The 111167-nt window shown below is 61.0% G+C and carries 115 protein-coding genes, 1 tRNA gene, 2 pseudogenes and 1 other annotated feature (2 of these 119 running past the window's edge); of the genes and pseudogenes, 63 read left to right on the forward strand and 55 right to left on the reverse strand.

Features of this window, described 5'->3' with window-relative positions; genetic code table 11:
- The 3 genes from QOV41_RS18275 to cysG form a co-directional block, all read left to right on the forward strand.
- On the forward strand, window positions 1–222 hold the 3' portion of the coding sequence (locus tag QOV41_RS18275; RefSeq protein ID WP_284578313.1) for an ANTAR domain-containing response regulator. It extends 366 nt beyond the left edge of the window; 222 of the gene's 588 nt are visible here — the last part of the coding sequence; its start codon lies off the left edge, out of view; it ends in the stop codon at window positions 220–222.
- Window positions 223–226: 4 nt separating this feature from the next.
- The gene (locus tag QOV41_RS18280; protein ID WP_284578315.1) at window positions 227–1444 is read left to right on the forward strand and encodes a CmpA/NrtA family ABC transporter substrate-binding protein; all 1218 of its coding nucleotides are present in this window, start codon (window positions 227–229) and stop codon (window positions 1442–1444) included.
- 218 nt (window positions 1445–1662) lie between these two features.
- On the forward strand, window positions 1663–3120 hold the full coding sequence (cysG, locus tag QOV41_RS18285; RefSeq protein ID WP_284578316.1) for a siroheme synthase CysG: 1458 nt from the start codon (window positions 1663–1665) through the stop codon (window positions 3118–3120).
- A 40-nt stretch (window positions 3121–3160) separates the two neighbouring features.
- Here the strand turns inward: cysG and QOV41_RS18290 are convergent, their stop codons facing one another.
- From QOV41_RS18290 to QOV41_RS18325, 8 genes are all read right to left on the reverse strand, one after another.
- Window positions 3161–4039 carry a manganese catalase gene (locus QOV41_RS18290; protein WP_284578317.1) on the reverse strand — a complete coding sequence of 293 codons (879 nt, stop codon included), beginning with the start codon at window positions 4037–4039 and terminating at the stop codon, window positions 3161–3163.
- Between the two features lie 225 nt (window positions 4040–4264).
- Window positions 4265–5251, reverse strand: coding sequence for a magnesium transporter CorA family protein (locus tag QOV41_RS18295; RefSeq protein ID WP_284578318.1), 987 nt, complete (start codon window positions 5249–5251; stop codon window positions 4265–4267).
- Between the two features lie 124 nt (window positions 5252–5375).
- Window positions 5376–5879, reverse strand: a complete 504-nt coding sequence (locus tag QOV41_RS18300; protein WP_284578320.1) for an Lrp/AsnC family transcriptional regulator — start codon at window positions 5877–5879, stop codon at window positions 5376–5378.
- Window positions 5880–6007: 128 nt separating this feature from the next.
- Window positions 6008–6781, reverse strand: coding sequence for an ectoine/hydroxyectoine ABC transporter ATP-binding protein EhuA (gene ehuA, locus QOV41_RS18305; RefSeq protein ID WP_284578321.1), 774 nt, complete (start codon window positions 6779–6781; stop codon window positions 6008–6010).
- The gene (gene ehuD / locus QOV41_RS18310) at window positions 6778–7470 is read right to left on the reverse strand and encodes an ectoine/hydroxyectoine ABC transporter permease subunit EhuD (protein WP_284578323.1); all 693 of its coding nucleotides are present in this window, start codon (window positions 7468–7470) and stop codon (window positions 6778–6780) included. Before ehuD ends, ehuA begins: the two co-directional genes overlap by 4 nt.
- A 10-nt stretch (window positions 7471–7480) precedes the next feature.
- On the reverse strand, window positions 7481–8152 hold the full coding sequence (ehuC, locus tag QOV41_RS18315) for an ectoine/hydroxyectoine ABC transporter permease subunit EhuC (RefSeq protein ID WP_284581372.1): 672 nt from the start codon (window positions 8150–8152) through the stop codon (window positions 7481–7483).
- 89 nt (window positions 8153–8241) lie between these two features.
- Complete coding sequence (gene ehuB / locus QOV41_RS18320) at window positions 8242–9102, reverse strand: ectoine/hydroxyectoine ABC transporter substrate-binding protein EhuB (protein WP_284578325.1); 861 nt, start codon at window positions 9100–9102, stop codon at window positions 8242–8244.
- Window positions 9103–9523: 421 nt separating this feature from the next.
- Entirely contained in the window at window positions 9524–9856 is a 333-nt protein-coding gene (locus tag QOV41_RS18325; RefSeq protein WP_284578326.1) for an SMR family transporter, read from the reverse strand.
- 106 nt (window positions 9857–9962) lie between these two features.
- Between QOV41_RS18325 and QOV41_RS18330 the strand changes: the two genes are divergently transcribed.
- The 5 genes from QOV41_RS18330 to iolB all read left to right on the forward strand — a co-directional run bounded on the left by QOV41_RS18330 (window position 9963) and on the right by iolB (window position 16522).
- Window positions 9963–10802: a MurR/RpiR family transcriptional regulator gene (locus QOV41_RS18330; protein WP_284578328.1), complete on the forward strand. Its 840-nt coding sequence runs from the start codon at window positions 9963–9965 to the stop codon at window positions 10800–10802.
- 91 nt (window positions 10803–10893) lie between these two features.
- On the forward strand, window positions 10894–12831 hold the full coding sequence (locus QOV41_RS18335; protein WP_284578330.1) for a bifunctional 5-dehydro-2-deoxygluconokinase/5-dehydro-2-deoxyphosphogluconate aldolase: 1938 nt from the start codon (window positions 10894–10896) through the stop codon (window positions 12829–12831).
- 84 nt (window positions 12832–12915) lie between these two features.
- Complete coding sequence (gene iolD / locus QOV41_RS18340) at window positions 12916–14760, forward strand: 3D-(3,5/4)-trihydroxycyclohexane-1,2-dione acylhydrolase (decyclizing) (RefSeq protein ID WP_284578331.1); 1845 nt, start codon at window positions 12916–12918, stop codon at window positions 14758–14760.
- 25 nt (window positions 14761–14785) lie between these two features.
- The gene (gene iolE, locus QOV41_RS18345; protein ID WP_284581374.1) at window positions 14786–15700 is read left to right on the forward strand and encodes a myo-inosose-2 dehydratase; all 915 of its coding nucleotides are present in this window, start codon (window positions 14786–14788) and stop codon (window positions 15698–15700) included.
- 18 nt (window positions 15701–15718) lie between these two features.
- Window positions 15719–16522 carry a 5-deoxy-glucuronate isomerase gene (iolB, locus tag QOV41_RS18350; protein WP_284578333.1) on the forward strand — a complete coding sequence of 268 codons (804 nt, stop codon included), beginning with the start codon at window positions 15719–15721 and terminating at the stop codon, window positions 16520–16522.
- Window positions 16523–16547: 25 nt separating this feature from the next.
- Here the strand turns inward: iolB and QOV41_RS18355 are convergent, their stop codons facing one another.
- The 9 genes from QOV41_RS18355 to QOV41_RS18395 all read right to left on the reverse strand — a co-directional run bounded on the left by QOV41_RS18355 (window position 16548) and on the right by QOV41_RS18395 (window position 25315).
- The gene (locus QOV41_RS18355) at window positions 16548–17507 is read right to left on the reverse strand and encodes an ABC transporter substrate-binding protein (protein WP_284578334.1); all 960 of its coding nucleotides are present in this window, start codon (window positions 17505–17507) and stop codon (window positions 16548–16550) included.
- Between the two features lie 2 nt (window positions 17508–17509).
- The gene (locus QOV41_RS18360) at window positions 17510–18442 is read right to left on the reverse strand and encodes a sucrase ferredoxin (protein ID WP_284578336.1); all 933 of its coding nucleotides are present in this window, start codon (window positions 18440–18442) and stop codon (window positions 17510–17512) included.
- Window positions 18439–19425 (reverse strand): ABC transporter substrate-binding protein, encoded by a 987-nt coding sequence (locus QOV41_RS18365; RefSeq protein WP_284578337.1) that lies wholly within the window; start codon window positions 19423–19425, stop codon window positions 18439–18441. The genes QOV41_RS18360 and QOV41_RS18365 overlap by 4 nt, the downstream gene beginning before the upstream one ends.
- A 50-nt stretch (window positions 19426–19475) precedes the next feature.
- Window positions 19476–20447, reverse strand: coding sequence for an ABC transporter substrate-binding protein (locus tag QOV41_RS18370; RefSeq protein WP_284578339.1), 972 nt, complete (start codon window positions 20445–20447; stop codon window positions 19476–19478).
- A gap of 39 nt (window positions 20448–20486) precedes the next feature.
- Window positions 20487–21323, reverse strand: coding sequence for a (2Fe-2S)-binding protein (locus QOV41_RS18375; RefSeq protein ID WP_284578341.1), 837 nt, complete (start codon window positions 21321–21323; stop codon window positions 20487–20489).
- Window positions 21324–21337: 14 nt separating this feature from the next.
- Entirely contained in the window at window positions 21338–22069 is a 732-nt protein-coding gene (locus tag QOV41_RS18380) for a hypothetical protein (RefSeq protein ID WP_284578343.1), read from the reverse strand.
- Window positions 22070–22332: 263 nt separating this feature from the next.
- Window positions 22333–23406, reverse strand: coding sequence for a FecCD family ABC transporter permease (locus QOV41_RS18385; RefSeq protein WP_284578345.1), 1074 nt, complete (start codon window positions 23404–23406; stop codon window positions 22333–22335).
- Window positions 23403–24437 (reverse strand): FecCD family ABC transporter permease, encoded by a 1035-nt coding sequence (locus QOV41_RS18390; protein WP_284578347.1) that lies wholly within the window; start codon window positions 24435–24437, stop codon window positions 23403–23405. The genes QOV41_RS18385 and QOV41_RS18390 overlap by 4 nt, the downstream gene beginning before the upstream one ends.
- Window positions 24434–25315, reverse strand: coding sequence for an ABC transporter ATP-binding protein (locus tag QOV41_RS18395; RefSeq protein ID WP_284578348.1), 882 nt, complete (start codon window positions 25313–25315; stop codon window positions 24434–24436). Before QOV41_RS18395 ends, QOV41_RS18390 begins: the two co-directional genes overlap by 4 nt.
- Window positions 25316–26003: 688 nt before the next feature.
- Between QOV41_RS18395 and QOV41_RS19905 the strand changes: the two genes are divergently transcribed.
- From QOV41_RS19905 to QOV41_RS18410, 4 genes are all read left to right on the forward strand, one after another.
- Window positions 26004–26108 (forward strand): small membrane protein YohP, encoded by a 105-nt coding sequence (locus tag QOV41_RS19905; protein WP_463054426.1) that lies wholly within the window; start codon window positions 26004–26006, stop codon window positions 26106–26108.
- A gap of 79 nt (window positions 26109–26187) precedes the next feature.
- A complete protein-coding gene (locus QOV41_RS18400; protein WP_284578350.1) occupies window positions 26188–27576 on the forward strand; it encodes a phospholipase D-like domain-containing protein in 1389 nt (462 codons plus the stop codon).
- A complete protein-coding gene (locus tag QOV41_RS18405) occupies window positions 27573–28631 on the forward strand; it encodes an AI-2E family transporter (RefSeq protein ID WP_284578351.1) in 1059 nt (352 codons plus the stop codon). Before QOV41_RS18400 ends, QOV41_RS18405 begins: the two co-directional genes overlap by 4 nt.
- 299 nt (window positions 28632–28930) lie before the next feature.
- Window positions 28931–29191 (forward strand): GlsB/YeaQ/YmgE family stress response membrane protein, encoded by a 261-nt coding sequence (locus QOV41_RS18410; protein ID WP_284578352.1) that lies wholly within the window; start codon window positions 28931–28933, stop codon window positions 29189–29191.
- Window positions 29192–29464: 273 nt separating this feature from the next.
- Here QOV41_RS18410 and QOV41_RS18415 read toward each other — a convergent pair whose 3' ends face one another.
- On the reverse strand, window positions 29465–30697 hold the full coding sequence (locus tag QOV41_RS18415) for an MFS transporter (RefSeq protein WP_284578353.1): 1233 nt from the start codon (window positions 30695–30697) through the stop codon (window positions 29465–29467).
- 833 nt (window positions 30698–31530) lie between these two features.
- Here QOV41_RS18415 and QOV41_RS18420 point away from each other — a divergent pair.
- Complete coding sequence (locus QOV41_RS18420; RefSeq protein ID WP_284578354.1) at window positions 31531–31833, forward strand: hypothetical protein; 303 nt, start codon at window positions 31531–31533, stop codon at window positions 31831–31833.
- A gap of 273 nt (window positions 31834–32106) precedes the next feature.
- Entirely contained in the window at window positions 32107–32454 is a 348-nt protein-coding gene (locus QOV41_RS18425; protein ID WP_284578356.1) for a hypothetical protein, read from the forward strand.
- Between the two features lie 452 nt (window positions 32455–32906).
- Here the strand turns inward: QOV41_RS18425 and QOV41_RS19820 are convergent.
- From QOV41_RS19820 to QOV41_RS18435, 3 genes and pseudogenes are all read right to left on the reverse strand, one after another.
- Window positions 32907–33056, reverse strand: a pseudogene (locus QOV41_RS19820) (hypothetical protein); the annotation flags it as partial.
- A complete protein-coding gene (locus QOV41_RS19825) occupies window positions 33025–33243 on the reverse strand; it encodes an AAA family ATPase (protein WP_350151185.1) in 219 nt (72 codons plus the stop codon). The gene QOV41_RS19825 and the pseudogene QOV41_RS19820, both read right to left, overlap by 32 nt.
- A complete protein-coding gene (locus QOV41_RS18435) occupies window positions 33162–33893 on the reverse strand; it encodes a hypothetical protein (protein ID WP_284578358.1) in 732 nt (243 codons plus the stop codon). Before QOV41_RS18435 ends, QOV41_RS19825 begins: the two co-directional genes overlap by 82 nt.
- A gap of 670 nt (window positions 33894–34563) precedes the next feature.
- On the opposite strand from QOV41_RS18435, the gene QOV41_RS18440 reads away from it, so the two are divergent.
- The 3 genes from QOV41_RS18440 (at window position 34564) to QOV41_RS18450 (ending at window position 37520) form a co-directional block, all read left to right on the forward strand.
- Window positions 34564–35277, forward strand: a complete 714-nt coding sequence (locus QOV41_RS18440) for a PRC-barrel domain-containing protein (RefSeq protein ID WP_284578360.1) — start codon at window positions 34564–34566, stop codon at window positions 35275–35277.
- A 20-nt stretch (window positions 35278–35297) separates the two neighbouring features.
- Window positions 35298–36407 (forward strand): endonuclease/exonuclease/phosphatase family protein, encoded by a 1110-nt coding sequence (locus QOV41_RS18445; protein WP_284578362.1) that lies wholly within the window; start codon window positions 35298–35300, stop codon window positions 36405–36407.
- Window positions 36408–36719: 312 nt separating this feature from the next.
- A complete protein-coding gene (locus tag QOV41_RS18450) occupies window positions 36720–37520 on the forward strand; it encodes a SurA N-terminal domain-containing protein (RefSeq protein WP_284578364.1) in 801 nt (266 codons plus the stop codon).
- 114 nt (window positions 37521–37634) lie between these two features.
- Here the strand turns inward: QOV41_RS18450 and QOV41_RS18455 are convergent, their stop codons facing one another.
- The 4 genes from QOV41_RS18455 to QOV41_RS18470 form a co-directional block, all read right to left on the reverse strand.
- A complete protein-coding gene (locus QOV41_RS18455; RefSeq protein WP_284578366.1) occupies window positions 37635–38327 on the reverse strand; it encodes a DUF998 domain-containing protein in 693 nt (230 codons plus the stop codon).
- A 369-nt stretch (window positions 38328–38696) separates the two neighbouring features.
- The gene (locus QOV41_RS18460) at window positions 38697–39467 is read right to left on the reverse strand and encodes a formate/nitrite transporter family protein (protein WP_284578367.1); all 771 of its coding nucleotides are present in this window, start codon (window positions 39465–39467) and stop codon (window positions 38697–38699) included.
- A gap of 97 nt (window positions 39468–39564) precedes the next feature.
- A complete protein-coding gene (locus QOV41_RS18465) occupies window positions 39565–40536 on the reverse strand; it encodes a hypothetical protein (protein WP_284578368.1) in 972 nt (323 codons plus the stop codon).
- A 54-nt stretch (window positions 40537–40590) separates the two neighbouring features.
- A complete protein-coding gene (locus QOV41_RS18470) occupies window positions 40591–41127 on the reverse strand; it encodes an EF-hand domain-containing protein (protein ID WP_284578370.1) in 537 nt (178 codons plus the stop codon).
- Between the two features lie 301 nt (window positions 41128–41428).
- On the opposite strand from QOV41_RS18470, the gene QOV41_RS18475 reads away from it, so the two are divergent.
- From QOV41_RS18475 to QOV41_RS18485, 3 genes are all read left to right on the forward strand, one after another.
- Window positions 41429–42019, forward strand: a complete 591-nt coding sequence (locus QOV41_RS18475) for an exopolysaccharide biosynthesis protein (RefSeq protein WP_284578371.1) — start codon at window positions 41429–41431, stop codon at window positions 42017–42019.
- A gap of 186 nt (window positions 42020–42205) precedes the next feature.
- Window positions 42206–43294, forward strand: a complete 1089-nt coding sequence (locus QOV41_RS18480) for a PRC-barrel domain-containing protein (protein WP_284578372.1) — start codon at window positions 42206–42208, stop codon at window positions 43292–43294.
- 229 nt (window positions 43295–43523) lie between these two features.
- Window positions 43524–44555 (forward strand): AI-2E family transporter, encoded by a 1032-nt coding sequence (locus QOV41_RS18485; protein WP_284578373.1) that lies wholly within the window; start codon window positions 43524–43526, stop codon window positions 44553–44555.
- A 180-nt stretch (window positions 44556–44735) separates the two neighbouring features.
- Here the strand turns inward: QOV41_RS18485 and QOV41_RS18490 are convergent, their stop codons facing one another.
- Window positions 44736–45545, reverse strand: a complete 810-nt coding sequence (locus QOV41_RS18490; protein WP_284578375.1) for a DUF1206 domain-containing protein — start codon at window positions 45543–45545, stop codon at window positions 44736–44738.
- Window positions 45546–45872: 327 nt separating this feature from the next.
- Here QOV41_RS18490 and QOV41_RS18495 point away from each other — a divergent pair, with 327 nt between their 5' ends.
- Genes QOV41_RS18495 through QOV41_RS18505 form a run of 3 tightly spaced genes read left to right on the forward strand, consistent with a single transcriptional unit; the run spans window position 45873 to window position 47439 of the window.
- Window positions 45873–46379: a hypothetical protein gene (locus tag QOV41_RS18495; protein ID WP_284578377.1), complete on the forward strand. Its 507-nt coding sequence runs from the start codon at window positions 45873–45875 to the stop codon at window positions 46377–46379.
- Between the two features lie 11 nt (window positions 46380–46390).
- The gene (locus QOV41_RS18500; protein WP_284578379.1) at window positions 46391–46837 is read left to right on the forward strand and encodes a peptidoglycan-binding domain-containing protein; all 447 of its coding nucleotides are present in this window, start codon (window positions 46391–46393) and stop codon (window positions 46835–46837) included.
- A complete protein-coding gene (locus QOV41_RS18505) occupies window positions 46813–47439 on the forward strand; it encodes a L,D-transpeptidase (RefSeq protein ID WP_284578380.1) in 627 nt (208 codons plus the stop codon). The genes QOV41_RS18500 and QOV41_RS18505 overlap by 25 nt, the downstream gene beginning before the upstream one ends.
- A 9-nt stretch (window positions 47440–47448) precedes the next feature.
- Here the strand turns inward: QOV41_RS18505 and QOV41_RS18510 are convergent, their stop codons facing one another.
- The 3 genes from QOV41_RS18510 to QOV41_RS18520 form a co-directional block, all read right to left on the reverse strand.
- Window positions 47449–48309 carry an HAD family hydrolase gene (locus tag QOV41_RS18510; RefSeq protein WP_284578383.1) on the reverse strand — a complete coding sequence of 287 codons (861 nt, stop codon included), beginning with the start codon at window positions 48307–48309 and terminating at the stop codon, window positions 47449–47451.
- A gap of 95 nt (window positions 48310–48404) precedes the next feature.
- Window positions 48405–49520 carry an FUSC family protein gene (locus tag QOV41_RS18515; RefSeq protein WP_284578385.1) on the reverse strand — a complete coding sequence of 372 codons (1116 nt, stop codon included), beginning with the start codon at window positions 49518–49520 and terminating at the stop codon, window positions 48405–48407.
- A gap of 149 nt (window positions 49521–49669) precedes the next feature.
- Window positions 49670–51109: an HWE histidine kinase domain-containing protein gene (locus QOV41_RS18520; RefSeq protein ID WP_284578386.1), complete on the reverse strand. Its 1440-nt coding sequence runs from the start codon at window positions 51107–51109 to the stop codon at window positions 49670–49672.
- 293 nt (window positions 51110–51402) lie between these two features.
- Here QOV41_RS18520 and QOV41_RS18525 point away from each other — a divergent pair, with 293 nt between their 5' ends.
- The gene (locus QOV41_RS18525) at window positions 51403–51642 is read left to right on the forward strand and encodes a hypothetical protein (protein WP_284578387.1); all 240 of its coding nucleotides are present in this window, start codon (window positions 51403–51405) and stop codon (window positions 51640–51642) included.
- Between the two features lie 332 nt (window positions 51643–51974).
- On the opposite strand, the gene QOV41_RS18530 is transcribed toward QOV41_RS18525, so the two are convergent.
- Window positions 51975–52379, reverse strand: coding sequence for a response regulator (locus QOV41_RS18530; RefSeq protein ID WP_284578389.1), 405 nt, complete (start codon window positions 52377–52379; stop codon window positions 51975–51977).
- Between the two features lie 757 nt (window positions 52380–53136).
- On the opposite strand from QOV41_RS18530, the gene QOV41_RS18535 reads away from it, so the two are divergent.
- The gene (locus tag QOV41_RS18535; RefSeq protein WP_284577339.1) at window positions 53137–54339 is read left to right on the forward strand and encodes an IS256 family transposase; all 1203 of its coding nucleotides are present in this window, start codon (window positions 53137–53139) and stop codon (window positions 54337–54339) included.
- An 874-nt stretch (window positions 54340–55213) separates the two neighbouring features.
- Window positions 55214–56482 (forward strand): tyrosine-type recombinase/integrase, encoded by a 1269-nt coding sequence (locus QOV41_RS18540; RefSeq protein ID WP_284578391.1) that lies wholly within the window; start codon window positions 55214–55216, stop codon window positions 56480–56482.
- 87 nt (window positions 56483–56569) lie between these two features.
- Here QOV41_RS18540 and QOV41_RS18545 read toward each other — a convergent pair whose 3' ends face one another.
- On the reverse strand, window positions 56570–57004 hold the full coding sequence (locus QOV41_RS18545; RefSeq protein ID WP_415926729.1) for an Arc family DNA-binding protein: 435 nt from the start codon (window positions 57002–57004) through the stop codon (window positions 56570–56572).
- 111 nt (window positions 57005–57115) lie between these two features.
- On the opposite strand from QOV41_RS18545, the gene QOV41_RS18550 reads away from it, so the two are divergent.
- The 10 genes from QOV41_RS18550 to QOV41_RS18595 all read left to right on the forward strand — a co-directional run bounded on the left by QOV41_RS18550 (window position 57116) and on the right by QOV41_RS18595 (window position 64868).
- Window positions 57116–57334 (forward strand): Arc family DNA-binding protein, encoded by a 219-nt coding sequence (locus QOV41_RS18550; protein WP_284578393.1) that lies wholly within the window; start codon window positions 57116–57118, stop codon window positions 57332–57334.
- The gene (locus QOV41_RS18555) at window positions 57318–57608 is read left to right on the forward strand and encodes a hypothetical protein (RefSeq protein WP_284578394.1); all 291 of its coding nucleotides are present in this window, start codon (window positions 57318–57320) and stop codon (window positions 57606–57608) included. Before QOV41_RS18550 ends, QOV41_RS18555 begins: the two co-directional genes overlap by 17 nt.
- Window positions 57605–57841: a hypothetical protein gene (locus QOV41_RS18560; RefSeq protein WP_284578396.1), complete on the forward strand. Its 237-nt coding sequence runs from the start codon at window positions 57605–57607 to the stop codon at window positions 57839–57841. The genes QOV41_RS18555 and QOV41_RS18560 overlap by 4 nt, the downstream gene beginning before the upstream one ends.
- Window positions 57838–58098 (forward strand): hypothetical protein, encoded by a 261-nt coding sequence (locus QOV41_RS18565; protein ID WP_284578397.1) that lies wholly within the window; start codon window positions 57838–57840, stop codon window positions 58096–58098. The genes QOV41_RS18560 and QOV41_RS18565 overlap by 4 nt, the downstream gene beginning before the upstream one ends.
- Before the next feature lie 29 nt (window positions 58099–58127).
- Window positions 58128–59957: a DNA primase family protein gene (locus QOV41_RS18570; protein WP_284578398.1), complete on the forward strand. Its 1830-nt coding sequence runs from the start codon at window positions 58128–58130 to the stop codon at window positions 59955–59957.
- A gap of 738 nt (window positions 59958–60695) precedes the next feature.
- Entirely contained in the window at window positions 60696–61160 is a 465-nt protein-coding gene (locus tag QOV41_RS18575; RefSeq protein ID WP_284578399.1) for a hypothetical protein, read from the forward strand.
- Between the two features lie 216 nt (window positions 61161–61376).
- Complete coding sequence (locus tag QOV41_RS18580; RefSeq protein WP_284578401.1) at window positions 61377–61829, forward strand: hypothetical protein; 453 nt, start codon at window positions 61377–61379, stop codon at window positions 61827–61829.
- Window positions 61826–62359: a hypothetical protein gene (locus QOV41_RS18585; protein ID WP_284578403.1), complete on the forward strand. Its 534-nt coding sequence runs from the start codon at window positions 61826–61828 to the stop codon at window positions 62357–62359. Before QOV41_RS18580 ends, QOV41_RS18585 begins: the two co-directional genes overlap by 4 nt.
- A 375-nt stretch (window positions 62360–62734) precedes the next feature.
- Window positions 62735–63049, forward strand: a complete 315-nt coding sequence (locus QOV41_RS18590; protein WP_284578404.1) for a phage tail assembly protein — start codon at window positions 62735–62737, stop codon at window positions 63047–63049.
- 127 nt (window positions 63050–63176) lie between these two features.
- Window positions 63177–64868: a phage tail tape measure protein gene (locus QOV41_RS18595; RefSeq protein WP_284578406.1), complete on the forward strand. Its 1692-nt coding sequence runs from the start codon at window positions 63177–63179 to the stop codon at window positions 64866–64868.
- Here QOV41_RS18595 and QOV41_RS18600 read toward each other — a convergent pair.
- Window positions 64841–65776, reverse strand: coding sequence for an IS110 family RNA-guided transposase (locus tag QOV41_RS18600; protein WP_284577271.1), 936 nt, complete (start codon window positions 65774–65776; stop codon window positions 64841–64843). The two genes, QOV41_RS18595 and QOV41_RS18600, sit on opposite strands and share 28 nt — an antisense overlap.
- 128 nt (window positions 65777–65904) lie before the next feature.
- Here QOV41_RS18600 and QOV41_RS18605 point away from each other — a divergent pair, with 128 nt between their 5' ends.
- Together QOV41_RS18605 and QOV41_RS18610 are read left to right on the forward strand one after the other, a co-directional pair.
- Window positions 65905–66591 carry a hypothetical protein gene (locus QOV41_RS18605; protein WP_284578407.1) on the forward strand — a complete coding sequence of 229 codons (687 nt, stop codon included), beginning with the start codon at window positions 65905–65907 and terminating at the stop codon, window positions 66589–66591.
- Between the two features lie 12 nt (window positions 66592–66603).
- Window positions 66604–67716: a phage late control D family protein gene (locus QOV41_RS18610; protein WP_284578409.1), complete on the forward strand. Its 1113-nt coding sequence runs from the start codon at window positions 66604–66606 to the stop codon at window positions 67714–67716.
- A 29-nt stretch (window positions 67717–67745) separates the two neighbouring features.
- Here the strand turns inward: QOV41_RS18610 and QOV41_RS18615 are convergent, their stop codons facing one another.
- Window positions 67746–68738 (reverse strand): DUF2971 domain-containing protein, encoded by a 993-nt coding sequence (locus QOV41_RS18615; RefSeq protein ID WP_284578410.1) that lies wholly within the window; start codon window positions 68736–68738, stop codon window positions 67746–67748.
- Between the two features lie 108 nt (window positions 68739–68846).
- Window positions 68847–68923 (reverse strand) — tRNA-Arg (locus QOV41_RS18620).
- Window positions 68924–69193: 270 nt separating this feature from the next.
- Here QOV41_RS18620 and QOV41_RS18625 point away from each other — a divergent pair.
- Window positions 69194–69640 (forward strand): annotated as a pseudogene (locus QOV41_RS18625) (transglycosylase SLT domain-containing protein); the annotation flags it as partial.
- Here QOV41_RS18625 and QOV41_RS18630 read toward each other — a convergent pair.
- On the reverse strand, window positions 69637–70524 hold the full coding sequence (locus QOV41_RS18630) for a sensor histidine kinase (protein WP_284578413.1): 888 nt from the start codon (window positions 70522–70524) through the stop codon (window positions 69637–69639). The pseudogene QOV41_RS18625 and the gene QOV41_RS18630 overlap by 4 nt on opposite strands.
- Window positions 70525–70568: 44 nt before the next feature.
- Here QOV41_RS18630 and QOV41_RS18635 point away from each other — a divergent pair, with 44 nt between their 5' ends.
- Window positions 70569–71726 (forward strand): IS110 family RNA-guided transposase, encoded by a 1158-nt coding sequence (locus QOV41_RS18635; protein WP_284578415.1) that lies wholly within the window; start codon window positions 70569–70571, stop codon window positions 71724–71726.
- Window positions 71727–71807: 81 nt separating this feature from the next.
- Here the strand turns inward: QOV41_RS18635 and QOV41_RS18640 are convergent, their stop codons facing one another.
- Window positions 71808–73046 carry a PAS domain-containing protein gene (locus tag QOV41_RS18640; RefSeq protein ID WP_284578417.1) on the reverse strand — a complete coding sequence of 413 codons (1239 nt, stop codon included), beginning with the start codon at window positions 73044–73046 and terminating at the stop codon, window positions 71808–71810.
- Between the two features lie 45 nt (window positions 73047–73091).
- A complete protein-coding gene (locus QOV41_RS18645) occupies window positions 73092–73475 on the reverse strand; it encodes a response regulator (protein ID WP_284578418.1) in 384 nt (127 codons plus the stop codon).
- A 274-nt stretch (window positions 73476–73749) separates the two neighbouring features.
- On the opposite strand from QOV41_RS18645, the gene polA reads away from it, so the two are divergent.
- Window positions 73750–76665 (forward strand): DNA polymerase I, encoded by a 2916-nt coding sequence (gene polA, locus QOV41_RS18650; RefSeq protein ID WP_284578420.1) that lies wholly within the window; start codon window positions 73750–73752, stop codon window positions 76663–76665.
- Here the strand turns inward: polA and QOV41_RS18655 are convergent.
- Both QOV41_RS18655 and QOV41_RS18660 read right to left on the reverse strand, forming a co-directional pair.
- Complete coding sequence (locus QOV41_RS18655) at window positions 76662–77213, reverse strand: TIGR02391 family protein (protein WP_284578422.1); 552 nt, start codon at window positions 77211–77213, stop codon at window positions 76662–76664. The genes polA and QOV41_RS18655 overlap by 4 nt on opposite strands.
- A complete protein-coding gene (locus QOV41_RS18660) occupies window positions 77197–77643 on the reverse strand; it encodes a hypothetical protein (RefSeq protein WP_284578423.1) in 447 nt (148 codons plus the stop codon). Before QOV41_RS18660 ends, QOV41_RS18655 begins: the two co-directional genes overlap by 17 nt.
- A gap of 478 nt (window positions 77644–78121) precedes the next feature.
- Here QOV41_RS18660 and QOV41_RS18665 point away from each other — a divergent pair, with 478 nt between their 5' ends.
- Together QOV41_RS18665 and QOV41_RS18670 are read left to right on the forward strand one after the other, a co-directional pair.
- Window positions 78122–78388, forward strand: coding sequence for a DUF2171 domain-containing protein (locus QOV41_RS18665; RefSeq protein WP_284578424.1), 267 nt, complete (start codon window positions 78122–78124; stop codon window positions 78386–78388).
- A gap of 65 nt (window positions 78389–78453) precedes the next feature.
- Window positions 78454–78885 (forward strand): DUF1810 domain-containing protein, encoded by a 432-nt coding sequence (locus QOV41_RS18670; protein WP_284578426.1) that lies wholly within the window; start codon window positions 78454–78456, stop codon window positions 78883–78885.
- Here the strand turns inward: QOV41_RS18670 and QOV41_RS18675 are convergent.
- The 4 genes from QOV41_RS18675 to pckA form a co-directional block, all read right to left on the reverse strand.
- Window positions 78882–79073, reverse strand: coding sequence for a hypothetical protein (locus tag QOV41_RS18675; RefSeq protein WP_284578428.1), 192 nt, complete (start codon window positions 79071–79073; stop codon window positions 78882–78884). The genes QOV41_RS18670 and QOV41_RS18675 overlap by 4 nt on opposite strands.
- 48 nt (window positions 79074–79121) lie before the next feature.
- The gene (gene tsaE, locus QOV41_RS18680; RefSeq protein ID WP_284578429.1) at window positions 79122–79541 is read right to left on the reverse strand and encodes a tRNA (adenosine(37)-N6)-threonylcarbamoyltransferase complex ATPase subunit type 1 TsaE; all 420 of its coding nucleotides are present in this window, start codon (window positions 79539–79541) and stop codon (window positions 79122–79124) included.
- Window positions 79542–81995 carry a sensor histidine kinase gene (locus QOV41_RS18685; protein WP_284578431.1) on the reverse strand — a complete coding sequence of 818 codons (2454 nt, stop codon included), beginning with the start codon at window positions 81993–81995 and terminating at the stop codon, window positions 79542–79544.
- 296 nt (window positions 81996–82291) lie between these two features.
- Entirely contained in the window at window positions 82292–83884 is a 1593-nt protein-coding gene (gene pckA / locus QOV41_RS18690) for a phosphoenolpyruvate carboxykinase (ATP) (RefSeq protein ID WP_284578432.1), read from the reverse strand.
- A gap of 262 nt (window positions 83885–84146) precedes the next feature.
- Here pckA and QOV41_RS18695 point away from each other — a divergent pair, with 262 nt between their 5' ends.
- From QOV41_RS18695 to QOV41_RS18715, 5 genes are all read left to right on the forward strand, one after another.
- Complete coding sequence (locus tag QOV41_RS18695) at window positions 84147–84863, forward strand: response regulator transcription factor (protein WP_284578433.1); 717 nt, start codon at window positions 84147–84149, stop codon at window positions 84861–84863.
- 8 nt (window positions 84864–84871) lie between these two features.
- Window positions 84872–86671 carry a sensor histidine kinase gene (locus tag QOV41_RS18700; RefSeq protein ID WP_284578434.1) on the forward strand — a complete coding sequence of 600 codons (1800 nt, stop codon included), beginning with the start codon at window positions 84872–84874 and terminating at the stop codon, window positions 86669–86671.
- Between the two features lie 11 nt (window positions 86672–86682).
- On the forward strand, window positions 86683–87156 hold the full coding sequence (locus tag QOV41_RS18705; RefSeq protein ID WP_284578436.1) for an HPr kinase/phosphorylase: 474 nt from the start codon (window positions 86683–86685) through the stop codon (window positions 87154–87156).
- Between the two features lie 175 nt (window positions 87157–87331).
- Window positions 87332–87733: a PTS sugar transporter subunit IIA gene (locus tag QOV41_RS18710; RefSeq protein ID WP_284578437.1), complete on the forward strand. Its 402-nt coding sequence runs from the start codon at window positions 87332–87334 to the stop codon at window positions 87731–87733.
- Entirely contained in the window at window positions 87733–88044 is a 312-nt protein-coding gene (locus QOV41_RS18715) for an HPr family phosphocarrier protein (protein WP_284578439.1), read from the forward strand. The genes QOV41_RS18710 and QOV41_RS18715 overlap by 1 nt, the downstream gene beginning before the upstream one ends.
- 5 nt (window positions 88045–88049) lie before the next feature.
- Here the strand turns inward: QOV41_RS18715 and QOV41_RS18720 are convergent, their stop codons facing one another.
- The gene (locus QOV41_RS18720) at window positions 88050–88559 is read right to left on the reverse strand and encodes a DUF2306 domain-containing protein (RefSeq protein ID WP_284578441.1); all 510 of its coding nucleotides are present in this window, start codon (window positions 88557–88559) and stop codon (window positions 88050–88052) included.
- Between the two features lie 90 nt (window positions 88560–88649).
- Between QOV41_RS18720 and QOV41_RS18725 the strand changes: the two genes are divergently transcribed.
- Window positions 88650–89003: a hypothetical protein gene (locus QOV41_RS18725; RefSeq protein WP_284578443.1), complete on the forward strand. Its 354-nt coding sequence runs from the start codon at window positions 88650–88652 to the stop codon at window positions 89001–89003.
- Window positions 89004–89036: 33 nt separating this feature from the next.
- Window positions 89037–89426, forward strand: a complete 390-nt coding sequence (locus QOV41_RS18730; protein ID WP_284578444.1) for a LytTR family DNA-binding domain-containing protein — start codon at window positions 89037–89039, stop codon at window positions 89424–89426.
- Here QOV41_RS18730 and trhO read toward each other — a convergent pair.
- A complete protein-coding gene (gene trhO / locus QOV41_RS18735) occupies window positions 89423–90466 on the reverse strand; it encodes an oxygen-dependent tRNA uridine(34) hydroxylase TrhO (RefSeq protein ID WP_284578446.1) in 1044 nt (347 codons plus the stop codon). The genes QOV41_RS18730 and trhO overlap by 4 nt on opposite strands.
- Window positions 90467–90535: 69 nt before the next feature.
- Here trhO and QOV41_RS18740 point away from each other — a divergent pair, with 69 nt between their 5' ends.
- The gene (locus QOV41_RS18740; protein WP_284578448.1) at window positions 90536–91573 is read left to right on the forward strand and encodes an aldo/keto reductase; all 1038 of its coding nucleotides are present in this window, start codon (window positions 90536–90538) and stop codon (window positions 91571–91573) included.
- A gap of 58 nt (window positions 91574–91631) precedes the next feature.
- Here QOV41_RS18740 and QOV41_RS18745 read toward each other — a convergent pair whose 3' ends face one another.
- The 6 genes from QOV41_RS18745 to QOV41_RS18770 all read right to left on the reverse strand — a co-directional run bounded on the left by QOV41_RS18745 (window position 91632) and on the right by QOV41_RS18770 (window position 96558).
- Complete coding sequence (locus QOV41_RS18745; protein WP_284578449.1) at window positions 91632–92552, reverse strand: CsgG/HfaB family protein; 921 nt, start codon at window positions 92550–92552, stop codon at window positions 91632–91634.
- Window positions 92546–92899 (reverse strand): hypothetical protein, encoded by a 354-nt coding sequence (locus QOV41_RS18750; RefSeq protein ID WP_284578451.1) that lies wholly within the window; start codon window positions 92897–92899, stop codon window positions 92546–92548. Before QOV41_RS18750 ends, QOV41_RS18745 begins: the two co-directional genes overlap by 7 nt.
- A 92-nt stretch (window positions 92900–92991) precedes the next feature.
- The gene (locus tag QOV41_RS18755) at window positions 92992–93432 is read right to left on the reverse strand and encodes a hypothetical protein (RefSeq protein WP_284578452.1); all 441 of its coding nucleotides are present in this window, start codon (window positions 93430–93432) and stop codon (window positions 92992–92994) included.
- Window positions 93433–93575: 143 nt separating this feature from the next.
- Window positions 93576–94619, reverse strand: a complete 1044-nt coding sequence (locus tag QOV41_RS18760; RefSeq protein WP_284578454.1) for a hypothetical protein — start codon at window positions 94617–94619, stop codon at window positions 93576–93578.
- 72 nt (window positions 94620–94691) lie between these two features.
- A complete protein-coding gene (locus tag QOV41_RS18765; RefSeq protein WP_284578456.1) occupies window positions 94692–95297 on the reverse strand; it encodes a hypothetical protein in 606 nt (201 codons plus the stop codon).
- A gap of 29 nt (window positions 95298–95326) precedes the next feature.
- Window positions 95327–96558, reverse strand: a protein-coding gene (locus tag QOV41_RS18770) for an IS3 family transposase (protein ID WP_284578458.1) whose coding sequence is annotated in 2 segments (ribosomal slippage) — window positions 95327–96264 and window positions 96264–96558 — 1233 coding nt in all. Because the reading frame shifts where the segments join, the coding sequence is not laid out codon by codon here.
- Window positions 96158–96274: a sequence feature (AL1L pseudoknot), on the reverse strand. It overlaps the preceding gene by 117 nt.
- A 197-nt stretch (window positions 96559–96755) precedes the next feature.
- Between QOV41_RS18770 and QOV41_RS18775 the strand changes: the two genes are divergently transcribed.
- Window positions 96756–97694, forward strand: a complete 939-nt coding sequence (locus QOV41_RS18775) for an IS110 family RNA-guided transposase (protein ID WP_284578459.1) — start codon at window positions 96756–96758, stop codon at window positions 97692–97694.
- Here QOV41_RS18775 and QOV41_RS18780 read toward each other — a convergent pair.
- Together QOV41_RS18780 and QOV41_RS18785 are read right to left on the reverse strand one after the other, a co-directional pair.
- On the reverse strand, window positions 97667–98176 hold the full coding sequence (locus tag QOV41_RS18780; protein ID WP_284578460.1) for a hypothetical protein: 510 nt from the start codon (window positions 98174–98176) through the stop codon (window positions 97667–97669). The two genes, QOV41_RS18775 and QOV41_RS18780, sit on opposite strands and share 28 nt — an antisense overlap.
- Before the next feature lie 715 nt (window positions 98177–98891).
- Window positions 98892–99803: a LysR substrate-binding domain-containing protein gene (locus QOV41_RS18785; RefSeq protein ID WP_284578462.1), complete on the reverse strand. Its 912-nt coding sequence runs from the start codon at window positions 99801–99803 to the stop codon at window positions 98892–98894.
- Window positions 99804–100190: 387 nt separating this feature from the next.
- Between QOV41_RS18785 and QOV41_RS18790 the strand changes: the two genes are divergently transcribed.
- Entirely contained in the window at window positions 100191–100646 is a 456-nt protein-coding gene (locus QOV41_RS18790) for a hypothetical protein (protein ID WP_284578464.1), read from the forward strand.
- Between the two features lie 3 nt (window positions 100647–100649).
- Here the strand turns inward: QOV41_RS18790 and QOV41_RS18795 are convergent, their stop codons facing one another.
- Window positions 100650–101618 (reverse strand): extensin-like domain-containing protein, encoded by a 969-nt coding sequence (locus tag QOV41_RS18795; RefSeq protein ID WP_284578465.1) that lies wholly within the window; start codon window positions 101616–101618, stop codon window positions 100650–100652.
- A gap of 102 nt (window positions 101619–101720) precedes the next feature.
- On the opposite strand from QOV41_RS18795, the gene lepA reads away from it, so the two are divergent.
- Both lepA and QOV41_RS18805 read left to right on the forward strand, forming a co-directional pair.
- Entirely contained in the window at window positions 101721–103526 is a 1806-nt protein-coding gene (gene lepA, locus QOV41_RS18800) for a translation elongation factor 4 (protein WP_284578466.1), read from the forward strand.
- A 569-nt stretch (window positions 103527–104095) separates the two neighbouring features.
- A complete protein-coding gene (locus QOV41_RS18805; RefSeq protein WP_284581376.1) occupies window positions 104096–104662 on the forward strand; it encodes a hypothetical protein in 567 nt (188 codons plus the stop codon).
- Here QOV41_RS18805 and QOV41_RS18810 read toward each other — a convergent pair.
- Window positions 104634–105836 carry an IS256 family transposase gene (locus tag QOV41_RS18810; RefSeq protein WP_284577339.1) on the reverse strand — a complete coding sequence of 401 codons (1203 nt, stop codon included), beginning with the start codon at window positions 105834–105836 and terminating at the stop codon, window positions 104634–104636. The two genes, QOV41_RS18805 and QOV41_RS18810, sit on opposite strands and share 29 nt — an antisense overlap.
- Window positions 105837–106211: 375 nt before the next feature.
- Here QOV41_RS18810 and QOV41_RS18815 point away from each other — a divergent pair, with 375 nt between their 5' ends.
- The 8 genes from QOV41_RS18815 to QOV41_RS18850 all read left to right on the forward strand — a co-directional run.
- Window positions 106212–106901, forward strand: coding sequence for a hypothetical protein (locus QOV41_RS18815; protein ID WP_284578468.1), 690 nt, complete (start codon window positions 106212–106214; stop codon window positions 106899–106901).
- A gap of 189 nt (window positions 106902–107090) precedes the next feature.
- Entirely contained in the window at window positions 107091–107345 is a 255-nt protein-coding gene (locus QOV41_RS18820) for a hypothetical protein (RefSeq protein WP_284578469.1), read from the forward strand.
- 79 nt (window positions 107346–107424) lie between these two features.
- Complete coding sequence (locus QOV41_RS18825; RefSeq protein ID WP_284578471.1) at window positions 107425–107994, forward strand: hypothetical protein; 570 nt, start codon at window positions 107425–107427, stop codon at window positions 107992–107994.
- Window positions 107995–108735: 741 nt separating this feature from the next.
- Window positions 108736–109245 (forward strand): hypothetical protein, encoded by a 510-nt coding sequence (locus tag QOV41_RS18830; protein ID WP_284578473.1) that lies wholly within the window; start codon window positions 108736–108738, stop codon window positions 109243–109245.
- Between the two features lie 193 nt (window positions 109246–109438).
- Window positions 109439–109639, forward strand: a complete 201-nt coding sequence (locus tag QOV41_RS18835; protein WP_284578474.1) for a hypothetical protein — start codon at window positions 109439–109441, stop codon at window positions 109637–109639.
- Window positions 109640–109834: 195 nt separating this feature from the next.
- Window positions 109835–110443 carry a DUF1236 domain-containing protein gene (locus tag QOV41_RS18840; RefSeq protein WP_284578476.1) on the forward strand — a complete coding sequence of 203 codons (609 nt, stop codon included), beginning with the start codon at window positions 109835–109837 and terminating at the stop codon, window positions 110441–110443.
- Between the two features lie 55 nt (window positions 110444–110498).
- On the forward strand, window positions 110499–110792 hold the full coding sequence (locus tag QOV41_RS18845) for an Rdx family protein (RefSeq protein WP_284578477.1): 294 nt from the start codon (window positions 110499–110501) through the stop codon (window positions 110790–110792).
- A 64-nt stretch (window positions 110793–110856) separates the two neighbouring features.
- Window positions 110857–111167: the 5' end (the start) of a substrate-binding periplasmic protein gene (locus QOV41_RS18850; protein ID WP_284578479.1), read on the forward strand. 487 nt of this gene lie beyond the right edge of the window; only the first 311 of its 798 coding nucleotides appear in the window; it begins with the start codon at window positions 110857–110859; the stop codon falls past the right edge of the window.

Genomic DNA, 111167 nt, shown 5'->3' on the forward strand with positions numbered 1-111167 from the left:
CGCTTCAATGCCTTCTCGCGTCTGCGCCGTGAGCTCGACGAGGCGCGCACCCAGCTCGAAGACCGCAAGCTCATCGATCAGGCCAAGGGCATTTTGATGAAGACGCGCGGCATGAGCGAAAGCGAGGCCTATGGCCTGCTGCGCAGCACCGCCATGAATCAAAACCGCAAGATCGTCGAAATCGCCCAGAGCCTCGTCACGGCAGCCAATCTGCTAGGATAACCCTATGCACACCACACATCTCACCGCCGGCTTCCTGCCCCTGCTCGATAGCGTGCTGCTGGTGCTGGCGCATGAGAAAGGCTTTGCCGCCGAAGAAGGGATCGAACTCCATCTCACGCGCGAGACCAGCTGGGCCAATATCCGCGACCGCGCGGCGCTTGGCCATTTCGACATTGCCCAAATGCTGGCCCCCATGCCGATCGCGGCCAGCCTGGGGCTGACGCCGCTTGCCACCCCTATGGTGGCACCCGTGGTGTTGGGCCTTGGCAATAATGGCATCACCGTTAGCGCCGAGCTTTGGCTGGCCATGGAGGCGGAGGGTGCCCCCGCCGATCTCTCCGCCGGCCCTACCGGGGCAGCCTTGGCTAAAGTGGTAGTAACCAGTTCCCGCAAGCTGCGCTTCGGCGTCGTGCACCAGACCTCTTCCCACAACTACGAGTTGCGCTACTGGCTGGCGGCGAGCGGGGTCCGGCCCGACCACGACGTCGAGATCGTGGTGCTGCCGCCGCCACTCCTGCCAGAGGCCTTGGGCAGTGGCGGCATTGATGGCTATTGCGTCGGCGAGCCCTGGAACAGCGTCGGCGTTGCAACGCAGGGCGCTCGCATCGCCACGGTCAAGGCGGCCATTTGGCAGGCGAGCCCCGATAAGGTGATCGGCATGCGCAGCGACTGGGCGCTAGCCCATCCTGAGCTCGTCAGCGCTGTCGTCCGCGCCATCTATCGTGCCGGTCTCTGGTGTGACGATCCGGCTAACCGTCACGAGACCGCCGAGATCATGGCCCGTCCAGCCTACCTTGATCAGCCGGCAGCTATCGTCAGTCGTGCGCTGACTGGACGCCTCGATCAGGGCGGCGGCAATATTGCCGAAATCGAGAACTTCTTCCTGCCCCACCAGAGCGCGGCCAATTTCCCCTGGAAGAGCCATGCTCTCTGGTACTACTCGCAAATGGTGCGCTGGGGCGAAGCGTGCGAGAGCGCGGAGAACGCCACTGCCGCCGCAGCGACTTTCCGCCCCGATCTCTACCGCGCGGCCCTTGCCCCCCTCGGCGCCAACGTCCCGGCTGCTGACAGCAAGACCGATGGCGAGCGCCACACTGCCGGTGACATCGCCGGCCACCCCGGACCGCTTACCCTCCATTCTGACCGGTTCTTTGACGGCGGCGTCTTTGATTCCAACGACCTCTCCGCCTATATCGCCCGCCAACGTCTGCCTCCTTCTTAGGCAATCGCGCCGCCAGATGCGCCATTAAGGCTTGGGTCATCTCAGGCCGGGCTTCTAAACCGTTGTTTTTGAACTCTGCATCGTTTGGCACGCAACCTGCATAGCTCTAGCCAACAGGTGTCCAGTGTTGGGCGCCTCAAGGCAAAGCCGCCAGCCGTTTCGCGCACCTCCTCCCGCGCGACGACGACTGGCGGTTTTCTTTTTGCTGGAGAGCAGTGATGGATCACCCACCGACCCTGGTTCCCGCCCCCGAGCCGCAGCACCATGCTCGCGTCGAGCCGCTCGCCGTGCTCCCCGTCTTTTTCAATTTGCAGGGCAAGCGCGTTGTCGCCATCGGCGGCAGCGAGGCCGCGTATTGGAAAATCGAGCTGCTTGCCGCCACTGGCGCCGATGTGCAGGTTTATGCCCCCCAAGACGAGCGCTGTAGCGAATTGGGGGCACTTGCGCGCAACAGTTCGATAACAGTTTTCAACCGTATGTGGCGTCCAGCGGACCTGCATGGGGCCGCCTTTGCGGTCGCCGATCTCGACACCGACGCAGAAGCGGAAGTCTTCGTCGCTGCCGCCAAAGCCGCCGCCGTACCCTACAATGTCATTGATAAACCTCACTTCTGTCAGGTCCAGTTCGGCACGATCGTCAACCGCTCACCCGTTGTCGTCGGCATCTCGACCAACGGCGCCGCCCCCATTCTCGGCCAGGCCGTCCGCCGGCGCATCGAGACCCTCCTTCCCCGCACTTTGACGGCCTGGGCCGGCTATGCCGAGGCCATTAGGGCCCGCGTGATGGACGCCTTGCCGCCCGGTCCGCGGCGCCGCGCCTTCTGGGAAAGCCTTGCAGAGCGGGCGTTTGGGCCCTCTCACCCGCCGACAATTCCCGAGGAACCAGCCCATTGGGCTGCGCCGCCCGCCGGTCGCGTGACCCTGGTTGGGGCTGGCCCCGGAGAAGCCGACCTCCTCACCATCAAGGCGGTGCGCGCGCTGCAATCCGCTGACGTCATCCTCTTCGATGACCTTGTTTCTGCTGAGGTTCTGGAGTTGGCCCGCCGCGAAGCCAAGCGCCTCCTGGTCGGCAAGCGTGCTGGTCGAGACAGCTGCCGCCAAGAGGACATCAATCAGATGATGCTGACGCTCGCGCAGCAGGGCAAGCACGTGGTGCGGCTAAAGTCTGGCGACCCCATGATTTTCGGCCGCGCTGGCGAGGAAATCTCTATGCTGGAACAACATGGTATAGCCGTCAGCGTGGTACCCGGCATCACCGCGGCGTTGGCCCTTGCTAGTCGCTTGGGCGCGTCACTCACCCACCGCGACCATGCCCAATCGGTCCGTTTCGTCACCGGCCATTCCCGACGTGGCAGTCTGCCGGACAACCTCGACTGGCGCTCGCTGGCCGATGCTGCGACCACCAGCGTCTACTACATGTCCCGCCGCACTTTGCCGCAGATAGTTGCAAGTTTAGCCGAACAAGGCATGAGCCTCACCACGCCAGCCGTTATCGCCAGCAATGTTGGGAGGGCGGAGGAAAGCATCTGGCGCGGCACACTGGAGGACGCCGTTTCGGCCGCAAGCGATTTCTCTCCGTCGGCCCCCACGATCTTCGCGGTGGGGTCTGCACTCGGCAGATCGATGAGACGCCAACATTCCGACAATTCAATCGAGCTTGCTGCCCGGGCTATATAGCTCAGATGGGTGACGAGGGGCCGGAGCCCCTCGCAATTTCTTAGCTCGAAACCGGCGGCATCGGCTTTTTGGGTGTGCCGTGCAGGCGCGGATCGGCTTCTGGCAGTTCGGTGACGGTTTCGCCCAGCGGCTTGGGATTGGAGAGGTACTCAAACTGGCCCTTGCCATCAGGGGTCGGACCCTTTGCCCAGCGACCCTGGGCGCTCTCAGTGCCTTCCGAGCAGTTCCAGAACTGATAGGCGACCTCGGACATCTCCTTGTCCTGGGGGAAGCTCATCGGCGCCGGGGTCTTGTCGAGCCCGTCTTCCTCGAGTTCTTTGATGGCTGCCAACCACTGGTTCTGGTGCATCGTATCGCGCGCGATCAGGAAGGACAGCATATCCCGGATGCCCGGGTCATCGGTCATTTCGTAGAGGCGGGTGACTTGGAGGCGACCCTGGGACTCCGCCGTTACGTTGAAGCGGAAGTCCGCGAGCAGATTGCCCGAAGCAACGGTGTAGCGAGACGTCCACGGAAAACCGACGCTATCGGTGGGGGTGGCGCCGCCGCCAGTAACGATTGCATGCTGAGGGTTCATGCCGGCAACGATCACATCCTCGACGCGAGCGCCGCCCATGACAGCGCCAACGACGGAGTTTTTCGCGGCATCTTCGCGAGCTTCCACGGGGGAGCTTTCGAGGAGGCGGGCAATCATGGTGGCAAGCATTTCGACGTGCGCGATTTCCTCGGTACCAATATCGAGGATCATGTCCCTGTATTTCGCGGGAGCGCGACAATTCCAGCCCTGAAAGAGGTACGTCATCATAACGCTGATTTCGCCCCACTGCCCGCCGAGGACTTCCTGGAGCTTGTTGGCATAGACCGGATCTGGCTTCTCTGGGCGTGCATTATACTGGAACTGGTTGGTTCTAAAGAACATCCTGGCTCTCCTAATTGCGCCGACCCCCGCGGTCGGCCTGCAGGAGCAACGACGTTAATCCGCCGCTGTTCCAGCAGTTTAGCTAGGAAACTCTGCTCGGGAATTTTGCCTTTGCAATCAACCGAACCACAAAGATGAACGGAGTCTGAACGACAAAAAGCGGCACCCAAGTTGCCGCGTAACTGATTTCGCGGGTTTTGGACCGTTGCTTTGGCGCAGCCTCGACTAGAGCCAGCCGCGGCGCTTGAAGAAGAGGAAGGGAACGACTGCCGAGATGATCATGAGCAGGATCGCCCAGGGGTAGCCGAAGGTCCATCCCAGTTCGGGCATGAAGGTGAAGTTCATGCCGTAGATGGAGGCCACCAGGGTCGGCGGCAGAAAGACGACGGCTGCGACCGAGAAGATCTTGATGATCTGGTTCTGCTCCAGATTGATCACACCCAGGGTGGCGTTGAGCAAGAAATCGAGGCGGCTGCTGAGCGACTTGGCGTGGTCGCCCAGTGACAGGGCGTCGCGCTGGATCAGCTTAATCATCTGAGGACCGTCCTTGCGGGCCCGTTTCGGTGCTGGTGCCAAGGCCGCGTGGTAGGCGGTAAGTCGGCTGATACTCACCAGACTGTCTTGGATCATGATAAGCAGTTCGGCACGACTACCGATCTGAGTGATGACAGCATTGAGGTCGCGCGTCTTTTTGCTGACTTTGGTCGCCTTGTTCTGAAAGACTGTGCGTGCCAGCGCATCGACATCGCTGCCTACCTTCTCCAGGGCATCTGCGGTCCGGTCGGTCATGGCTTCAAGCAGGCCCAACATCACCTGCTCGCCCGTTGCCGACATGCCTGCCTGCCGCCGCTGAGCGCGCAGCATATAGGCGGAGAACGGCCGGGGATCGGCGTAGCGGACCGTCACCAGTACCTGGTTCTTGAGGATAAAGGTGACGGGTGTGCGCAGCGGCTGGTCGGTACTAAGATCGGTCAGCGCCGTCATGGTCATGAACTCGGCGCCGTCCTCGTTGTAGAGACGGGCGGAGAGCTCGATCTCTTCCATTTCGGCCCGGGTGGGGATGGCGATACCCAACCAATCCTCGATCTGCTTGTCTTCCGCCGGAGTGGGATTGATGAGGTCGATCCACACCGGTACCGGGCCCTCTTCCGAAGCGGCCCACTCGGCCACCTTGGTCAACTGGTCATCGCTGCAAACATAGATATTCAGCATGTCGGAGGTCCCACAAGATCTGCGGCAGGAGCTAGCATATCTGGCGCACATAGAAACCCTGCTTAGAGTGGCTATAGGCAGCCGCGCTCATGGAGCTTTGCATCGGAAGGATTTCAACGCCCTTTCAGGCGCCGCGGCTGGCCAAAAGCTCGACAGGGACCGGCTCGCATTTGACGTGATTGGTAACGACATAGGAATAGTAGCGCTTGATGCCGATATCATGTGCCAGCATCGTCTCGATCAGGTTCTGGTAGTCTTCAAGGTGGGGCACGATCATCTTGCAGACATAGTCGAGCCCACCGCCGACCGCCCAGCATTCGACGATTTCGGTGACGTCGCCGACGTAAGCCTCGAAGCGGGCTAGGTCCTCCTGCCGGTGGCTATCGAGTTCAATCTGGACGAACACGACGGTAACTGGACCGAACGCCTTCAAGGATACCTGAGCCTGGTAGCTCTGGATGATACCGGCGGCCTCAAGCCGCCGCAGCCGCTCCCAGCATGGGGTGGGCGACAGGTTGACGCGCGCAGCCAGAGCCGCCTTGGGGATGCGTCCCTCGCGCTGGAGAATAGAAAGAATCTTGATGTCGCGGTCATCGAGCTTGATGCCGTCGGTTCGCGGTGCACTCACGCGGGGCTTATTCTCCCTATTGGCGCGGCACCATAAGGCTGTGGCGGCCAAGGCGTCTAGATCAAGACGCACAAAGCCGCGCAGAAGCCTAGGCATCCGCGCCGACAAAATAGGGAGACAGCCGTTCCTTAGCTGTCGAGGACGGCTCGCAGGAACTCGCGGGTGCGCTCCTCCTTCGGATCGGTGAACAATTGCTCGGGCACGCCTTCTTCCTTGATCCGGCCTTGATCAAAGAAGCACACTCGGTCCGAAACTTCGCGGGCGAACCGCATCTCGTGGGTCACCAGCAGCATGGTGAGATCATGTTCGGAAGCCAGAGTGCCGATGACGTTGAGCACCTCTCCCACCAGTTCGGGATCAAGTGCAGAGGTCGGCTCGTCGAAGAGCATGATCTTGGGCCGCATCGCCAGGGCGCGGGCGATACCGACCCGCTGCTGCTGGCCGCCCGAGAGCTGATGCGGGTACTTCTTGGCCTGGTCGGCCAGTCCCACCATTTCAAGCAATTCCTCGGCGCGCGTTGCCGCCTCGGCCTTAGGCATCTTGAGCACCTTGACCGGTGCTTCGGTGATGTTGCGCAGGACCGTCATGTGCGGAAAGAGGTTAAACTGCTGGAACACCATGCCGAGCCTGACGCGCATGCGACGTAGATGTGCCTCGCTGGCCGATACCAGTTCGCCGTCCCTCTCCTCATGCCAAAGCGGCTCGCCTTCGACGAAGACACGCCCTTCGGTGACGTTCTCCAGAGTCATCAAGATGCGCAGCACGGTCGACTTGCCCGAGCCGGAGGGGCCGATGATGGTGACCTTTTCGCCCTGCTGGACGTCGAAGTTGAGGTGGTCGAGCACGGTCACGTCGCCAAAGCGCTTCACGACGTTGTCGAATTTGATGATCGGGTCGTTCATTTCAGGGGAATGCCTCTCTGGGGCAAGGCGTTGTCGAGTAGTCGCACGCCGCTCGAGGCCACCAGCGTCATGATGAGATAGAGCCCGCCGACCATGGACAGCGGAATGAGATAGTTGAAGGTGCGGTCGCCGATAATCTGGGCCACGTTGAGCATCTCGAGCACCGTGACCACCGAGAGCACCGGCACGTCCTTCATGATCGAAACGAGGTAATTGCCCATGGCCGGCACGATGCGGGGCACCGCCTGCGGCAGCACCACGTGGGTAAAGGTGTGCAGGGTGGTGAAGTTGAGCGCCCGCGCGGCCTCATGCTGGCCCTTCTTGATGGCCTCGATGCCGGCTCGATACACCTCGGACGTGTAGGCGCTGTACTGAATGCCGAGCGCCAAAGCGCCGGTCAGGAAGGCCGGGAAGACGAGCCCGTATTCGGGCAGCACGTAATAGAGGAAGAACAGCTGGATCAGCAGCGGCGTGTCGCGGATGAACTCGGTGATGAGCTTGGCCGGCCAGCTGATGATCTTGAGCGGCGCAGCCTTTAGGACGGCCAGGACCAGACCGAGAACCAACGCGATAAAGAACCCGAGCACCGTCGCCTGGATGGTCACCCACATGCCGATCAACAGGATGGGCAGGATGGAGACGGCATAGGCCAGATTGCTGGAGGTGTCCCATTCGATTCCGAAAAGCATGGCTAACTCCTCATGCCTTGGCCGCGCGCCAGCGGCCGACATAGCGCTCGAGCGCCTTCATAGCCGCGGTCAGCACGAGGGCCATGCCGAAATACATCAGGAGAACCATGGTGTAGATGGTGGTGGAGTCCTGCGTGAAGTTGCGGAGCTGCTCGGCGCGGAACGCCAGGTCCGAGAGGCTGATCAGCGAGACGAGAGCCGTATCCTTGAGGTTCTGCACGGCCAGATTACCAAAGGGCGGCATCATCTCGGGAATGGCCTGGGGCAGGCTCACTGACCAGAGCGTCTGGCGCTGCGTGAAGTTGAGCGCCTTGGCCGCCTCGTACTGATCCTTGGTGACCGACTGGATGGCGCCACGAACCACTTCGGCCCCGTAGGCGCCGATATTGAGCGAGAGCGCGAGCACGCCTGCGAGCACCGGCGGCAGGCGGAGATCAACTCCGATGGCCTGACCGAGCAGTGGCAGCGCGAAATAGAGCCAGAAGAGCTGCACCAAGAGCGAGGTGCCGCGGAATACCTCGATATAGACAATGGAAATGGTGCGCAGCACCATGTTGGGCGAGGTCTTCCCAAGCCCGGCAGCAAAGGCGAGGACTGCCCCTAGAATAGTGGAATAGAAGGTCAGCTGGACGGTAACCCAGGCGCCTTGCAGAAGTGGATTAAGATACTCGGTCCAGTGCATCATGTAGCCGGTTGGCGGGCGCGGCAGCGCCGAACTCGCGGGGGGAGGATGGGGCGAACTCCGCCCCATCCAGGATCTATGAGGAGGCTTTAGTCAGCCGAGCACAGCTCTTCAGTGGTGCGAGCGGTGGAGCCTTCGACGTCAGCTTCGGTGAAGCCATAGCCGGTGAGCGTCTCCCTCCATTCATCGGTCTGCTTGTACTCGGTCAGAACTTCGTTGACCGCATCGCGCAGGTCTTCGGAACCCTGAGCAAAGGTGAAGCCACCCCAGGAGCGTACTTCCTCACCATCGACGACCGGATCCTCGAAGCCGGATGCAACTTCAACGTCGTCGCTCCGGTTGGCCAGTTCAGTGGCGGTGAGACCCGTCGCGGCATAGGCGTCGGCGCGGCCGGTCGAAACGGTCGAGATCGCATCGGCATTGGACGAGATGGTCACCATATTGCCTTCGGGCACGCCCAGCGCCTGCAGCATTTCGAGCTGGTCGGCACCGGCCATGATGGCAACGGTCAGATCGCCTTCGGCAAAATCGCTATAAGCGTTGATGTCGTTGGGATTGCCAGAGGGCACCAGCAGGCCTTCACCATATGAAGTGTTGGGCTCCGAATAGATGACCTGCTCGCAACGCTGGGGCAGGATAGCCATCTCGGCGGCGACCATGTCGAAGCGATCGGCACGCAGGCCGGGGATCAGGCTGGAGAATTCGGTGGAGACCCACTCGATGTTCTCGATGCCGAGCTCTTCCATGATGTGCTTGGCCACATCTGGACCCGCGCCCATGGCTTCCCCGTTGGGGTCAATATAGCCATAGGGGATCTCGTTGGCGACCGCGATCCGGATGGTGCCCGAATCCTGGATTTCCTGCAGCGTCGCAGCCTCAACGGCGGTGGAGGCTAGAGCGGCGGCAGTGACAGCCGCCAGCACCGTTGCGACATTCTTACGAGCAATCATGTGCATGATTTCCCTTCCCTTGGTGTGTTGTGCGTTTTGCTTGGAGTCCGCTTCCATGAAGCCCCGCGGCACCGCTCGAGGTGCTGCTTGGCCAATTTGCCGCCGGTTGTGAGAACAGAAAGCTGAGCGCTTCGGCAGCACTGACAAAGAGGTTGGAAAGCGGGATTGTTTTGTATGCCCTCACGCTGAACTTGACGGGCAGCAAGGGTTGCGGACAGCGCGCGTGAAGTCGAGGGAAGATGTGTCTGTTTACACAGCAGCTCACAGGCAGATCCGCTGCTGAAGCGCAGCAGAACAGACAATCTGCCTGGAGACCATCCGGTGACTAGCGGCAGAGCTTCTTTGTAGCGGCGCTGCCGGCGACTATCACTTGGGCTTGGTCATGCTGCAGACGAGGGCCACGCGGAGAGAAAGTTGCTATCTAGTGAGCCGAGCTCTGCGAAAATAGATTGATCACCAGGACACCGGCCAAAATAAGACCGATCCCGATGACAGCAGGCAGATCGAGCGCCTGGCGGTACAGCAGGAACGAAATCAGCGAGACCAGGATGATGCCGAAGCCGGACCACAGCGCATAGGCAACGCCCGTGGGGATGGTCTTGAGCGTGAGTGAGAGGAAGTAGAAGGCGATGCTATAGCCGATCACAACCACCAGCGAGGGCACGAGCCGGGTGAATCCTTCCGACGCCTTGAGTGCCGTGGTGGCGACGACCTCGCAGACGACGGCGATGGCGAGGAAAAGATAGGCGGGCATGGGCGGCTCCGGAGAAATCGCGCGTAACGCTTAGTCCAGTTCGGGGGAATTTGGATGGTGTTTTCTGCGCGAGCGCGACTATGGTGGCGGAAGAGACGAGAGAGCCATGGCCGAAACGATCAGTACAATGCAACCGCCAGCGGACTTCGACCAGTTGCGGTCGGCCATTCTGGAACGCAAGGGGGATTTGCCCAAGCGGCTGGCGCAGATTGCCGCCTATGCCTTGGACAATCCCGACGAAATCGCCTTTGGCACCGCGGCCAGCATTGCGGCGGCCGCCGGGGTGCAGCCCTCCACGCTGGTGCGCTTTGCCCAGCATTTTGAGATGGACGGATTTTCGAGCCTCCAGGCGCTGTTCCGGGCGCGGCTGCGGGAGCGCACCTCTTCTTATGAGGAGCGGCTGCGCTATCTGGAACAGGGCGGCGAGCTGGCCGAAAGCACGGCTATTCTTAATGGCTTCATCGGGGCGGGGCACCGCTCGCTCGACGCGTTGGGTGCGGCAGTGGATCCCGAGGCTTTCGAGCGTGCGGTGAGGCTGTTGGCTGGGGCCAGCACGATCTATCTGATCGCCAAGCGCCGCTCCTATCCCATCAGCAGCTACATGGCCTATGCCTTTGGCAAGCTCAAAGTGCCCTACCAGCTGGTGGGCACCTCGGCGGGTATCGACGATGACCTGCTTGCAATGGCGACTGGCAAAGATGCCGCCTTCGCGGTGAGCTTCTCGCCCTATGCCTCGGAAAGTGCGGTGCAGGCGCGCGCCATGGCGGCGCGGGGTGTGCCGGTGATTTCGCTGACCGATTCGGCGTTTTCGCCGCTGGCGGAATGCTCCACCGAATGGTTCGAGGTGGTCGAGGCCGACCATGCCGGGTTCCGGTCGCTGTCGGCCAGCATGGCCTTTGCCATGGCGCTGACGGTCAGCATTGCGGAGCAGCGCCGGCGCCTCTAGCTCGGCAGAACAGTTATTCCATGTTGACGAAGGCGGGGAACCTGAGTTTCATTGACGCTGACCTGGCCCAGCGCGGATGAGGAACCAAGCCGTGGGAAATCCACAACGGACTGATGTGCAGAAGCGGCTCGATGTCGTTACAATCGGCCGCTCTTCGGTTGATTTATACGGCCAGCAGATCGGCTCGCGGCTCGAAGACATCGGCAGCTTCGCCAAATCGGTGGGTGGCTGCCCGGCCAATATTGCAGTGGGCACGGCGCGCCTGGGTCTTAAGTCCGCACTGATCACCCGCGTCGGCAATGAGCAGATGGGGCGCTTCATCCGCGAGCAATTGGCGCGCGAAGGGGTGGAGACGGCCGGCGTCCAAACAGACCCGCAACGGCTGACCGCCCTGGTGCTGCTAGCGGTGGAGGCAGAAGGCGTCTCGCCGATGATCTTCCATCGCACCGATTGCGCTGATATGGCGCTCGACGAGAGCGACATCGACGAGGATCTGATCGCCGCGGCCCGCGCCATCGTCGTTACCGGCACGCACTTTTCCCGGCCGAATAGCGAGGCGGCGCAGAAGAAGGCGATCCGGCTTGCCAAGGCCCATGGGGCAAAGGTGGCGTTCGATATTGACTACCGTCCCAACCTTTGGGGGCTGGCGGGGCACGAGGCTGGCTTCGAGCGCTATGTGGCATCCGACCTCGTTTCGGAGAAATACCAGGCGGTACTGGCCGACTGCGACCTAGTTGTTGGGACGGAAGAAGAAGTGCTAATTGCCTCGGGGCAATCGGATTTGCAGTCAGCACTCCGGGCAATCCGGTCTCGCACGGATGCCACCATCGTCCTCAAGCGCGGCGCGATGGGCTGCATCGTTTATGAAGGGCCCATTCCCGACGATCTGGAGCAGGGCATCGTAGGGGCCGGCTTTCCTATCGAGGTCTATAATGTGCTGGGGGCCGGCGACGCCTTCATGTCGGGCTTCCTGCGGGGTTGGCTGACCGGGGAGCCGCTCGAAACAGCGGCGACCTGGGCAAATGCCTGCGGCGCCTTTGCCGTGTCGCGGCTTCTGTGTGCGCCGGAATATCCGAGCTGGACCGAACTCAGCCACTTTCTCGAGCATGGCAGTTCAGAACGGGCGCTCCGGCGCGATGCCGAGCTCAACCACATCCACTGGGCAACCAATCGCCGGCGCGATATTCCCAAGCTCATGGCGCTGGCGATCGACCATCGCAGCCAGCTCGAAGAGATGGCGCAGGGCGATCCTGGCGCCGTGGCGCGCATCCCGGCCTTCAAGAAACTGGCTGTTGAAGCCGCGTTGCAGGTGGCGGCCGGGCGGCCGGGCTTCGGCATGCTGCTCGACGACAAATATGGACGCGAGGCGCTGTTCGCGCTTCCCGGCGTTCAGGCTTTTTGGATCGGCAAGCCTATTGAGCTGCCGGGCTCGCGGCCCTTGCAGTTCGAGTTCAGCCAGGATCTGGGATCGCGGTTGATTGAATGGCCGGTCGACCATTGCATCAAGGTGCTGTGCTTCTACCATCCCGGGGACCCCAGTGACTTGAAGCAGACACAGATCGCCAAGCTGCGTTCTGCCTATGAAGCCGCGCGCAAGATCGGGCGGGATATCCTGATCGAGATCATCGCCAGCAAGCACGGCGCAGTGGGCGACGACACCGTCGCGCGCGCGCTCGCGGAGGTCTATGATCAGGGCATCAAGCCCGATTGGTGGAAGCTCGAGGCGCAGGCGAGCCCTGCCGCCTGGTCGGCCATCGATGCAGTGATCGATGCTCGGGACCCCTTTTGCCGGGGCGTGGTCTTGCTTGGGCTCGATGCACCACAGCGCGAGCTCGAAGCCGCCTTTGAGATTGCCCGGTCCTCGCACAATGTCAGAGGCTTTGCGGTGGGGCGCACCATTTTTGCGGACGCTGCCCGAAAGTGGCTGGCCGGCGAAATCCGTGATGAAGAGGCGGTTGCCGATATGGCAGGCCGCTTCGGTGCGCTGGTGCAAGTTTGGGAGCGTCTCGAAGCCAGCGCTGCCGCCTGAGGCGGGCGCTCTTTCCATGCCAAAGCCGGCCGTTCTAAGCTGGCGACACCTGATAGAATGCCCCTCACACGCGGGAACGAGGCCATGACTGCAACAACGATTCGACTGACCATGGCGCAAGCTGTCGCCCGCTTCATGGTTGCGCAAAAGACCGTGGTGGCCGGCGAGACCGTGCCAATCTTCGGCGGTGTGTTCGCCATTTTCGGACATGGCAATGTGGCTGGCGTCGGCGAGGCGCTGTACGCCGTCAAGGACCAGCTGCCGACCTATCGCGGCCAGAACGAGCAGGGCATGGCCCATGCGGCTATTGCCTATGCCAAGGCGAGTTTTCGCCGCCGGTTCATGGCCTGTACCAGCTCGATCGGGCCGGGCGCGCTCAACATGGTGACTGCTGCCGCGCTGGCTCATGTCAATCGCTTGCCAGTGCTGCTGCTGCCGGGCGATGTCTTTGCCAACCGGCTGCCCGACCCGGTGCTGCAGCAGGTGGAGGATTGGGGCGATGGCACTGTCTCGGCCAATGATGTGTTTAAGCCCGTCAGCCGCTATTTCGACCGGATTACCCGGCCCGAACAGATCATGCCGGCCCTGCGCCGAGCCATGCAGGTGCTGACTGATCCGGCCGAATGCGGGCCGGTGACCCTGTCGCTGTGCCAGGATGTGCAGGCGGAAGCCTATGACTACCCCGAGAGCTTTTTTGCCGAAAAGGTGTGGGTGCCGCGCCGGATGATGCCCGATGCCGACGAGTTCGCAGCCGCGGCAGCGGCGCTGAAACTGTCCAAGAAGCCGGTGATCATCGCCGGCGGCGGAGTGCTTTACTCGGAAGCCAGTGACAGCCTGATCGCCTTTGCCGAAACCCACGGGATTCCGGTGATGGAGACCCAGGCGGGCAAGAGCGCGCTGCCGCATGCACACCGGCTCAATATGGGCAGCGTGGGCGTGACCGGCTCTTCGGCATCAAACGAACTTGCCGAACAGGCGGACCTTGTGCTTGCGGTCGGCACGCGGCTGCAGGATTTTACCACCGGATCCTGGGCGCTGTTCAAGAACGAAGCCCTGACCATTGTCGGTCTCAACGTGCAGCCCTTCGATGCGCACAAGCACAACGGTTTGCCGCTCGTGGCCGATGCGCGGGTGGGCCTCGAAGCGCTGGATGCGGCGCTGACCGGCTGGACGGTGGAGGCAAGCTGGACCGCAGCGGCGGAGCGGGGCAAGCACGACTGGCTGGGCGCAGCCGACGCGGCGACCGCCGCCACCAATGCCGAATTGCCATCGGATGCACAGGTGATCGGCGCGGTGCAGCGTGCCCGACCCAAGGCCACCCTCGTCTGCGCGGCCGGCGGACTACCGGGCGAGTTGCACAAGCTCTGGCAGGCCGATGCGCCGGGCAGCTACCACCTTGAATACGGCTTTTCCACCATGGGCTACGAGATCGCCGGTGGCTTGGGCGTCAAACTCGCCCGTCCCCAAGACGACGTGGTCGTGATGGTGGGCGATGGAAGCTATATGATGCTCAATTCCGAGCTCGTCAGCACCATCATGTTGGGCGCCCCGATCACCGTGGTGCTGCTCGACAATGCCGGCTATGGCTGCATCAACCGGCTGCAGATGGCCACCGGCGGCGCCAATTTCAACAATCTGCTCAAGGACACGCACCACGTCGCCCTGCCCGGCATCGACTTTGCCGCCCATGCCGCCGCGATGGGAGCCCAGGCGCGCAAGGTCGGCTCGCTTGCCGAACTCGAAGCAGCACTGGCGGAGACGGAAGGCGCGGAGCGGACGACGGTGATCGTTATCGACACCGACCCGCTCGCGACGACAGAAGCTGGCGGGCACTGGTGGGACGTGGCGGTGCCCGAGGTGAGCGAACGGCAGCAGGTCAATGCAGCGCGCACGGAATATGAGTCTGCGCGCAAGGCGCAGCGGACCTAGCGGGACGAGGAGAATGGCAGCCATGCTGAAAGCAAAACTGGGCATGTCGCCCATTGCCTGGTGGAACGACGACCTAGCCGAACTCAGCGACGATGTTTCCCTCGAGGAATGCCTCCGGCAATCCCGGTCGGCCGGGTTTACCGGCATGGAAATGGGCCGGCGCTTCCCTAAGGCACCCGAGGTCATGTTGCCGATCCTCAGGCAAGCGGATGTGACGCTGTGTGGAGGGTGGTTCTCCGGAACGCTGGTTGACGAGGATCTTGCGTCCAACAAAGACCGCATCGCGCCGATGATCGAGCTCTTCAAGGCCGTCGACGCGCCCTGTATCGTCTATGGCGAGGTCGGTCGCTCTATCCAAGGGGATCGGTCCAAACCGTTATCGAGCAAGCCCACGCTTGGCGACGAGGAGATGCAGGCCTATGCCCGCAAGGTTACCGCGTTCGGTGAATGGTGCGCCGAGCAGGGCATGCCGCTGAGCTATCACCACCACATGGCCGCCGTGGTGGAGACCGAAGCCGAACTCGACGCCTTTATGCGTCATTCAGGTCCTGGCATTCCGCTACTGCTCGACGCGGGACATTTGGCCTTCGCCGGCGGCGACGTGCTGCGCGCCATCGACAAGCACCACGCCCGGATCAACCATGTGCATGTCAAGGACGTGCGCATGGACGTCATCAACGGCCTCGACCGCACCCGGCAGTCCTTCCTCGATGCGGTGGCGCTCGGTGCCTTTACCGTGCCGGGCGACGGATCGCTGGATTTCGGCGCCATCGTGCAGCGCCTTGCCGATCAGGGCTACCAGGGTTGGTTTGTCGTGGAGGCAGAGCAGGACCCGCGCAAGAACCCGCCGCTGCGCATGGCACAGGTGGGGCACCAGGAACTCATGCGTGTGATGAATGCGGCGGGCTACACCGTCGAGACGCAGGGCTTTCCCGGATAGTTCACAAAGGACCAGACCATGAGCAGCACTCCCAAGCTTCGCGTGCGCCCCAAGGCGGACAAAGGCCTCGTTCATGAGGTGACGCCCGCCTCGGCCGGCTGGACTCATGTGGGTTTTGCGCTACACAAACTGGACGCCGGGGAAGCGGCCGGCGGGAAGGCTGGCGAGCGCGAACTGTGCTTGGTGCTGGTGGCCGGCAAGGGCCGGTTCAGCGTCGATGGCGAGGAGTTCGGCGAACTGGGCGAGCGCATGAGCCCGTTCGAGGGCGCGCCCTGGGCGCTTTATGTGCCGCAGGGCAGCGCCTGGCAGGTGGAGGCGACGACGGCGCTAGAGCTGGCCATCTGCTCGGCGCCGGGCGGCGGCGACTACCCGGCCAAGGCGATCTCGCCCGGCACGCATCCCCGCATCAGCCGGGGCAAGGGCGCCAATGTCCGGCATGTCTACAACATCATGCCCGAAGATGACGGCGCGGCCCATGCGCTGCTGGTGGTGGAGGTGATTACTCCCCAAGGCAACACCTCTTCCTATCCGCCGCACAAGCATGACAAGGACAACCTCCCTCATGAAAGCCAGCTGGAGGAGACCTATTTCCACCGGCTCAACCCACCGCAGGGCTTTGCCATGCAGCGGGTCTATACCGATGACCGGAGCCTGGACGAAGCGCTGGTGATCGAGGATGGCGACGTGACGCTGGTGCCGTACGGCTATCATCCGGTGGCGACAACCGCGGGCTATGACCTTTACTATCTCAACGTCATGGCCGGGCCCAAGCGCGTGTGGAAGTTCCACAACGCGCCCGAGCATGAGTGGCTGTTGCAGTAAGGGTTGCTAGCGCTGCAGCGGGGTCTCAATCCCCCGTTGCGACGAAATCCCGACCGGCAATGTGGCTCGCGACGGTCTGCGCCAGAACGGTGAGAGAGTCGTAGGTGGCCGAAGATGCGATCTCGCGCGGCAGGTAGACGATTTGCCCCTCGCGACAGGCATGCAGTACCGCACACCAGTTCGGTAGCACCTCGTCCAGCGCCGCCCGTGCCGTCGCCGGGCTCTCGCCCTCGCCGGGCCGATACGTCACGAAGATGAAGTCGGCATCAAGCTCGGGGTAGGATTCACCCGAGAAGATCTGGCGCTCATTCCCCTCGATGGCATTGATAGCCTCGGGAAAGGTGAAACCGGCATCGCGCAAAACCTTGCCCAGCGAACCATAGGTGTTCCACACCTGCAATTCGCCGCCATGAGCCTGGATGACGCTGACCGTGATGTCCTCGGGGGTCACGAGTTGACCGATCATGTCCAGCTGCGCCTGATAACGCGCCTTGAGCTTGTCGAGAATATCGGTGGCGCCGGTCACCTCGGCAAGGCGATCATAGATCTCGAAGTCGCCGGCCGTGCTGATATCAAACACATAGGTGGGCGCGATGGCCCGGAGCTGGCTCACATCGGCGGTCTGCCAGCTGGTGGTGAGGATCAGGTCGGGCTCGAGCTTGGCGATCGCTTCCACGTCCGCCGGCAGATTGCCGACAAAGGCGATCTGGGAATTGGCAAAGTCATAGCCGGTGATCAGTTCGCCCGAACGGATGAAGGGGGTGCCGTCCTCAGCGGTGCGCCCATGGCTGCCCACGGGGACAAGGCCGAGTTCCAGGAGCGCCACGGTGAGGGAGGTGTCGTGCAACGAGACGATGCGCTGCAGGTCGGCCGGCACGGTGACCTCGGTGCCGGTGCTGTCGGTGAGGGTGCGCGTCTCTTGGGCAAGGCTCGGCGAGATAACAAGCGCGAAACCAAGGCAGACGCCGAGCAGGCGATTGATCATGTTCAGATGTCCTTTTGAAGTTGGTTGGAAAGTGGAGCCTCGGCAACACCTTGGAGGCACCAGCGCAGCATGGGTTCACCGCCATCGCGGGCGAGGATCCCGCAATTGCCCTGCACGTGGAATGTCTCGGCGCGGAGACGGATTTCGAGCGTCCGGCCGGGGAGCCTGGCTGCGAAAGCGAGCTCCTGCCCCTCCTCCGGATCATCGGGCAAATCGGGCATGATTAGTTTCAGTTCGCCGCTGTTGCAGTGATGCGCCGCGGCCCATCGTAGAGCGGCAAGTTCTGCCACTTGGAGGGGTTCGGGCAGATCGGCACGACCCTTATAGGCCGGCAGGAAGACCTCGTTGCGTTCGAGGCTATCGATGAACGCCGCCGCCTGTCCTGCCGTCATGCGGCCATAGCGGGCGCGGTGGGGCATGACGATCAAGGACGCGGCGAAGCGGCAGCCGCCGATATGGGTGGCCTGGACAATGTGGAACCGCGCCGGATCGGAGATGGCGGCCAGGGCCTTGTAGGTGGAAAAGCCGTAGCGCGCACAGCAGGCGTCACGCCGCGAGTCCGTGCAGCAAAGAATTGTCGTCCGCGGGTCGTGGGCACCCTGAAACAGGTCGCCTCCGGTGTAGGCGCGGATGGCCTCCACCAAGTCTGTCTCGTCGGCGAAATCGGCGTAGATGCTCTCGGGCAGCGCGTGCAGCTGCGCCAGGCTGTCACTGTCCCCGGTTCTGTCGACAAGGGCGACATGAACGCCGGCATCCATCGCGTCCTGCACGGCACCCGCCAGCGCGGGGCTCATGCCGATGGACTCCCAACGTGGCGTCCGCCATTTGCCGCGGGGCCAAGCCAGCATCAGCAGCCGGGTCGGGGTGTTGCCGGTCCCCTCGAGCGGTTCACCCCGCTCAAGGCAGACATCGCGGCAGAAGCGGTGGGCGCTCACAAGTCCTCCGGGCGCTCATCCGCATGGGTCTGGGGATCGCCATCCAGGGCGGCCTCGATCATGGGGACCATGCGATCAATCGCATAGGGCAGGCTGAGCAGCGAGGCATGGGAGAATGCAGCGGTGAGTTCAGGGCCCATGAAGACCTCCCGTCCCTCGAGAGCCGGGGAGAGGAAGGGCCGGCCCGTCATGTCGCGCACGTTGTCCCAGGCACCGGTAGTCACCCAAAAAAGCAGATCGACCTGGAGAGGGGAAAGATCTTCGGGCGAGAGGTCGACCACGAACACATCGCCATCTCCCGCCAGCGCATTGACCGCCTCGGGCGTCACAAAGCCCATCTGCTCGAGCAACTGTGCACGCACGTCCTTGCCGGTATAGACGCCCGGCTGGTCCGGACCATCCCACGCATGGGCGACAACAGCAGTCTTGCCAGCCCAGTCAGGGTGCTTGGCCGCTGCCTCGGCAAGGCGGGCGGTTATCGCCTCTACCTGCGCTTCGGCTTCTTCCAGCTTGCCGATGGCACGCCCGGCGATCAGGGCGCGCTCATCCCAGGGCAGCGCGTAGTCGCCCACCCCTTCGGGCACCGCCACGACTGGCGCGATCAGGCTGAGCTTGTCGTATTGCTCGGCAGTGATCCCCGACCAGAGGGCAATGATGACATCAGGATCGGCCGCAGCGACCTGCTCGAAATCGATGTCACCCCTCAGGATCGGCGGCTCACCCTCCAGCAGCGGTTCGGCCCAAGGCCAGACGGAGCGTGGATAATCACCATACCAATGCCGGATGGTGACAGGCTGGACACCAAGCGCCAGCAGATCATCGGTGCCAGCGTAATCGAGGCTGGCGACGCGCTCCGGCTTTTCCTCAATGATGGAGGTGCCGAATTTATGCTCGATCGTCAGTGGGAATTGCTGGGCTGAGATGGGGCTGATGGTGAGCAGCAGCGCACCGACGACACTGAAAAGAGTGCGAGTAAGTTTCATGGCTTTCATCCGATTGGGAGGCGGCAGAGATTGATGGTTTGTTGTCAGTTCTATTCGGCGCCGTCGAAGCGCCCAGCGGTCAGCAACAGCAGACCGTCCGCTGCGGCTTCGAGGGACTTGAATGTGTAGCCGACCCAGACATCGCGTTCGTACCAATAGTGGTTGCCAGCGGTGACGCCCGGAAGCTGCCGCCAGAAGGGCGCTGCGGCGTCCCACTGCTCCTCCAGCATGGCGATGGTTTGGCCGAAGCGCGGCGCGCGGCTGGAGAGGATCACATCGGCATCGAACTCCGGCAGGCGCTCGAAGCTGAGGGCGGAAATGTTCTCGGTAGCCTCTGCCTGGATGGGCGGGCGGCTAAAGCCGACATCGTTGATCACCTGATCGATGGCGCCCCAATTGGGGTAGTACCATAGCCCGTCTTCCCAGAGGTCCAGCCGCGACACGGTTATAGCGCTCGCGTCACCCAAAGTGGCCTGAAGGTCTTCGATCTTGGCGCGGTATGCAGCCAGGCGGCTTTCGTATTCGCCCTGCATGCCTGCGGCGTCCGCGAGGAAAGCGAGGTGCTCTAAGAAGGGCAGATTGCCTTCGACCACGATGGTAGGCGCGATGCGAGCCGCTTGGTCGAAGATGGACTGCTGATAGTCCGTGAGGATGATCAGGTCGGGTTCGAGGGCTGCAATGGCCTCGATATCGGGCTCGTTGGGATTGCCCACCGTCGCCAGGCCAAGTTCATCCACAAAGGATGCGCCGAAGATATCGGATGCGCCGCGCAGAAAGACCTGGCCGTCCTCACCAGACTGGAAGCCCGCCCCTACCAGTGGGGCGCCAAGATCGATCAGCGGCGTTGCGATGCTGTCACCGCGCGGCGCCACAATCCGCTCCGGCTGTTCGGGAATGCAGGTTTCGCCCGCGGCGTGGATAATTGGACGCTGTCCCTCGGCGCAGTCGAGCGCGAGTGCAGAAGCGGAGAGGGCTGCAGTGGCAACAAGCCCTGCCAAGACTGCGGTGACGGTGCGTTTCATGGTGAGTTCCTTGAGAAACTTGGTAGGGCCGACCTGGCATCAAGCGGCTTGTTCGGCATGGGTGCGGCGCAGGTAGTCGACGAGGCGCTGGTTTCGGCTATCCTCATCCCGCAGCACGCAAGTGCTGCAATATTCGCCGCCATCGCTGGTGTAGTAGCGGCAGCAGCCGCCGCGCGCCCGGAACCACTCGGCGAGCTGTGGGCGTTCCGGAACGGTGATCTGGATGAAGCCAGTCTGCTTGGAATAGAGCGGCGTACTCTTGCGACGGAGCATGCCCAGCGCCAGCGACATGGCCCGGTCGGCACAACCAAGCGCCTTGCCCTGGGCCAGAAAAGCTGCGGCAAGCCCATCGCCGACCAAGCGCCACAACGCACTCCGCGGCAGGTGCGATCGCCGATAAAGACTGTCGACGATCGGAGCCAGAAGGGTTTCGATCGCGGACTGGAAGAGGCGGTCGCTTCCTGGCTGGTCAGCCTCTGAAAATCGGAGGAGATCGGGATCGAGCACAAAGTCGGCCACGGTGGAGACGCCGCTCTCCCCATCTTCCTCCCACGCCACCTGGCGCGAGAGCGGGGTGATGCCGCTAGCGGTGAGTTCAACTGCCCATGCTCCTCGCAGCGCCAACCCAGCAAGCACGCTCGACAACGACCAGGACAGTCGGCCTATGAGATAGGCTGCAGCCAGCTTGTGATCGGCACCCGACACAGACTGCATTTCCGCCGCAAGCAGTTCGTCCAGGTGCTCTCCAGCCGCCAATTCGGCCAGACTGAACGTTCCGGCCGGTGCCTTTCCAACCTGGATACGTGGCGCGAAAGCGTCCTCCGGCTCAGGCAGCGCCGCGACGATCGATAGCAAAGGTGAGCGCCATACCTCCATGGCAAGCACCTGCCTCAGGCGCCGGGCTGCGCTAGCGAGCGCGCCGCATGGGTGACGATCAGCTGGATAACCATGTTGAGCTGGGCAAAGGAGAAGCCGGTGGCATATTCGCGCGCCACCACGATGTAGCGGCCCTCCGAGCATGCCATCAGCAGATCGCACCAGCTCGGCAGTACTTCTGCCATGCGCTCGGCAGGAGACGCCAGGGTATCGCCATAGGCGATGGTATAGGTGTCAAAGATGTAATCTGCCTGCAACTCTGGCAGCACTTCGGCGCTGACCTCCTCACCCCAAGCCACCCCCCGCTCCACCATCTCCTGGGCGAAGGGAACGCGCTCAAATCCTAGATCTTGAAGTACCTTGGTCAGACCGCCATAGCCGGCATAGACGTTCAATATGCCGTCCCAGCCCTGGGTCTTGGCATAGGTGGCCCCGATGCCCTGCGGGAAAGCGAATCGCGCCCCCTCCTCGTCGACCCGGCCATGCGAGCCGACAACCGGCGCCCCCACTTCGAGCAGGGTCAGCGTCACCGACTGGTCGTGCAGGCTGACAATGCGTTGCGGATCCTCGGGAATGCAGGTCTCCCCGCCGGCATGGGTGAAAGCGCGCTGCCCCACTTCGCATTCGAGGGCCAGTGCAGGCACGGCCAAGCTCGCCATGAACAGCCCCACAGCGGCGACGAGGAGAGCGCTACGGCGTGAGACGCGTCCAGCGGGCACGTTGGTGCGCAATATCCTGGTGGTCATGGGCCTATCCGTTTGGCGCCGGACACTGTGATCGCGTTGCTGAAGGGCACGGCATGGCGCCATCGCACCAGCGCCTGCTCTGCCGGACAACCGGCCGCCTTCAATCAACGGAGGTCAAGGTTCCGCATTGAGGTTATGGCGGGAAACTACGGCCGAGCTGGAGAGAATTCAACATATTTTCAATAGGTTAGAATGGTTCTAGAGTATAGCTGAAACCATTCCAAAGTAGTCATGCTAGGCCATTGAAAATAAAGGACCGGGGTCTAGCGACGACCGTGTGCGGCTTGCCCCCACAAGAGGTAAACAAAGGTGGGAACGCCAATGACCGCCGTCACAATACCTGCGGGGATCTGGAGCGGTGCAAACAGAGCGCGACCGAGCAGATCGGCGCCCGAGACGAGTACGGCGCCGGTCATGGCGGTGATGATCAGGGTGAGGCCGATGCCGGCATGGGCAAGTCGCCGCGCGGCATGCGGGGCGATCAGGCCCACAAAGGCCAGCGGCCCGACCACCGCCGTGGCAATGGCCGCCATGGCCACGGCCAGCGTGATCAGCGCATAGCGGGCAAACCGCACCGGCGCACCGAGACCGACGGCGAGATCTTCACCCATCTGCAAAGCCGCAATCTGGCGGCTGATGCCCAAAAGGACCGGTAAGAGCACCAGCAGCGCCCCCGCCAGCAGCCAGACATCGGACCAACTCGCCGCGTTGATTGACCCGGCCATCCAGGTCAGGGCCGCCGAGGCGCGCTGGATATCGCCATAGGTGAGAAGGGCGGTGGTGATCGAACTGATAAAGGCCGCCACACCGATCCCGAGCAGAATAAAACGGATTGAACTGCCGTGACGCCGGCCGCCCGTCGACAGGAACTGCACGAGGATTGCCGCCGCCATAGCGCCGGCAAACGCCGATATCGGGCGCAGGGATGGCGAGACCTCAGGAAAGGCAATGACCAGAGACACCACTGCAAGAGCCGCGCCCTGGCTTACCCCCACCAGGGAGGGGTCCGCGAGCCCATTGCGGGTCACGTTCTGCAAGGCAGCGCCAGAGAGTGCCATCATTGCCCCGACCATGGCCGCAACCAGCATGCGAGGCAGCCGGAACTCCCAGACGACGTTGTCGATGGCCGTGGTGACGGTCGCCCCGGTCAAGGTGGCGAAGACATCCCCCCATGGGACGCCATAGGAACCCGTGAGAACGCTGATCGCGAAGATGGTCGCCAGCAGCAGAAACAACCCGGCCAGGCAGAACAAGGCGCGACGCGGGAGCCGCAGGGCCAGTTGTTCGTCGAAGGCGCGCCAGACCCAATATTGCCGTGGCGAATGCGAACGGCTCATCGTGTCTTCTGCCAGACCAGGAACACAAAAAGCGGCGAGCCGAGCATCGCCGTCACCAGCCCTGTCGAAATTTCCTGGGGCTGGAGTGCGATGCGGGCGACAATGTCCACACCCGTCAGGTAAGCGGCACCGGCAAGGGCCGAGAACGGTACGATGAGACGGTAGTCCGAGCCGGCGAAGAGGCGCACCACATGGGGAATGACCAAGCCGATGAAGCCCAGCGGGCCGGCCAGGGTGACGGCGCAGGCGGTCAACACCACAACAACGGCCAGAAGCAAGGCCTTCAAACGTCCCGTGCGCACGCCAAGACCGGTTGCGACCTCTTCCCCCATCGCGAGCACGGTGACCTGGCGCGAGAGCAACAGTGCACCAATGATGCCAAGGGCCAGCGGCAGACCGGTATAGGCCAGCAATGACAGGTCGCGTCCCGCCAACGACCCGGTGAGCCAGACCCGGAGTTGATCAAAGCCATCCTCATTGAGGATGTGGGCCAGCGATATCCAGGCGCTGAGAAAGACCGTAACGGCCGCGCCCGACAGCGTCAGCGTCACCGGCGTGGGCCCACCCGGCGCCAGCAGGGCAATGCCATAGACGACCGCGGCGGCACCCAATGCACCAGCTGCAGCGATAAACGGCAGGAGCGCCGGCGCGGACATGCCGAAAACGCTGGTGGCCATCACCACCGCAAACGAGGCGCCAGCCATGAGCCCCAATATGCCGGGATCGGCAAGAGGATTGCGGGTTACCCCTTGGAGGAGAGCGCCGGAAACGGCAATCGCGGCGCCGACGACCACCGCCAGCACGGCACGCGGCAAGCGCAGATCCCAAACGATCATATGGTCGAAGACGGTCGGGTCGCGAGCCGTGAGCGCCTCGAGCACCAGCGGCAAGGGCAAGTATTTAGCCCCCACGGCGATGTGGATGCTGAACATGAGGACGATGAGCGCGGTCATCGCCAGTCCGATGGTCGCCGGGGCGGCCGCACCGGTCCGGCGTGGTACGCCCGACAACTGCCCAGCCGTGTCGGTCATGCCCGTACGGCAGTCGCCGCCGACCTGGTGCGCAGGTGCGGGACGCAGACCGGTCGTCCCGATAGTGGATCATGGATGACGGCTGCATCCAGATCGAAAACCTGCTTGAGGTGCTTGGAGGTGAACACTTCGGAGACGTCGCCATGCGCGACGATGGCGCCGTTCTTCATCATGACGAGATAATCGGCATAAGCGGCGGCGAGATTGAGTTCATGCAGGACGACCACGAGGGTCCGGCCCTGCTCTGCAGCCAACCGGACCAGCAGATCCATCAGATCAACCTGCACCTTTAAATCCAGAAAGGTGGTTGGCTCATCGAGCAGGATGAGATCGGTCTGCTGGGCCAGCACCATGGCGATCCAGCAGCGCTGCCGCTGCCCGCCCGAGATGCTATCCACCGGCCGGTCGGCAAACTCTGTCACATTGGCAGTCGCCATGGCCTCGCTGACGGCGGCTTCGTCCAGGCGCGTCCACTGGCGGAGCAGCGACTGATGCGGATACCGACCCTGGCACACCAGCTCTCGAACGGTCAGCCCTTCAGGCGTTGCCGGTCCCTGCGGCAAGAGTCCCAATCGCGCCGCGACGTCGCGGGTCTTGGCCGTGAAGACATCCTTGCCATCGAGAACCGCGGTGCCGCTGCTGGGTTTGAGGATACGAGCCAGCACCTTGAGCAGTGTGGACTTGCCACAGCCATTGGGCCCCACCAATGCCGTTATCTGGCCGTCGGGAATTTTGAGGTCGACGCCATTGAGGACGACCGCGGCATCATAGCCGGCCGAGACACCGCGTGCCTCGAGCCGAGAGGAACGCGAAGCGGCAAAATCGCGATGCCGCCTGGAAACAGCCTGGTCATCCAGCGGGTAAGCAAGTTCCGCCATGTCATTTCCTTCCGGTCATTCGCGGCGTGTTTCCTGGAGCGTGGCGGAGGAGCTCGCTACCCTGCAATGACTGCAGCTACCGTTTTGCCGTCACTCTGGACCGAAGGTCCGGTCTTTTTCATAGGGAAGCCCTAAATCAGGTAAAGAGGAAAATCAATAATATTCACAATAGGTTAGAACCATTCTAAAGTTCAGTATTGTGCGCGGGCAGTGCAGGACAGCCTTTCAGCAAGCCTTGGATGACTAGTGTTGCCATAAGCGGCTTCGCCTTGTTCGGTCACGACTATACTGGAGCGATGACCACTTATGCTCGTTTAAGGCCTTGCTTGGTTACCCCGCGTACGTGGCAGTGCACTCGATAAAGTGCCGATCATGTAAACCTTGGCAAAAGGCTGATATGGCGAGATCGTGGTAAAATGCCCAGCGCGTCCGCACTCAGGAGGGTTCGGCGGATATTGCCGCAAGTGATGAGGCTCGATCTGGCGCCATGCTGCCAAGGGAGATTTTCAGCCTGTAGCGGTGCACAAGCCACTCAATCCGAAAAAACGCCTCAGTTACACGCAATTTAGTGTCTAAACAGATGTTTAACCAACCCAAATCCAGCTCCATTACTCGGGAACGATTAACCTTGGGATGCCGTTGCCACTGGGCCTAAGCTCTGCCGCCAGGTGCGGCGGAGACAGGTTATTTGGACGGAGAGGGAAATATGCTGAAGTTTGTAGGTGGCACGATCGGCGTGATCTTCCTGATTGGCTTGATTGTCGTCGTCGGGCTCCTGATGCTCATCTTCTGAGCTGCTATTGATGCAGACCTTGGCAACACCAGAAGCGATACCGCCAGCAACGTTCTGGCGCCGAAGCAGAGCGGACCGCATGTCGGCCGTAGTCGATGGCAGCGGCTATTTTCGGGCCGCTAAGGAAACGATGCTGAAAGCCAAGCACTCGATTTTGCTGATCGGGTGGGACTTCGACGCGCGCACCAACCTTGAGCCGGACGAACAGCAGATTGAGGGACCCGACAAGATCGGCGACTTTCTGAATTGGCTGCCCAAGCGTCGGCCCGAACTCGAAATCCGACTCCTTAAATGGGACATTGGCACCCTTCGCTCACTCGGTCGCGGCGAGACACCCCTTTTCCTCCTAAACTGGCTCGGTCACCAGAACGTCCAATTTCGGCTGGACGGTGCCCATCCCCCCTTGGCAGCGCACCACATGAAGCTGGTGGTGATCGACGACGTCCTGGCATTTTGCGGTGGGATCGACATGACTGTGGGGCGTTGGGACAATTGGGCGCACAAGGAATCCGATCCGTACCGACGCTCGCCTTGGGGTCGCCACCTGCCGCCTTGGCATGATGTCACCACCTGCATTAGTGGCGAGGTAGTTCGCGATTTAGCGGAGCTAGCGCGGGAGCGATGGCTCCGTGCCACCGGCGAACAGCTGTCGGCGGCTCCCCAGGTGGATCCGATCTGGCCCTCGACTGTCCCTGTTCAGTTCACCGATGTGGACTTGGCAATTGCCCGGACGAGTGGCGCGTTCGATGAATACCCGCAAGTTTCGGAGATCGAAGCGGTAACGTTGCGGCTGATCGAAACTGCAAACGAGCGCCTTTATATCGAGAACCAGTACCTGGCCTCCCGTAAGATTGCAGAAGCCCTTGCCGCTAGATTGAAAGAGCCGGACGGCCCCGAAGTGGTCGTCATCATGCCCGAGAGCGCCGATGGCTGGCTAGAGGCGAAAGCCATGGACTCCGCCCGATCCCGGCTTCTCCACCTGCTGAGGAAGGCCGACCTGCACGACAGGTTCCGAGCCTATTTCCCCGTCAACGAGAGCGGCACGCCGGTCTACGTGCACGCCAAGGTGCTCGTCGCAGACTCTCGCTATCTCAAGATTGGCTCGGCCAACCTCAACAACCGCTCCATGGGCTACGACACCGAGTGCGACGTACTGCTCGACGCCACTCATGCCGCCGACGAGGAAGCAACGCGGCGCGGCATTCTCAATGTTCGAGCCAGCTTGCTTGCCGAGCACCTGGGCTTGTCGACGCGGGAGGTGGCTAAGGCCATCTCAGACCAACAATCCCTGGTTGCCGCGATCGAAGCCCTCAACGGAGCAGGTCGGCTGCGCCGGGTCGAGGCACGCCCCCTAAAACCCGAAGAAGAGATCATCGCGGAAACCGATCTGGTCGACCCCGAAAGACCAAAGAAACGTTGGGGCCACTTTCCCAATCCCTTCTCCGCCTTGCTGCAGGGCATCGCATGAGCGCGGGGGACGCTCACGACGCTGCCGGTGCAGCTTCATCATGGAAGTCCGGGATCAGGAGAGCCATACTCCTGAGCCTTGTGGTTGCCACCGCCGGAGTGCTGATCTGGACACTTGGCGACATCATCCTGTTGATCTTTGCCGGGATACTTGTCGCGGCGGTCCTTGACGCTGCCGTTGCGCAAATACCCACGGGCATTGGCCGTTCGTGGAAACTGGCCCTCGTTGTGTTGGCGGCAGCGGCCGGCTTCGGAGCTGCCGCCTATTGGGCTGGCGCCACCATCGTGGGGGAGTTTCGAGCGCTGGAGAGCGCCATCGTCGAACAGGCGACGCAACTCGGCCGCACCCTCCAGGAGTTGGATCTGCCCTTCGACATACTGGAAGACACCAAACCGGTCGAGGCAATGGTGCCCGACAACGCCGCCATGATCGATCTGGCTGGAGATGCCCTATGGACCGTGTCCGGCGTGGCGATGAGTGGCCTCTCGGTTTTCCTGCTCGGCGTGTTCCTGGCAATCAGCCCCGCGGGCTATCTGAAAGGCTTGGTCATCCTCTTGCCGCCCCAACGAAGAAGCCGCGCGGCCGAGGTTCTGACCAAGGGTGGGCGGGCATTGCAGGCGTGGCTCGTCGGTCAGTTGGTGGCCATGCTGATCGTCGGCGTCAGTGTCTTTGCGCTCCTGTCAGTGTTTTCGGTTCCCAATGCCATCGCGCTTTCGGGCATAACAGCGCTCCTTAATTTCATCCCCTTTCTTGGTCCGATACTGGCTGCCGTTCCCGTTGGCATGGTAGCGCTGATGCAGGGCAACACCACGTTCTTGTTCGTCATGGGCGGCTTTTTGGTGATCCAGTGGATCGAGGGCTATCTCCTTACACCACTCATCCAGCAACGGGCCGTCGATCTGCCGCCGGCGCACTCCCTGGCTTTTCTGATGATCATGGGGGCTCTGTTCGGAGAGCTCGGCGTCGCCCTGGCGACCCCTCTGTTGGCGGTGCTCCGCGTGCTGGTTCTCAACTTCTACGTCGAGGACGTGCTGGAGCGGGATAGGGCGGGGTAAGCTGTAGGGCTTCCTGTGAGGATCAGGTGCTTCTTTGCTGTGGGATTTCCGGTGAGAGTGCCCCGGCTGGTGCAGCCTAAGCACTCGCCATTGATGTTAGTGCCGCCCTGCTCGTGATCCGAGAAGCGCATTCTCGGGCACGAGCATCGTCCTGAGCGTCCGCCCTGAGATTGCATTGCGTCCCTGCAAGTGGCAGCTTGACTGAAGCAGGCCTTGCCCCTGCGAGCAACCAATTGATTCACGGTTGCGTTACCGCTGCAGATAGCAATGCTACAGATTACAACTCGGAGGGAAGTCTTATGGGATTTGATGGCGTCGGCATTATCGCAGCGATCATCATTGGTGGCATAGCCGGCTGGTTGGCCGGCAAGGTCATGAACACCAACACCGGTGTCTTCATGAACATAATTCTTGGCATCGTCGGCGCGATCATCGCCAGCATTCTTCTGGGACTGCTCGGTGTCTCCTTCGGTGGCTGGCTGGGCTATTTGATAGCAGGCTTTATCGGGGCCTGTATTCTCATCGCCATCGGGCGCGCAGTATCGGGCCGGCGCGCTTAGTCTGACCTGGGCTACGAGCATCGACTTACTGTTCGTCACAAGTCCTCTTCGTTGCCGGACGAGCCCACAGGTTCAATTGGCAACGAAGAGGCATTTTTTGCGCTTTTTGACCACTGAATCCCAAAGAAGAGTGTCTGAATGGCGCACCCGCTGCGACATAGATGCGCACTGCAATCAATTGGGAGATTATGGGGGTGACTGGCCTCCAATGAAGCGGAACCGCATCACCATCCTCTCGAGGACCATCTAGGCGCTCGCCTTTAAGTGCGTCACTTAGCGAACCCTCCCCATGTCCGGCAGGAAGACTGTCAACAACCCCGCCAATGGCAAGAATGAGCATAGCCAGAAGACATGCTCGATGCTGGTGGTGTCAGCCAAGGCACCGAGTGCTGCGGCCGCGATGCCGCCCGCACCAAAGGCAAAGCCGAAGAAGATACCAGCGATCATTCCTATTCGCCCTGGCATCAGTTCCTGCGCGAACACCACGATTGCCGAGAACGCCGACGAGAAGATCAGCCCAGTGAGGATCGTCAGAATGACGGTCCAGGTGAGATCTGCATAGGGCAAAGCAAGGGTGAAGGGCAGCACGCCCAGGATGGAGAACCAAATGACGAACTTCGCCCCAAAGCGATCGCCGATGGGGCCACCCAGGAACACGCCCAAGGCCGATGCGCCCAGGAAGACAAAGAGAAGAAGCTGGGCGTCCTGAACCCCGACCTGGAACTTGTCGATCAAGAAGAAGGTGTAGTAGCTCGACAAGCTCGCCATGTAGGCGTTCTTGGTCAAAGTCAGTACCGTCAGTACGGTCAGCGCAACCATCGTGGTTCGCCTGTCAAAAAGCAAAGCGGTGCTTGCAGGCGCCTTGCCGGCATTCGACCGCTGATGTTCGGCATACCAACGTCCAACCCGCCAAAGAATGAAGATGCCAACCAGGGATCCCCCGGCGAACAGGCTGACGCTCCACTGGCCGCGTGGCAGCACAATGAAGGCAGCTAGCAACGGCCCGATGGCCGAGCCAGCATTCCCGCCGACCTGGAACAGTGATTGGGCTAAGCCGTGCCGACCACCAGAAGCGAGGCGAGCAACCCGGCTGGACTCTGGATGAAAGATCGCCGACCCCAATCCAATGAACGCGGACCCGACCAGCAACAGCCAGTAGCTCTGCGCAAAGCCAAGAATGATCAGGCCGACCAGGCTTGATGCCATCCCGACCGGGAGCGAGTACGGCAAGGGCCGTTTGTCAGTGTAGATGCCAATGGCAGGCTGCAGAAGCGAAGCAACGCATTGAAACGTCAGCGTCAGCAGGCCGATCTGCACGTAGTCCAGACCATAGCTAGTCTTCAGGATCGGATAGATTGCGGCGAGCAGCGACTGCATGACGTCGTTGATCAGATGACACGCACTCACCGCAAGGATGATGGAGAGCGTGGTATTCCCATTAACGTTGGTGGCGGTTGCGCTGGCTACCAGCGTGCTGGTCGCCGGCGCGTTGGGTTCAAATGTCATAGTGCGGATACAGAGGGCCGTGGTGAGACGTTGTCATGGCTGCTTCATGGGCCTCCAATAACCGAGACAGGAAAGACCCTAGACTTCGACAATCAATGGCAAGACTGGGGCCGTTAGGTGTCAGTCCGCTGTTAGGATCCGCAGGTAAGAAAGCTGCCGCTCATAGGCAGAGCAAGCGGACTGCAGGTCAGCGCCGAAGAAGGCTTTCCAAAGACAGCCCGGAGCCCCTCAAGCGTCGTTCGCAGCGCTCCAAACCGATGCGGACGCGGCCATCCTGCGACGCCTGTACGTGCACACCACCAGATCAGCATTGCCGCTAGAAATTGAGCTTAAGGAGATTGGCGTTGTTCGCGGTTCAACCGGCAAAAGGGGGAAAACAACGTAGCTGGGGAGCGTCTCCACGATCTTTGGTCCGGCAGCAGGCTGCGCCCGTCGTATTTTTACCAATTGATGGATCATTTGCCCCTCCGTCCCAAGATGGTTAACGAGCGGAGGTCCGGATCGCAACTCTCTGATCAAGTTACGCACACCTTAGCATCAACGATGAGCAAGAGGTGGGCCTTGCGGGACGTAGCAAAGCAGCGCGCTATTAGTTCGGTCCAGCTTGATCGCGCTGGGTGCAAGGGAATTCCAAAATTTGGTGGGAAAAGACAACAGCTTTACCCCAGCATCGGATCCGCGAATCCAATCCGCCCTAGCCGATCTCACATGTTTACCTTGAGGGTTAAGATAAACGCTAGGATTACCTTGGACTTCTCAACGATCCGAGTTCTTGTCCACAGAAGTATTTCGCGACATCCGGCCCAACAGGGTCGGTTCATTTGAGGAAAGGCATGGCTGTGCGTACCAAGACTGACCTGACAATAGTTGATGAGGAACATCAGCAAGCCGAAACTGCCATCATGGAAGCCGCTAAGCAAACAGCACCAATGGTACAGCGGCTTTCATCGCACCGCGAGCGCATTGACCTGGCGATCAAAGAACTCGAGAGTGAGCGTTTCGAGATGCTCTCCCGGCGCGATCATCTACGCCGCCAGGCCGAAGCCCTTGAGCAAGGCTTCGCTCTCCACCTCAACGACATTGACGCGACACTGAAGATGTACGAGGACGGCTTGAACTCTGTGGCGAACAGCTAGACCAACCAAGGGCTTGCCAGAAGCCAAGAGGCACACCAGCTTAGAGATCTGCTTCGGCGATGGCCTGGACCGCACCGGGAAATTCGGAGGCTTTCTGGTTTAAATTATGCGGCCATGGCCGGTTGTTCCAGTGTGGCGTAGTAGTTCGCCTCGGGTTCGGCTGCCGGGATGTTGCCGATTGGTTCGAGCCGGCGTCGATTGTTCAGTCGCTCTACTAAGCCTGCTCTGGCGCGGCCCGTTTCGGCAAATCACTGCAAGGGGCACTCCATCGCCATGGATGCACTGGACACTGTGGTGGTCGATCACCTCTCGGAGCGCCCGTTCACGTCCGAGCGCCTCACGAGTTCGATGACATTCTTCGGGAGCGTATCGCTGCGGGCCGAGCGTGAGTGCGCACAAGCTGCCCTTGAGCGCGCTAGACCTCACGTCAACGCGAACACCCTCACACCCGCCGCTCTGGAACGGTTTGGCCAGAACATGCGCGAGAGGATTTCCAGCGACGATATCGGGCTCCGCAAGACCGACCTGTGCTCGGACATCGAGCAAATTGAGGTCGCGGACGACGTCGTGCGAATCGTCGGAGACAAAGCGACGCTAGAACAGGCCATCGTGGCGATGTAGCGGTTCGCATTTCTGATCGAAACGTCCCAAAAACCTCTGGAATCGACCCGCGTTCGATTTGGCCCGACCGTTTTGTCGGCACCAAGAAATTGTGAGTCGACTAAGTGCCTGTGTCCGCTACATGCGCCAACAATTCCTGAGTCGATCAGCCAAATAAACCCGAGTCGATTTCGGCAGGTTGCCAAAGGATCACGAGTCTCCTGCAGCAGGTCCTGGATAGTTATTGTCCGGTTTTCCTGTCGAGCTCGTTGACGGGCTCCCTTGACCCATCCGGTCACATCCGCACCACTGGCGCCATGCCCGAGCTCGGCAACATGCCGAAGGTCTGCGCCGGGCAGATCATCACCCAGGTGCTGCCGGAGAATGCCCTGCAGCGCCTCCTTGTCGGGCTTCTCAATATGGATGATCCGCGAAAGTCGGCCGGGACGGATCAAAGCAGGATCAAGCTTCTGGGGGTAGTTGGTTGCGCCCATGATGATCAGCTTCGAACTCACCGAAGACGCCGCACTGTCGAGCTTGAGCAGGATGTGCCCAACGACTGGCATCCACCAATCTCCACGGTTCACGAGGCTAGCCCTCGATGGAATGCCGTCGACCCTCATCAATGAACAGCAAGGCGGGCGCCACGGCAGCGGCTTCGGCAAAGACCTGGTCGATCTGCTTGATGGCGCTGTCGAGATAGCCTGGCTCGTTCGCGAACCAGGCACTTACCGATGTTGAGAACAGGGGAATGCCGGCACTCTTGGCAAGGCTCCGGGAAAGGTCGACTTCCCAAGACCTGGTTCCGATGCCAAGACGACTGCCCGATCCATGGCACTGAAAGGGAGCTTGCCGGCACGCCATTGGGCAAGATCAAGGATTAATCCCTTGCCCCAGTCGAGTGCCGCTCCGTAGCCATGCAGTTCATCACGATGCGGAACATCCGAGAGGCCGGGGGCAAAGGCAGACTTCGACTTCGATGCAGATGCCAAGCGCTCCACGCATGCCTTGGCCGAACTGCCCACGCGGATTGCGGCGCAGATGTCTCCATAGTCGAGCCCGGCAGCGACACCTGAGGGCATCGTGCGTGGAAACCGACCGGTCGCGGCCTTGATGGCTTCCCGGAGCATGGCGTCGTCGGGCGCTGGGATCATGAGGTAGATGTCGACCGAACCTGTCATCGCCTTCGGAAGGCAGGTGGCAGGGTTGTGAGAAATGCCCACCGTGCGGCCACCGGCTGACAATGCCAGGATTGCCTGATCACCAGGCACATCTTCTCGGTATCGGGGCTTTGCCGGTTCCTTAGCCGAGTGGACGAACTTCCAGTCACCCAGGCGCTTGGCAGCCTTGGCGAGGAGCTCCACCCACTCAGCGGTGGGAGCTTCAATGACCACACAAACGGTGCTGTCGCGGCGAAGCTGCGTGAGCTGGGCGGGCAAGAGTGCCTTGCGGATCATCATCTCCGGAAGGATCGTGGTTACTGACCTTACTGCCTTGCGGGACGGAATGCGCGGATGAAGCTCATTGAGCTGTCAAGTGAGACGTCGTCATATTCATCATTGTCAGCCATTGCTGCCTCGTTCTCCAGCGAGGTTACGGCCGAGCGATTACGCCCTCGCCGAACTTGGCTGGTTGCTTGGGTGCCGCTTGGGCCACCCGGGGTTTTGGATGTTCATGGATTACTCAGAGAGAGGGGCGTTTGCCCCATAGTCGATGATCTATGCGGCCCAGCAGGAGGCGGGCCAAATTACGGGCGTGCGTAGCGGAGAGCCGCTTTCGCTTCTCTGGATCGACTTCGCCGGCGACGTGGGTGTCGGTGATGAGCATGGGAGGATACCTGGTGAGGTCCTCCCGAAAACTGCAGCTAGAGGTGCAGTTCGGACCGCTGGAGGACAACGCGAACCGTGCGGCTGCCGCTTGGCGCCGCCGGTAGATTTTCGCGTTTAGCTATGGTCTTCAGCGTGATCATGGGTGAACAGAAGTGAACCTGAAAACTCGAGTCAACGCCTATGTGCGAGTGAACCGAAGTTCTATGCCCTTCTCACGCAGGATGGATCCGGCCAACAGGGCAACGAAACCGCAGAAGACCCCGTTTGCAGTGCAACTCAGCTGAAGTCGAAAGGAACTCAGATGAAGCTCCACCTGATGTCGTCCGCCGTCCTGCTATGCTGCGGACTTGCCTCGAGCACCCTGGCCGCAGGGCTGGAGCCGGTGGTCGTTGACACCTGGGACGATGAATTCTGCCGTGACTCCGGCACCAGCGTTGCCGACCTGATCGCAGGCATCGTCGTCTACGGGCCCGTGCGTGGCGCAGAGCCCATTGGCGGGACGGAAGATCTGATCCTGCGGTCAGATGGCGAGGTGCTGGCGCTTGTAGCGGAGATCGGCGGCTTTCTCGACATTGGTGATGTTCACGTCAGCGTGCCATGGGACCAGGTGCAGTTCGGCGAAGGATGGGCCAGGGTGCCGATCGTCGAGGACACAGTTGGGGACTACGGGTTGCTGGAGGACAATACCGAGTTTCGGGCTGTGGCCGGCAACATCACCGCTGGCGTCGATGACCTCAGCCCCGGAGCCGGTGCCTGGCGGGCCAGTGCCTTGATCGGCGATGTCGTGAACACGCGCGATGGCGTTGGCTTCGGCAGGGTGCAGGACCTTCTGATCTCGGGCGACGAAGCCAAGGCAATGATCGTCGCTCCGAACCTGGGCCTTGGGTTGTTCGGTGAGCATGCCATTCCCTTCCAGCCGCTTGCGGAAGGCGAGTGGACCCAGGGCGACACCGTGTTCCAGCTGGTTTACGACCAAACGGAAATGGAGGATATCGGCGCCTTTGCCTGTGACTAGGCGCCAGGTGGACAGACCTCATGAAGAAAGCTCACGGAAAATGGCGCCGCTGGGCGTCGGCAGCGCTGCTCACCCTGACGCTTCTGGTGGTGGTAGCGTCGTTCCTGCCCTTGCTGGAGTCCAATGCATGGTGGGTGCGGTATATGGATTACCCGCGCCTCCAGTTGGCAATCGCACTGCCGATTCTGTTGATCCTCTACCTCGTGGTCCATCAGCGTGTCGGCAGGAACGGATGGGCATTGGGTCTGCTGACAGTCGGAGCTCTGGGCTATCACGGCTCCGAGCTGTACCCCTACAGCTCACTGGTGGCGCACCAAGCTGTCGAGTTCGACAGCTGTCCAAGTGACAGCCTCGTCTCGGTCATGATTGCCAACGTGCAGGAAGGCAACGAACGCTCAGAAGAGTTCCTGCATATGGTTGGTGAGATTGATCCGGATGTTCTCCTGGTCATGGAAACGGACCAATGGTGGGATCAGCAACTTTCAGAAATTGACGAGCAATTTACGGGCCGGGTGCAGCACATTCCCCAAAACGAAGGCGACTTCGGGATGCATCTATTCTCAAAGCTCGAACTTGTTTCACCCGAGTTCAGATTCTTCTTCGATGCCTACACCCCAACGCTCTTCAGCGGCATCAGGCTTCGGAATGGTGAGACATTTGACTTCGTCGGGGTGCACCCACGCCCACCGATACCGCCGTCGCAGTCGACGGCATATCGCGATGGCCACTTGTTGAAAGCTGCACTGGAGGCACGCTCATCGGCTCTGCCCACCATTGTCGCCGGAGACACCAACAGTGTCCCCTGGGAAGATGTGACCCGCCGGATGATGCGCATAGGTGAGTTGCTGGATCCACGGATTGGTCGTGGCCTCTATCCGACCTTTGGAGCCAAAAACCCCGTCATTTCCTGGCCGCTGGATCACATCCTGTTCCAGGAGGATTTCGGTCTGGAAAGCTTCGAAGTGCTACCCGAATTTGGGTCCGACCACTACCCTGTTCTGGCTCGCCTCTGTCTATCCGCTGCGACTGGGGAAGTTCAGTCTGCTTCTTCACTCCGCGAAGGGGATCTTGAGCAAGCAGATCAAGCGATTGCCGCGGCCATGGCGAAGGATACAGACGAAGAAACCTAGTCCGTGTGCCTAGACTTCGTTTGCATCCTTGGACAGCCAAGAACATAGCGCCCGGAGGGGACCGGCTGCCCCTCCCGACAGAAGACCGGGATGATCCGCCACCCAGCCCACTGCATCCATCTTTGCAAAGGTACCCCGTCAGTTCAACCGCCGGAGGTGTGCTAATTGTCGAAAGCGCTGTCCCACCCCGATCGCGGACTAGCCTGGCATATCTGCAGGAACAGATCAGCTGATGCACCATTGGCTGAGTGACAGGGCAGCCGGAGGTTGCCCTGCATCATCCACGAGAGAATAACTGAAGGAGACTGATCGATGATCAAGCTCGACAACAGACTATTCGCCGCCGTGAGCGTCGCAACCCTTATGACAGGAGCTATGGCGCTACCTGCGACCGCGCAGGATGCCGCCAGCACCGATTCAGCAGCACAGACTGAAGCCGAAGCGTCAGCAACAACGACGGATGCGTCTGCAGGCACTGGAGCTAGCCAGGCAGGTCAGTCTGGCGCCGCGACATCCGACAGCGTCGTGGCTGAAGTGAATGGCACGCAGATCACCCTGTCGGACGTGCGGAACGCCATTTCCACCCTGCCGCCACAGATGCAGCAGTTCCCAGAGGAGATGGTCGTCTCGCTGGCGTTGGACCAGTTGGTCACCCGTGAGCTCATTCTGAACCAGGCCCAAGCAAGCGGTCTTGAGTCTGATCCGGAGGTGCAAAGCCTCGTTCAGACCATGATGGAGGAAATCACCGAACAGGCTCTGGTGCAGGTTTGGGTCGCAAGGCAGCTCAACGAGCAGATTACCGATGAACAACTGCAGTCAGCGTTTGCCAGCTTCCAGGAGACTAACCCGGATGCCGTCGTGACATTCGAGCAGGCTCGCCCCCAGATCGAACAGGCACTGCGGCAGCAGCTGGCCGCAAGCCTAGGGGAGCAACTCCGTCGGGATGCGGAGGTCACCTATTTCGACGCTGCCGGCAATCCAACTGAGCAGTCCGACGGCTCGGCAATGCAGAACGAGCCTGCTGCAGACGATCAGAACAACTCCGCCGCGTCGGAAACTGAAGAGAGTGCGGACGATGCGGATACGGAAGGTTCTACTGAGTCTACGCAGTAGAACCCAAGGGCGGCGGCTTCGGCCGCCGCTTTGCCACCCCGCGTTCTTCGCCACCTGACGCAGCAAATCCACCGGTGCTCGAACTCAGGGCAGCGTGGTCTAGCGCCTTGTAGCCTACCTAGCTTCGTGAGCCACAACCTCTCGCATGGAGATTTTCCGCCTGATGTCCATTGCGCGCCTTTGGAGAAGCCAACACATACCGCCTATCCAGCAGACGAGGATCAGCGCCAAGCCGCGCTCGTAAAGGCCGAACCAAGCAGAGGGTACTATAAAGAAAAAGGGCGCTGTCAGGATCCAAAGTGCCCCCATCATGGCGCTAAAGGCCGCCCAGTTCCTTGCTACGCCTCGTAGACTGTACCCGATCAGCATCGCACATGCTGTGAATAGGATGCCCAGGGCGTATACTGCGTTGATATGAATGTTGGCGCCTTGGTTCTGCTGGCCGGCATACTCGTTGAAATACGCTATGACGGCGATATCAATGCCGATGAGCACGAGGGATAGCGCTCCAGCGAGCAATCTTCCTTCGTCATATCGCCACCTGGCTAGCCCGACTGCAAGTGCGACGGTGCCGATGCTGAGCAGGTACAAGCCCCCGTCCTGAATCCATGCGTATGAGCCAGCGGCGAGCGAGCTGATGCTCTGCTGAATGATGCTATAGCCATCTACGACGGCGGCAGCGATCAGGTCGGTAATGATCGCCGCAAAAACGCCAACGAAGCCGAGAACCGCGCATGTGGAGAAAAGGTTAGCTTTGCGCCGTTCACGGGAATTGAAGGGCCTTGGGTTTTCGTCGGGCAGGTGCAAAGCCGCCTCCGATTGATGCATTGTTGGTGTCAGGCGGGGTGCTGGCGTGCACGCTGGCTACGTCGGCCGGCGCTCAGGGCAACAGGCGCCGCAACGCTCACAGACCGGAGAGTACCTCTCCGGCCAGCAGGCTCCCAAGGCGGTGCGTCACCTATCGGCGACGCTTTTGACGTCAGTAGACCGTACTGTCGTACTCGTATGGCTCCAGACCACCGATCTCGTTCTCGCCATAAGGCAGGTCGTAGCAACTCGTGCCATGGGTCATGCAGTTTGCGGGTCTGCGCAGGTCGTGCACATCCGGTTCAGACCAACGGCCCAGTCTCCCCCCAGTTCCGCCGCTAGTCCTATGCTGCTCCAGTTGCGCCACCTCTATCCCTTGGCTTGGGCGATGTGCGTCATGGTGACGAGGCCAAGTCCGCCCATCAGGTTTCCGGCTGTTACCAGCGTCAGGCTTTGGGCAAAGGTCCAGCCGCCCACTTCAGCCCCCGAAAGCATGCCGACGATCAAGTGAAGACCAGTGACCACCACGTGGTCAAATGGGCCGAGCTCGAGCAGGAACCCGGTCATGAAGGACAAGGCAATCCGGCTCCCCAAGCTGGTGGAGGCTGCAAGCAGAAACGACAAAAGAATAACGAGGGCTCCCCCCGCAATGCCCTTGAAGAGATGGGCTAGCGAATTCCGTTCGGCGATCTCTTCGGCAAAGCTGGCGAGTGCCTCCAGGGCTGCGGTCGGCAACACCCCATCGACGGCAAAGACGAGGGCGAAGAGCCCGCCTCCGATCAGATTAAGCGCGAATGTCACCCCCCACAAGCGGAGCAGTTTCGGTACCCCGCTTGGCTGCTTGTTTTGGACGAGAGCCGCAACGGGATCGAAAAAGTTCTCCGAAAACAGCTCGGCTCGACCGACCACCAGGAAGACCACACCCAGGGCAAAGGCGAGCGCTCCTGCAAGTTCACCGGCTGCACCGGAGCCGGCGCCAAACACCCCATGCACCAGCCCCAGCCCAATGATGCCGAAGACGATTGTAAACCCCGCTATGAACCCGGTGGACAGCAACTCAAGGAGCGATTGATCAAGCCGCCGCTCACCTTCTTTGGCAGCATGCTTAAACGCCTCGGAGGGGGTAAGAACTTCTGACATGATGACACTTCATCTGGAGTAGGAATTTTCTGGATTGCCGACCGCAGTCTGGAGTTGTCCGGTGCTGCACATTCGCCGGATCACCGAAATAAACCTGCTAATCATCCAGAGCCGGTGATGTTTCCAAGCTGGGGCGAGCTATGGATACTGCGATGGCCACAAGCTTGCCGTCCTGGATAAGGGCATCCTGAACATGGGCAAATGGAGCCTCGATATCAGCGTCCCGAACCTTCACGACGTTCCCGACCAGGTTGGTGATGCGCCAGGTATTCGGTCCACCGACCATCTCTTCTATGCCGGCTTGAACGGAGTTGGCGACTGTTGTCGCTCTCAGGTACTCAGAGTCGAGCAGACCATATTCATCGATGCTGTCTTCGGTCAGAGGAACCGCAAGGCGAGCAGTTCCGAGCTCGACCAAGTACCATGGCACACTCACCCGGGTTTCGCCCATGGCCCAAAACCCGCCGCCAACGTCGGCAACGAGTGCAAGCACCTGTCCGTCGGAGCCCAGCAGGAGGTCTGCACTCACACCGATCTCGGTGCCATCAAGGCCATGAACCGGCACGCCTGCGATGATCTCCCGGGCGCTTACCCCCTGTTCGTAGATGCGATCCTGAAGCCAATCCTGCATCGGTACGATCTCGCCAACCGCAAGCGTGCTGCCGCCGATGTCCTCGGCATCAACAAGGGTGGCGCCCTCTTCACCTGGAATAGAAAGCAAGCCGGTCCCGAGCTCATCCCGTGTCAGATATCGATCTGGATCGGCATCCCAGTCAGTGAAGACACCATCGTCACTCTCGGTGCCGAATTCTTCTTCGAGCAGGTAGTCATCGTTCTGCCCGGCGCTGAAGTCCTGGGGCCAACCGACCTCCTGACCGACGCGAAGCTCAGGCTCGATTATGCGTAAAGGACGGTCAAGAGTGGCGTCGGGAGTTAGAGGACCGTCAGCAGGCCTCAATGGGCCGAGGTCAGGCCCTGGCAGCGCTGATGTCTCAGCCGATGCCGCACGCGGCACCGCCGGTACAAGTACAGCAACAAGAGCAATAAGGGCCGGTCCGGTCAGATTCATGGTGGTCCTCCTTCTTGGCAAGCAGGCATTTCACGCCCCCGGCGTGGAGAGAACTCAGCTCACGGCTTCTCTGGGCACCGTCAGCGGCACGTTCTGAAGCTCCTCCGGATCGAGAACACCGTTCCCATTGATGTCGAAGATCGCGACAAGACCGCCAGCAACTTCGAACGTATCGATGGTTCGGTTCTCGTTGCGGTCCCACGTTTCGTACATGTCACGTTCCTGGAAAGCCTCGAATTCATAGAAACCCAAGACCTCATCGCCATCTCCATCAAGCCGTGGAAAATCGACCGGTCTCAGCCCGCTATCCCAGTCGTGAGGCCGGTTGAATTCGTCCCAACTGAGGGAGAAGTCATGATCGCTGTCCCAGAGGTGAAACACCATCTCGTGGAACTCATAAGTTCGTAGCGCTCCATCCCGGTCGTCGTCGAAAGGTTGGACCATGCGCCGGACGAGATCATGCAGTTCATCGACGTTCACAACCGAGTTGTCGTTGGCATCGAGGTTCATTATCGGGGCAGACTCGGCTCCCCCCGCATTGGGCATCAGAAGCAATGATGCCGCCACCACTGCCAAGAATTTCTTTCCCATTGTAGCTCTCCCTGTGTGCATGAAACCCAAAGGGGCAGCTCATGGTGAGAGTTCCGTCCTACGCCCTCTGTAAGGAGGGATAGATCCCGCTGCTTGCAGACGGGCGGACTCCATACCCCGCTTTCTGCCCACGAGTGAGTTCCTGCCACGCCGCTGGGTCTGGGTGGCGGTGATCACATCGTGCATGGTCCAAGGCAGTTCACCTGCGGGATTGTGGTAGGCGGCCCCAACGAACTGCGGCCGGTGTGCTTCGGGAACAGGGGCTTGGCAGAGGCGTTTGGGGCAGGAAAGCAGAGGGATCATGAGCGAAGACGGTACGCATGCACTGAGCGATGTTTTGGATCGGCTGGAAGGATCGGCCACCGGTGAAAGCATCAGCGTCGACGAGGTAGTGAAGGCTTTGGGTCAGCGGTCATTTGCGTCCCTGATGCTCATCTTCACCTTGATCTCGACTTCGCCCGCCAGCGCCATTCCGGGTCTGACTGCTACTGTGGGTCTGATCGCCGCCCTGCTGGTTTCGCAGATGATATTTGGCCGCAAATGTGTGTGGCTGCCAGGATTTATCACCCGGCGTGAACTTTCGTCCGGCAAACTCCGGAAGGGTATAGGGTGGCTTCGCAAACCCATCGGTTTCATTGAGCGATTCTTGAAGCCTCGCCTCACGTTTCTATTGCACCGGCCACTCAGCTTGTTGCCCCTGATCCTTATCCTGGGGCTGGCGCTCTTCATGCCGGTGATGGAGATCATCCCTACCTCGGGCTCGATAGCCTCCGCTGTAATAGCCTTGTTCGCCGCTGGCCTGTTGACGCGCGACGGTGTCCTTGTTGTGCTGTCACTGGTTCTGCTGCTCGCTGTTCCTGTAGCCGTCTGGTACCTCGGGTTCAGCGGTTAGGAAGGGGGCGTTTACCTCCCTTCGCGAAAGCGTCACTCAGCCGACACACAGTTCCCGCATCCGCTGTAGCAGTTGAATGAACGCAACTTCACCGGATTGCAGCCGTTGATCCGCATGGACGCGGGCGCAAGCAGCCGTCGCAGTGTCTTTCCCTACCTCCCAACAATGAAAACAAAGGAGAAGAGAATGAGACTCAAACGCACAGCCATTTCACTTGCCGCAGTTCTCATAGCAAGTCCGGCACTGGCACAGACTACCTATGTCTACTCGGACTACGATGCCGACAGCAATCTTGGGCTCTCCGACACCGAGTTCGGCACCTATTCCGCCGACGTGTTTGGCCGGTATGATACCGACCGCGACCTCATGCTGTCTGAGGAAGAGTACGGCCTCTTCAACGACGAAGTAGGCCCCTTCAACGAGCCGTTCGAGGCCTGGGACCGCGAGCCTGATGGGTTGTTGACCGAGGATGAGTTCGGCACCGGTCTTTATGGCGCATATGACACGAACAATGACCTTCTGATCGATGAGCCCGAGTTTGGCGCTTATGGCTTCAATGAAGAGATTGGTGACACTGTTGGCGGTCCGGACAACACCGTTCAGACCAACGAAATCGTTCGCCTCTCCGACTGGCGCTACGACGACCTCTACGGTCCTGGCATCAGCGTTGAAGAGCTGATGGACGACATGGACGTCTACGGGCCTACCGGTGAAGAGATCGGCGAGATCGACGATGTGCTGTTCGGCTCCAACGGCCAGGCTCTCGCTATCATCGCTGAGATCGGCGGCTTCTGGGACATCGGTGATACTCATGTGACCATTCCATGGGACATGGTCGAGGTGAACCTCGACAACGTCATCGTCCCGGTGACCGAAGACACGGTCGGCGATTACTCCCTCTTCGCCCAGGACTACATCACGGCAGACGGCGTGGCTCGAAACATCCAGCAGGTAGACGACGGCTGGTTCGACGACACCGAGACGGGTCCTTATGTTTGGCGTGCCAGTGAGCTGATCGGTGAATATGCCCGTCTGGCTCCTCAAGATGCGACTGTCGCTGAAAACTACGGCTACGTGAACGACCTCATCATCGTTGATGGCACTCTGCGGGCGACCGTGGTTTCCCCTGACGTTGGTTGGGGCACCGGCGGCTACTACGCCTACCCGTACACCGGCTACCGCCGCGGCGCGGACTACTACGACATTCCATATAACGAGACGGAAGCTCGTGGCCTTGAGCCATTCGAGTACAACCGCATCGGCATGGTCGACTAACCAGACGAACTGAACCCGGAAGAAGGGCCCCGGCAGCAGCTGGGGCCTTTTGCTGTGCTGATGAAGGACGACCAGAGCCGCGCCACGCGCCGGGCTTGGCTGATCCGCTCGGCCAAGCACATGCTAACACCGTCAGGTGATGTTCCAGTTGTCACTGGCGCGGACGAACCAGGAACTGCTTCGATGTGGATCGACTTCCCTATTCATGCGCAACCCGGAGGAGCAGCAAATGCATGATCTGAGGCGGGGACCGGTTTCGTTCAGCTGGCTCGTGAGGGCTACCCTGTTGGTGGGGTTGCTATTGGGCCTGCTTTGGCTTGGATGGCAGATGACTTACATGCTGCTGCTGTTCTTCGGAGCTGTGGTCATCGCTTCAATCCTCATCAGTGCGGGTGATCTAGTTGCAAGGCTCACTCCGCTCTCTGGGAAGTGGGCGCTTATTGTTGCTGGCGTGATCATTGCGGCTCTGGCGACGGGATTCATCTATCTGCTGGGAACCAGGATTGCTGCGGAATTCTCCACCCTCAGCGAGACCTTGCCAGCTGCCCTTGACGCAGTGGCTGGCCCGCTCGGCATTGACTGGGAAGAACACCTGGCGAGTATCCGAGCGAGCCGGTGGACAAATGGTCTGATCGGCATGCTTCCAGACCTCATCAGTGCCGTCACAGGCGTGATCCTGATTATTTTCGGCGGGGTGTTCATGGCGCTCAGCCCCGCTACCTATCGCGAGGGCCTGCTCAAACTTGTTCCTGAAGAGCAGAGGGATGAAGCCCGCAGGACGGTGCTTATCGCCGGCCGTGCGCTACGGCTCTGGCTCATCGGACAGCTCATTGCGATGGCGATTGTTGGCGTGGCGGTAACCACCATGCTTTTCCTGGTGGGTGTTCCCTCTGCGTTGGCACTCGGCGTAACGGCGGGGATACTGGAGTTTGTCCCCTTTCTTGGCCCTCTTGTAGCACTTGTGCCCGCGGCACTTGTTGCTCTGTCGGATAGCACGAGCACCTTCATTTGGACCCTGGTAGGCTACACCATCATTCAGCAGGTCGAAGGCAATCTGCTGATCCCGATCGTCCAGAAACACACCGTCGAACTTCCACCTGTCCTGACGCTGTTTGCCATGGTTGGATTGGGCCTGCTGTTTGGCCCGCTCGGACTGGTGTTCAGCGTACCCCTTACTCTGGTGCTGCTGATCATGGTCAAGCGGCTCTACCTCCGCGATGCCCTGGGTGAGGACACCGACATTCCAGGACAACGGGAATAGCGATCGGGAATCTTCCTGCCTAGCCGCAACAGTCCAGGTGAAATCCGGTTCTGCACCTTCCAGGAGGAGAGCTCTATCCTCAAGCAGCCGCTACGCCATGGACCAAGCGCCGCCGCGCGAAGTATCCCACTGGGGAGGTCACGCGTGCCTTCGTTGGGGAGAACAGGCCGGCCCCAGTCCTCAGCCGGGGAGCGCCTCTCGCACTTCCTCTGCGCTGGGCGGGTCGACACGACGATAAAGCGCTTCCACCACGCTGTACCCGCCGAACGCCATGAGCCCTCCAGAGAGAACACCATATAAGATAGAACCCCAGGGCAGCCGATGAACATAGTCGAGTGCCGCGGAGGTGCCATCCAACACCACGGGAGTGAAGCCGAAGGAGGCAGAGATCAGAAGCCCTCCTATCAGCAGGAAAACTGCTCCGCGGGCGATCAGACCGAAGCTGCACATGGGTTCGAGGTAGCGTGCGTAAGCAGGTGGAATTCGGAGCAACTCGTCATAGTTGCGTGTGAGGCCTCGCCGAACTTGGTTTATTCCCACTCCCGCGAAAGTCGCTCCGATTCCCACTGCCCACCACTCCCAAAGGGGCACCTGGGAAAGCCACTGCACCAGGCGGAGTTCGTGTGCAGGTTGTTCTAGAGCCAGAGCCATCCCTGCTGCCGCTGCTGCCAACGTAGCGTTGGCAACCCCTGCGCCAATGCGTGCGGCGCGTATGAACCAGCCTTTCAGTCCCCTTCCCACCTCATCGGCATCGAAGAAGCCTTGCAAGAGACGCCAAACCACGTGACCGGCCAACCCAACGGCAATTAGTCCGAGAATGATCCGGCCGGCAGGCAGCGCAAGCAGAGTTCCCAGTGAGCCTTTCAAACTTCGTGTGTCTTCGACTATGCCCCAGATGACCGAGAATAGAGCAGTTCCGCCAAGCAGCATGTAGACGAACCCGCGGGCAGCATAGCCAAACCGTGCAAAGATCTCGATGTGCTTCTGCAAAGCCACCTCCGCAGAAGAAAGGGGTAAGGCTCCGCTCTCGTTCCCCTTCGCTGCAAGCCATTCCTTACCGATCACCTTTCGCGTGTACCGCAGGATTCGAAGTCAACAGTCCACGCCCCGACCAAATTACCGGGCTCCGAGGACGTCGCGACCAGCGACTTCAACGACGGGCACAGCCAACCCCGAAGACGCCCCGCCGGCCACCATGATCTTTGCTAGTTGTTCATCCAACAAGTTGCAAAGCTCAGCGATTGCGGGCCACAACAGACCGGCGTCACATGCTAGCAGCTATTTAGATGATCTCTGCAGACGCTGGCACTGGACCAGTTGGTCACCCGTGAGCTCATCCTGAACCAGGCCCAGGCCAGCGGTCTTGAGTCTGATCCGGAGGTGCAAAGCCTCGTTCAGACCATGATGGAGGAGATCACCGAACAGGCTCTGGTGCAGGTTTGGGTCGCAAGGCAGCTCAATCAGCAGTTAACCGATGAACAACTGCAGTCGGCGTTTGCCAGCTTCCAGGAGGCCAATCCGGATAGTGCCGTAACATTCGAGCAGGCTCGCCCGCAGATCGAACAGGCACTGCGGCAGCAGCTGGCCGCGAGCCTAGGCGAGCAACTTCGTCAGAACGCTGACGTCACCTATTTCGACGCGGCGGGTAATCCCACCGAGCAACCTGGCGGTTCCGCGAGCCAGGGTCAGTCCAGCGGTAGCAACCAGAGCGGCACTTCAACCGAGAGCCAATCGAATGCTAGCGGGCAGAGCAGTTCCTCGTCATCGACTCCGGAAGAAGGATCGAACGAGGACAGCGAAAACGCCATGCAGCCGGCTCAATAAACACGGATCCGGTGGCGGCTCTTGCCGCCACCTTTTTCCGCCGCGTCTTTACCCCGGTGGGAGCCAGCGAAACTACGGGAGTGCACCTCTTGCGAAACCTTCTGACTGCTTCAGCCATCACCGTTTTCCTGCTGCCTGGCTTTGCCGTAGCTCAGGACGCCATCCCCGCCCCCGAGGACGTCAACTCGGCGAGCTACAATGGTGGTGAGCTGCCGGAGGGCCGCTCGGCTCTGACAGTTAAACTGCAGGTGCTGTTGGATCGGGCCGGTATCTCACCGGGTATCATAGACGGTTACAAGGGAGGGATTTCCGAGAGCGCCCTGCGGGCTTTCGAGAACCGCGAGGGCTTCGAGGTGGACGGACTTCTCGACCAGGAGGTCTGGACTGCACTTGGTGGACCGGACGCCACATCCATTTCAAACAATACACCATCGTGGAGGCGGACACCGACAAGCTGAACGCGCCATTGCCAGATGACTATTCCAAACTGGCAAAGATGGAGTGGCTCGGCTACGCCAGCGTGGCCGAACGACTGGCCGAGCGCTTTCACATGGACCAGGATTTCCTCGAAAAGCTCAACCCCCAATCCGATTTCAAAGTCGGTCAGACCATCAGTGTCGTCGAACCAGGATCGCGTGAGAACGAGCAGATCACCCGCGTGGAAGTGATGAAGTCAACTCAAAGGCTCGCCGCCTACAATGAGGCTGGCGAGATGGTGACCAATTATCCAGTTACCGTGGGCTCCGATCAGCTACCCTCTCCAAGCGGCACGCACGAGGTGAAGGCCATTGCCCTTCCAGCCAGCTACACCTATCAGCCGGATAAGAACTTCCAGCAGGGCAACAACGACGAAATGTTGATACTGCCGCCCGGACCGAACAACCCGGTCGGGATAGTCTGGATTGATCTCACCAAGCCAACCTACGGCATCCACGGCACGCCACAGCCTGCCGAGCTGTTTCAGGACTTCAGCAACGGTTGCGTTCGCATGACCAACTGGGATGCTCGGGAACTTGCTCACATGGTCCGGCAGGGTACCACCGTCGAGTTCGTTGAATAGTTGGGGCAGCTAGTCTCCTTGAGCGAGCGCTCGCAATGCCACCTTATGCGCTATGCTCTCCACGGCCAGGCACAACGACTGCATGAGTTCGCCCCCTGAGCGATAATCAGCAGAAGCAAGGTTCTCGACGCGGCGGTCGGGAGACATTCTCCCGGCGCTCTGCCAGTCGTCCGATTCCTGGCCCTTATATACTGCCAGTGCAATGCCGCCGCGGCTGTTGAGAAACTGGAAAACGCTCATGTCACTGCTGCCGTCACCGACATAAACAACCTGATCCAACGATGTGTGCCACTGCTCATCGGGCAGTTCGCTGTAAACCTCGGATGGGGCATTCGGACCAGCAGCGTCCAAGCCCTTGCACAGGGCTAGTATGTAGCGGACCTTCTCAGGATGAGTGACGATCAACTTCGGAAAGCAAACGCGGTCCTCATCATCAAAGTGCAGCTGCGTTGCCCAGATTGCCTTGAATTCTGTTGCAATCGTGGTGTGAGAGATTATGTCCGCCAGGCCTGAGCTCACCACATAGAACTCCAGTTCGAGGCCAGGCCTGACTTGTTCAGCTGCTTGGCGCAATCGACCGAACAGATCAGGGACGCCGTCGAAGAGCTCAAGACCGCGACCCACTTCCTTCAGCAGTTCCCGAGTGATCGAGGCGTCGCTTTCGCCCGAAAGCTCGATCAGCGCGAACACCTTTGCCAACACTTCTTCCCAGCCTTGCTGCTGCAGCGGGTTCACGTTCTCCGCTTTCCAGTTGTCCGGGTCTTGACCACACCGCCGCAGCAGGGCGTCGAATGTGCCTACTGCCAAGGTGAGATCGAAGTCGAAAACAACTGCTATGCGGTCATGCAGATATCTGGTTGCCGTGGCCATGCTGGTTCGTCCAATCAATGTGGATGCAGAAACGCCGCCTGTCGGAGGAATTCTCCCAGGAGCATTTTGGGAAACCGGTGATCATGGGATCCAGTTCATGAGCTGGACTCCTGTGGTTCGCTGCCCTCGTCTTCGCCGAGCGTAGAAGTAAGGTGTTCCATTTCCCGGTGAAGCTGACGCCAGCCGAACGCCAGAATAGCGACGTGCTTGTCTTCACCTGGTTTGCGTTCGCGGGTGACCCGCTCCTCGAATCCAGCCCACTTCTGGGAGACACGGTCGAGTTCCTCGTGACCCTCACCCAGATCAGGAGGGCAGGCGTTCTTGGCCACGGCATCTGCAACACGTTCGAGGTAGCTGCAACTTACTTTCCGGGCTTCCGCAAGCAGGTTCTCCTGCTCCTCACTGGGCTCCCGATCGCCGCCACTCACCATTCGATCGAACATGGATACATGATGCCACAAGCGATCCGCCGCCTGCAGCGTCGAGGAAGTTTTGCTGTTGCTGTCGCTGTTGCGCAATCTCGATTGCCCCAGCCGGTCACCAGCTATCGCGAGTTCACGCTCCACGGACTTGTGAAGCTTGGTCCATTCCTGAGTTCCGCATTTGGCGTCTGCATCGAATGCAAGTTCGACCAGTTGCGCGCACTGGCGAACAGCTGTGGCCAGGTGTCTTCTCGCACTCTGATGAGCGGTGACCGGAAAGACGAACACGCCCACGATGGCACCAACTATTGAGCCCAAGGCGATGGCATAGGCTTTCTCGATCGCCTCGGTTAGCAAGCCTGCCTCGCCTGGTGAAATAATCAGGATCGCCGCAACGACCCCGCCATACCGCAGCTCCGGCTTGATCTCGCCAACAGCCCCGATGACGCCGACGACCGCAAGCAGCGCAATTAGATTCATCCACCATTCAGACCCCATCATGAAGACGGCACCAAGCCCCAGGACTATCCCCAGCGCAGCGCCCATCATTCGCCCCAAGGCCATGTTGAGTGTGCCTCCAACACTCGTCTGCAGCACGTAGAGGGCAGAGATCACCGCCCAGGTCACATCCGAGACCTGCAGCACCACTCCGACGAAATATGCGAGAGCCGTTGCCAAGCCGGCCCGGACCGCCGACCGAACCGCTTCATGTTGGTGCACAGTCGTGCTAATTTTGGATAGGGGTGAAAATGGTGAGCTTTTCGCCCCACCGTGTGAGGTGTTGCTCATTGGCTTTCAGGAATCGAGTTTACTTCTAGACCTGAACGAGCTGACTTCCGGGTGGGTTGCGGAGAAGCCGCAGCGGCTTGGCCGCTGCTGACGCTTGAACTCACGTACAGAGCCCCCTGTAAGCCCTGCGCAAGACCGCCAAGCATCTGCTATTTCCGTCTGGGTACACGCACAACAGAAGCGGGCGAGGTTAGAGTACAAACGACGCCATCGGCGGCATAATCGACGCCGACCTCTCCCTTGAAATCGGCGGCAAGAACCCTGGTGATCATTCTGGAACCAAAGCCAAGGCGCTCCGGCTGCTTCACTTGAGGGCCGCCGTGTTCTTTCCAGACGAACTTGAACTGTTGCTCACCGTCATCGCCAGCGTGAAAGCCCCAGCAGATGTGAACCTTGCCCCCGGGAACAGACATGGCACCGTACTTGGCGGCGTTGGTAGCGAGTTCATGGACAGTCAATGAAAGCGACACGGACTGCTTCGCCGATAGCTCCAGATGGACCCCGTCTAGGACAAAACGATCTGTGCCGGACATGTGAGGGGTCAAAGCTGTTTCGATGACGGTCTGGATAGCAGCGCTTTCCCAAACGGTGGTGGTCAGCATGTCATGTGCGTGCGCCAATGCTTCCAATCTGCCCGTGAACGCCTGACGGCGCTCGACAATGTCGTCCCCCTTTAGGGTCTGACTGGCGATTGCACTCACCATGGCCAGTGAATTCTTGATCCGGTGTTGAAGCTCGCCGCTCAGGACCGCTTGACGGGCTTCTGACTCCTTACGCTGGGTGATATCGCGCACTGTCCCAATCAGCCGCTTGCCGACCGATGAAGGCAAAGCCTGGGCGCGAGCGTGCACCCACCTTTCAAGGCTGTCATCTGAGCAGATCCGGTATTCGACGTCGAGAATACCGTCTCCTTCGGTCCCAAGTGCCTGAGCCGCCGCCAAGCCCACCCGCGACCGGTCCTCATGAGCAACTCGGGTGAGGAAGGTCTCAAACCCCGAAGACTCTCCCGGGGTGAATCCTAGAAGCGAGATGGCACGATCATCACCCTTGAGGTTCGCGAACTTGCCATTGACGACGTCGCATTGCCAAACGCCCGTGTCGGCAGCTGCCAAGGCCAGCTTCAGCCTGACTTCGCTCTCCCGCAGGGCAAGCTCCGCCTCTTTCTGTTCCGTGATGTCGGTGGAGATCGAAAGCAGATGAGTGGGCTTGCCGTCAGGACCTAGGATCGGCATCACGCGCACATCCCAGTACTTCGGATTGCCCCTCGCGGTGTTGGCAGGTCCAAGGAAGCGAGCGGACTTGCCGTTGCGAACATCCTCTACCGCCTGCTGAGCGGCGAGATTACCCTCGTTGGTCCAGAAGTCCGGCCAGGGGCAACCTTTCAGTGCCGCGAAATCGTCGACCTCCATAACCCGCCTGCCACCTTCACTCATGAATTGGAGACGGCCGTCGAGGTCCAGGATCTTTATGCAATCACCGCTTCCGGCAAACACCGCCGCCAGCAATGCGTCGTTTCCGACCAACGCAGGATCGGCACTACTCAAGTGGATATTCATGGCATCGGCACTGGTGCCGGATGGCTCGGTCATCGCAACACTCTTGGGAATATGAACCGTCCTTAACACATGCGGAGCAAAAAGTCCCAGATGGTGGCAAACCTAAGGTGCATCAGAGGCTTCGATCAGAGGCGGACGATGTAGGCGAAATGGGACGCTGAAGTAGCTGTAGAGCCACGGATCCGTCGCTCAGATTGTCCATAGAACCGCAAGCAGGACCAGAGCACCCAGGCAGGAGAGCCGCCTATGCGATCATCTTCTTGCGTGTGTTCAGCAACTACTCTCCTCGGCCGGCGTTCCGAACTCACAAGGGCACAGGGGTGGTGATGGATCGTCAAGCAGCAGTTCACTTCATCAAGGAATACAGAGCGCAGGTAAAACGATGGAACCTCGTGCTTGCCGGGATCGAGACCGGCAGCCTTTCCGAGGTCGAGAGATGGCTCGACAGCCAGAGACCTGCCCTCGACGAGATTGCACTCGAACACTCGACCTTGGCGCAAACGGCAATGACGCTCTCGAGCTTCCGTGGACGCACGTACCATTCCGGGCGTCTGGTAAAAGCCTAGCACAAGATCTCAGCACGGCGCCTTGCAGCAGCTCCTGGCTTCCTGAAGTAGCCTTGATTGCAGGTGGCGCGAACTCTGATGGACGAAGGTAATCGCAGCACGCAACGGAAACGGCTTGGAACATATAGCACTTCCTGGTACGCCGTGGCCTGCCGGTCAGCAGCGCTGCCTCCAGAGAACGGCGATGCCGGGGGAGAGCTTTCTGGCGCGGCGACCCACCTCACATTCAGAGTGACCTCCTGCCTGATTTCGGTGATCAAGGCTTTGAAGCGCTCGCGAGGCTCAAGTCGAGCGTTGCCTCGTCCTCAACAACCAGAACAGTCGGGGCGACCTCATTTATGGCGACCCTCTTCGGGGTACATTCGGGTGGAGCTCAGTCGTGCCTTGCCCGCAATCTGCTGCAGCTTCATCAAGTCCATCGGTTTCCCGACGAACGGGAAATCGCGATAGCGTTCGGGCACGTGATCCGGGGTGGTGCTGGTAGCGAAGATGAATGGTGTCCCATGCTCAATCATCAGGTCAGCGATCGGGTATGAAGTTTCGCTGTGCAGATTGATGTCGAGAATAGCGAAGTCTGGCCAAGGGCCGCTTTCCAGCAGCTGGATGGCGACATCCACGGTCGGCGCAGGACCGATCGCCATGGCGCCCGCTTCCTTGACGGTATCGAAAATATCCATGGCAAGAAGGCAATCGTCTTCGACGATCAGGATCCGTCGGTAGTCAAAATCGGCGGTCATGCCTGCGGCTCCTATGAGAGTGTCTCAATCCCACACGGCGATCGCAGTTCAAAAACGTGAACGAGAGTTGCTTTGAGCTTGGCTTGACTTTAGCTAGCTGTTGTGGCCTGGACCCAAAGGATAGATGCGGAAAGCAGGTCTATCGTGTCAGTACAATCCGCTTTCGTCTAAGCCTCGTGAGATCTCGCCTGTCCAGCGCTCTCTCCCGCTAAGCTCAGACGGCTTCTGTGGATCGTCGCGGCTGACCGCAAGCATGCGTCACGCATCAACATATCGATGGTGACTTTCACTACCTACCGCAATGATCTCCACGCGCAGGGAGATCACAATTGTTCGGCACGCATCGCCTTGATGAGCTCGCACGAGACGATTTCGAGCCGGAAAGCCTGTCTCAATACAACTGGAGCCACAAATCCATTGCGCATGGCTACGTGCTTCCACATCACTTCCTTAGCATCTCAACGTGCGGCTGTTCAGAGATAGAAATCCGCATGCTGTTGCCTAGTCATGGTGGACGCACAATCAGCCGGCGGTTCCAACTCTCGTTTGATGGTGCTGACCTCAAACTAGAGCCGACCTTCATGGACATCAGCGGCCACCTTCGGTCGTGTCCCGGGACGTGGTGTAACTGAGCTGGTCAAGCCGCTCGCGAGCGCGCCATTACGAGCGCCGTAGCGAGCGAGCGGCTGGGTGGTCATCGACGGATTTCCGGTAAGGTCTGGTTGCTTACCCCAACCCTGCACCTGAAGGACCACCGATGACCGACTCGATGATGAACCTGCGCACGCTGGTAGAGAAGACCCCCGACGCCGATATTCTGCGCGAGATGATTGGCTTTGCTGCTGAACGGTTGATGGAGCTGGAGGTTAGCGCTGCCACCGGCGCCGCTTATGGCGAGAAGAGCACTGAGCGGCGGGTCCAGCGCAATGGCTACCGCGAACGGGACTGGGAGACACGAGCCGGCACAGTCGAGCTGCGCATCCCCAAGCTGCGCAAGGGCAGCTACTTCCCTGGCTTTCTTGAGCCGCGCCGGATGGCGGAGAAGGCGCTGACGGCAGTGATCCAAGAAGCCTACATCCAAGGCATTTCCACCCGCTCGGTAGATGACCTGGTCAAGGCCATGGGCATGAGCGGCATCTCCAAAAGCCAGGTGAGCCGGCTATGCGAGGAGATCGACGGTAAGGTTAAAGCGTTCCTGGACCGACCGATCGAGGGCGATTGGCCCTATCTGTGGATCGACGCCACCTACCTCAAGGTGCGCCGGGGTGGCCGCATTGTCTCGGTGGCTGCCATCATGGCTATCGGCGTCAACGCCGATGGTAGACGCGAGGTGCTGGGCATGGAGATCGGCACCTCGGAAGCCGAGGCGATCTGGACCGAGTTCCTGCGCAAGCTGACCCGCCGCGGCCTACGAGGCGTGAAGCTGGTCATCTCCGATGCTCATGAAGGCATCAAGGCGGCTGTCACCAAGGTCCTTTGTGCAACCTGGCAACGCTGCCGGGTTCACTTCATGCGCAACGTCCTTGCTCATGCTGGCAAGAGCGGTCGCCGGGTGGCCAGCGCCTTTATCGCTACAGCCTTCGCCCAGGAGACCCCTGAGGCCGCAAGTATCCAATGGCGCGCCGTTGCCGACCAGATCCGCACTCGCGTGCCCAAGCTCGCCACCATCATGGATGAGGCCGAGCACGACGTCCTCGCCTATATGAGCTTCCCCAAGGAGCATCGGGCCAAGCTTCACTCGAACAACCCGATAGAACGGGTCAATGGCGAGGTGAAGCGCCGGACCGAGGTGGTGGGCATCTTCCCCAACGAGGATGCCATCGTCCGGCTCGTGGGCGCCATCCTGCTCGAGCAAAACGATGAGTGGGCTGTGCAGCGCGCCAGATACATGTCGCTGGAATCCGTTGCCCATTTGAGCGATGATCCCCTCGTCAGCCTGCCGGCAGTCCCCGCACGCTGACCAACCCGGCCAAGCCGGATATGCGTGGAGGCCCTGCCTCAGTTACACCACGCCGAAGGACACGATCCCACCTTCCGATCGACATTAACTTGGTGGAAGACGTAGACCGAGAGTACATCAACACACTGGACCGACGCTATCGAACCCGCGAGCAGCTGGAAAATCGCTGGCAGCAGGTCTGGAATCACTATGTTCTGAGCGCATTTGAGCACTGGCGCCGCACCTGGGAGGAGCACCGCCTGACCGGGTTTGCGCTTGCCGCTGCCAAGTCTCGGCTGCTAGCCAGTGGCAAACCAGCAGCACGGATAGCGAGGTGTGATCCACTGGGACCCAGGCCGTGCAAAGCGGAAATCATGCGTCAGATCAGGTCGGAGTATTCACGCGATGTACAGGCCGTGGAGAGGCTCCAGGAAAAAATCACTCGCGGCCCACAAATGGTACACCTGGCCAAGACTCAGGCACTGCGAGCTTTCGGCGAATGTGCACAGCGCTATTCGAGCGAACCTACGCCTTTTGCCAAACCAGACGCCGATCACGTTGTGGAAGAGGGTAGCGATCTCAGAATCTAAGTTCTGCCGCACTACGCGATCGACCCAAGAAGTTTTGGAATCGACCCACACATGATTTGGCCCGACAGTTTTTCACGTAAATGGCGCACCCGACAAGATTCGAACTTGTGGCCTCTGCCTTCGGAGAGATTGCGTCAAGGGTTTTCCCGCGCTTTCTCCGAATGGCTAAAAGTCGCCTAAGCCCCGTATATCCTGGCTTTCCGAGTGTTCCGCACCTTTCGGCGGTTTTCTAACGTCTTCCCAAATTTCCCAATCCGTGGTGAGTTATTGGTGAGTTGCGCCAAGCCGCAGGATTGGAGGGGACTTTGCCAAAGCTCACGAAAAGCATAGTCGATAGAGCTGAACTGAAGGACCGGCAGTACACCATCTGGTGCTCTGACCTGAAGGGTTTTGGCGTTTACATCTATCCCACCGGAAAGCGGACCTACTTCGTTGATTACCGGGCTGAGGCCGGGCGTCGGCGGATGACAATTGGAAGCCATGGCGCCATCACCACTGACCAGGCGCGGAAGCTTGCCATCGAGACCATGGGTGGCGTCGTTCTGCAGAGAGACGATCCGCTGCTCGAGCGAAAAACCCGGCGGAAGTCCCTCACGGTCGCGCAACTCTGTGACCAGTACATCACTACAGCCCAGCAGGGCCTGATCCTGGGCAAAGGTGGCCGGCCGAAGAAGGCGTCCACCCTGGCAACAGATCTCGGCCGGATCGAGCGCCACATCAAACCGCTGCTCGGCCGGAAGCTGGTCATCGATTTACGCCAGGCCGATGTGACACGCTTTGTCCGCGACGTAACGGCCGGCAAAACAGCAGCCGTTGAGAAGACTGGGCGACTGCGCGGCAAAGCAGTGGTAGAGGGCGGCGCCGGAACGGCCAGTCGCACCACTGGGCTGCTCGGCGGCATTCTGAGCTATGCCGTTGGCGAGGGCATCATTGAGAGCAATCCGGCGCGAGGCGTGAAGCGCCCGGCCGACAACAAGAAAGAACGGCGTCTGTCGGCGGCGGAGTATCGCGAGCTAGGGAAGGCGCTTGAGGCGGCGGAAGGTGAGTTGTGGCAAGTGCGAGCTGGCATTTGGCTGCTTGCGCTTACGGGATGCCGGATTAGCGAAATCGCGCGGTTACGCTGGAGCGAGGTGGACCTTGGCAACCAGGTGCTGCGGCTGGGCGACACCAAAACCGGCGCGTCGATTCGGCCGCTCGGGAACGCCGCTGTGAGCTACTTCGAACGCCTGCCCAAGGCTGAAGGTAGCTCTTGGGTGCTACCAGGCGCTAGAAGCGCCGATGGCCATTTCGGCGGCCTGCCTGGCGCCATCGAGCGAATGGCCGCTAAAGCTAAAGTTGAGGGGCTGACGGCACATGTGCTGCGCCACTCCTTTGCATCGATCGCGGGTGACCTGGATTACTCAGAGGCGACAATTGGCACGATCATCGGCCACGCTGGTCACACCATCACGAGCCGATATGTGCATCGGCTGGATACGGTGCTGATTGCCGCTGCGAACCGCATCTCGGCAGAGGTTGAGCGGCAAATGACCGGCAGAAGTGCGAATGTTGTGCAACTGCCGAGGAGCGCCTAGCGCTTCGCTTTCGCTCACCATGGGAAATGGTTGGGGGCGGGTACCATTACGTTCCACTATGGCGAATACTGCCAGTGGAGTAGGATTTCAGAACGGCTTGTCGTCGGTGCCTTCGGCCGGAAACATTGGCTGTGATAGGGGATCAGGTTCGCCAACAAGTTTGCGAATGAGCCGGCTCAACTCATCCAAGCGATTCTCGACAGCAGAAATTCGATGATCAGGGTCTAAGCCGCGTGCATTGTCGGAAGCGGGGTTAAAGAAGTCACTGTCCCAATGTTGAGTGAATTCTAGTCGCGCTAAAATTTCTTGCTGTATGGACTGACGATTCGCGTCCGCGCTTTCTTCAAGCGCGTTCCTGAGAGCAGTTGATATAACTGGCCAATCAAAAGACAGCTCTAGACGATGAAGGATCTCAGCATTCATCGACCGGTTGTTCTTCGCCGCCTCCGCCTCGATGTTTTCTTTCAGTTCAGGGGTGAGCCTGAGCTTGAACTGCGGATCGGTTTGCTTAGGCGCAGCCATCTCACGCTCCACGCGACAGTGACGCACATATGAACCATTTAGGTACTTGACGCTAGTGGACCTAAAAGGTACCACATGGACCTGTTAGGTTTATGGTTAAGGAGATCAGGAATGGCCCGCATCGATCCACAGATGCGACTGCGTCTTCCGCACGATGTGAAAGCCTTCATCGTCGCGGAATCAAAGGAAAATGGCAGTTCGCAGAATTCTGAGATCATCCGCTGCATTCGGGTGCGGATGAAAACAAAAGGCGCGGCCGAGGCTGCAACCTCGCCGCGCCATGATCACAGCCAAACCGTGGAAGGAAAAGGCAATGACTACGCGGATTAGTAGCGTCGCCGCTCAATCGAAGCAAGTGTCGGAAGAACCCGATAGCTGGTTGGACCTCGAGCCGCTGCTTAGTGACCTGGTGGGCATGAGTGTACTTACTGCCACCATGTTCGATCATCTTCCTTTCAAGCGGGAAGGCGCCGTGCAGACGACAATGCACCCTTCAGAGTTCAACGCACTCGCCTTCGCGATAAACGATCTGGAAAGCCGCGCTCTCGCTATCCAGAAGGCATTTTATCAGGTGCACAATGCGGAGAGGGGGACCGCAAAATGACGGCAAATCTCCGCCCCCGGATGCGCCGCAAAGAGGCGGCAGGCTACCTCTTCGAAACTCACGGCGTTCCCGTTGCTGTCGCTACCCTCGCCAAAATGGCCACTGTAGGCGGTGGCCCCTCCATCACCTACTTCGGCCGTATCCCTTTGTATGCCACCGAGGACCTCGACGCTTGGGCAGCTGAGAAGCTTTCTCGGCCGGTTCGATCCACGGCAGAGAGGAACGCCAGTTGACCAGACCCAAGAAGTTCGTCGGCTGGTGGGACCGGCACGAGGCGGCTTTGGCTGCCAATGGCAAGAGCCGCGCCGTTGTGACCCATGTCTATGACGGCGCTCAGTTGATCGGGACAGTGGACCGCGTGGGCCTGCGGTTTGAGAGCTTCTCGGGGACTGGTCGCTACCTGGGCCGGTTTGTCGACCGTGATCTGGCCGTTGATGCCGTCCACTCGGTACATCAAACCAGGCGGATAGTCGCAGGCTTGGCTAACTGATGCCTGAACCGAACCCCGTGAAAAAGGCTATGGCGCGCACCACCGAAGTGAGACTTCAAGATCATGATGGTGGCACCGAGGCCGTTCGGAAGGCCATGAAGAAGAAGCGACGGGTCGAGGTAGACCTCGACGGCGAGAAAGCTGCGGTGAGTTCAACCAGTGAGCAAACCGGTGCCGAAGAGGCACCGGTTTCTCTCGGCCCTGAACACTTGACGCCAGCCGAATGGGAAATCCTCAAGAGCTGCGTCGAGCTCGATGAAAACGACGCCGGCAATGGAGCGCGCCTGCTACGCTGGTTTGGCAGCGATCTGCTGTTTGTGCGCGAGGCTGATTGGCATTCCTGGACTGGCAGCTACTGGGACGGCGAAGGCGGTCGGCATGCGATCGAGCGGCGCGCCCAGGACGTTGTGCAGATGATCAAGCGGGAAGCTGCCCTCATCCAAGCCGATCCAGATCAAATGAAGATACTCGAGGATGCGATGCGCCTGCGCGAGGATCTTCCGCAAGCACGGCAGAGAGACGAAGAGGCGAAGGCGAAGATCAAGGCAGCGGATGCGATCGCTAAAAATCTCGCCTCCAAGCGTCAAGGCCGTTTCCAGTTTGCCATTCGGTCGGGCGACAGGCCGAGGACCAATGCCATGATCAGCCAGGCGGAGCCGCACAAGTCTGCCCTGCCTCGCCAGCTGGACGCAGACGACTACGCGCTCAATACGCCGAGTGGAACACTGCGCTTCTTCCGAGAGATCGACCAGGACTGCCCCGATCCGTCAGTCACGCGCTACATCGTTAAAACCCGACTCGATGAGCATCAACGAGATGACCTCATCACCAAGGTGACCGCCGCGAGCTATCGGCCGGGAGCTGAGGCTGCCCAGTGGCGGGCCGATCTTCAGCGCTTCATGCCCGATGCCGCTAATCGCGAGTTCCTGCAGGTGTTCATGGGCTACAGCGCACTGGGGGTCACCGGTGAGCAGGTTTATGCGTTCATGTACGGCGACGGCGGCAACTGGAAATCAGCATTCCTGCAGAGTTGCGGCCGCGCGCTCGGCACCTACACAAAGCCGATGAACTACGCTTCTGTCTCAGGTCAGAACAGCCCCTCAGGCGATCGCGCGAGCCCGGACTGGGCGCGCCTGCCAGGCGTCCGCGTTTTGACGATCGAGGAAGTCCCCAGGCGCGAACCAATCAAGGAAGAGCTTCTAAAGCTGATCACGTCGGGTTCGGACATGCCGGTTCGGCACCTTAACAAGGGCTTGTTCGACATGGCTCCGAAGTTCACGGCAATCATGACCTCCAATGCCGAGCCGAACATCGCCGGAGCCGACTACGGTATCTGGCGAAGAACGCTAATCGTGCCCTGGGAAGTCAAAATAGCTGATGAAGAGCGCCTGCCATTTGACCAGGTGATGGCGCTGTATGACGCTGAGCGTGACGGGATTCTGAATTGGATTGTCGAAGGGGCCTGCAAGTACCTTGCGAACGGACTTGCGCCTTTCATCACTCCTGCCATGCGGGCTTTCGCAGAGAGTGTCAGGCGCGATCGGGACGCAGTGGGGGCCTTCGTCGAAGACTGTGTGCTCCATGCACCCGGTAGCCGGGTGACGAGCCGAGAATTCTACAAGGGCTTCGTCCGGTGGTGCGCCGCTAATGGTGTTGATCCCGTCCCCTCTGAAACCAGCTTTGGCAACAAGGTGAAGCGCGCTCCGATCAATGGTGAGCCCATGGAGAAGCGCAAGAGAAATATAATGGGGATCAAGCACTTCGTGGACATTTCGCTCCATAGCCTGCCCGACACTGAGGGGGTCGGCGGCACCAACTATCATCCCCGCACCCCCTCCGAAGGGGGGTCGTCGAGCTAGGCGCGTGGGAGGGCCGGTTGGTCCGAAAGTTGCGGGTCTGTTGCGGGTCTGTTGCGGGTTGCCAGAGCTTCTGGGTGTTGCGGGTTAGTAGCGGGTCCGTTGCGGGTCTGTTGCGGGTTGAAACGGAGAAACGGCAATGAAATCAACGGGGCGTTGCGGGTGTTGCGGGTTTCTCGCGGGCGCATACGTATGGGGAACGGGGCTAAGCAGAGTGCGACAGTTCTATTCTTCTCTCTCATACACACTAGGTGAGAGAAAACCCGCAACACCCGCAACAACTCCAAGGTTTGCGGGGCTTAGACCCGCTACTAACCCGCAACCTAACCCGCAATGGACCCGCAACAGAGCGCGGCACCCCCAGTTTAGGGACCGTACCCCGCCTCTCTCTCCATGCGGGGCGGCGCGACTGCGAATTCCTGCCAGTCTCACTCGCCAAAACGAACGGTTAACAGGGTTAATACCGGCCCATGCGGTTAACAGCGCTGAGGGAAGCACCATAATGGCCTCACGAGAGTTCAACCGGCAGCAGTGGCTCTCCGGTATCTGCAAGGTCTGCCAGCGGGGATTTACGTTCCGACGCTTGGAAGTGGGCAGGTATCCTCGCTACTGCTCGGATGATTGCCGACGGGCATTGCACGCCGCAAAACAGCGAGCCCGGTGGAAAGCTAGTCGTTCCAAGCTGACTGACGATCCCAATCAGTTATCGTTGTTACCGCCAGAGAGCGGAGGTCGATGAATATGACCAAGTGGCGTCAGCGTAGGCGGCGGACCAAGCTCGACGAACTGGCAGACGTGGCGAAGCCTCTGCTCCTCAGCGACGATCCTGTTCTTCGAGATCATGGCTTGAAGCTCTCCAAAGTGGTGTTTTCCGGAGGTGAAATTTCTCTCGACGAAGCCTTTGGATTTAGGTCGCAGGGTGGCATTAGTGCCCGCCGCGATGAGCAGCTTGCCGAGAGAGACGTGATGTTGCGGCGGTTGGTTCGCCTGGTTCCTGGCTGGGACCAACTGACCGCCAGTGCTCTCGCCGCCCGGATGGAAGAGAGCTTCTGCCGCTACGAAAGCTCCCGTTGGTCGCGCGAGCGGAGCAAAGATCTGGGTCCATCAGATGAACCGGCGCTTACCTGGTGGCGCATCCTCAAGGACGAGGCTCGGTTGCCACAATCGAGGAGACTCCGCGACATTCTAAAGTTGGCAATTCAATAGCCCGTTTGAATTGCCAACCTGCTCCCTCAGAGTGGTGGGCAACAAGACGTGACGGGTTGATTTGGCTGTCGTCTTTCCACTGGCAAACTCCTGCCAGCGGGAATGTGCATAGGGGCAGTCAGACGCTGCTCAACCCGCCACTCTTGCTGAGGGCGTCCCACATTTACTCTGGACGGTTGGTGTGGGACGCCGCCCTTCAATCTTTTGGAGAACAGAGTGGCCCTTCCCCTCCGCAAAATCGATAAGACGCGTCTTGAGGCGCTGGAGCACCTTTCCTCCCTCGCCCGAACTATGAGCGCAGAAGCCAAGGGTAGATATGACCAGCACTATCGGAACATGAACCGTTTCGAACGGCACATCTTTGATCATGGTGCGCGACTATCCCCTGAAGACCTCGAAACAAACAAGAAGCAGAGGGACGAAGCCGAGCTCAAATGGAAAGATGCTGATGCAGAGTATCAGGAGAAGGTAGGTCAAGCCAAAAGCATCCGACAGCTCATCACCAGTTGCCGAGACTACGCGACCAAGACTGAGGGCGACGAGGGTCTTGCTGCGTTTGAAGCTCGCGGCAAACGCCTAGCCAAAGGGCCACCTCAGCGGCTCGATAACCGCGAGTTCAACATCGAAATCGATGGTGGTGACACCGAATATGGGAAGCTGCCCAAATGAACCTCAAATCCGCGCTCGATACTCTTCAGAAGGTTAAGAAGGCGAAAGTAGGTCGCCTGCAGGACATTGAGAGCCTGCGTCGAGAAATCCTTGCGGCCAAGGAAGAGCGGCTCCAAATTTCCCACATGCCCGTTGCCCGCGAAGCTGCACTTGAGAGGCTGGAGAACTGGCGGGCATCAAAGGAAACCGCAGCCCTTGGCCGCAACCTCCTTGGTTATTTCACCGGACCTTCTCAGGCCACCTATGACGTTCCGAGGGTCGAGTTGACCTCGGAGCTGCTGGAGGCGGCGGTAGCGAGCGCTGCTGTCGAGATCATTACCCGCAACCTCGACGAGTTCTACGCCGACCGCGAGAGCATCTCGGACGAAGTCCGCCAGGATCGGCTGGATGAACTAGAACTGCAGATCTCGCAGCTTGAAGACATCGAAGAGCGAATGATCCGCCTGGCTGAGGACGCGGGCACCATGATCATGCGTCGGCCGGACGCTGATCCACGTTCCGTGCTCGCGTTCGATGCAGATTTGCCCTGATCACCACAGTTGAGAAAGCCCCATCATGACGAAGCCTAGGACACCCACGGCACCCACGTCCGCATCGGACACTCGCACCCTCCATCAACGTATCACCAAGCACGCCGAGGCAGCCCAGCAGCAAGACGAAGCAGCTCTCAGCCAGTCCCCGGGTGCTACGCGCTCTGGCCTTAGCCGTCGGATCGACAAACACGCCGACTGACCCTCCCCACTATAGGGACCGTACTCCGTCTCTCGCTCCATGCGGGGCGGGGCGACTGCCGAATCTCTCCAGTCTGACACCGCTGTCCGAGCCTAAAGAGCGCTCTAAAGACGTAGCCTAAACACCTCTAAACTGAAGGCGTAGAACGCTTTTCCAACCAAGACGAGAAACCGATGCGCGAGCCTGTTACGGTCACCTTGACCAACCCCATCGATCACATGGGCCAGACCTATACCGAGCTGACCTTTACCCGCGAGATGCGGATGAAGGATCTTTTCGTGATGGACGAGCACAAGGGCGGTTCCATGCGAACCGCAGCGCTCTATGCATCAATGGCCAACGTTCCGTTCGAGGTGATTTCTGAGCTCACCAACGAAGACATGGGAGCAGCAGCGCAGGCGGTCGCTGCGTTCTCGGGAAAGCCTTCAGGAACCGAGGCAGCCGACGAGAGCAAGACGGAGAACCTGGTCGATGGGATGACGCCGTAGGGGCGGCAGCCCCCATCCTCCACATGCCGCCGATCATGTGGAACGAGATGCCCGTCGATGAAGGCAAGCGCTGGCTCGACGTAGCGCGCCGCATGGTGAAGGCCAAGAACCGAAAGAGATAGCCACGATGGCACGTCGCCGCAGCCAGGTTGAATCCGAGTTAATCGTATCGCTTCAGGATCGCGTGAGCGGCCCAGCTCGAGGCGTCGAAAACAGCCTTCGGCGGATGGAAGATAACGTCCGTCGCCAGCAGCGCCAGATGGATATGGCCCGCGGCCAAATGTTCGACGCCGCGGCCGTTGGCTATATTGCCTACCGGGCGATCTCCGAGCCGATCGGCGCCGCCGTGGAGTTTCAGGCACAGCTCGAAGGCATCCGACAGAAAGCGGAACTGACCCGCGAGGAGTTGGCCGCTCTCGGTGAAGAAGCCAGGGACATCGGCCTTTCGACCTCCCAAGGGGCAAAGAGCATCACTGGAGCGCTGGACACACTGCTGGGCAGCGGTGCGGTAACTGAGGACCAGGCTAAGATCATTGCTACGCCGCTCGGCAAAGCAGCCAGCGCATATGACGCGAGCACGGACGATCTTGCGGCGGCGGCGGCTTCGCTGGTGGACAATCTAAATATTCCCGCCGAGGAAATTGAGCGTGCCTACGACATCATGGCCCAAGGGGGCAAAGAAGGGAAATTCGAGCTCCGGGACATGGCCGCTGAGTTCCCCGGCATCACGGCGGCGGCCAAGGCGCTAGGTATCGAAGGGTCGGCAGGCCTAGCCGACCTGGTGGCGCTGCTGGAGGTGGCGGCCACTGGCGCTGCCAATGGCGCCGAAGCGGCCAACAACATGACCAACTTCATGCGGAAGGTCATGGCGCCAGACGCCATCAAGAAGTTTGGCGAGCATGGCGTCGATATCGTGGAAGAGATGAACCGTGCCGTAGAGGCCGGCGTCTCTCCGATGGAGCACGCCCTCAACATCATCGGCCAGATCACCGAAGGCGGAAAACAAGATCTTCTCGGCGGCCTATTCGCAGACGCGCAGGTGCAGGCATTCCTACTGCCGCTGCTGCAAAACATGGAAGAATATAAGCGCATCAGGCAGGAAGCCATCGATGCCGAGGGCGTGGTCGAGCGGGATTACCAAGAGTGGCTGACGACGCCAGGCGGCGCCATCGCGCGTTTCGAGGCGAGCATCGAGAACTTCAACTTGGCGGTCGGCAACTCTCTTCTGCCGAAGCTGACGGAGTTCATAGAATCGGTCACGCCGATGATCGACAGCGTGTCCGATTTCGTGGAAGCCAACGACAAACTCGTCGCGGCGGTTCTGGAGATGGCTGCGGCGCTGATAGCGCTCAGGCTGGCAACAGCGGCCCTGAGCTTCGGCGCCGGCTTCATGGGGCTGACCGGAGGTAAGGGGTTGCCCGGTACCGCTGCTGGAGCCGGTGTGGGCGCCGGGGTGGGCGCCGGGGTGGGCGCCGGGGTGGGCGCCGGCGCTGCCGCCGCAACGGGCGCAGGCGGATGGTTCGCGGGAGCCACTGCAGCCGGCAAGAACTTCCTCGGCACTGCATTCGGCAAAGCGGTAGGCGCCTATGGCGTTTTCGAGCTCGCTCAACTGGCAAATTCGCAGGGTGTGGGCGAAGGCTTCGATGCCAACAGAAGCTGGGACCACAATGTGGTTCACGCCCTCGATCCAGCGCTCGCGAAGATCATCTATGAGGGTTTCAACCCGCTGCCGGTGATGAGCGAGCGGCTGGGAGTGACGGGCCGCGAGGGCGGGATTGCCGGCAACTGTATTCAGGTAGCCAGGATTTCCCGGAAGTAGGCGCCGTCCGCAACCATACTGTTCAAGACGCTGAGCAGCTTTCTGGCGGTCGCCGTCAGTGCGGCTTTCACTGGTTTCCCTGCGTCCTGTAACTTTCGCCGGAAGGCTTTGAACGTTGTCGAATGCCTTGAGGCATGCAAGGCAGCAAGATACAGGACTGTTCTGACGGTTGCCCTTCCGCCGCCGATGACCCGCTTACCCTGCCGCTGTCCACTGTCACGGGCGATCGGAGCGAGACCGGCTAATGCCGCGATCTTTCGGCGATCCGTCGTGCCGATTTCCGGCAGCTCGGCCATCAAGGTTGCGGAAACGATCATACCTACGCCAGGCACTGATTGAAGCATGCGGTCCGTTTCCGCTATTTCGGGCGACGATTGGATGATCTCGGCGATCCTGGCCTCGACCTTTGCAATTCGCCGTTCCAGAACCAGGATCAGGCTTTTCATATCGGATCTGGAATCGCTGTCTGTCGTTTGCTGGAGACGGGTCGCCTCCTGCTTTCGCATTTCAACTAATTGACGGCGCCGGATGATCTGCGCGAGCAGCACTTGCCTGGTAGCCGAGATCGGGGGCGTCTGTGCCGGCTGCAGCTTCTGTCCAAAGGTCGCGAGCATCCTGGCATCAACGCGGTCGGTCTTGCCGATCACTCCCATGGCTCTGGCGAAGTCACGCGCTTGGCGAGGATTGACTCGACTGAAGCTGGATTTACCCGCCTCAAGCCCGTCGCGCAGCGCTCGATCGTAACCGCCGCTAGCCTCAAAGATGACCCATGCTCCCTCGCGCGCAACAGCACTGGCAAAGCTCCGGATTCCGGCTGGAGTGTTCTCGATACGCCGGGCACCATGAGCTGGATGATAGATGTCGAGCCAAGCCTTGGCGACATCAACGCCGATGTAAATCTGGTCCATTATGTCTCCTGTTCCTGTACTGCGGGGTCTGCGCAACAGCCCCAATCAACTGTTCAGGATGAACGCGAAAATCGGGTGGCTCCCTTGCCGGCAAACGGGCTTGATCAATGGCCCCGGAGGCTCGCGGGATGCCACCCGCACCATCCATAATAACCGATCTCGCAAAGACAGGCGGCTATACTGGCGCCACACAGGGCCAAATCGACGCGCTCAGGAGCGAAATTGAGAAACTCGACGCCGACATAGCTGAATGGCCGGAACAAGCCATGGAGGACCGTAGGGCCCGCCTGGCGGAAAAGCTGGCAGCCATGGAAGCGGAGCTTTCCGCACATGCCGAGGCCATGGCCGCAAAGATGGCCGATGTCATGGCCAGAATGCGTGCCGCCGCTTCGGCCGGCATCACTATTCCCGTTCGAACATCAGGGCCAGCGATACCGAGCAGCCCAGATCGCACGCTGCCTGGCTTCTCAACGGGCGGATGGGTTGGCGGCCCCGGTACCGGCACCTCGGACAGCATCCCGGCAATGCTCAGCAACGGCGAGTTCGTCGTAAATGCCTCAGCGGCTGGCAGGTACGGGGCGCTGCTGGAAGCGGTCAATTCCGGCTATCCCGCAGACGCATTCCTAAGCCTCGGCGCTGGCAACAGCGCGGAGGATGGCGACGGATCGGCTCAGGTGATCCACCTGGGCGGCGTGAGTTTCCAGTTCGCAATTGATGGCAGCCAGAACCCTCAAGCCCTGTTCGAAGAGTTCAAACAAATCGCTGAACGCGAGGTGCGGGACATGTTCCGCGCCAGCCAGTTCGATCGCAACTAAGGAGATTCGAAAATGTGGAAAGTAGACTGGCGTGTGACGGTAGATGGCCAGGACGCGACGACGGCCATGCGGCCCTACCTCATGAGCGTTTCCGTCTCTGATCGGGACGGAACGGCAAGCGATGCCGCGCAGCTCGAGTTCGACGATGCCGGCGGCCAAGTGAAGCTCCCTCGAGACGGCGCCAAGGTCCAAGTGCACCTGCAGGGCGCATTGGTGTTTGAAGGGGTGGTTGATGCTGTTCGATCGTCGGGGAGTAGAGGCGGTGGTCGCATCCTGAGCATCAACGCCAAAGGCTTCGATGCCAAAGGCAAGGCGACGGAGAAGCAGGCATTTCACCTGGACGATGCCACGCTGCAGCAATTCATGGACAAGGCGGCCAGCAAGGCCGGCATCTCGACCGTGGCGATCGACCCGGCCTTCGCCTCCATCTTTCGGGATTACTGGTCAGCAGATCACGATAGTTTTCTGCAGTTGGGCGAAAAGCTGGCTCGTGAGCTTGGCGCCACGTTCAAGATCCGAGGCGATAAGGCAGTGCTGGCAAAGCGAGGCACCGGCTCCGCAGCCAGCGGAGCGGCCATGCCGACGGTTTTGGGTGAAGTAGGCCGCAACGTCATCAATTGGTCCATCGCCCCCGTAATCAGTCGCCAGAAGGCGAAGGCGACACGGGCGCGATATTTCGACAGAGCATCCGCTAGCTTCAAGCAGGTGGACGTAGAAACCTCCATCGAGGACAGCGAGGTGGTGGACGCCGTGTCCAAGCTTGCCGCTGACGAAGAGCAGGCCCGGGCCATGGCAGAGGGGCGCAAGGCAGATGACGAGCGCGAGGGCGGCGAGGGCTCGGTTCAAATCGATCTCGCACCAGAGGCGCAAGCAGAGGGCACCTTTATCCTAAGAGGCGCTCGTCCTGGGATAGATGGCAGCTATAGGATTGTAGGCGTTACCCACAAGGCTGATCGAGGCGGTGGCTCAGTGACCAACCTTGACCTCAAGCAGCCCGGTAGCGGTGCAGGCAAGGACCAGCGGCAGGCAAGTATAGGCGGCGGCAGCACCAGCAGCCCGGAATCGCCCGCGCCAACGCCTGACATTGATCTCAGCCTGCCAGGGCCGATCGACGGCACGCCTTGAGCGTTGTTGCGGGGTAATCGCCTGCCCGTTCATCGTGCAGGGATTGTAGAGTACCAGGTTGGCACCTGACCATATCCGTACCGGTGCAAGAGCAGGCTGAGACCTAGCTGTGACGTCTTGCCGTGGGGAGACGGACCAACACCGACTGCAACTATCGGAAGCAAACCACCCCCTTTAGCACCCCCCTTAGGACCTCGCGAAACATAGGGAACTACTCCAAGAGAGCTTGTCCTAAAGTCCGGCGCCTTGTCATTGAACCAGTAGGGGTAAGTTACCAGCCTCCACTCTCGCTCGGGAGCAAATGCAGAGTTCTTGAACTGTGTTAGTACGTGGCTTATATCTGCAGACATCGCCATAATTGTTCGGTTCTGAAGATCAGCATCGTTCTCGATCAATGACCAAAGACGCTGGATTTCAATTATGTATTTGTCCACCATCTCGGCAATGACAGAAGTTTGTGCTTCATGGTCATAGACCATCTTGAAAATTAGGGCTGGAAACTCTCCCTCAAATACCAGCTCCTGCATCTCAAACTCGATGCTGTAGGGAACAATATCCTTTCCGTAGTCTCTCCACTGATTAAGAAGGTTACCCTCCTCGCTCAGGCAGAAGATTAGCCCGCGCCCAGATGAACGGTCATGATAGAGCCGTTCAACAAGGCGGTTCGCAAAATCAATGGTGGAGCTACCAAACCCCTTCAGGCGCTCTTCCAAGTGCGTCCGGAACATATCGGCGCCATAGAAAACTTCCGACCCATCGTTAAGGAAGAACGGATCCGAGAACCGCAACTCATTGCTATCAAGTATTCCCAGCAGACCGGCTGACGATGTGTAGTGGAACAGCCTTCGCGGAGCCTGCTCAGGTTGTACAAAGCGATCCACCGCTGTGGACGCAATGCTCCTTAGAGCAGAACCTGTCTGCAGGTGCGGCGCATCGTCCGCTCCCCCTGGGGTGAAGGCTTCCGCAACGTCAGCAACGCTTTTTGCGGCATCTTCGCTCGCTGGCATTTCGCTTTTAATCAAAGCGGGTGTTCTCCCAATAGCCGCTAGCGGCAGAGCTCTTTTGGTGAGCTTGTGGTGAGCTAGCCTAAATACACGCCGCTCAAAGTTTTGATAAGCCCTTGAGATTGTTGGCGCACCCGACAAGATTCGAACTTGTGGCCTCTGCCTTCGGAGGGCAGCGCTCTATCCAGCTGAGCTACGGGTGCATCCGGGGCGCGGAGCTGGGCTCCGGCTGAATGGGCGCAAACTAGCTAAAGGGGACGCGCTGTGCAACGGGGAAATGGCGCATTGGCCAAATGGCAGCGAGCCATCAAGCCGCCCTACTTGCACCCTATGCGCCCGGGCAAAGAGCCCCTAGAGTATCCCACATGAGAATGGCAGCACGTATGGCGAAGAGCCTTGGACCCCTGACCGCAGCCAGCGCCTTGGCACTGGTCGTCGCTGGATGCTCGATGAGCGGGATGAAGCCGGGGCCCGCATCGGCAGCAATTGCCGCGGTGGCCCCCACGCCAGCGGGGCACGTGCCCGACGCCGCCGCAGTGCCACCGGCTCCCGCTGCCCTGGCCTATGCGGGTGGGTCGTTGGATGGCCTGATCGCGCATTACTCGCAGCAGTACAAGGTGCCCGAGGCCCTGGTTCGCCGCGTGATCGTGCGCGAGAGCCGGTACAATCCCAGTGCGCGCAACGGGCCTTATTACGGATTGATGCAGATCAGCCACGCCACGGCTAGCGGTCAAGGCTATCGCGGTGCCCCATCAGGCCTGCTCGATCCGGAAACCAATCTGCGCTACGCGGTGCGCTATCTCGCTGGCGCCTATTTGACTGCCGGTGGCAATCACGACCGGGCGGTGCGCTTTTATGCGAGCGGCTATTATTATGACGCCAAGCGCGCCGGCCTCCTCGAAGAGTCCGGGTTGCGCTAGCCTTCGACGGGGATCACGGCCCGGCAGACAAAGCCGCTTGCTGCGTAGTCGAGATCAACGTGGCTGCCCAGATTGGAAGCAACACCGCGCTCGATAAGGCGTGAGCCAAAGCCGCGCGTGTCTGGTGGCACGACAGCGGGCCCGTTCAGTTCGCGCCAGGTGAAGGCAACGGCTGCGCCGGCCTCCATCGCAACTCGGGCCCAGGTAATCTCAACCCGCCCCTCGGGAACGCTCAGCGCGCCGTATTTCAGGGCATTAGTGGCCAGTTCATGCAGCATCAGGCCCAGACTGAGGACCACCTTCGAGCTCAACTGGGCATCGGGACCTTCGACGGCGAAACGGCCATCGCCATCATTGTGCAGGCGGATGGTGGCGGCGACCACATCGTCCATGGCGGCGGCAGTGGCATCGCCACGCGTTAATAGATCCTGCGCCTCCGCCAGCGCGACCAGCCGCGCCCCGATCACCTCGCGCGCCTGCTTCATGTCGGTCGCCGACCGGAGCGATTGCGCCATGATGCCCTGCACCATCGCCAGCATGTTCTTGACGCGGTGCGCTGCTTCCTGGGCGAGAAGGGTAATCTGCGCCTCGCGCTCCTTGCGGTCGGTAACGTCGAAGCTGACACCGAGCACCTGCACGGGCTTGCCGGCTGCATCGCGGATGATGCTGCCCTGCCGCTGCAGCCAGCGCACGCTGCCATCGGAGCGGATGACACGATATTCGTTCGGCTGGACGCCTGCTTCCAGCGTCGGAGCCGCTCGTACGATGCGATCGAGATCGTCGGGGTGAACAGCCTTGGCAAACTGCTCATAGGGTTGCGGCGGTGACTGCGCCGGCAACCCATAAAGCCGGTTGAAGATCCTATGGGGATGGAAAGCGGCCAACGCTCTGCCAGAGTGAGGTCGCCAAACATCACCTGGAGGTTAGCATGCAAGCCAACAGCACCAAAGCTCCGGCCCCAATCCGCGTCGATCTTGCCGCAATATTTGTCTCGTTAGAACTGTCTCGTTCAAAGTGGCTTGTGACGTCCCTCTCTCCGGGACGCGGCGAGAAAATGTCGCGACACATCGTGTCGGCGGGTGACGTTCCGGGTTTGCTCGACCACTTCGCTGAACTGCAACGCAAGGCGGAAGAAAGAACGAAACATAACTTGCGGATCATTTGCATCCAGGAGGCCGGTTTGGATGGATTCTGGATACACCGGGTTCTTGGGCGCGAAGGTATCGAAAGCTACGTCGTCGACCCGGCGTCGATTGCCACATCACGCCGCCGCCGCCGGGCCAAGACCGACCGGATCGACGGCGAGGCACTCATCCGGGCTTTACTGGCTTACAGTCGCGGCGAGCCTCGCGTTTGTGCCATGTTGCGGGTGCCAACGCCGGAGGAGGAGGATCGTCGCCGTCTAGTGCGCGAGCGAAAGGCGCTGACGAACGAGCGGATCAGGCACGTCAACAGGATAAAGGGTCTGCTGTTCAGCCAAGGCGTGGCCGGATACGAGCCGTTGAAGGCCGACCGACGCAAGTGCCTCGATCTGCTTGCCACCGGAGATGGACGGCCGTTGCCGCCGGCACTCAGGGCACAGATCAGCCGCGAACTTGATCGGATCGAGTTGCTGATCCAGCAGATCAAGGCCGTCGAGGAGGAACGCGATGCTATGCTCGCTGCGGCAGATGTGCCCACACCGGCGCTGTTGCTCAATCTCAAGGGTATCGGCCCGGAATTTGCGGCTGTCTTGTGGTCCGAGGGACTTTCCCGGAAGTTCGACAACCGAAGGCAGGTCGCCGCTTACGCAGGTCTTGCCCCAACGCCGTGGCAAAGTGGCCTGATCAATTATGAGCAAGGGGTGTCGAAATCCGGCAATCCTCGGCTGCGATCGACGCTTGTACAAGTTGCCTGGCTCTGGGTGCGCCATCAGCCGAACTCGACCCTCAGTCAATGGTTCAGGACGCGCGTCATGCAGAGCGGTGGCCGGTACAAGAAGACTGCAATTGTCGCCCTTGCCCGCAAACTGCTTGTCGCGCTGTGGAAATACGTGAACGCGGGCGTTGTCATAGAAGGAGCGGTTCTAACGAAATCATCAGCGTAAGCCCAGCTCAGCTTCAGTAATCTTCGAGGGCTGATCGGCCTTCGAATGATCCTCGGCAGACGAACCGACGAAACTCATGGCTTAATATAGCCGCCGTTGAAGAATGGTCTCGTCTTCTGGGTCCGTATCCGCCGCAAGCGGGATCATGGAACAGGTGCATATGCCCTGACCGAATATAAGGTGGACTGGGTTCGCTCGCGAACCGCGTCGCGCAAACGGACCCGCCAAAATGGATCTGCGATACTTGAAGGCACCTGACGGTGCGGAGGTAAGGCCCATTTGCAGTTGACGATCCCCATATAAGGTTTCGGATCCTGCAATGTAACCGCTCACGAGATCCCAGACAAAGGTGCCCACGCCACCCGCTTCCTGCGCCAGCCGCAGGATCTCGCGCTGCCGCTCGAGTTCTGATTGGGCGACCTTCTGCTCGGTGATGTCGTGCCCCTGCACGAATATGCCCGACACGCCGCCATCGGGTTCGCGGATGGGCTGGTAGATGAAATCAAGATAGCGGCGCTCGGGCAGTCCACCGGAACCCTGCTGGAGCAGGATAGGTGCGGCACGGCCAATGAACGGTTCGCCTGTAGTGCGGACCTGATCTAGCAGCGCGATGAAACCTTGCTCGACCACTTCCGGCAGGGCTTGTGCAGCGGGTTTACCGATGAGATCGGGGCGGTGGCCAACCAGTCCTGAATAGGCATCATTGACCAAGGTGAAGACGTGGTCCGGTCCCTCCACCATCGCCATGAAACTGGGCGTCTGCTGGAAGAGGCGCCGCAACTGGCTCGATTGCTGACTGAGCGCAACGTTCTCAGCCTGCACGGCGGCAGCACGGTTGAGAATGCCGGCTTCGTTCTGCGCCGCGCTGGCACTGCGCAACCGCTCGACTTCGGTGACATCCGTGGTGTGTTGCAGGATGAAGGCCAGTCTGCCCTCCCCGTCGCGAATGGGCGTATGGGTGGCGCTCCAATAGCGCATGGCCGGCGCCTCGCCGGGCCGGCTGGTGTCATAGGGAATAAGCGCGATTTCGTCGGGCTCGCCCTCGGCAATGACCTTGGCCAGCGAAGCGCGCAGGAGGCGTCCGCCAGGGGTACCGGGATCGGCGGGAAAGGCGTCGAACATGTTGCGGCCGACAATGTCGTCGCGCGTGCGGCCGGTGACGCGCAGATAGGCGTCATTGCAGCCGACGATGGTCAGCTCGAGATCCAGGATGACGTAGGGATTGGGCGAGGCGTTGAAGACACCGAACAGGTCGACCGCAGAAAGGCTAGACGCGCGAAACAGAATAGCCTCCGGGGGCGGCCCTGCCGGCGGCCGCACACGACGTGCTCAATCTGACCTTCTTGTCGTGTGGGCCGAGATTAATCAAGCCTTCTGCAGCGGCAAAACGCGGGCGAGCAGCTCCACCAGCTCATCCTGCTGAAAAGGCTTGGACAGGCGCGGCAGATCCGTGACGTGACCGTCCGGCAAGTCGCCATAACCGGTTGCCAACAGGACTGAGAGTGCCGGCTGGATCTCGCGCGCCTTGTGCGCCAGCTCAAGCCCGCTCATGCCAGGCATGGAATAGTCGGTGATCAGCACATCGACCTTGCGGCCGTTGAGAATATCGAGCGCCTCGCGGGCGGAATAGGCTTCAAGCGCAGTGTGACCAAGCTCCTGCACCATATCGACGGTATTGATGTTGATGAGCGCGTCATCGTCCACCACCAGAATCGTAGCAGAACCGATATTGGTATCGGAGTGGTCCATGGCCGACTTTCTTAGGACGGATCAAACTGCACCCAGAAACACGCCGCCTTACGTGTCCCTGCTTAGTGCTGATGAGACCGACCCGCTGGAGATAAGCAGGGGAAGCCAGTGCCTCGACGATAGCCCAGAGCCGGGCCTTTGACGAGTGGCACTAAATTAAAATCGTGTCACAATTGGGTCACCGGCAAGGCGGCGGCGCGGCCAAGCCGCCCCTTTTGCCCGGCGACCAACTGGCCTAAAGTCGGCTTACCTTCATCTTCCGGAATCGCTTTCCATGCATTTGCTGCTCGTCGATGGCTCGGCCTATATCTTCCGCGCCTTCCACGCCCTGCCCCAGCTCAACCGCAAGTCGGATGGCCTGCCCGTGGGCTGCGTGCAGGGCTTCTGCAACATGCTCTGGAAGCTCATGGACGACCTCAAGGGCGAGGACGCGCCGACCCATATGGCCGTGATCTTCGACCATTCGGCCAAGACGTTCCGGGACGATATCTATGCCGATTACAAGGCGCAGCGGCCGCCGGCACCCGAAGAGCTGGTGCCGCAGTTTCCCCTGACGCGCTCGGCGACCCGGGCGTTCAACATCGCTTGCATCGAGCAGGAGGGCTGGGAGGCCGACGACATCATCGCCACCTATGCCTGCCAGGCCAAGCATGCCGGTGGCAAGGTGACAATCGTCAGCTCCGACAAGGACTTGATGCAGCTGGTCGAGCCCGATGACACCATTCGCATGCTCGACACCATCCCCCGCCCCGGCCAGCCGCCGCTCCGCTGGATCGGCGTTGAGGAGGTGTTCAAGAAGTTCGGCGTTGGCCCCGACAAGGTCATCGAGGTGCAGGCGCTGTGCGGCGATAGCGTCGATAATGTCCCCGGCGTCCCCGGAATCGGGGTCAAAACTGCTGCCGAACTGATCAACACTTATGGCACAGTCGAGAACCTTCTCGATCATGTCGACGAGATCAAGCAGAACGCCCGGCGCGAGAAGCTGCGCGAGCATGCCGAACTCGCCCGCATCAGCAAGAAGCTGGTGACGCTCGAGCAGGACGTGCCCGTGGTGCTGTCACTCGATGCGCTGGAGCGCCAACCGGTCGAACCAGGCAAGCTCTTTCCGTTTTTAAAGGCGATGGAGTTCGCCACCATCACCAAGCGGCTGGCCGGGCTGCTCGATGCCAACCCCGATGACTGGGCGGCAGATCCCGAACTTGCCGCCAAGGGAACTGGCGCGGTGGGCTTCGACAATGCGGCGCGGGCCGAGGCGCGGCAGCGCCGGCAGGAGGCGGAGGGGCGTTCGGACACGCCCGTGGTGCTCCATGCCCGCGCCATGCACGAGGCGACGCGCGCCATTCCGTTCAATCCGGATGGCTACGAGATCATCCGCGATGCCGAGCATCTGGGGCGCTGGATCGAGGCGATCTATCGCGAGGGGCTGGTCGCAACCGACACCGAAACCACCGGGCTCGACAACCAGACGGCGGACCTGGTCGGCATTTCGCTCTCCACCGCGCCAGGCAATGGCGCCTATATTCCGTTGGGGCATAGCGACGGCGAGAATGATCTTCTGGGCGGGGGCAAGGCCGAGGGGCAGATGCCCATTCGCGAGGCGCTGGATCTGCTCAAACCCGTCTTTGCCGACCGGTCCATCCTCAAGATCTTCCACAACGCCAAATATGATCTGGGCCTGCTGCGCCGCTATGGCATCGAGGTCCAGTCCATCGACGATACACTACTGCTGAGCTATTCGCTGGATGGCCCGCAGTTCAACACCATGAGCGAGCTTTCCGAGCACTGGCTGGGCGTCTCGGGCATTCCCATCAAGGAACTAATCGGCTCGGGCAAGACGCAAAAGACCTTTGCCCAGGTGCCCATCGCCGACGCTGCCCGCTATGCCGCCGAGGATTCCGATCTCACCATCCGCCTCTGGCGGGTACTGAAACCGCGCCTCGTGGCCGAAAACATGACCAGCCTTTACGAGACCATCGAGCGGCCGCTGGCGCCCGTGCTGGCGCGCATGGAGTCGCGCGGCATTTCCATCGACCGGCAGATCCTGTCGCGCCTTTCGGGCGAGTTCGCCCAGCGCGCCGCGGCCATCGAGGCGGAGGCGCATGAGTTGGCTGGCGAGAAGTTCAATCTGGGCTCCCCCAAGCAATTGGGCGAGATCCTTTTTGACAAGATGGCCCTGCCCGGCGGCACCAAGACCAAGACGGGCGCCTGGTCGACCGGCGCCGATGTGCTCGAGGACCTTGCCGCCAAGGGCATTCCGCTCGCCCGCGCCGTCGTCGACTGGCGCCAACTCACCAAGCTCATGGGCACCTATACCGATGCCCTGCCCAGCTACATCAATGCGCGCACTGGCCGCGTCCACACCACCTATTCGCAGCATTCGGTGTTGACGGGGCGGCTCTCGTCCAACGATCCGAACCTGCAGAACATCCCGGTGCGCACCGAGGATGGCCGCAAGATCCGCTCGGCCTTTGTGGCCCCGCCCGGCAAAATCCTGATCTCGGCCGACTATTCGCAGATCGAGCTGCGCGTCCTCGCCCATATCGCCAATATCGGCGCGCTCAAGGATGCCTTCGAGGAAGGGCTCGACATTCACGCCATGACGGCGAGCGAAATGTTCGGGGTGCCGGTGGAAGGCATGCCCAGCGAAGTGCGCCGCCGCGCCAAGGCGATTAATTTCGGCATCATCTACGGCATTTCGGCCTTCGGCCTCGCCAACCAGCTGGGCATCGAGCGCTCGGTAGCGGGCGAGTATATCAAGACCTATTTCGAGCGCTTCCCCGGCATCCGCGACTATATGGACGAGCAGAAGCGGCGGGTGAAAAAGGACGGCTTTGTCGGCACGCTCTTTGGCCGCAAGATCAACTTCCCCAATGCCAATTCGCACAATCCAAGCGAGCGCAGCTTTGTCGAGCGCGCCTCGATCAACGCTCCCATCCAGGGCACGGCCGCCGACATCATCCGCCGCGCCATGATCCGCATGGAACCCGCCCTCGCCACCGCCGGAATCGAAGCCGACATGCTCTTGCAGGTGCATGACGAACTGATCTTCGAAGTACCCGAAGGCACGCAGGAGCAGGCGATCCCCGTGATCCGCAACGTCATGGAAACCGCGGCCGAGCCAGCGGTCCGCCTAACCGTGCCGATCCGGGTAGACGCGCACGCGGCGTATAATTGGGACGAGGCGCATTAGGGGCAATCAGCCACGACGTCTTCGGTTCGACTCGCTACTTTGGCCTTCTTGAGCAGATGCTGCGCGAAGCAAAGTATCTCCAACCCTGTCTCTGCATCGTCCACCCACTTGAACTCATGTGCGCAGGGATTACGTATCCCTAGCACTGCTCCCGAGAACAGGCGGTGATAGCCCAACTGTTCGTCCTGCTCGCTCCGAGTCCTACGAGCGGACCAAACAAGCAAAGGCACCTTCGGACTGAAAACCTGCTCCATCAGTGATGTTCCGCTTAAGTTGTTTCCCGCCTTCGTTTGAATGACCTTCTCCAACGCTTTCAGCGCTTCCTGAATAGCCAAGGAAAAATGCCCCGACACAAATAGATCACGAGAAACATTGACGATCTCTGGCTCGGTTATCAGTGCGCCAAAGAGATTCTGGGGATCAAGCTCGTCATCGGAAGCCACATATGCGAGCATTCTAGGTGCAGGCAGATTCAGCGTGGACTGGGCCGCACCGACCTCAAGTAAGTACTCTCTAAACTGGCGCACACCTTCAAGTAAGCTTGGCATTCCCCAAGTGCCTCTTCATCGATGCAAAAATCGCGTCTATCTGATCTGAACTTACGTCAGCACTGATATGGATCTGCAGGTTCAGGTTTACCGGGAATAGAGAGACCGGGGTTTGGTCGGGACCATCTGATCCTGTATTTTCTCTTGGCGCCGTATCCTTCGGCGGCGCTTTTGACTCCCTAGACTTCTGGGCCTTTGGCTTGGCCGCAGCCGCATTTGAAGAGCGAGCGCCAGCCTCACCCGGAGACGGGCTAGCGATCATCATGTAGGTTGCAGCCTTGTTCCTTGCCGAGCCCTCGCCGAGCCCCTGGCGCTGAAACCAAGCTATCGCCTTCGGACGGTCCGTAGGATCGGGAGCCACTGCCAGCAGTTCCTCGCCGTAGGATTTCTTGAGAATCTCTTGAACCGCCTCGGCGTAAGACTCTTCCATTCGCCAGCGGTTTGCTAGTTCCGTCGCCCGATTCTCCTCACTAAGCAGACCCACACGCTTTAGTTCAGTGACGTACTGCCTGGCAGCAGCAGGCTGGACGCTCAATTCTATGCCAAGCAAATCTTCAGTGATGGCTATCCGAGGAGATCTATTTAGTATCGACCTCACACCCCACCACACGGTGGACGTATCTGCGGATAGGATGACGCGTCTGCCATTTCTTACCAGTCCCTCTATTTCACGACTCTAGTTTAGACGCTCTTCTCTTTTTGTTCTTTAATCAACAGCGAAGTGGACGCTGCACACAGGCATACAAAGTCACCTAGCGACATGCGTCCACTCTTAGCATCTACCAGCCATAGGATGGTTTCGGCCCGGAGCACAGCTCGCAGACAGCCGCCGGCAACATCTCGGGCACCATGCATCTTCTCGGCGCCCCGTCCGTTACCCCAAGACACTCAAGCCAAGGAGAAATGTCGTGGCCGATCTCAGTGCGATCCGCGAGCATATGGATGTTTATGGCGCCGATGGCGCGCATGTGGGGACCGTCGATCATGTCGAGGGCGACCGCATCAAGCTCACCAAGGCCGATAGCGGCATGGGCCAGCACAAGGGCCACCACCATTTCATCCCCGGCAACCTCGTGGCCGAAGTCGAAGATGGGGCGGTGCGCCTGTCGGCCAATGGCGATGTGGCGGTGACCCTCGAAGAAGAAGCGGACGGCAAGGACACGTTGGGCAGCTAGCCTCGGATGCATCCAGACGCGCCGCTGCGGCTTTTCCCCCCGACAATCACAGGAGGACAGGACCAATGGACGGCGCGCTGGTCACCCAATTTCTTGACGCGCAGAACAGCATCTACCCCGATGTGCTGCGCGAGTTGCGCATCGGCGCCAAGCGCACGCACTGGATGTGGTTCATCTTCCCCCAGATTGCGGGGCTGGGATCGAGCGAGATGGCGCGGCGCTTTGCCCTGCCGGGCCTTGAGGCGGCGCGCGACTATCTCGCCCATCCCATCCTGGGCGGACGCCTGCGGGAATGCACGAGCGCGGTGCTGTTGCATGGCCACGACGGCCCGGCACCGCGGACACTAAGCGACATTTTCGGCCATCCCGACGACCTTAAATTTGGCTCCTCGATGACGCTATTCCATCGCGCCGCGCCCGAAGAGGACTTGTTCGGGCAAGCGCTCGAGGTGTTCTTTGGCGGCAAAGAAGACGCCGAGACCCTCAAGCGCCTCTAGATCCGCACGGGTGGCGGATCGATCTCGGGCATGGGCTCGGGGCGCGGTGGGATGATCGGCTGGCGCTGCGGCTCCTCGCCCGGCAGCGGGGCATCGTCATCACCGGGATCAATAGGTGCCGGCTCACCGGGCGGCATGGGCGGGGGTGGAATATCGCCGGGAATGGGATCAACTGCCGGGATCTGCATGGCCGCTACTCCTTGGGTCCTTGGAGAACCCAACAGCGGCCCGGCCCGTCAGTTCCGCTCGATTAACACCTGCCGTCCAACGCCGCCGGGCGGAATGGCAAGGTGGACGGTGACGGTGGCGGCCTCGACCAGTTCGGGCGCGCGCTCGGCCCATTCCACGAGGACAATGGCGCCGGGATTGTCGAGCAGGCCCAGTTCATCGACCTCGCGCGGATCGCCCAGCCGGTAGAGATCGGCATGCAGAACCGGGCCCCGCGGCGTGTCATAGGGCTGGATCAGCGCGAAGGTGGGCGATGGCACTTCGAGGGCCGGGTCCCCGGCAAGGATGCGGATGATCGCGCGGGCCAGCGCCGTCTTGCCGGCACCCAGATCGCCTTGGAGCACCACGATGTCCCCGCCCTTGAGGCTTGCGGCGAGTTCGGCGCCCAGGGCTGCCGTCGCTGCGTCGTCGGGGAGGAAGCGCTCCATTTATTCGGCAACGCCCGCCATGGCGCTGTCGCGCGGCAGGTTGACGATGATGCGGCTGCCGCGTGGCTCGCGCCGCTCGGTGTTGATGGTGCCGCCATGGAGGTTAACGAAGGTCTTGACGATGGAGAGGCCAAGGCCCGCTCCGCGCTGACGGCCGACCGGAGCATCAACGCGGGTCTGGATGGCCGCCTTCATCTCATCGGTGAGGCCGGGGCCCTCATCCTCGATGACAAAGAGCATGCGGCCGGCGCGATGGCTGATGCTGAGCCGGATTTCCCCGCCGGGCGGCGAGAAGCGCGCGGCGTTGGAGAGCAGATTGTAGAGCACCTGCACCACGCGCGTGCCATCGGCGATAAAGGGGGGCAGATTGTCCTCGATATCGACCACAAGATTGATCGGCCGTTCGCCCGAGATTTCGGGGAAGGTGGCCGAAAGCCCGGCGCGGGCTTTTTCGACGAGGCCGGGCACGTCGAGGAGTTCAGGGCGCAACTCGGCGATGCCGGCATCGACCGAGGCAAGGTCGAGGATATTGTCGATAAGGACGCCCAAGGTGACCGAAGAGGCCCGGATATAGTCGACATAGGCGCGCTGGCGCTCGCTCAGCGCTCCGTTCTCGTTGGCGAGCAGGTCGGCAAAGCCGATGATGTTGGTCAGCGGCGAGCGCAGTTCGTAAGAGACGTTCTCGACAAAGGCGTCCTTGAGCAGGTCGGCGGCGACCAGCGCGTCGTTGCGCTCCTTGAGCACCTTGGAATAGCTAGCGCTCTCGGTGACATCGAGAAAGGTCATCATGGTCTGCCCGTCGGGCAGGCGGGTGATGGCATAATCGAGCAGGCGCCCGTCAGAACGATTGATGCGGCCGGTCGTGTCGGAGCGGGTGGGGTTGAGATCGATGATGCCGCGCTTGAGATCGCGCCAGATGCTCGCCCCGTCCTCGGGGATGGCGCGGCCAGTGGCTTCGGCGATCTGGTCGATGTGGGGATTAGTGCCTAGCTCGTTCATCGGCAGCTTCCAGAGCGCCGAGAGCCGTGGGTTGGACAGCGTCAGCCGGCCATTGGTGCCGAACACCGCCACGGCTTCCGAGAGCGCGTTAATGGTTTCACGCTGCACATTGGAAAAGGCTTTGTTGGTAGATTCGAGCTGGAGGCGCTCGGTAATGTCCTCGAAAACATAGATGACACCGCCCTCTGGGCCGGCGGGCGCTGAAAAGACCTTGACGGTGCGTCCGTCGGGCAGGTGCCAGGGATCGTTCTCGTGCGGCGCCTTGCGGCCATAGGATTTGAGGTGCTCGGTGCGCCAGGTCTGGTAGTCGACCTGGTTGGGCAATTGGCCCTCGGTGCGCAGCTTGTCGAGAATGGCGCGCTCATCAAGGCCTAGGGCGAGGAATTTGGGGTGGAGGTTCCATAGATTGCCATAGGCCTGGTTGAACTGCACCAGTTCGCGCTTCCCATTGAAGATGGCAATGGGCGTGGCGAGCGCGTCGATAATGCCGCCGATCGGTGCGAAACTGGCCTCGCCAGGAACAGTGGCTTCGGGCGTGCTGACGGGGCGGAGATAGCCGGCCCGGCCGCCACCGGCGGAAAACTCGATCAGCTCATAGCTGCCCTGGCTGGGCCAGTTGATGCGCAAGCCGGCCGGACCATCAGCGGCGGCACAGGCGGCTAGATGCTGCTTGAGCGTGGTCGCATCAAGCAACTCGGGCGGCGCTTCGGGGCTGCCGCTGCGGCCCAGCCCCTTGGCGAGGCGGAAATAGGCGGCGTTGGCATAGATCAGCTGGTCGCCGTCGCCACGCAGAAAGGCGGGCTGGTCGAGCAAGGACAGCATGGTGCGCGCGCTGCCAGTATCCTGGGGGGCAGGTTGGTCCACACCGTCGGCCGCCTTGGGCATGAAGGCGGGCTTGAGGCGCATCGCCGCGCCGCCGCCCAGCACCCAGCCACTCGCCCGCACCGAGCGGTTGTCGAGGGCTGTGAGCACGACGTCGAAAGCATGGCCGTGCACGCGCAGACCTTCGAGCCGCTCGGCCAAACGTTCGGCCTCGTTGGCCGGGAGCCAGGAGCGGAATTTGAGCGCGCTTTCGGGGGGGCGCCCGACGGGGAGAACAGCGGAAGCTTGGCCCAGGAATTTGGGGTCGCCCACGTTGTTCTCGGTCCACAGAACGGTGATCTCGCGCGTTCCCGAAAGCAGAGCCTCGTATTCATCGAGCTGCGCGCGGAGGGTTGCAACCTGTCCCGCCGCCCGTTGACGGGCTGCCCGGCTTTCGGCCTTGGCGGAACGGATGCCGGCAAGCGCCAGGAGCGCGAAGGCACCGGCGCCCACAGCAAAGCTCAAGGGGACAGCGCTGGCAAAGCTGGCTGCCTGGACACCCTGAGCCAATGCCGGAACTGCCGTCATCAGGGTGAGGGGTGCTGCCGCCACTACCGCGAATCCCCAACGCTTCCGGAGTTGATCCGGCGCCATGCCCTACCCTCTTGCTGTTTTCGCTGTTGAAGCGGCCAAATGGCCGTACGCCCTGCACTCAAAGCGAAGCGGCACACGCGAGTCCCTTGGGAATCCTGCCTCTTCGGATCGGCTGCACGTCCCTCAGCAACCGAATCACGATGACCTTACCGGCGCATGGAATCGCCTAAAAGAGTCTTAATGGCTGTTGATGGCGGGCATAGTGGCGATATCGTGCTTGACCGTGAACGAAGCAGCAACAGCTTCTTACCCTTGTTTGGCGCACCTCCTTTGGAAGCGCGCCAAGGGATTGTGCGCTACTCGGCTGCCTCCGCGAAACGCGGGCCCGGCGCAGCGTCGGCAGCATTGCCGAACTTTTCGAAGTTCTGGCGGAAGAGACCGGCCAGATGAGCTGCTTGAAGATCATAGGCCTCGGCATCGGCCCAAGTGTCACGCGGGGTCAGAAGGCGCGTGTCGACGCCGGGAACTTCGAGCGGCACAGCTAGGCCAAAGAGTTCGTCGGTGCGGGTCGGCACATCGTCAAGCGAGCCATCGAGCGCAGCAGCCAGCAGGCGGCGCGTGGACGCCAGATCGAGGCGCTTGCCGACGCCATATCCACCTCCCGTCCAGCCGGTATTGATCAGCCAGGCAGCCGCGCCGCTCTCGCGCAGCTTGTCCTCGAGCATCCGGCCATAAACCGTGGGATGGAGCGGCATGAAGGGAGCGCCGAAGCAGGCGGAGAAGGTAGCCTGGGGTTCGGTGACGCCACGCTCAGTGCCGGCCACCTTGGCAGTGTAGCCAGAGAGAAAATGATAGACAGCCTGGTCGGGCGTGAGCCGGGCAATCGGCGGCAAGACGCCGAAAGCGTCGGCTGTTAGGAACACAACGGTTTTTGGCGTGCCCCCCACGCTGCCCTTGGCGATAGCGGGCAAAACATGGATGGGATAGGCCGCTCGCGTGTTCTCGGTCAACGAGACATCGTCGAAGAGGGGCCGCTTGGCCGCATCGAGCACCACATTCTCGAGCACCGTGCCGAACCGCTTCGTGGCAGCGAAGATCTCGGGCTCCGCTTCGGGGCTGAGCTTGACGGTCTTGGCATAGCACCCCCCCTCAAGATTGAAGATGCCGTTTTCTCCCCAGCCATGCTCGTCGTCCCCGATCAGCGGACGCGCGGGATCATTAGAGAGCGTCGTCTTGCCAGTCCCCGACAGACCGAAGAACAGGGCGCTCTGCCCATCCGGCCCGGCATTGGCCGAACAGTGCATGGGCAGAACGCCGTCGCTGGGCGCATGGAAGTTAAAGAGCGAGAAGACGCTCTTCTTGATCTCGCCGGCATAAAGCGTGCCGCCGATGACGACAATGTTGCGGCTCATGTCGAGCGCGACCACCGTCTCGGTGCGGCTCCCATGGCGCTGCGGGTCGGCCTTGAAGTGTGGGGCATGCACAATGGTGACCTCTCGTCCCCGATCGCTTTCGGGAATGCCTTCACCGGGGCGGATCAGGAGATTACGGATGAAGAGCGCGTGCCAGGCACTGGGCGTCAGCACGGTCACCTTGTACTGGTGGTCGGGGTCAGCACCTGCAAGCAGGTCCTGCCGGTAGATGGTGCTGCCCGCCAGAGCGGCCTCCACGTCTGCCAGCAGCAGATCGAAGTTTTCGGGAGACATGGCAGCGGAGTTGTCCCACCAGACCGTCTCGGCCGTGAGCGCGTCTCGAACAATGAACTTGTCCTTCGGCGAGCGGCCGGTAAAAGCCCCCGTACGCACGGAAACCGCGCCGTCAGCCGTCAACTCCGCTCCGCCGGCAGCGACGGCGCGCGCAACCAGTACCGCTTCCACGTCGTTGGGGGACAATTCGGCGGCACTGGCGCCGACCCGGTTTCGCAAGGTGTTATGGTCGAACTGGCTCATTTCCGTCTACTCCGCTGGCGGCTGGCACGCTGCAATGCCAAGGTCCATTGGTGCGGACGTTACGGTCAGAATTGGTCATACAACCATCCGGACATGGGTCGTAAGACGGAAGTCGCATCGGCCCGGTCGCAAGGAAACGCCTCCAAGTCGTGGCCTCTTCCCTTGGCCACGCCTTATTTAGTGCGTAATTGTCGCCTGCAACGGCAAACAAAGCGGCATGCCGCTGATAAGAACAAGCGTCAAAACAACGAAAGGCAGCCAAATGCCAAAGATCGCCCTGGTGGATGACGACCGCAATATTCTGACGTCGGTGTCGCTGACACTGGAGGCGGAAGGCTATGCGGTCGCGACTTATACTGATGGTGCCTCGGGCCTTGAGGGGCTTACCGCCGACAAGCCCGATCTTGCCATTCTTGATATCAAGATGCCCCGCATGGACGGCATGGAATTGCTGCGGCGCCTGCGGCAAAAGTCGGACGTACCGGTGATCTTCCTCACCTCCAAGGACGAGGAGATCGATGAGTTGTTCGGGCTCAAGATGGGCGCGGACGATTTCATCACCAAGCCGTTCAGCCAGCGCCTCCTGGTAGAGCGGGTCAAGGCGATCCTGCGTCGTTCGGCACCGCGTGATCCTTCTGCCCCAACCGGTGCCGGTGGCGAGCCTGCGCCCAGCAAGGCACTGATCGAGCGCGGCTCGCTCGTGATGGACGAGGAGCGCCACACCTGCACCTGGAAGGGGCAGCGCGTGACCCTGACCGTCACCGAATTCCTGATCCTCCAGGCCCTGGCGTTGCGGCCCGGCGTGGTCAAGTCGCGCAATGCTTTGATGGACGCCGCCTATGACGACCAGGTCTATGTGGATGACCGCACCATCGACAGCCACATCAAGCGCCTGCGCAAGAAGTTCAAGGCGACGGACGACGACTTCGAGATGATCGAGACCCTTTATGGGGTCGGCTATCGGTTTAAAGAGCAGTAAGCACACCCGTGGCCATTATCGACCCGGATCCGGAGGCCAAGACCGATACCAGGTCAGAATGGCGCTCGCCTGAGGCTTCCACCGAACCTAGCGCACCGCGCGGTTCGGGTTGGCGGCGGGTGGTCAGCCCGTTTGCGAGGGCCGGCACCGCTATACGGCGCTTCCTCGATCTCACCATCTTTTCGAGCCTCACCCGCCGCATCATCGTGCTTAATCTGGCGGGCCTACTGGTGCTCGTCGTGGGCATTCTTTATCTCAACCAATGGCGCGCCGGGTTGATCGATGCGCGCGTGCAATCCTTGCGCGTTCAGGGCGAGATCATCTCGGCAGCCATTGCAGCTTCCGCGACCGTGGACAGCGACGTCATCCAGGTGAACCCGGACCGGCTGCTCGAACTGCAGTCGGGCAACGTTTCCCCCCTCTCCTACTTCGATCCTTCGCTCCAGTTCCCGATCAATCCAGAGCGCGTGGCGCCGCTCCTGCGCAACCTCATAACTCCCACCCGCACCCGCGCCCGCATCTATGACCAGAACGGGCTATTGATCCTCGATAGCGACAATATTTATGCGCGCGGTGAGGTGCTGCGGCAGCGCACCGATGCTGCGGCGCAGGAAAGCTCTCCTCTCTGGGACTGGTGGAACGCCATAATCTCCTGGGTGCCTGGCGAGAACTTCCCCCGCTATCAAGATTTTGGGGCTGACGAAGGCACCCGCTATCCCGAGGTCGCCTCCGCCCTCCAGGCGGCGCCGGCGGACTTCGTGCGGGTTGATGACCATAATCAGTTGGTGGTTTCGGTGGCTGTGCCGGTGCAGCGCCAGCGCGCCATTGTCGGTGCCATCCTGCTGTCCACCGCGCCCGGAGACATTGACTCGGTGGTGGCCCAGGAGCGCTGGAGCATCCTGCGCATCGCCATGATCGCGGCCGTGGTGCAGATCGCCCTGTCGCTGCTGCTGGCCGGCACCATTGCCGGCCCCATGCGCCGCCTCTCGGCCGCCGCCGAACGGGTGCAGACCGCTGGCAATGCGCGCGCCGAAATCCCCGACTTCTCAGACCGTCCCGACGAGATCGGCCACCTTTCCGGCGCGCTGCGGCGCATGACCGATGCGCTTTATAACCGCATCGAGGCGATCGAGCGGTTTGCCGCCGACGTGGCCCATGAACTCAAGAACCCGCTAACCTCCCTCCGTTCAGCGGTGGAGACGCTGCCACTCGCCAAGCGCGCCGAGGATCGTGAGCGGCTGAACGCCATCATCCAGCACGACGTCAAGCGCCTCGACCGACTGATTACCGACATTTCGAGTGCCAGCCGGCTCGATGCCGAGCTGGCGCGCGAAAGTGCCGAGCGGGTGGATGTTGAAAAGCTCGCCGAGGCGATGGTGTCGATCCAAAGCGACATCGCCGCTGGCCGAGGCGTCAAGGTCGAACTGGTCAAGCGCTCTGGCAAGGGGGCAGCCATTATCCTGGGCCATGAGGGCCGGCTGGCGCAGGTCTTTGCCAACCTCATCGACAATGCCGTATCCTTCTCGCCGCCCAACGGCACCGTTGCGGTGGCCGTGGCAACCGACACCGATGTGGTGACCGTCACTGTTACGGATCAGGGCCGGGGTATCACCGGTGATGTCGGTCGCATTTTCCAACGCTTCTATACCGATCGCCCCGAGGCCGACGGGTTCGGCAACCATTCGGGTCTGGGGCTCTCGATCTCCAAACAGATTGTCGATGCCCATAAGGGCACGATCCGCGCCCACAACCGGCAGGATCGCTCCGGCGCCGTCTTTACGATTGCCCTGCCCCGAGCGCGCAAATAGTCTCGCCCGCCATGAACAACGAAGCTCTGAATGTGCATGGCACGGGTTTGGTGCTGGGTGACACCGGCGTGCTCCTGCGGGGTCCTTCTGGCGCCGGTAAGTCCGTCTTGGCGCTATCACTGCTTGACCGTTGGGAGGGTCGCAACCTTTCAGCTCACCTGGTTTCGGATGATCGGGTGGACCTGACCTTGGCGGACGACCTGTTGGTCATGGCGGCGCCAGCCCAGATCGCCGGATTGATCGAACTGCGCGGCCGCGGCATTGTCCAGCGTCCCCACCGCAGCCCGGCGCCACTGCACTTGGTCATCGACCTCGTGCCGGACTTCACACGCATGCTGGAGGAGGATGCCCTGGTCACCGAACTGCTCGGCATGTCGCTGGCGCGCGCTCCAATTCCCCAATCGGGTCTGACCAGCTTGGGGCACCAGCTGCTGCTTGCCGTGGAAGCCATTGCGGCGGTTAACCTCAAGCCAACCGCACCGTGACAAAATACCACTTGAAACGCTTACGCTCCGGACCGAGACTGCGCGCGCTCGTGCTCTTTGGCCGGGCTCAACCATGTGGGGCATCCCTTGCGGGACGCCTGCGGGTCGGGGCAATTGACACTGCAATGCCGCCGTTTGCGCCAATGGGCGCGAGACGGCAGGCTGGGGACACTGCATGATCGGTCTGGTTCTGGTGACGCATGGGGCGCTTGCCAATGAGTTCAAGTCGGCCCTCGAACATGTCGTTGGGCCGCAAGAACACTGCGAAACCATCGCCATCGGCCCCGATGATGACATGGAGGGGCGCCGCAACGACATCTTGGCGGCCGTCGATCGCGCCAATGACGGCCAGGGCGTGATCATCCTCACCGACATGTTCGGCGGCACGCCGTCGAACCTGGCGATTTCGGTGATGCAGACCCGCGAGGTGGAGGTGATCGCCGGGGTCAACCTGCCCATGCTGGTGAAGCTGGGGCGGGTCCGGGGCGAGATGAATATCCGCGACGCCGTCAATCTAGCGCAGGAAGCGGGCCGCAAATACATCACCGTGGCCAACACGATCCTGGGAGCGGGATAGTGGACGGAGCGAGCGGTGGTGGGCGCGCTGTCGCCCAGCAATTGACCATCGTCAACACCAAGGGCCTGCATGCGCGTGCCTCGGCACGTTTCGTGCGCACGGCAGAGTGCTACGACGCCAGCATCAACGTCATCAAGGACGGCACATCGGTGGCCGGCAACTCCATCATGGGCTTGATGATGCTGGGGGCGGGGCCCGGCTCGACCATCCTTGTGCAAGCCAGTGGCAAGCAGGCGCGCGAAGCGCTGGAAGCCTTGGTCGAACTGGTCAACAACGGCTTCGACGAGGATAGCGACGGCGTCCCCAGCTGACTGCTTCAGGATGGCTTTATCTCGCTCTGAGGCCTTGGGCCACTGCGCCGCGACAGGAGCAAGGCGGCTGTGATGCCAAGCCCGACCACGAGCAGCGAGGGTATCCAGCCTGCGTCCGACCCAAACAGCACCTCGTGCATGCGCCGGCCGGGCAGCAAGGTGAAGGCGCCGGCAAGCAGCAGCGCCCACAGATAGGTGCCTTGCATCGCGGCGCGGTGTTTGGCGATGTCCCGCTCGACGCGAATGTGCCAAATGCCCACGGCGAGCCCCCAATAGGTGCTGACTACAAAAAGATGGATTGGGCTGAATGGACCGATCAGGCGGATCTCGTTGATGAACAGGGCGCTGGTGGCCACTACCAGCATAAGCATCACCCAAAGCCGCCCTAGTGCCCGGTGCAGTCTTGTTCCCTTGCGGCGCCAGAGAACAAAGGCGCCAAGCGCAAAGGCAAGAAGGGCGGTAAAGGCATGGATCTGGACGGCGATGTCGGCCTGCAAGAGCGGCTCCAGCGACATGGCAAAGCTCCTCGTGAAACGCTTGCCACCCGCCCTGCCGCCGCTACACTTGCGTCGCAACTCCACCTACGCGAAACGGACGCTCGATACGTGAACGACAGCGCCATTTCTTTCACGCTGCGTGAAGCGCAGTCGCATTTTCAGGACCGACGCACCTGGATCGGCATTTTGCTGATCGGGGCGCTGCTCGGCTTGGTTGGCCCGTTCGGCACCTTCGAATATCTCGAGCTTGTGCCGCGTCTGGGTTACTGGCTTTTGGTGGCGGCGGTGAGTTACTCGGTAGGCACCGTCGCTAGCGCTGCCCTATTCCCGGTGATCTCACAGCGGGTGCACGGCATCTGGCTACAGCACGGGCTAATCGGGCTCTTGCCCGGTCCACTGATCGCGGCCGTCATCTACCTCATCAATGGCCTCGTATTCGGCTTTGACGGGGCGATCGCCTAAGCGCACTTGGTGGTCTATTGCGCCCTGATCTGCTTGGGCATTACGATAGCTTCCCATCTTGTCGAGCGACAGATTTCTAGAGGCTCTGCGGCCGCGCCGAACCCACAGCAGCCGGCGATCCTCGATAGGCTACCCCATCCCCAGCGGGGCCGGCTCCTCCATATTGGTGTTACCGACCACTACGTCGAAGTCACGACGGAAAAGGGGACCAGCCTGCTCCTCATGCGCCTCTCGGATGCTATCGGGGAGGCCGCGCCCGCCAAGGGTTTGCAGGTCCATCGTTCCCATTGGGTGGCGCTGGATGCCGTCCGCAGCGCAAAGCGCCAGGCCGGCAAGCCGGTGCTGGAACTCGAAAACGGCGCGATCATCCCCATCAGCCGCAGCTTTCTCGCGGCCGCCAAAGCTGCGGGCCTAGCCCTCTAACCGCCGACTTTATTGCGGGCGCGCGAAGCTTCGGCTTGCGCCCGCTTCCGGGCCTTGGCTTGCCGTGCCGCTTCCGCGGCGGCATCACCGAGATGGGCGCCGCCACGGCTCTTGGCCAGTTCGATCTGGCGTTGCCGCTCGGCCGCTGCTTCGTGCTTGGCGGTCTCGCCGACGCAGTGTGGGCAACTGACGCCATCGATATAATCGGGGTTGTCGCGCTCATCGGGAGTGAGCGGGTGCCGGCAGGCGCGGCAGAGCGTGGCCTCGCCTTCTACCAAGCCGTGGCCGACCGAGACACGCTCGTCAAAGACAAAGCACTCACCCTGAAAGCGGCTCTGCTCCGGTGGCACCTCTTCGAGATATTTGAGAATCCCGCCCTTGAGGTGGAACACCTCCTCGAAACCTTGGCTCAGGAGGTAGGAGGAGGCCTTTTCACACCGTATTCCGCCCGTGCAGAACATGGCGACCTTCTTGTCCCGGCTAGGGTCGAGATGGGTCGCAACATAGTCTTTGAACTCGGTGAAGGTCTTGGTTTTGGGATCAAGCGCGCGGGAGAACGTTCCTAGACCCACCTCGTAGTCATTGCGGGTGTCGACCACGACGACGTCGTTGCGCTCGATGAGGCCGTTCCACGCGGCCGGTTCGACATAGGTCCCAACCCGCTCGGCGGGGTTAGCCTCAGGCGCCCGCAACGTCACGATCTCGGGCTTGAGGCGCACCTTCATGCGGTGGAACGGCATCTCGCTGGCGCTCGAGTACTTTACCTCGGCACCCACGAGACGCTCGCCGAACACGGCGCTGCGGAACAGGAAGTCCGCCAGCGCATCGATCGCCGCCGCGGTCCCCGCTACCGTGCCATTGATGCCTTCAGGCGCCAGGATCAGCGTGCCTTTGATGCCCCGTTCGCAGCAAAAGCGCGCCAGCTCCGGCTGGATCGCTTCGACGTCGGGCAGCTGGGCGAACTTATAGATCGCCATCACCTTGTATGGCAGAACGGCTTGGGGCAGATTGGCAGGCATGTCGATTTCCGGCGGGCTCATCGGGCCTGCTCTTACCACTGCATGGCCGCAGCGTCACGGCCATCCAAATCGCAAAATCGGGAGCGAGAAATGACCTATCGGGCCGATACGGCACGCTATGACACCATGCAATACCGCCACTCGGGACGCTCGGGCCTCAAGCTGCCGGTCATCAGCCTGGGGCTCTGGCAGAATTTCGGTGGCACGCGCGACTATCCTAGTGCCATGGAGATCCTGGGCTATGCCTTCGACAATGGCATCACCCATTTCGACCTGGCGAACAATTACGGGCCTCCGGCCGGCTCCTCCGAGGAGCTTTTCGGACAGGTGATGGCGCGCGACTTCCGCCCCTATCGGGACGAACTCATCATTTCCACCAAGGCAGGCTACAATATGTGGCCCGGCCCCTATGGCGAGTTCGGCTCCCGCAAATATCTCATCGCCAGCCTCGACCAGAGCCTGCAGCGCATGGGGCTCGACTATGTCGATATCTTTTACTCCCACCGCTACGATCCCAATACGCCGCTGGAGGAAACCATGGGCGCGCTGGCGCAGACCGTGCGGCAGGGCAAGGCGCTCTATGTGGGCATCTCCAGCTACCCGGAAGCCGAGACGCGCGAGGCCTACCGGCTCCTCAAGGAGATGGGCGTCGCTACGACCATTCACCAACCGAGCTATTCGGTACTTAACCGCTGGATCGAGAATGACGGCACTATTGACGCTTGTGGCGAACTGGGCATCGGCGTCATCGCCTTCTCGCCGTTGGCGCAAGGCGTGCTGTCGGGCAAGTATAATGGGGGCACCAAGGAAGGCACGCGTGGCGACAATCCCAATGGCTCGCTCCGCTCTAGCCATATCGAGCCGCGCGTGCTCGACGCCGTAGATAAGCTCGGCGCCATCGCCCGGGCCCGCGGCCAGTCCATGGTGCAGCTGGCGCTCTCCTGGGTACTGCGGCGGCCGGAAATGACCTCGGCGCTTATCGGCGTACGGACGCTCGACCAGCTCAAGGACAATCTCGGCGTGCTCAACAATCTCGAGCTCTCGCCCGAGGATATCGCTGACATCGACGAGGCCACCAAGGGCGGCCAGATGGAACTGCACCCCAGCCCCAAGGGCTGGCTGCGCTAAGCGCAAAGAAAAGCCGCTGCGTCGCGCAACGCAGCGGCACACAACCTCTCTGGCCTGCCTATTTGATCGCCAGCGCCGGCGGGGGTGGCGGCACCGGAGCCACCACGGCGGGGCCGACCGAAACGGTCTTGGCAACCGCTTCAGCCCGGATTTCTTGGGTGGCCTGCGGGAGGTATTTGTCGCAACTGCCCTTGTGGCGCACCAGTGAGCTCACGATGTCGTAGGCCGCTTCCGCCATCAGCCAGCGCACGCCGGCATGCAGGCCCTCTTGCGATTTGTCGCCGATCTTGGTGTCGAACAGTTCGCTGGAGAAGAACCGGAACACCGAGGCATAGACCTCATGGCCCACCGCCTGCTTGGAATAGGATCCGGCGCGCACGATCCGGGTACTCTCGGTATTGGTAACGCGCAGATCGGCGGCCGCGGTTAGCGCAAAAGCCCGTGCGCCGCCGCCAATGCCGCCCACCAGCACTTCCCCGCCCCCCGAATAGGTATTGAAGTCGAGCTGGGTTATCGCCCCGTCGATCACATAATCGGAGCCGCGGATGGAGCCCTTGGTGATGGGCCGCAAATCCACCGTCTGGTTGCCCACGGTCTGGGGCGCGCCATCGCCCAGGATCTGCTCGCGGGCGCGCGCCAGCTCCCATTCGGTGACCACCGTGTTGCTCCTGTTGACCTGGGCCATCCCCGCCTTCTGCAAGGCGGTGATGAGCATGGCCGCAACATCGCGCGGCACGAAGCCCCCTTCGTCGCTGTTGAACTTGTTGGTCTGGTCGGTGATCGTATGCACCGCCAGCACGATGCCCGAATTGCGTACCTCGGGAGTCTTGCTGAGGCAGACAAGCGCATCATCTGCCGGCGTGGCGGTGGCCAGCGGCACGGGACCATGAAACTGCGCCTTGGGCCGGCTCATCTGGCTGAACGTGGTGCAGCCGGTCAGTGCGACGACCAGCACCGCAGTGCCGAGAAGCTTTAGCATCCGTACATCCCCCCGGTGATGTTGAAACTAGTGTCGCTGCAATCGGAGGTCTGCGTCTGTGCTCCGTTGTTGGTCTGAGTGATGGTGATGTTGTTGTTCGAGCCGCTGACGGTGATCGCGCTTTGATTGCCCGTCTGCCCCGTGCCGCCGCCCAGCCCCGCTGCGCTGCCCGAACTGCCGAGCAGGCCGTAGAGCTCGAGCCGGGTGCGTTCGACGGTGAGGTTCACCTGGCGCTGGCTATCGGTCCGGAATTGGTAAGGCCGGGCCTCGCCCAAGCCGTTGGCCAGGGCCGCCGAACTGCATATGAGGCCGGCGGCAAGGCCCACCCCCGCAAGCAATGCTCTCATGATGTCGCGTCTCCTCGTGCGCGCTGTAGGCAGATGATGATTGTGTGGAAGGCAAATGGCTGGTTTCCGGGTAGCGCTGGTTGGGCGATACGCTAGAATTCGAGGCAATGTTCGGAGCTGCACCAGGCGGCGCTGCTGATCTCGGGCGGTTCAGGCCAATCCTCGGGCTTGCGCTCGGCATAGATCCGCACCTGCGCGCCGTAGTTTGTGTAGGCGGCCTGCAGCTTGTCCCGACACAGCACGGCTGCCTGCGAACCAACAAAGCGGTTGAGGCTCGCCTGCGTCTCGGCGTCGACCAGTTCGGGCAGCGTCTGCTTGAGCGTGCTGAAGAACTCCGGCACGGCGGCGGTACGCTGGCCGGGAGAATTGGCAACGAAGGGATCGCAGGTGACGGCGGCCCCGCGCAAAGCGATCATGGAGGAGAGGAACGGGGAAGGATCAAACGCGGCCCCTTCTTCTTCCTGCGCAAGACCCGCGCTCGAACAGCAGAGCGGCGCCAACAAAGCTACCGTCGTCAGAAGTGTGCGCATCATACCCGCCCCCAGATTTGCCTCCTGGACTGTATAGATGACGCCGACCGTAGCAATATATTTACTGCAACACTCTTAAAATAAGTATGCGCCTACGCAGTAATTATAAGTACTGTTACGTATATTGCGGAAAAGGCAAATCAGCATCAGCGTACAACACTAACCGAGTTGCCGGTCTGACCCGAGCTGCCATTGCCTCCCGACTGCTGCTGCGGGTAGTCGGCCGTCTGCGACAGCTCGATGTCGGCATTGTCGTTGCCGCCAGTGGGGGGCGACAGCACAATCATGTTGACCACATCGTTGGAGCTTTGAGTGTAGTTCGGCCCGCTGACCAACTGCCCGCTGGGCCCAATGATCTCGTTGACGACCAGTTGTACGCCGGTCGACTCCTGGCTGATGGTGCCGATGCGGCTCGACTGCACATAATTGGCCACGTTGGTGCCGGTCTGGGTAATGGGGCCACCGCCCAATTCCCCCAGCACTACGGTGTTGCGGACGATCTGGTCGCCCGCAAACACGCGCTCGACGCTCTCCACCGTATCGGACACCATCATGTTGCCGAAATTGGTGCCGTGCTGCTCGATAAAGGCTGCAACGCTGGCGCTCGCAGCCACTTCCAGGCGGTTCTCCACCAACTGGACAGCACCCCGCACAATGTCCTGGTTGGCGGTACCGATGGAATACTCTGCGATGGCCATATTGGCGGTGTTGGTGCCGATCTGGCTGATCGAACCATAAAGAATGCCAAGTTCAGCCTCGTTGAAGATCAATTGCCGCGCGTCGGCGCCAAGCAATTGATCGGCGAGGTTGATGGTCCGCCCGGTGATCGTGCCGGCGAGGTTGTCGCCGGTCTGGACAGTGTCCGCATGAATGTTGACCTGCCCCAGCGCAATTGAATTGGTGATTTTCTGTGTTCCATTGAACCGCTGGCGCACCGTGTTGAGGTCGCCCCCTGATGACACCGAATTAACGAGGTTGGACCCGCTCTGGGAAAGCGAACCGAGCGCGGCGGGGTCCAGCATGGTCTGCATGAACTCGTCAGTCAGCGCCTCGAGCGTCCTGCGGCTGAGGGTGTTCTCGACCACCTGAAAGCCGGTGGCGTCCTGGCGGTACTCGGCTAGCGGCGCGTTTTGAGCCAGCGCCGCGCCACATCCTGCAAGTGTCAGCGTCGCAACAGCAAGCGTGCGCATGGACCTGCCCCTTTCGTCATCCTGCCGCATGAAGAAGAGACTGCGCCCCGCAGGGCGCAGTCATGCGCGTGATTAGTCGTCGTTCGAGGGGACGCTGATCGAGTTGGCAACGTTGGTTGCCGACTGGATCGCGTTGTTGACGTCGCCCATGGTCGAGATCAGGTTGGTTGAAACCTGAGCTGCATAAGCGTCCTGGTTGACTTCCCAACCACCATAGCAGTTGCAGAAGAACGAGGGGTCGATCGTCTCGACGGTGACGTTGTTGAGAACGTTAGTCGCGGACTGGCCGAGATCGTAGATATTGCCGTAGAAGCTCGCCGAGTTGGTCGCCGTCTGCGGGTTGTAGTGAGCATCCTGCGTGATGGCCATGGTCAAGTGCTCGATGTTGACCAGGTTCGCTGCGTTGACCGCGGCCTGAGTACGGGTAGCCGCATCATCACCCGTGGCTGCCCAGTCGACGGAAGCGCCGACATCGGTGTCATAGCCACCCCACCCACCCGAGATGGTGTTCGAAGCGGACTGGGCGGTCTGGGAGGTCTGCTCGATTGTCCGGGACGTGCCTGCCGTGAGGGTGTTCACCACGTTGGTTGCGGCCTGCTCCAGATTGGTGAAGGTGCTCTGGTAGTCACCCGTGATGTTATTAAGTGCGTCCTGTTGGCCGAACGACTTGAACCGCACCGGGAAATCCGGAGGCTGTTTGGTTTGAGTTATGCGGCCATGGCCGGTTGTTCCAGTGCGCCGTAGAAGTTTGCCTCAGCTTCGGCTGGCGGGATGTTGCCTATGGGCTCCAGCAGTCGTCGGTGATTGAACCAGTCGACCCATTCGAGGGTGGCGAACTCGACGGCTTCGATGTTCCGCCAGGGCCCGCTCCGATGAATTACCTCGGCCTTGTAAAGACCGTTGATGCTCTCGGCTAAGGCATTGTCGTAACTGTCGCCAACGCTGCCCACAGACGGTTCGATGCCGGCTTCGGCCAGGCGCTCGGTGTAGCGAATACTGACGTATTGCGACCCGCGATCCGAATGATGAACCAGACCCCCGCGATGCATGGGGCGGCGGTCGTGGATCGCTTGCTCGAGAGCGTCTAGAACGAAGCTGGCATGGGCGGTGCGGCTGACCCGCCAGCCCACGATATAGCGGGCATAGACGTCGATCACGAAAGCCACATAGGCGAACCCGGCCCAGGTCGCCACATAGGTAAAATCTGAGACCCAGAGCCTGTTGGGCGCAGGGGCATGGAACTGGCGATTGACGTGATCGAGTGGGCAAGGCGCCGCCTTGTCGCTGATCGTGGTGCGCACCGGCTTGCCCCGTATCACGCCCTGCAGTCCCAGATCGCGCATCAGGCGCGCGACACTGCACCGCGCAATATCAAAGCCTTCCCGCTGCATCTGGCGCCAGACCTTGCGCACGCCGTAGACGCCGAAGTTCTCGGCAAACACACGCATGATCTCAGGCTTGAGCACCTCATCGCGCTTGGATCGGGAAGACCGCCGGCAAGGATCACAACGCTGGGCAACGCGTTCGTGGTAGCTCGATGGGGCGATCGGCAGAACTCTGCAGATCGGCTCGACCCCATAAGCATCCCGGTGCTCATCAATGAAGGCAATCATCGCTTGAACGGGCGGTCGAGCTCCGCCTGGGCGAAATATGCGGAGGCTTTGCGCAGGATCTCATTGGCCTGCCGCAGCTCCCGGTTCTCCCGCTCCAGAGACTTCAACCGCTCGGCCATATCCGTGGTCACACCAGCGCGCCGGCCGCTGTCGATCTCGGCCTTCTTCAGCCACTCATTGAGGGTATGGGCCGAGCAGCCGATCTTCTCGGCAACCGATACGACGGCCGCCCAGCGGGATGGGTAATCCCCGCCATGCTCCTGCACCGTGCGCACTGCTCGGGCGCGAACCTCAACTGAAAACTTGTTCGTGGTCTTGCTTGTCATGCTCCATCCTACTCAGGAGTTGGAGCCTCCTGTCTTTGCGAGATCGATTATTATGGATGGTGCGGGTGGCATCCCGCGAGCCTCCGGGGCCATTGATCAAGCCCGTTTGCCGGCAAGGGAGCCACCCGATTTTCGCGTTCATCCTGAACAGTTGATTGGGGCTGTTGCGCAGACCCCGCAGTACAGGAACAGGAGACATGATGGACCATATTTACATCGGCGTTGATGCCGCCAAGGCTTGGCTCGACATCTATCATCCAGCTCATGGTGCCCGGCGTATCGAGAACACTCCAGCCGGAATCCGGAGCTTTGCCAGTGCTGTTGCGCGCGAGGGAGCATGGGTCATCTTTGAGGCTAGCGGCGGTTACGATCGAGCGCTGCGCGACGGGCTTGAGGCGGGTAAATCCAGCTTCAGTCGAGTCAATCCTCGCCAAGCGCGTGACTTCGCCAGAGCCATGGGAGTGATTGGCAAGACCGACCGCGTTGATGCCAGGATGCTCGCGACCTTTGGACAGAAGCTGCAGCCGGCTCAGACACCCCCGATCTCGGCAGCTAGGCAAGTGCTGCTCGCGCAGATCATCCGGCGCCGTCAATTAGTTGAAATGCGAAAGCAGGAGGCGACCCGTCTCCAGCAAACGACAGACAGCGATTCCAGATCCGATATGAAAAGCCTGATCCTGGTTCTGGAACGGCGAATTGCAAAGGTCGAGGCCAGGATCGCCGAGATCATCCAATCGTCGCCCGAAATAGCGGAAACGGACCGCATGCTTCAATCAGTGCCTGGCGTAGGTATGATCGTTTCCGCAACCTTGATGGCCGAGCTGCCGGAAATCGGCACGACGGATCGCCGAAAGATCGCGGCATTAGCCGGTCTCGCTCCGATCGCCCGTGACAGTGGACAGCGGCAGGGTAAGCGGGTCGTCGGCGGCGGAAGGGCAACCGTCAGAACAGTCCTGTATCTTGCTGCCTTGCATGCCTCAAGGCATTCGACAACGTTCAAAGCCTTCCGGCGAAAGTTACAGGACGCAGGGAAACCAGTGAAAGCCGCACTGACGGCGACCGCCAGAAAGCTGCTCAGCGTCTTGAACAGTATGGTTGCGGACGGCGCCTACTTCCGGGAAATCCTGGCTACCTGAATACAGTTGCCGGCAAACCCGGCGCGGTTCAGATTCTGAACAACAGCCGTTACCAAATCGCCCGAGATGGAGTTTACAACGTTGGTTGCCGACTGGGTGGCATTGTCAATGTCAGTCGTGAACAGAATGCCCAGGTTTCCTCCATCGATGGTGTTCAAAGCATACTGATACAGATCAGCAAACTGAGAAGCATTTGCGAGAGACATTGCATCGTCGACCTCGCCGACATTGACCAGATTGCCGGCATTGACGGCTTCCTGAACAAGGTCATTGGCATCATCGAAATTGACGATGTTGTTGATAGCCTTCTGCATGCCAAGCAAGTGCTGGTAGAAGTCAGAGTTGTCGGTGCAGAGGCTGGTCCCGCATAGATTGAAGGTGGCGTAGGCAGGGACGACGCCGATCGTGCCAGCGGCAAGAATTGTGGTCAAGAGGACCGATGGCGCTACGAGCCTAGAAGCCTTGGACGTGATCTTCTTCATAGTCATTCTCCAGTTTGATTTCCCTTGGTTGAATAAAGCTGCGCTTCCGGAGGCCCCGTTTGCCCAGTCAGCAGACGAGCGGGACGGTTGAGCGCAACGACGACTTGCGATCTCACTCTGATTTCTGGCCGCACAAATCCGGCATCGTTCAAGTTGAACAATGTAAATCGCGGCACGCTCTTAGTATTATGAGATCACACACAGCAGCCGATCATGGGAAGGCGGCACGCGGCCTGACCTTCTGTTCATGTCAGCGTCTGATCCGGTGACGACCCTGAACTCTCCAGAAATCCAAACGTTATCGCCCACAACCCGCACATAGCGATGCGCTGTGACTAGGGATTTCCGATGCTTGTGCGAGTTAGCAGGGTCAAAACGCCTTAGCGGCGCGAAACTTTCTGCATTGTGAGCCCCTCTTCCCTCTGGGAGGTGAATACTGCCTCTTCAGTGCCCAAACACTGCCACAATGCGTCTGACGAGTCTATATAGGGGTTAATAACAGCTTAATTCTTGGGTTAATACATCAGTGACCGAACACACCCTCAAGGACTCTACTTACAACAGAGTCTTGACGAATCATCATCTTATCCGCTCACAACATCTGCACGTACGCACAATATGGGCAAACACGTATTTCATTTCACTTGTACTTGAACTTACTGAGCGGCTCACCATGTTTCTGTCCAGAAATCGCCATGGCCTAGCGGTGAGAGCGCTAAGGCCGAGACTGATGCACATAGCCCTGGGCAGAGGCGGGCACTTCCAGCGCCAGCCACTCGCGGAACAATCTGGTCTTGCGCGGTTCGCGTCGCCCCTTGGCGGTGGCAAGCCAATAGCCGTTCGGTCCTTCGACGGGGTGCTCGAATGGGCGAACCAATCGGCCGTCGCTAACCGCATCGGCGCTCATCATGTCGACGGCCATCAACACGCCTTGCTCGCTGATTGCGGCATCAAAGGCTAATGACGGATCGGAGTAGGTGGGACCAACCAGTTCCACATCCTCTGGCACCCCCAGCGCCCGCCGCCACAAGCGCCAGTCGAGCATGGTCGTCTCGTCCCGGATCACCGGCACCTGCGCAAGATCCTGGAGGCTCTCTATCCGCCGGGCCACGGGTGGCGCACATACCGGCTGGAAAGAACGCCCGCCGATGAGGCTGGTCGTCACTCCGGGCCATTGCCCCGCCCCGAAGCGGATGCCGCAGTCGATGTCAGGGCGGCTCAAATCCAGCATGTGACCGGTTACGGTCAGTCGGACCTCGATCTCGGGATGAAGCGCCGTGAACTTGTTGATCCGCCAGATCAGCCAGCGCGACGCAAAGACACTGCCAACGGTAAGATTGAACACACCCTCGTCGCTGCCCTTGAGCGTGCCGATGCCGTCCTGCAGCGCCGCAAAGCCGGCGGTCAGTTGCGGCAATGCAGTTTTGAGCGCTGCGGTAGGGCGCAAGCCGGCAGGCGTGCGCTCGAACAATTCCATGCCCAGCCGCTCTTCCGCGCGTCGCAGGTGCTGGCTGACCGCACCGATGGTGACGCCCAGTTCCTCGGCCGCCGGCAACAACGCTCCGCGGCGCGCGACGATCTCGATCGCCCGCAAGGCATTGAGCGGTATGGGGAAGGGGTTTGCCATATAGATTTTCTATAGCGCAGCAGTGACCTTGTCCATTGCTGCGCCACACGATTGGCCTCAGATATTGAGCATTCCTCCAATTTGCTTCGAAAAGGAGACCACAAAATGTCTATCATGAAGCGGCTTCTTCGGCGCCTTGCCGCCTGGGCAGGACCGCACCAGCCTTCTCGGCCGGACCCCGACACCATGGCTTTCCGGCAGTGGACAGACCTGCCGACCCACCACCCCCTCTGCAAGAGCCCGAGAAACCCTGTGGCATGATTGCCGCACTACTACACCCTGGCGGTGGAGCGATGCACCTGCCGCCGTGCTGAGGCCATAATCAGGGACTTGAACGGAGCCAAATCCGCTTGGCGCCGTTTCGCGCCTCCTAGCCCAGGAGTTCCCATGATCCGCCTTTTTGCAGCTTTGGCCGTCGCCGCCGCCCCCATTGCCGTTTTCGCGCAGGACGCTGCCCCCACAGAAGCGGCAGCGCCGCAGATCGAAATCGATCCGACGGCCGTCACCAACGCGACCTCGCCACAGGCCAACCTCCTGACCGGGCTCTATGCCACGCTGGCAACCATCGAAATCTGCGCGGAGGAGGTCGACGCGACTGTCCGCGACGGCATGGTGATTGACCAGCGGCGGCTCGAGCGGGCGCTCAGCATGGATGAGGCGGCGGGCGACGCAGCCTATGCCGAGATCAAGGCCGACGTCGAAACCACCAGCCCCGATTGCACCGCCGGCAGTGCCGACCTCGCCAGCGTCGATGCGGTGACCTCGATTTACGCCCAGCAGGCCAGCGCTACGCCAGCCGCAACCGCTCCCGCTGCAGCACCGGCCGAGACGCCGGCGCAGTAAGCGTCATTCGCAGAGCTGAGCGGTGCAGGCCGCGCCATGGCAGCCGAGATCAAGGTGGAAGTGATCCTCGTGTTCCTCATTGGCCTCGGGGCCGAGCGTGGTGGAGAAGGCAGAACAGGCCGCGCCATGGGCCAGGCGCAGCATGCGGCCTTCTGGCTGGGCCGCCGGTAGCCAGTCGTCCTGGACGCTGATGGTGGTGCCGTCCTCGAGCGTAAAGCCCACCACGTCGATGGCGTTGGCGAAGGAGTGCTCGGAGGCGAAATTTGTGGCGCCGCCAACCCGCGCGCGGCACATATAGCTCGTGCCGGTCACCACTTCGGCCAAGGGGCTGTTGAACATCGCCTTGGCGTAGCCATCAATGGTGGCCACCCACTCCGGCAGGGCCGTGGCCATGGCGCAATTGGTGGTAATGGGGCTTGAGAGCGGCACCATGCGCCCGCCGCTGGCGACCGCGGTGATCTCGAGGGGCGACTGGGTGCCGCAAGCGCCTTCGCTGATCGGCTCGAGCAGCCGCCCTTCCACCTGCCCGCTCAGCATGGCCGGGCATGCCACTTGATAGATGCGCTCGGGCGGGACCTCGGTTTCGGGCACCACCTCGTGCGGCAGCTCGGCGTCGGCTTCCATCTCTGCGCCGTCGGCCTCGATCTCCGCCGCGCTGGCGTCGTCATCCTCGGCGGGCGCATCGTCCTCTATGTCCGCATCAACCTCTGCCTCGTCTTCCGCTGCTGGCGCGTCGGCAGCCTCTGGGCGTGGCCGCGGCAGGGGTGCCGCTTCGTCCGCTTCCGCTTCTGCAGCTTCCGCTTCCGCGTCCTCCGCAGCCTCCGGCTCCGACGACGCCTCGCGGTCGGCCGGGCGGTCGCGCGGCAAGACCTGTTCCACAGCATCGGTCATCGTATCCAGCACGTCCTGGCTCAAGACGGGGCTCACAAGGGCGGTGCTGGCGGCGAAAAGGGCAAGGCTCAATCTCATCATGCTGGCGCAACGCTGCTCCCCCGCCTCGCGTTGCCGAAAACCGGGCTTAACGAAGGAGAAACCATCTTTGCGGGGCCTGTGGGGGATGCTATCAGCGCGCCCATGACAACGCCCCTCTCCCGCATCCGCAATTTTTCCATCGTCGCCCATATCGACCATGGCAAATCCACCCTCGCCGACCGCCTGATCCAGCTGACGGGCGGCCTGGAGCTGCGCGAGATGAAGGAGCAGGTGCTCGATTCCATGGATATCGAGCGCGAGCGCGGCATCACCATCAAGGCGCAGACCGTGCGCCTCAATTATCATGCCGAAGATGGCGAGGATTACATCCTCAATCTCATCGACACGCCCGGACACGTCGACTTCGCCTACGAAGTCTCCCGCTCCATGGCCGCCGTAGAGGGCTCGCTTTTGGTGGTCGACGCCTCCCAGGGCGTCGAGGCGCAGACGCTGGCCAATGTCTATCATGCGCTCGACGCCAACCATGAGATCGTCCCGGTCCTCAACAAGGTCGACCTGCCCGCCGCCGACATTCCGCGCGTCAAGACGCAGATCGAGGACGTGATCGGCATCGACGCGTCCGAGGCGGTCGAGATCTCGGCCAAGACCGGCCTCAACATCGACAAGGTGCTCGAGGCCATCGTCACGCGCCTGCCCGCGCCTCAGGGTGACATCAACGCGCCGCTCAAGGCGCTGCTGGTCGACAGCTGGTACGACACCTATCTGGGCGTCGTCGTCCTTGTCCGCATTATCGATGGGGTGATGAAAAAGGGCCAGAAAATCCGCATGATGGCCTCCGGCGCCGTCTATGAGCTCGACCGCGTCGCCGTCACCACGCCCAAGCTGGTCGAAGTCAAGGAGCTGGGCCCGGGGGAACTGGGCGTCTTCACCGCGTCGATCAAGGAAGTGGCCGATACCAATGTCGGCGACACCATCACCGAGGACAAAAAGCCCACGGCCAACGCCCTCCCCGGTTTCAGGCCCGCGCAACCGGTCGTATTCTGTGGGCTCTTTCCGGTCGATGCCTCCGATTTCGATGAACTGCGCGCCGCCATGGGCAAGCTGCGCCTCAACGATGCGAGCTTCAGCTTCGAGATGGAAACCTCGGCCGCGCTGGGCTTTGGCTTCCGCTGCGGCTTTTTGGGCCTCCTCCACCTCGAAATCATCCAGGAGCGGCTCTCACGCGAGTTCGATCTCGATCTCATCGCCACCGCCCCTTCGGTGGTCTACGAGATCCTGCTCACCGATGGCGAGACCATCCACCTCCATAACCCGGCCGATCTGCCCGACGTGATGAAGATCGAGGAGATCCGCGAGCCCTGGATCAAGGCGACCATCCTCACGCCCGACGATTATCTCGGCGCCATCCTCAAGCTCTGCCAGGACCGGCGCGGCATCCAGCGCAACCTCTCCTATGTCGGCCAGCGCGCCATGGTGGAGTACGACCTGCCGCTCAACGAGGTGGTGTTCGATTTCTATGATCGGCTGAAGTCGATCTCCAAGGGCTATGCCAGTTTCGACTACCAGCTCGCCGAGCACCGCGAGGGCGATCTGGTCAAGCTCTCGATCCTGGTCAATGCCGAGCCGGTCGACGCGCTCTCCATGCTGGTGCACCGCTCGGTGGCCGAGTCACGCGGCCGCATCATGTGCGAAAAGCTCAAGGAGCTGATCCCGCCGCACCTCTTCGTCATTCCCATCCAGGCGGCCATTGGCGGCAAGATCATCGCCCGCGAAACCGTGCGCGCCATGCGCAAGGACGTGACGGCCAAGTGCTATGGCGGCGACGCCACCCGCAAGCGCAAGCTTCTGGAAAAGCAGAAGAAGGGCAAGGCCAAGATGCGCCAATACGGCAATGTGGAGATCCCGCAGGAAGCGTTCATCAAAGCGCTGAAGATGGGCGACGACTAGGCGAGGAGGCGTTCGGGGCTGGCCACCGCGCACCGTATCCCCTGCACGCCGCACGATCCACCATGCTCCGAGCACTCACCGTTCTCCGTACTCCACGCACCCATCGTACTCCGCACACCCACTGCGCTCCACGCTCCCGCCGTGTTCCGAACACCCACCGCGTCTCACCCCAGGCTTGAGCTGGGAGCTTAAACAAACTTGCTTTCTTGAGAAGTCCGTCCACCCCTATGATGCAACGACCTGCTTCCATTGGTGGCCAGGTGCGCTGAAATCGTTGGCTAACCGCCTCACCGTGAGCCCAGCAAAGTTCTCTGCCTTTGCGCTAGGGAGGTCATGAGCTAAGACAACTCGGTGAGCTGATGAGAGGGAAGCATGGCGGGCACTGCAGTAGTGAACTTGGATGCCCTAATTCGCCGTGCTGACCTGGCCGCCAGGGGCGAAGAAGGCGAAGACATAACATCTCTATCCGTCACAGGTTTGGAGCCTAAAGGCTTTCTTTATCCAGCTTTGCGGAAGCCAGATTCCAACGTGAGACTGCCAACTGGAGCCCCGATCAGGTTGCGGACTTAATCGGCACGTTTGTTAGACGAGATCTTATTCCTGCGGTGATCCTTTGGCGTGCCGGTCAGAGTGTGTTCGTTATCGACGGCGCTCACCGCCTCAGCGCTCTAATTGCGTGGGTTCATGACGACTACGGAGACGGCATGGTATCTCGAACTTACTTTCACAATTTCATTCCGGACGAGCAGCGCCTGGCCGCTACAAGAACTAGGGACTCGGTAGAGGCGGCTGTTGGGTCTTACCAAGATCATAAGATGGCGATTGATTATCCGAATAACGCCAGAGCTGACATCGCGGAGCGAGCTCAGCGCATCGGCTGGCAGGAAATCCAAGCGCAGTGGATTAGGAATGCCGATCACGACAAAGCAGAAAAGTCGTTCTTTCGCATCAATCAGGGTGGCACCAAGATCGATCCTGTCGAACAACGGATTCTGAAGGCAAGAAGCTCTTCGACAGCTTTGGCGACGCGGGCGGTTTTAGATCGTGTCCTTCGGCGTGGTGTAACTGAGGCAGGGCCTCCACGCATATCCGGCTTGGCCGGGTTGGTCAGCGTGCGGGGACTGCCGGCAGGCTGACGAGGGGATCATCGCTCAAATGGGCAACGGATTCCAGCGACATGTATCTGGCGCGCTGCACAGCCCACTCATCGTTTTGCTCGAGCAGGATGGCGCCCACGAGCCGGACGATGGCATCCTCGTTGGGGAAGATGCCCACCACCTCGGTCCGGCGCTTCACCTCGCCATTGACCCGTTCTATCGGGTTGTTCGAGTGAAGCTTGGCCCGATGCTCCTTGGGGAAGCTCATATAGGCGAGGACGTCGTGCTCGGCCTCATCCATGATGGTGGCGAGCTTGGGCACGCGAGTGCGGATCTGGTCGGCAACGGCGCGCCATTGGATACTTGCGGCCTCAGGGGTCTCCTGGGCGAAGGCTGTAGCGATAAAGGCGCTGGCCACCCGGCGACCGCTCTTGCCAGCATGAGCAAGGACGTTGCGCATGAAGTGAACCCGGCAGCGTTGCCAGGTTGCACAAAGGACCTTGGTGACAGCCGCCTTGATGCCTTCATGAGCATCGGAGATGACCAGCTTCACGCCTCGTAGGCCGCGGCGGGTCAGCTTGCGCAGGAACTCGGTCCAGATCGCCTCGGCTTCCGAGGTGCCGATCTCCATGCCCAGCACCTCGCGTCTACCATCGGCGTTGACGCCGATAGCCATGATGGCAGCCACCGAGACAATGCGGCCACCCCGGCGCACCTTGAGGTAGGTGGCGTCGATCCACAGATAGGGCCAATCGCCCTCGATCGGTCGGTCCAGGAACGCTTTAACCTTACCGTCGATCTCCTCGCATAGCCGGCTCACCTGGCTTTTGGAGATGCCGCTCATGCCCATGGCCTTGACCAGGTCATCTACCGAGCGGGTGGAAATGCCTTGGATGTAGGCTTCTTGGATCACTGCCGTCAGCGCCTTCTCCGCCATCCGGCGCGGCTCAAGAAAGCCAGGGAAGTAGCTGCCCTTGCGCAGCTTGGGGATGCGCAGCTCGACTGTGCCGGCTCGTGTCTCCCAGTCCCGTTCGCGGTAGCCATTGCGCTGGACCCGCCGCTCAGTGCTCTTCTCGCCATAAGCGGCGCCGGTGGCAGCGCTAACCTCCAGCTCCATCAACCGTTCAGCAGCAAAGCCAATCATCTCGCGCAGAATATCGGCGTCGGGGGTCTTCTCTACCAGCGTGCGCAGGTTCATCATCGAGTCGGTCATCGGTGGTCCTTCAGGTGCAGGGTTGGGGTAAGCAACCAGACCTTACCGGAAATCCGTCGATGACCACCCAGCCGCTCGCTCGCTACGGCGCTCGTAATGGCGCGCTCGCGAGCGGCTTGACCAGCTCAGTTACACCACGTCCCGGGACACGACCCGGTTTTACACGGCGGCACTGGAAACAACTACTGGAATCGTTACTCAAAGGACCGGCAAGAGAATATCAGCCACTTAGGTCGGGAGATAAATACGCTTCTTTTTGAACCGGTTCTTAGCGCACCGATCAAAACGCTCGATTTGCCTCTTGGCGGGCCCGGCTATGGTCCAAGAGCCCTTCCATTTGTCTTTGACCTAATCAATCTCATCAACCGCATTCAAGTGGCTGACGCACGCAACAGAAGGGTCGTTAAGGATGAATTTCCTGCCGACGAAACAGGCGAGCAGACCGTCACCTTCCTGCTGGAGGCCCGACGAGTTTTGAGAAGACTGTGCTCGAACCATGCATCATCTTTAGGCCTGCACCCTGCTTTGTACTTTTACTCTCGCAGCGGAGTCTTTCAGTCAGGAGCCGTATTAGCTTTTGTTGAACTTTTTCGCGAATGGCAGACCAGTGACTTCATGGACTTCACTCACATCCGCTCCAAGTTTGAGGAGTTCCTCCTGGCGAACAGGGGGATCACCGAAGCTGTTCGGCGCCTTGGAAGTGGAAGCAGAAGTAGGCCGAGGATATTGGCGCTCTACCGCCGAGTGATAGGCGACCTGCAGAACGGCAAGTCCCCCCACGAAATTGGTGATGCACTTGCTAAAGATCGTGCCTTCGACTTTCTGATTTCCAATCCTGAGGAACTTTTTGATCCCGGAAACGGATCATTCACGAGGGAAGTAAAAGGAGCCGCTTTTCTGCACGGAGCCCTCCCAGCCGCACCGAAGTGTCCGACCTGCGACGGCTTGTTGCACCGCAACGGAATGCAAGTAGGCCACATAACGGCTAAGCGGGATGGCGGCTCTGCGTTCGTTAGTAACTCTCAAATGCAGCACCCCTTCTGCAATAGCACTGCTGCAAACTAGACGTTTGACGCCTACCGAAAATAACTGCACGCAATGCGAACTAGCTCTTGATGAAGCCCGCCCGCCACACATATTGGCGGCGGAGATTTTGGTGCCGCTGTGCGCTAGAAATCTGAGATCGCGTCGACACCATCCCATAAATGGAACGCCGCGCCACCCTCCTGCGTCTAAGGCCATCAAGGACGCGCCATGACAGCACAATTTCATCGCCTCTATCCCCATCAACGCCATCCGCGGGACGCCGTGATCGTCACCGTGCGGCGGGCGATGGGGCGCATGGTGGCCGATGTGGGTGCGGTGGAGGTGATCGCCGATTTTCCCCGGCCGGTGCCCAGGGCGCTCGAGGCCGCCGAGACGCTGCGCACCGAAATGGGGCTCAACCGCATCATGGTCATCGTCGAGGATGGTGAGTGGCAGCCTCATTGGGGCACGCTGCTCGACTAGGCTTTTCCCCGGTTCTCTCGCTTATCCCCGCCCGTCGGCGGGGCGTATCCTGGCGCGATGTCGCCCGCGAGGAGAACCCATGCCCACCACCATCCGCGTCACCGATGCCCTGGCCCAGCGCCACGAGGCGCTGTGGCTCAAACTCACCGCCCTTCTGGCCCAGGGCCGGGACATCGCCATCAAAAAGCCCGAGGCGCCGGTCGCCGACGAGGCGCGGATCATCGCCGAGGGGCTGCTGCATGATTGCGCGCTGTTTGCGCCCAAGGGCCGGCGCGAGAGCCTGCCGGTCGCCGCCCGCCAATGGGGGGCGCTCGCCGCCCAGCTGGGCCAGGCGCAGGCGGTGCTTGATGCCTACCAGGCGCTCTGGACCGGCTGGGACGAGAGCAGCAATTATCGCGTGTGGCTCACCAAGACACGGCTGAAACCGGTGCAGCGGCTGCTGCCGCAAAAGCAGTTTCCCGAGCAGGGCCGCAACAGCATCGCTGAATTGCGCCGCCTCCTCGCCCAGCGCATCGACCGCGCCGCCCGCGGCCATTTCTATCGCGGCTACGAAGCGGGGAAAGCCGCAGCCCTGCGTGCCGTGGCCGCACAGGTGCCGGTGCCCCATCCCCGCGAACACGAGAACTGGCCGCGGATCCGGCAGTTTTGACGTTACCCCCACCCGGCCTCCCCCTCGGAGGGGGAGGAGCAGAGGGGCTCCGTGCCAGACCAGAGTGGAGCCGTCCCCCCCTCCCAGGGGGAGGCAAGGTGGGGGTACTCCGAGGTTTTCCTTGGCCAACAGAGCTCCCCCTTGCGCGAGGATGCCAGGGTGTGGGTGGCAGCCAGGGGATGACGAGGGCTCCAGCACCCCCACCCAGCCTCCCCCTCACGAGGGGGAGGAGAAGAGGGCTCCGTGCGAGTAACCGAGTGGAGCGATCCCTCCCCCTCCCAGGGGGAGGCTAGGTGGGGGTTTCTACCCCATCACCCAATCTATCCACCTATCCATCTTATGCCCCTCCCCAAAACCTCAGCTACACTCCCTCCATTCCCCCGCAGGAGCGGCGCTGCAGCGACCAGACAGGCGGGTGGAACCACGGGACTTCGGGGAGATCGCCCCCGGAGTGGGTCCGAGCGGTGTTGGTCGGATATACGCCTCTCCCTGCCTGTTTTGGGGAGACGCAACACCAGCTGGTCCGGCAAATCCCGGCTAACCCCGAGGCGAAGTCGTCTCACCTACTACCAATCCCAAGAGGTGGTTTCGCCTCGGGGTCCGCTCCAATTCTTCCTCCCCGGAGGCCAGCTGGCCGTCCGGCGCGTGGCGCTGGCCGATCACAATTGCGGCGGCAGGCTCGCCGTTAACCCCGCGCTAACCATGCGGCTCTAACGCTTCGCTAATGATTGGGAGACCGGCATGGGCAAGACCACGCTTACCGCAGCACTGATTTTGGCTCTGACGGCGCCGGCTTTGGCCGGGCCGATGCCCGAGCTCCCCGAGCTGCCGCCGCTGCCCACCGATTATGTCGGGGCCGGCGGGCATGAGGGCGCCTATGCCGGCGTTCTGGGCGCCGCCACGCTCGATGGCGACACCACCGCCGCGCTGGGCGTGGTTGCGGGCAGTACAATGATGGCAGCCGATCTGCTCCTGGGCGTCGAAGCCTTGGGCCTGCTCTCCACAAACGGCGACGCCAGCCTGGAATTTGGTCTCCGCGGCGGCTTCGAGCTCGACCCCAGCGTTGCCGTTTTCGGCCATGCGGGCCTGGGCTATGCCAGCGACACCGGCAGTTTTGTCAGCTTCGGCAGCAGCATAGACTTCGCCGTTTTCGACACCGTCACGCTCCGCACGCAATACCGCTACGCCCACGACCTGTCGGGCGACGACGGCCGCCACGCGATTCTGGCCGGCGCCCTTTTCCGCTTCTAGGCGGCAGATCAAGGAGCCAGAGGCAGCGCTGCCAAGCGCTTCCTTGCCGGCTGGGCCAATTCCTGCTAAAGATAGTTTCAACAGCCAGGCGGCATGTCGGCGGCCGGCTTCACGACCATCAGCCACCCAGAGTTTCTCCAGCGCTCCCATCAGCGAGGTTGATCCTTGCCTGGCCTGCTCCGAGGAACATCTCATGCATAAATACGAAATTGGCCAGGTGCTCGACCTGCTGCCCAGCCGTGGCTCCAGCTCGCGCCGCGCCGGCGAGTGCAAGATCGTCTCGCGGCTGCCCTATGAGGGGCACTCGGTGCAGTATCGTGTGCAATCCACTGTCGAGAGCCACCAGCGCATCGTGAGCGAGACCGATCTGCGCCTCCCCGGCGCGCTTGTCTGATCGCAAGAACAGGGCTGTCCTTGGCCCGCCTGTGGCTATTCCGCCACAAGCAATCGCCGTCGCTGTGAGGCTGGAACGAACCACTCGAGACGCCGTTCTTGGCGGCACGGGGGTGGTTCAACGGCGCGGTGCCCAATAGAGGCCCGGCGCTTCCACAAACGAGCGGCCTGCCGCTCCAGACAAGGACTCACGACAATGAAGAAATTTCTTTTGGCTTCCGTAGCCGCGATGACGCTCGTCTCCGGCTCAGCCGCATTCGCCCAGGATACCGGTGCTGCAGTTGGCGCCGGTGCTGGCGGCGCAACTGGCGCTGTCGTTGGCGGCCTCCTCGGTGGCCCGATCGGTGCGGTGATCGGCGGCTTTGCCGGCGCAACCATCGGCGCTGAAGCAGGCGTCGAGGCCACCAGCGTGGAATATGTGACTGCCAACCCGGTCGAGCCCATCTATCTCGACGGCCAGGTCAATGTCGGCTACTCGGTTCCCGCCGATGTCACCATCCACCCCATCCAGGGCGATGAGCGCTATGGCTATCTCTACGCCAATGACCGCGTGTGGATCGCCGACCTTGAGACCCGCGCCCTGGTGCAGTCGCCCGGCTATCTCGTGCCGCAAGCTTCGGCCGAATATGTCCAGGCCAATCCGGTGGATCCCTTCCAGGCTGAAGGCGATGTCGTGGTCGGCTATGTGCTGCCTGAAGGCGCCCAGCTGAACGCGGTGCCGGATTCCAGCTACTCCTACGTCTATATCAATGACCGCCCGGCACTGGTCGACCCGAACACCCGCGCGGTGATCTGGATCAACTAATCGGCTGCTTGCACACTCTTTGCCTCCGTCGCTACAACAGCGGCGGAGGTTTTTCATGTCCAAGCCCGCGATCACCATCACCTATTGCACGCAGTGCAGCTGGCTCTTGCGGTCGGCCTGGATGGCTTCCGAACTGCTCTCCACCTTCAGCATCGAACTGGGAGGGGTGACGCTGGTGCCGGGGACCGGCGGCATCTTCGAGATCACGCTCGATGGCGAACTCGTTTGGGAGCGCAAGCGCGATGGCGGCTTCCCCGACGTCAAGCAACTCAAGCAATTGGTGCGCGACCGCATCGACCCAGATCGCGATCTGGGGCACATCGACCGCACGCCAACAAAATCCGATTGAGGCGGCGCCCCTCTGGCGGCTAAGGTCGTCGGTGCAATCGTATTTGTCGGGAGCCAGCCGCGTCATGAATTTTCTTCTCGCCCCCTTCTCCGTTTCCCTGCTCGTGCTCGTCACTGCGCTGCCTGCCGGCGCGCAGGACTTACCCGATCTGGATGGCCGCACCATCCGTGCCGTTACCGAGAACGCCTATTACCCGCTCAACTTCGCCGATCCGGCGACAGGGGGAGGTATCGGGCTCGAGTATGATGTCATCAACGAGATCGCCGACCGCCTCAACGCGGAGGTCGAGTGGGACCTTTCGGCTTGGGACGTGATGATCGAAGCGGTCCGCACCGGGCAGTTCGATATCGGCGCCGATGGGATCACCATTACCGA

This window comes from Devosia sp. RR2S18, from assembly GCF_030177755.1.
Taxonomy (GTDB): Bacteria; Pseudomonadota; Alphaproteobacteria; order Rhizobiales; family Devosiaceae; genus Devosia; species Devosia rhizosphaerae.

What these genes read in the sequence shown, in the direction of transcription:
- QOV41_RS18280 (WP_284578315.1), top strand. Translation starts at nt 227, where the DNA reads ATGCACACCACACATCTCACCGCCGGCTTCCTGCCCCTGCTCGATAGC.
- ehuA (WP_284578321.1), bottom strand. Translation starts at nt 6,781, where the DNA reads ATGAACGACCCGATCATCAAATTCGACAACGTCGTGAAGCGCTTTGGC.
- QOV41_RS18710 (WP_284578437.1), top strand. Translation starts at nt 87,332, where the DNA reads ATGATCGGTCTGGTTCTGGTGACGCATGGGGCGCTTGCCAATGAGTTC.
- QOV41_RS18415 (WP_284578353.1), bottom strand. Translation starts at nt 30,697, where the DNA reads ATGACATTTGAACCCAACGCGCCGGCGACCAGCACGCTGGTAGCCAGC.
- QOV41_RS18325 (WP_284578326.1), bottom strand. Translation starts at nt 9,856, where the DNA reads ATGCCCGCCTATCTTTTCCTCGCCATCGCCGTCGTCTGCGAGGTCGTC.
- QOV41_RS18570 (WP_284578398.1), top strand. Translation starts at nt 58,128, where the DNA reads ATGGCGCGCACCACCGAAGTGAGACTTCAAGATCATGATGGTGGCACC.
- QOV41_RS18740 (WP_284578448.1), top strand. Translation starts at nt 90,536, where the DNA reads ATGACCTATCGGGCCGATACGGCACGCTATGACACCATGCAATACCGC.
- QOV41_RS18545 (WP_415926729.1), bottom strand. Translation starts at nt 57,004, where the DNA reads ATGGCTGCGCCTAAGCAAACCGATCCGCAGTTCAAGCTCAGGCTCACC.
- QOV41_RS18485 (WP_284578373.1), top strand. Translation starts at nt 43,524, where the DNA reads ATGCATGATCTGAGGCGGGGACCGGTTTCGTTCAGCTGGCTCGTGAGG.
- QOV41_RS18755 (WP_284578452.1), bottom strand. Translation starts at nt 93,432, where the DNA reads ATGATGCGCACACTTCTGACGACGGTAGCTTTGTTGGCGCCGCTCTGC.
- polA (WP_284578420.1), top strand. Translation starts at nt 73,750, where the DNA reads ATGCATTTGCTGCTCGTCGATGGCTCGGCCTATATCTTCCGCGCCTTC.
- QOV41_RS18745 (WP_284578449.1), bottom strand. Translation starts at nt 92,552, where the DNA reads ATGCTAAAGCTTCTCGGCACTGCGGTGCTGGTCGTCGCACTGACCGGC.
- QOV41_RS18610 (WP_284578409.1), top strand. Translation starts at nt 66,604, where the DNA reads ATGTGGAAAGTAGACTGGCGTGTGACGGTAGATGGCCAGGACGCGACG.
- QOV41_RS18295 (WP_284578318.1), bottom strand. Translation starts at nt 5,251, where the DNA reads ATGCTGAATATCTATGTTTGCAGCGATGACCAGTTGACCAAGGTGGCC.
- QOV41_RS18520 (WP_284578386.1), bottom strand. Translation starts at nt 51,109, where the DNA reads ATGACCGAGCCATCCGGCACCAGTGCCGATGCCATGAATATCCACTTG.
- QOV41_RS18380 (WP_284578343.1), bottom strand. Translation starts at nt 22,069, where the DNA reads ATGACCACCAGGATATTGCGCACCAACGTGCCCGCTGGACGCGTCTCA.
- QOV41_RS18790 (WP_284578464.1), top strand. Translation starts at nt 100,191, where the DNA reads ATGATCCGCCTTTTTGCAGCTTTGGCCGTCGCCGCCGCCCCCATTGCC.
- QOV41_RS18445 (WP_284578362.1), top strand. Translation starts at nt 35,298, where the DNA reads ATGAAGAAAGCTCACGGAAAATGGCGCCGCTGGGCGTCGGCAGCGCTG.
- QOV41_RS18775 (WP_284578459.1), top strand. Translation starts at nt 96,756, where the DNA reads ATGATGGACCATATTTACATCGGCGTTGATGCCGCCAAGGCTTGGCTC.
- QOV41_RS18655 (WP_284578422.1), bottom strand. Translation starts at nt 77,213, where the DNA reads ATGCCAAGCTTACTTGAAGGTGTGCGCCAGTTTAGAGAGTACTTACTT.
- QOV41_RS18470 (WP_284578370.1), bottom strand. Translation starts at nt 41,127, where the DNA reads ATGGGAAAGAAATTCTTGGCAGTGGTGGCGGCATCATTGCTTCTGATG.
- QOV41_RS18695 (WP_284578433.1), top strand. Translation starts at nt 84,147, where the DNA reads ATGCCAAAGATCGCCCTGGTGGATGACGACCGCAATATTCTGACGTCG.
- QOV41_RS18635 (WP_284578415.1), top strand. Translation starts at nt 70,569, where the DNA reads ATGCAAGCCAACAGCACCAAAGCTCCGGCCCCAATCCGCGTCGATCTT.
- QOV41_RS18530 (WP_284578389.1), bottom strand. Translation starts at nt 52,379, where the DNA reads ATGACCGCCGATTTTGACTACCGACGGATCCTGATCGTCGAAGACGAT.
- QOV41_RS18420 (WP_284578354.1), top strand. Translation starts at nt 31,531, where the DNA reads ATGGCTGTGCGTACCAAGACTGACCTGACAATAGTTGATGAGGAACAT.
- QOV41_RS18670 (WP_284578426.1), top strand. Translation starts at nt 78,454, where the DNA reads ATGGACGGCGCGCTGGTCACCCAATTTCTTGACGCGCAGAACAGCATC.
- QOV41_RS18555 (WP_284578394.1), top strand. Translation starts at nt 57,318, where the DNA reads ATGACTACGCGGATTAGTAGCGTCGCCGCTCAATCGAAGCAAGTGTCG.
- lepA (WP_284578466.1), top strand. Translation starts at nt 101,721, where the DNA reads ATGACAACGCCCCTCTCCCGCATCCGCAATTTTTCCATCGTCGCCCAT.
- QOV41_RS18595 (WP_284578406.1), top strand. Translation starts at nt 63,177, where the DNA reads ATGGCACGTCGCCGCAGCCAGGTTGAATCCGAGTTAATCGTATCGCTT.
- QOV41_RS18390 (WP_284578347.1), bottom strand. Translation starts at nt 24,437, where the DNA reads ATGACCGACACGGCTGGGCAGTTGTCGGGCGTACCACGCCGGACCGGT.
- QOV41_RS18560 (WP_284578396.1), top strand. Translation starts at nt 57,605, where the DNA reads ATGACGGCAAATCTCCGCCCCCGGATGCGCCGCAAAGAGGCGGCAGGC.
- QOV41_RS18410 (WP_284578352.1), top strand. Translation starts at nt 28,931, where the DNA reads ATGGGATTTGATGGCGTCGGCATTATCGCAGCGATCATCATTGGTGGC.
- QOV41_RS18660 (WP_284578423.1), bottom strand. Translation starts at nt 77,643, where the DNA reads ATGGAAGAGTCTTACGCCGAGGCGGTTCAAGAGATTCTCAAGAAATCC.
- QOV41_RS18835 (WP_284578474.1), top strand. Translation starts at nt 109,439, where the DNA reads ATGCATAAATACGAAATTGGCCAGGTGCTCGACCTGCTGCCCAGCCGT.
- QOV41_RS18525 (WP_284578387.1), top strand. Translation starts at nt 51,403, where the DNA reads ATGGATCGTCAAGCAGCAGTTCACTTCATCAAGGAATACAGAGCGCAG.
- QOV41_RS18575 (WP_284578399.1), top strand. Translation starts at nt 60,696, where the DNA reads ATGACCAAGTGGCGTCAGCGTAGGCGGCGGACCAAGCTCGACGAACTG.
- QOV41_RS18475 (WP_284578371.1), top strand. Translation starts at nt 41,429, where the DNA reads ATGAGCGAAGACGGTACGCATGCACTGAGCGATGTTTTGGATCGGCTG.
- QOV41_RS18605 (WP_284578407.1), top strand. Translation starts at nt 65,905, where the DNA reads ATGCCACCCGCACCATCCATAATAACCGATCTCGCAAAGACAGGCGGC.
- ehuC (WP_284581372.1), bottom strand. Translation starts at nt 8,152, where the DNA reads ATGCACTGGACCGAGTATCTTAATCCACTTCTGCAAGGCGCCTGGGTT.
- iolD (WP_284578331.1), top strand. Translation starts at nt 12,916, where the DNA reads ATGACTGCAACAACGATTCGACTGACCATGGCGCAAGCTGTCGCCCGC.
- QOV41_RS18685 (WP_284578431.1), bottom strand. Translation starts at nt 81,995, where the DNA reads ATGGCGCCGGATCAACTCCGGAAGCGTTGGGGATTCGCGGTAGTGGCG.
- QOV41_RS18675 (WP_284578428.1), bottom strand. Translation starts at nt 79,073, where the DNA reads ATGCAGATCCCGGCAGTTGATCCCATTCCCGGCGATATTCCACCCCCG.
- QOV41_RS18845 (WP_284578477.1), top strand. Translation starts at nt 110,499, where the DNA reads ATGTCCAAGCCCGCGATCACCATCACCTATTGCACGCAGTGCAGCTGG.
- QOV41_RS18830 (WP_284578473.1), top strand. Translation starts at nt 108,736, where the DNA reads ATGGGCAAGACCACGCTTACCGCAGCACTGATTTTGGCTCTGACGGCG.
- QOV41_RS18645 (WP_284578418.1), bottom strand. Translation starts at nt 73,475, where the DNA reads ATGGACCACTCCGATACCAATATCGGTTCTGCTACGATTCTGGTGGTG.
- QOV41_RS18450 (WP_284578364.1), top strand. Translation starts at nt 36,720, where the DNA reads ATGATCAAGCTCGACAACAGACTATTCGCCGCCGTGAGCGTCGCAACC.
- QOV41_RS18355 (WP_284578334.1), bottom strand. Translation starts at nt 17,507, where the DNA reads ATGATCAATCGCCTGCTCGGCGTCTGCCTTGGTTTCGCGCTTGTTATC.
- QOV41_RS18395 (WP_284578348.1), bottom strand. Translation starts at nt 25,315, where the DNA reads ATGGCGGAACTTGCTTACCCGCTGGATGACCAGGCTGTTTCCAGGCGG.
- QOV41_RS18750 (WP_284578451.1), bottom strand. Translation starts at nt 92,899, where the DNA reads ATGAGAGCATTGCTTGCGGGGGTGGGCCTTGCCGCCGGCCTCATATGC.
- QOV41_RS18465 (WP_284578368.1), bottom strand. Translation starts at nt 40,536, where the DNA reads ATGAATCTGACCGGACCGGCCCTTATTGCTCTTGTTGCTGTACTTGTA.
- QOV41_RS18795 (WP_284578465.1), bottom strand. Translation starts at nt 101,618, where the DNA reads ATGATGAGATTGAGCCTTGCCCTTTTCGCCGCCAGCACCGCCCTTGTG.
- ehuD (WP_284578323.1), bottom strand. Translation starts at nt 7,470, where the DNA reads ATGCTTTTCGGAATCGAATGGGACACCTCCAGCAATCTGGCCTATGCC.
- QOV41_RS18290 (WP_284578317.1), bottom strand. Translation starts at nt 4,039, where the DNA reads ATGTTCTTTAGAACCAACCAGTTCCAGTATAATGCACGCCCAGAGAAG.
- QOV41_RS18425 (WP_284578356.1), top strand. Translation starts at nt 32,107, where the DNA reads ATGGATGCACTGGACACTGTGGTGGTCGATCACCTCTCGGAGCGCCCG.
- QOV41_RS18600 (WP_284577271.1), bottom strand. Translation starts at nt 65,776, where the DNA reads ATGGACCAGATTTACATCGGCGTTGATGTCGCCAAGGCTTGGCTCGAC.
- iolB (WP_284578333.1), top strand. Translation starts at nt 15,719, where the DNA reads ATGAGCAGCACTCCCAAGCTTCGCGTGCGCCCCAAGGCGGACAAAGGC.
- QOV41_RS18785 (WP_284578462.1), bottom strand. Translation starts at nt 99,803, where the DNA reads ATGGCAAACCCCTTCCCCATACCGCTCAATGCCTTGCGGGCGATCGAG.
- QOV41_RS18780 (WP_284578460.1), bottom strand. Translation starts at nt 98,176, where the DNA reads ATGAAGAAGATCACGTCCAAGGCTTCTAGGCTCGTAGCGCCATCGGTC.
- QOV41_RS18385 (WP_284578345.1), bottom strand. Translation starts at nt 23,406, where the DNA reads ATGAGCCGTTCGCATTCGCCACGGCAATATTGGGTCTGGCGCGCCTTC.
- QOV41_RS18810 (WP_284577339.1), bottom strand. Translation starts at nt 105,836, where the DNA reads ATGACCGACTCGATGATGAACCTGCGCACGCTGGTAGAGAAGACCCCC.
- QOV41_RS18365 (WP_284578337.1), bottom strand. Translation starts at nt 19,425, where the DNA reads ATGAAACTTACTCGCACTCTTTTCAGTGTCGTCGGTGCGCTGCTGCTC.
- QOV41_RS18435 (WP_284578358.1), bottom strand. Translation starts at nt 33,893, where the DNA reads ATGATGATCCGCAAGGCACTCTTGCCCGCCCAGCTCACGCAGCTTCGC.
- QOV41_RS18480 (WP_284578372.1), top strand. Translation starts at nt 42,206, where the DNA reads ATGAGACTCAAACGCACAGCCATTTCACTTGCCGCAGTTCTCATAGCA.
- tsaE (WP_284578429.1), bottom strand. Translation starts at nt 79,541, where the DNA reads ATGGAGCGCTTCCTCCCCGACGACGCAGCGACGGCAGCCCTGGGCGCC.
- QOV41_RS18820 (WP_284578469.1), top strand. Translation starts at nt 107,091, where the DNA reads ATGACAGCACAATTTCATCGCCTCTATCCCCATCAACGCCATCCGCGG.
- QOV41_RS18720 (WP_284578441.1), bottom strand. Translation starts at nt 88,559, where the DNA reads ATGTCGCTGGAGCCGCTCTTGCAGGCCGACATCGCCGTCCAGATCCAT.
- trhO (WP_284578446.1), bottom strand. Translation starts at nt 90,466, where the DNA reads ATGAGCCCGCCGGAAATCGACATGCCTGCCAATCTGCCCCAAGCCGTT.
- QOV41_RS18370 (WP_284578339.1), bottom strand. Translation starts at nt 20,447, where the DNA reads ATGAAACGCACCGTCACCGCAGTCTTGGCAGGGCTTGTTGCCACTGCA.
- QOV41_RS18760 (WP_284578454.1), bottom strand. Translation starts at nt 94,619, where the DNA reads ATGCGCACGCTTGCTGTTGCGACGCTGACACTTGCAGGATGTGGCGCG.
- QOV41_RS18535 (WP_284577339.1), top strand. Translation starts at nt 53,137, where the DNA reads ATGACCGACTCGATGATGAACCTGCGCACGCTGGTAGAGAAGACCCCC.
- cysG (WP_284578316.1), top strand. Translation starts at nt 1,663, where the DNA reads ATGGATCACCCACCGACCCTGGTTCCCGCCCCCGAGCCGCAGCACCAT.
- QOV41_RS18515 (WP_284578385.1), bottom strand. Translation starts at nt 49,520, where the DNA reads ATGAGCAACACCTCACACGGTGGGGCGAAAAGCTCACCATTTTCACCC.
- pckA (WP_284578432.1), bottom strand. Translation starts at nt 83,884, where the DNA reads ATGAGCCAGTTCGACCATAACACCTTGCGAAACCGGGTCGGCGCCAGT.
- QOV41_RS18510 (WP_284578383.1), bottom strand. Translation starts at nt 48,309, where the DNA reads ATGGCCACGGCAACCAGATATCTGCATGACCGCATAGCAGTTGTTTTC.
- QOV41_RS18400 (WP_284578350.1), top strand. Translation starts at nt 26,188, where the DNA reads ATGTCGGCCGTAGTCGATGGCAGCGGCTATTTTCGGGCCGCTAAGGAA.
- QOV41_RS18440 (WP_284578360.1), top strand. Translation starts at nt 34,564, where the DNA reads ATGAAGCTCCACCTGATGTCGTCCGCCGTCCTGCTATGCTGCGGACTT.
- QOV41_RS18550 (WP_284578393.1), top strand. Translation starts at nt 57,116, where the DNA reads ATGGCCCGCATCGATCCACAGATGCGACTGCGTCTTCCGCACGATGTG.
- QOV41_RS18705 (WP_284578436.1), top strand. Translation starts at nt 86,683, where the DNA reads ATGAACAACGAAGCTCTGAATGTGCATGGCACGGGTTTGGTGCTGGGT.
- ehuB (WP_284578325.1), bottom strand. Translation starts at nt 9,102, where the DNA reads ATGATTGCTCGTAAGAATGTCGCAACGGTGCTGGCGGCTGTCACTGCC.
- QOV41_RS18585 (WP_284578403.1), top strand. Translation starts at nt 61,826, where the DNA reads ATGAACCTCAAATCCGCGCTCGATACTCTTCAGAAGGTTAAGAAGGCG.
- QOV41_RS18825 (WP_284578471.1), top strand. Translation starts at nt 107,425, where the DNA reads ATGCCCACCACCATCCGCGTCACCGATGCCCTGGCCCAGCGCCACGAG.
- QOV41_RS18460 (WP_284578367.1), bottom strand. Translation starts at nt 39,467, where the DNA reads ATGTCAGAAGTTCTTACCCCCTCCGAGGCGTTTAAGCATGCTGCCAAA.
- QOV41_RS18405 (WP_284578351.1), top strand. Translation starts at nt 27,573, where the DNA reads ATGAGCGCGGGGGACGCTCACGACGCTGCCGGTGCAGCTTCATCATGG.
- QOV41_RS18590 (WP_284578404.1), top strand. Translation starts at nt 62,735, where the DNA reads ATGCGCGAGCCTGTTACGGTCACCTTGACCAACCCCATCGATCACATG.
- QOV41_RS18840 (WP_284578476.1), top strand. Translation starts at nt 109,835, where the DNA reads ATGAAGAAATTTCTTTTGGCTTCCGTAGCCGCGATGACGCTCGTCTCC.
- QOV41_RS18330 (WP_284578328.1), top strand. Translation starts at nt 9,963, where the DNA reads ATGGCCGAAACGATCAGTACAATGCAACCGCCAGCGGACTTCGACCAG.
- QOV41_RS18375 (WP_284578341.1), bottom strand. Translation starts at nt 21,323, where the DNA reads ATGGAGGTATGGCGCTCACCTTTGCTATCGATCGTCGCGGCGCTGCCT.